General features: G+C 71.7%; 109 protein-coding genes, 1 tRNA gene and 2 pseudogenes (2 of these 112 running past the window's edge). 68 read left to right on the top strand and 44 right to left on the bottom strand.

All coding sequences use genetic code 11. The annotated features are described in order from the left end of the window. Positions 1–394: the 3' end of a GH1 family beta-glucosidase gene (locus tag DV20_RS40035; protein WP_043788787.1), read on the top strand. 923 nt of this gene lie to the left of the window's left edge; only the last 394 of its 1317 coding nucleotides appear in the window; its start codon lies off the left edge, out of view; its stop codon occupies positions 392–394. After that, the gene (locus DV20_RS40030; protein ID WP_043788785.1) at positions 387–1646 is read left to right on the top strand and encodes an MFS transporter; all 1260 of its coding nucleotides are present in this window, start codon (positions 387–389) and stop codon (positions 1644–1646) included. The genes DV20_RS40035 and DV20_RS40030 overlap by 8 nt, the downstream gene beginning before the upstream one ends. 324 nt (positions 1647–1970) lie before the next feature. On the opposite strand, the gene DV20_RS40025 is transcribed toward DV20_RS40030, so the two are convergent. After that, positions 1971–2384 carry a hypothetical protein gene (locus DV20_RS40025; protein WP_043788783.1) on the bottom strand — a complete coding sequence of 138 codons (414 nt, stop codon included), beginning with the start codon at positions 2382–2384 and terminating at the stop codon, positions 1971–1973. Between the two features lie 12 nt (positions 2385–2396). Continuing rightward, positions 2397–2735, bottom strand: a complete 339-nt coding sequence (locus DV20_RS40020; protein ID WP_043788781.1) for a hypothetical protein — start codon at positions 2733–2735, stop codon at positions 2397–2399. A gap of 318 nt (positions 2736–3053) precedes the next feature. Between DV20_RS40020 and DV20_RS40015 the strand changes: the two genes are divergently transcribed. Next, on the top strand, positions 3054–4439 hold the full coding sequence (locus tag DV20_RS40015; RefSeq protein WP_043788780.1) for a helix-turn-helix transcriptional regulator: 1386 nt from the start codon (positions 3054–3056) through the stop codon (positions 4437–4439). Between the two features lie 22 nt (positions 4440–4461). Continuing rightward, positions 4462–5349 carry a phosphotransferase gene (locus DV20_RS40010; protein ID WP_043788779.1) on the top strand — a complete coding sequence of 296 codons (888 nt, stop codon included), beginning with the start codon at positions 4462–4464 and terminating at the stop codon, positions 5347–5349. 211 nt (positions 5350–5560) lie between these two features. On the opposite strand, the gene DV20_RS40005 is transcribed toward DV20_RS40010, so the two are convergent. From DV20_RS40005 to DV20_RS39990, 4 genes are all read right to left on the bottom strand, one after another. Continuing rightward, positions 5561–6589: a copper resistance D family protein gene (locus tag DV20_RS40005; RefSeq protein ID WP_043788777.1), complete on the bottom strand. Its 1029-nt coding sequence runs from the start codon at positions 6587–6589 to the stop codon at positions 5561–5563. Further along, entirely contained in the window at positions 6589–7137 is a 549-nt protein-coding gene (locus DV20_RS40000) for a copper resistance CopC family protein (protein ID WP_043788775.1), read from the bottom strand. The genes DV20_RS40005 and DV20_RS40000 overlap by 1 nt, the downstream gene beginning before the upstream one ends. Then, positions 7138–7899: a YcnI family copper-binding membrane protein gene (locus DV20_RS39995; RefSeq protein ID WP_043788773.1), complete on the bottom strand. Its 762-nt coding sequence runs from the start codon at positions 7897–7899 to the stop codon at positions 7138–7140. Between the two features lie 71 nt (positions 7900–7970). Beyond that, a complete protein-coding gene (locus tag DV20_RS39990; protein WP_043788771.1) occupies positions 7971–8465 on the bottom strand; it encodes a hypothetical protein in 495 nt (164 codons plus the stop codon). Positions 8466–8757: 292 nt separating this feature from the next. Here DV20_RS39990 and DV20_RS39985 point away from each other — a divergent pair, with 292 nt between their 5' ends. The 5 genes and pseudogenes from DV20_RS39985 to DV20_RS39965 all read left to right on the top strand — a co-directional run. Beyond that, positions 8758–9405, top strand: a complete 648-nt coding sequence (locus tag DV20_RS39985) for an ABC transporter permease (RefSeq protein WP_043788769.1) — start codon at positions 8758–8760, stop codon at positions 9403–9405. After that, positions 9398–10564, top strand: coding sequence for an ATP-binding cassette domain-containing protein (locus DV20_RS39980; RefSeq protein ID WP_043788854.1), 1167 nt, complete (start codon positions 9398–9400; stop codon positions 10562–10564). The genes DV20_RS39985 and DV20_RS39980 overlap by 8 nt, the downstream gene beginning before the upstream one ends. Further along, positions 10561–11340 (top strand): ABC transporter permease, encoded by a 780-nt coding sequence (locus tag DV20_RS39975; RefSeq protein WP_043788768.1) that lies wholly within the window; start codon positions 10561–10563, stop codon positions 11338–11340. Before DV20_RS39980 ends, DV20_RS39975 begins: the two co-directional genes overlap by 4 nt. Then, a complete protein-coding gene (locus DV20_RS39970; protein ID WP_043788767.1) occupies positions 11337–12296 on the top strand; it encodes a glycine betaine ABC transporter substrate-binding protein in 960 nt (319 codons plus the stop codon). The genes DV20_RS39975 and DV20_RS39970 overlap by 4 nt, the downstream gene beginning before the upstream one ends. A 424-nt stretch (positions 12297–12720) precedes the next feature. Then, a pseudogene (locus DV20_RS39965) lies at positions 12721–13221 on the top strand (transposase); the annotation flags it as partial. A gap of 43 nt (positions 13222–13264) precedes the next feature. Here DV20_RS39965 and DV20_RS39960 read toward each other — a convergent pair. Beyond that, positions 13265–13726 (bottom strand): DUF6474 family protein, encoded by a 462-nt coding sequence (locus DV20_RS39960; protein ID WP_043788766.1) that lies wholly within the window; start codon positions 13724–13726, stop codon positions 13265–13267. Positions 13727–13816: 90 nt separating this feature from the next. Here DV20_RS39960 and DV20_RS39955 point away from each other — a divergent pair, with 90 nt between their 5' ends. The 3 genes from DV20_RS39955 to DV20_RS39945 all read left to right on the top strand — a co-directional run bounded on the left by DV20_RS39955 (position 13817) and on the right by DV20_RS39945 (position 16959). Then, on the top strand, positions 13817–15457 hold the full coding sequence (locus DV20_RS39955) for a TM0106 family RecB-like putative nuclease (RefSeq protein WP_043788851.1): 1641 nt from the start codon (positions 13817–13819) through the stop codon (positions 15455–15457). A gap of 82 nt (positions 15458–15539) precedes the next feature. Further along, the gene (locus tag DV20_RS39950; protein ID WP_043788765.1) at positions 15540–16172 is read left to right on the top strand and encodes a PadR family transcriptional regulator; all 633 of its coding nucleotides are present in this window, start codon (positions 15540–15542) and stop codon (positions 16170–16172) included. A gap of 133 nt (positions 16173–16305) precedes the next feature. Beyond that, complete coding sequence (locus tag DV20_RS39945) at positions 16306–16959, top strand: class I SAM-dependent methyltransferase (protein WP_043788764.1); 654 nt, start codon at positions 16306–16308, stop codon at positions 16957–16959. A 42-nt stretch (positions 16960–17001) separates the two neighbouring features. Here DV20_RS39945 and DV20_RS39940 read toward each other — a convergent pair whose 3' ends face one another. Next, on the bottom strand, positions 17002–17760 hold the full coding sequence (locus tag DV20_RS39940) for an SDR family NAD(P)-dependent oxidoreductase (RefSeq protein WP_043788763.1): 759 nt from the start codon (positions 17758–17760) through the stop codon (positions 17002–17004). Positions 17761–17905: 145 nt separating this feature from the next. Between DV20_RS39940 and DV20_RS39935 the strand changes: the two genes are divergently transcribed. From DV20_RS39935 to DV20_RS39920, 4 genes are all read left to right on the top strand, one after another. Then, entirely contained in the window at positions 17906–19210 is a 1305-nt protein-coding gene (locus DV20_RS39935) for a UDP-glucose dehydrogenase family protein (protein ID WP_084093900.1), read from the top strand. Between the two features lie 133 nt (positions 19211–19343). Beyond that, positions 19344–19727, top strand: coding sequence for a VOC family protein (locus tag DV20_RS46885; RefSeq protein WP_235191138.1), 384 nt, complete (start codon positions 19344–19346; stop codon positions 19725–19727). 30 nt (positions 19728–19757) lie between these two features. Further along, positions 19758–21524: a gamma-glutamyltransferase family protein gene (locus tag DV20_RS39925; protein WP_043788760.1), complete on the top strand. Its 1767-nt coding sequence runs from the start codon at positions 19758–19760 to the stop codon at positions 21522–21524. 55 nt (positions 21525–21579) lie between these two features. After that, positions 21580–23334, top strand: a complete 1755-nt coding sequence (locus DV20_RS39920; RefSeq protein ID WP_051736322.1) for a hypothetical protein — start codon at positions 21580–21582, stop codon at positions 23332–23334. Here the strand turns inward: DV20_RS39920 and DV20_RS39915 are convergent, their stop codons facing one another. From DV20_RS39915 to DV20_RS39905, 3 genes are read right to left on the bottom strand one after another with little or no spacing between them, the layout of a single operon-like run. Continuing rightward, positions 23335–24213, bottom strand: a complete 879-nt coding sequence (locus DV20_RS39915) for a VOC family protein (protein WP_043788758.1) — start codon at positions 24211–24213, stop codon at positions 23335–23337. Beyond that, positions 24206–24730, bottom strand: a complete 525-nt coding sequence (locus tag DV20_RS39910) for an RNA polymerase sigma factor (protein ID WP_043788756.1) — start codon at positions 24728–24730, stop codon at positions 24206–24208. The genes DV20_RS39915 and DV20_RS39910 overlap by 8 nt, the downstream gene beginning before the upstream one ends. A 52-nt stretch (positions 24731–24782) precedes the next feature. Further along, positions 24783–26207 (bottom strand): MFS transporter, encoded by a 1425-nt coding sequence (locus DV20_RS39905; RefSeq protein WP_043788755.1) that lies wholly within the window; start codon positions 26205–26207, stop codon positions 24783–24785. 102 nt (positions 26208–26309) lie between these two features. On the opposite strand from DV20_RS39905, the gene DV20_RS39900 reads away from it, so the two are divergent. The 4 genes from DV20_RS39900 (at position 26310) to DV20_RS39885 (ending at position 30109) form a co-directional block, all read left to right on the top strand. Next, positions 26310–27143, top strand: coding sequence for a helix-turn-helix transcriptional regulator (locus DV20_RS39900; protein WP_043788753.1), 834 nt, complete (start codon positions 26310–26312; stop codon positions 27141–27143). A 66-nt stretch (positions 27144–27209) separates the two neighbouring features. Then, positions 27210–28316 (top strand): sensor histidine kinase, encoded by a 1107-nt coding sequence (locus tag DV20_RS39895; RefSeq protein WP_200876596.1) that lies wholly within the window; start codon positions 27210–27212, stop codon positions 28314–28316. Beyond that, positions 28313–28981, top strand: coding sequence for a response regulator (locus DV20_RS39890; protein ID WP_043788751.1), 669 nt, complete (start codon positions 28313–28315; stop codon positions 28979–28981). Before DV20_RS39895 ends, DV20_RS39890 begins: the two co-directional genes overlap by 4 nt. Before the next feature lie 198 nt (positions 28982–29179). Beyond that, positions 29180–30109 carry an FkbM family methyltransferase gene (locus DV20_RS39885; RefSeq protein ID WP_043788750.1) on the top strand — a complete coding sequence of 310 codons (930 nt, stop codon included), beginning with the start codon at positions 29180–29182 and terminating at the stop codon, positions 30107–30109. Between the two features lie 64 nt (positions 30110–30173). On the opposite strand, the gene DV20_RS39880 is transcribed toward DV20_RS39885, so the two are convergent. From DV20_RS39880 to DV20_RS39855, 6 genes are all read right to left on the bottom strand, one after another. Then, entirely contained in the window at positions 30174–32549 is a 2376-nt protein-coding gene (locus tag DV20_RS39880) for a glycosyltransferase family 4 protein (RefSeq protein WP_235191137.1), read from the bottom strand. Beyond that, a complete protein-coding gene (locus DV20_RS39875) occupies positions 32528–33646 on the bottom strand; it encodes a hypothetical protein (protein ID WP_043788748.1) in 1119 nt (372 codons plus the stop codon). The genes DV20_RS39880 and DV20_RS39875 overlap by 22 nt, the downstream gene beginning before the upstream one ends. A gap of 24 nt (positions 33647–33670) precedes the next feature. Beyond that, entirely contained in the window at positions 33671–34939 is a 1269-nt protein-coding gene (locus DV20_RS39870; RefSeq protein ID WP_235191136.1) for an alginate O-acetyltransferase AlgX-related protein, read from the bottom strand. After that, positions 34936–37269 (bottom strand): glycosyltransferase, encoded by a 2334-nt coding sequence (locus DV20_RS39865; RefSeq protein WP_043788747.1) that lies wholly within the window; start codon positions 37267–37269, stop codon positions 34936–34938. The genes DV20_RS39870 and DV20_RS39865 overlap by 4 nt, the downstream gene beginning before the upstream one ends. A gap of 1 nt (position 37270) precedes the next feature. Further along, positions 37271–38470 carry a hypothetical protein gene (locus DV20_RS39860; RefSeq protein WP_043788745.1) on the bottom strand — a complete coding sequence of 400 codons (1200 nt, stop codon included), beginning with the start codon at positions 38468–38470 and terminating at the stop codon, positions 37271–37273. Between the two features lie 135 nt (positions 38471–38605). After that, positions 38606–39733 (bottom strand): hypothetical protein, encoded by a 1128-nt coding sequence (locus DV20_RS39855; protein ID WP_043788744.1) that lies wholly within the window; start codon positions 39731–39733, stop codon positions 38606–38608. A 266-nt stretch (positions 39734–39999) separates the two neighbouring features. Here DV20_RS39855 and DV20_RS39850 point away from each other — a divergent pair, with 266 nt between their 5' ends. From DV20_RS39850 to DV20_RS39840, 3 genes are all read left to right on the top strand, one after another. Next, positions 40000–40623, top strand: coding sequence for a hypothetical protein (locus tag DV20_RS39850; RefSeq protein ID WP_235191135.1), 624 nt, complete (start codon positions 40000–40002; stop codon positions 40621–40623). 182 nt (positions 40624–40805) lie between these two features. Continuing rightward, positions 40806–41345, top strand: a complete 540-nt coding sequence (locus DV20_RS39845) for a DUF2716 domain-containing protein (protein ID WP_084093898.1) — start codon at positions 40806–40808, stop codon at positions 41343–41345. Positions 41346–41378: 33 nt separating this feature from the next. Further along, positions 41379–41777, top strand: coding sequence for an immunity 7 family protein (locus tag DV20_RS39840; RefSeq protein ID WP_043788741.1), 399 nt, complete (start codon positions 41379–41381; stop codon positions 41775–41777). A gap of 202 nt (positions 41778–41979) precedes the next feature. Here DV20_RS39840 and DV20_RS39835 read toward each other — a convergent pair. Beyond that, a tRNA-Gly gene (locus DV20_RS39835) sits at positions 41980–42052 on the bottom strand. A 186-nt stretch (positions 42053–42238) separates the two neighbouring features. Between DV20_RS39835 and DV20_RS39830 the strand changes: the two genes are divergently transcribed. The 11 genes from DV20_RS39830 to DV20_RS39780 all read left to right on the top strand — a co-directional run bounded on the left by DV20_RS39830 (position 42239) and on the right by DV20_RS39780 (position 53941). Beyond that, positions 42239–43786, top strand: coding sequence for a sigma-70 family RNA polymerase sigma factor (locus DV20_RS39830; RefSeq protein ID WP_043788740.1), 1548 nt, complete (start codon positions 42239–42241; stop codon positions 43784–43786). A gap of 113 nt (positions 43787–43899) precedes the next feature. Next, complete coding sequence (locus DV20_RS39825; protein ID WP_043788738.1) at positions 43900–44340, top strand: hypothetical protein; 441 nt, start codon at positions 43900–43902, stop codon at positions 44338–44340. Between the two features lie 12 nt (positions 44341–44352). After that, a complete protein-coding gene (locus DV20_RS39820) occupies positions 44353–45213 on the top strand; it encodes an Fpg/Nei family DNA glycosylase (RefSeq protein ID WP_043788736.1) in 861 nt (286 codons plus the stop codon). A gap of 99 nt (positions 45214–45312) precedes the next feature. Further along, positions 45313–46638: a histidine kinase gene (locus DV20_RS39815; RefSeq protein WP_043788735.1), complete on the top strand. Its 1326-nt coding sequence runs from the start codon at positions 45313–45315 to the stop codon at positions 46636–46638. A gap of 83 nt (positions 46639–46721) precedes the next feature. Further along, positions 46722–47567, top strand: a complete 846-nt coding sequence (locus DV20_RS39810) for a S49 family peptidase (protein WP_043788734.1) — start codon at positions 46722–46724, stop codon at positions 47565–47567. Positions 47568–47725: 158 nt separating this feature from the next. Further along, the gene (locus DV20_RS39805; RefSeq protein ID WP_043788733.1) at positions 47726–49111 is read left to right on the top strand and encodes a glycoside hydrolase family 16 protein; all 1386 of its coding nucleotides are present in this window, start codon (positions 47726–47728) and stop codon (positions 49109–49111) included. Between the two features lie 84 nt (positions 49112–49195). Further along, the gene (locus DV20_RS39800; RefSeq protein WP_043788731.1) at positions 49196–50029 is read left to right on the top strand and encodes a LytR/AlgR family response regulator transcription factor; all 834 of its coding nucleotides are present in this window, start codon (positions 49196–49198) and stop codon (positions 50027–50029) included. A 13-nt stretch (positions 50030–50042) separates the two neighbouring features. Then, a complete protein-coding gene (locus DV20_RS39795; protein WP_043788730.1) occupies positions 50043–50570 on the top strand; it encodes a hypothetical protein in 528 nt (175 codons plus the stop codon). Between the two features lie 31 nt (positions 50571–50601). After that, positions 50602–52392 carry a sodium/solute symporter gene (locus DV20_RS39790; protein WP_043788728.1) on the top strand — a complete coding sequence of 597 codons (1791 nt, stop codon included), beginning with the start codon at positions 50602–50604 and terminating at the stop codon, positions 52390–52392. Between the two features lie 150 nt (positions 52393–52542). Further along, positions 52543–52902, top strand: a complete 360-nt coding sequence (locus DV20_RS39785; RefSeq protein ID WP_043788727.1) for a rhodanese-like domain-containing protein — start codon at positions 52543–52545, stop codon at positions 52900–52902. Position 52903: 1 nt separating this feature from the next. Beyond that, entirely contained in the window at positions 52904–53941 is a 1038-nt protein-coding gene (locus DV20_RS39780) for a DUF4328 domain-containing protein (RefSeq protein WP_043788726.1), read from the top strand. On the opposite strand, the gene DV20_RS39775 is transcribed toward DV20_RS39780, so the two are convergent. Then, a complete protein-coding gene (locus DV20_RS39775) occupies positions 53938–54528 on the bottom strand; it encodes a TetR/AcrR family transcriptional regulator (RefSeq protein ID WP_043788725.1) in 591 nt (196 codons plus the stop codon). The genes DV20_RS39780 and DV20_RS39775 overlap by 4 nt on opposite strands. 95 nt (positions 54529–54623) lie before the next feature. On the opposite strand from DV20_RS39775, the gene DV20_RS39770 reads away from it, so the two are divergent. Further along, complete coding sequence (locus tag DV20_RS39770; RefSeq protein WP_167344427.1) at positions 54624–55970, top strand: DHA2 family efflux MFS transporter permease subunit; 1347 nt, start codon at positions 54624–54626, stop codon at positions 55968–55970. After that, entirely contained in the window at positions 55967–56809 is an 843-nt protein-coding gene (gene mca / locus DV20_RS39765) for a mycothiol conjugate amidase Mca (protein ID WP_043788724.1), read from the top strand. The genes DV20_RS39770 and mca overlap by 4 nt, the downstream gene beginning before the upstream one ends. 133 nt (positions 56810–56942) lie before the next feature. On the opposite strand, the gene DV20_RS39760 is transcribed toward mca, so the two are convergent. Next, positions 56943–58109 (bottom strand): cytochrome P450, encoded by a 1167-nt coding sequence (locus DV20_RS39760; RefSeq protein WP_043788723.1) that lies wholly within the window; start codon positions 58107–58109, stop codon positions 56943–56945. A 53-nt stretch (positions 58110–58162) separates the two neighbouring features. On the opposite strand from DV20_RS39760, the gene DV20_RS39755 reads away from it, so the two are divergent. The 4 genes from DV20_RS39755 (at position 58163) to DV20_RS39740 (ending at position 61065) form a co-directional block, all read left to right on the top strand. Continuing rightward, positions 58163–59044: a DUF5926 family protein gene (locus DV20_RS39755; protein WP_043788720.1), complete on the top strand. Its 882-nt coding sequence runs from the start codon at positions 58163–58165 to the stop codon at positions 59042–59044. Between the two features lie 129 nt (positions 59045–59173). Beyond that, a complete protein-coding gene (locus tag DV20_RS39750) occupies positions 59174–59527 on the top strand; it encodes a DUF952 domain-containing protein (RefSeq protein WP_043788719.1) in 354 nt (117 codons plus the stop codon). 210 nt (positions 59528–59737) lie between these two features. Then, positions 59738–60250 carry a SigE family RNA polymerase sigma factor gene (locus DV20_RS39745; RefSeq protein WP_043788717.1) on the top strand — a complete coding sequence of 171 codons (513 nt, stop codon included), beginning with the start codon at positions 59738–59740 and terminating at the stop codon, positions 60248–60250. After that, positions 60247–61065, top strand: a complete 819-nt coding sequence (locus DV20_RS39740) for a hypothetical protein (RefSeq protein WP_043788714.1) — start codon at positions 60247–60249, stop codon at positions 61063–61065. Before DV20_RS39745 ends, DV20_RS39740 begins: the two co-directional genes overlap by 4 nt. Before the next feature lie 105 nt (positions 61066–61170). On the opposite strand, the gene DV20_RS39735 is transcribed toward DV20_RS39740, so the two are convergent. The 3 genes from DV20_RS39735 to DV20_RS39725 form a co-directional block, all read right to left on the bottom strand. Continuing rightward, a complete protein-coding gene (locus DV20_RS39735; protein WP_043788712.1) occupies positions 61171–61725 on the bottom strand; it encodes a ferritin in 555 nt (184 codons plus the stop codon). Positions 61726–61869: 144 nt separating this feature from the next. Beyond that, positions 61870–63054 carry an arginine deiminase gene (locus DV20_RS39730; protein ID WP_043788710.1) on the bottom strand — a complete coding sequence of 395 codons (1185 nt, stop codon included), beginning with the start codon at positions 63052–63054 and terminating at the stop codon, positions 61870–61872. 40 nt (positions 63055–63094) lie between these two features. After that, positions 63095–63907 (bottom strand): CPBP family intramembrane glutamic endopeptidase, encoded by an 813-nt coding sequence (locus tag DV20_RS39725; RefSeq protein WP_043788709.1) that lies wholly within the window; start codon positions 63905–63907, stop codon positions 63095–63097. Positions 63908–63929: 22 nt separating this feature from the next. On the opposite strand from DV20_RS39725, the gene DV20_RS39720 reads away from it, so the two are divergent. Further along, complete coding sequence (locus tag DV20_RS39720) at positions 63930–64391, top strand: PPOX class F420-dependent oxidoreductase (RefSeq protein WP_003076947.1); 462 nt, start codon at positions 63930–63932, stop codon at positions 64389–64391. Here the strand turns inward: DV20_RS39720 and DV20_RS39715 are convergent. Next, positions 64383–65177 carry a DUF2470 domain-containing protein gene (locus DV20_RS39715; RefSeq protein WP_043788707.1) on the bottom strand — a complete coding sequence of 265 codons (795 nt, stop codon included), beginning with the start codon at positions 65175–65177 and terminating at the stop codon, positions 64383–64385. The genes DV20_RS39720 and DV20_RS39715 overlap by 9 nt on opposite strands. A gap of 151 nt (positions 65178–65328) precedes the next feature. On the opposite strand from DV20_RS39715, the gene DV20_RS39710 reads away from it, so the two are divergent. Continuing rightward, on the top strand, positions 65329–66357 hold the full coding sequence (locus DV20_RS39710; RefSeq protein WP_043788705.1) for a hypothetical protein: 1029 nt from the start codon (positions 65329–65331) through the stop codon (positions 66355–66357). Here DV20_RS39710 and DV20_RS39705 read toward each other — a convergent pair. Next, the gene (locus DV20_RS39705) at positions 66324–67562 is read right to left on the bottom strand and encodes an MFS transporter (protein ID WP_043788845.1); all 1239 of its coding nucleotides are present in this window, start codon (positions 67560–67562) and stop codon (positions 66324–66326) included. The two genes, DV20_RS39710 and DV20_RS39705, sit on opposite strands and share 34 nt — an antisense overlap. A 93-nt stretch (positions 67563–67655) precedes the next feature. On the opposite strand from DV20_RS39705, the gene DV20_RS44530 reads away from it, so the two are divergent. Next, entirely contained in the window at positions 67656–68552 is an 897-nt protein-coding gene (locus DV20_RS44530) for a LysR family transcriptional regulator (RefSeq protein ID WP_084093894.1), read from the top strand. 303 nt (positions 68553–68855) lie between these two features. Here the strand turns inward: DV20_RS44530 and DV20_RS39685 are convergent, their stop codons facing one another. Beyond that, positions 68856–70028 (bottom strand): homogentisate 1,2-dioxygenase, encoded by a 1173-nt coding sequence (locus tag DV20_RS39685; RefSeq protein ID WP_043788701.1) that lies wholly within the window; start codon positions 70026–70028, stop codon positions 68856–68858. A gap of 85 nt (positions 70029–70113) precedes the next feature. On the opposite strand from DV20_RS39685, the gene DV20_RS39680 reads away from it, so the two are divergent. Then, a complete protein-coding gene (locus DV20_RS39680) occupies positions 70114–70968 on the top strand; it encodes a hypothetical protein (protein ID WP_268747477.1) in 855 nt (284 codons plus the stop codon). Beyond that, positions 70965–71606 carry an IclR family transcriptional regulator gene (locus tag DV20_RS39675; protein WP_043788699.1) on the top strand — a complete coding sequence of 214 codons (642 nt, stop codon included), beginning with the start codon at positions 70965–70967 and terminating at the stop codon, positions 71604–71606. Before DV20_RS39680 ends, DV20_RS39675 begins: the two co-directional genes overlap by 4 nt. Here DV20_RS39675 and DV20_RS39670 read toward each other — a convergent pair. Both DV20_RS39670 and DV20_RS39665 read right to left on the bottom strand, forming a co-directional pair. Continuing rightward, on the bottom strand, positions 71603–72250 hold the full coding sequence (locus tag DV20_RS39670) for a DUF998 domain-containing protein (RefSeq protein WP_043788697.1): 648 nt from the start codon (positions 72248–72250) through the stop codon (positions 71603–71605). The genes DV20_RS39675 and DV20_RS39670 overlap by 4 nt on opposite strands. A 56-nt stretch (positions 72251–72306) precedes the next feature. Further along, positions 72307–72894, bottom strand: a complete 588-nt coding sequence (locus DV20_RS39665) for a TMEM165/GDT1 family protein (protein WP_043788695.1) — start codon at positions 72892–72894, stop codon at positions 72307–72309. 186 nt (positions 72895–73080) lie between these two features. Between DV20_RS39665 and DV20_RS39660 the strand changes: the two genes are divergently transcribed. The 6 genes and pseudogenes from DV20_RS39660 (at position 73081) to DV20_RS47110 (ending at position 81691) form a co-directional block, all read left to right on the top strand. After that, a complete protein-coding gene (locus DV20_RS39660) occupies positions 73081–74040 on the top strand; it encodes a S41 family peptidase (RefSeq protein WP_043788694.1) in 960 nt (319 codons plus the stop codon). Positions 74041–74111: 71 nt separating this feature from the next. Beyond that, entirely contained in the window at positions 74112–75581 is a 1470-nt protein-coding gene (locus DV20_RS39655) for a cytochrome ubiquinol oxidase subunit I (protein WP_043788844.1), read from the top strand. A 202-nt stretch (positions 75582–75783) separates the two neighbouring features. Continuing rightward, a complete protein-coding gene (cydB, locus tag DV20_RS39650) occupies positions 75784–76791 on the top strand; it encodes a cytochrome d ubiquinol oxidase subunit II (RefSeq protein WP_043788692.1) in 1008 nt (335 codons plus the stop codon). Next, a complete protein-coding gene (gene cydC, locus DV20_RS39645; RefSeq protein WP_051736320.1) occupies positions 76788–80006 on the top strand; it encodes a thiol reductant ABC exporter subunit CydC in 3219 nt (1072 codons plus the stop codon). The genes cydB and cydC overlap by 4 nt, the downstream gene beginning before the upstream one ends. A 59-nt stretch (positions 80007–80065) precedes the next feature. Continuing rightward, positions 80066–80278 (top strand): annotated as a pseudogene (locus tag DV20_RS44525) (GAF domain-containing sensor histidine kinase); the annotation flags it as partial. A 180-nt stretch (positions 80279–80458) separates the two neighbouring features. Continuing rightward, entirely contained in the window at positions 80459–81691 is a 1233-nt protein-coding gene (locus tag DV20_RS47110; protein WP_407638377.1) for a GAF domain-containing sensor histidine kinase, read from the top strand. Positions 81692–81889: 198 nt separating this feature from the next. Here DV20_RS47110 and DV20_RS39635 read toward each other — a convergent pair whose 3' ends face one another. Further along, positions 81890–82516 (bottom strand): response regulator, encoded by a 627-nt coding sequence (locus tag DV20_RS39635; protein WP_043788689.1) that lies wholly within the window; start codon positions 82514–82516, stop codon positions 81890–81892. Positions 82517–82800: 284 nt separating this feature from the next. Between DV20_RS39635 and DV20_RS39630 the strand changes: the two genes are divergently transcribed. Further along, the gene (locus tag DV20_RS39630; protein WP_051736319.1) at positions 82801–83274 is read left to right on the top strand and encodes a calcium-binding protein; all 474 of its coding nucleotides are present in this window, start codon (positions 82801–82803) and stop codon (positions 83272–83274) included. Further along, positions 83271–83921, top strand: coding sequence for a class F sortase (locus DV20_RS39625; RefSeq protein ID WP_043788688.1), 651 nt, complete (start codon positions 83271–83273; stop codon positions 83919–83921). The genes DV20_RS39630 and DV20_RS39625 overlap by 4 nt, the downstream gene beginning before the upstream one ends. Here DV20_RS39625 and DV20_RS39620 read toward each other — a convergent pair. Together DV20_RS39620 and DV20_RS39615 are read right to left on the bottom strand one after the other, a co-directional pair. After that, positions 83891–86170 (bottom strand): helicase-associated domain-containing protein, encoded by a 2280-nt coding sequence (locus DV20_RS39620; RefSeq protein ID WP_043788686.1) that lies wholly within the window; start codon positions 86168–86170, stop codon positions 83891–83893. The genes DV20_RS39625 and DV20_RS39620 overlap by 31 nt on opposite strands. Before the next feature lie 14 nt (positions 86171–86184). Next, positions 86185–87024 carry an excalibur calcium-binding domain-containing protein gene (locus DV20_RS39615; protein WP_043788684.1) on the bottom strand — a complete coding sequence of 280 codons (840 nt, stop codon included), beginning with the start codon at positions 87022–87024 and terminating at the stop codon, positions 86185–86187. A gap of 191 nt (positions 87025–87215) precedes the next feature. Here DV20_RS39615 and DV20_RS39610 point away from each other — a divergent pair, with 191 nt between their 5' ends. Further along, complete coding sequence (locus DV20_RS39610) at positions 87216–88604, top strand: 3'-5' exonuclease (protein ID WP_043788683.1); 1389 nt, start codon at positions 87216–87218, stop codon at positions 88602–88604. 54 nt (positions 88605–88658) lie between these two features. After that, complete coding sequence (locus DV20_RS39605) at positions 88659–88985, top strand: DUF3024 domain-containing protein (protein WP_043788681.1); 327 nt, start codon at positions 88659–88661, stop codon at positions 88983–88985. Here DV20_RS39605 and DV20_RS39600 read toward each other — a convergent pair. Continuing rightward, positions 88982–89299 (bottom strand): nucleotide pyrophosphohydrolase, encoded by a 318-nt coding sequence (locus DV20_RS39600; RefSeq protein WP_043788680.1) that lies wholly within the window; start codon positions 89297–89299, stop codon positions 88982–88984. The genes DV20_RS39605 and DV20_RS39600 overlap by 4 nt on opposite strands. 134 nt (positions 89300–89433) lie before the next feature. Between DV20_RS39600 and DV20_RS39595 the strand changes: the two genes are divergently transcribed. The 3 genes from DV20_RS39595 (at position 89434) to DV20_RS39585 (ending at position 93432) form a co-directional block, all read left to right on the top strand. Further along, positions 89434–90354: a nitrate- and nitrite sensing domain-containing protein gene (locus tag DV20_RS39595; protein WP_043788678.1), complete on the top strand. Its 921-nt coding sequence runs from the start codon at positions 89434–89436 to the stop codon at positions 90352–90354. A gap of 88 nt (positions 90355–90442) precedes the next feature. Beyond that, complete coding sequence (locus DV20_RS39590) at positions 90443–91759, top strand: DUF6880 family protein (protein WP_407638375.1); 1317 nt, start codon at positions 90443–90445, stop codon at positions 91757–91759. A 164-nt stretch (positions 91760–91923) separates the two neighbouring features. Further along, complete coding sequence (locus DV20_RS39585) at positions 91924–93432, top strand: hypothetical protein (RefSeq protein WP_043788676.1); 1509 nt, start codon at positions 91924–91926, stop codon at positions 93430–93432. Between the two features lie 3 nt (positions 93433–93435). On the opposite strand, the gene DV20_RS46035 is transcribed toward DV20_RS39585, so the two are convergent. The 3 genes from DV20_RS46035 to DV20_RS39575 all read right to left on the bottom strand — a co-directional run bounded on the left by DV20_RS46035 (position 93436) and on the right by DV20_RS39575 (position 95486). Then, on the bottom strand, positions 93436–93591 hold the full coding sequence (locus DV20_RS46035; RefSeq protein ID WP_167344426.1) for a hypothetical protein: 156 nt from the start codon (positions 93589–93591) through the stop codon (positions 93436–93438). Positions 93592–93817: 226 nt separating this feature from the next. Next, positions 93818–94750, bottom strand: coding sequence for a type I pantothenate kinase (gene coaA / locus DV20_RS39580; protein ID WP_043788675.1), 933 nt, complete (start codon positions 94748–94750; stop codon positions 93818–93820). Positions 94751–94865: 115 nt separating this feature from the next. Continuing rightward, the gene (locus DV20_RS39575; RefSeq protein WP_043788674.1) at positions 94866–95486 is read right to left on the bottom strand and encodes a macro domain-containing protein; all 621 of its coding nucleotides are present in this window, start codon (positions 95484–95486) and stop codon (positions 94866–94868) included. Between the two features lie 98 nt (positions 95487–95584). Between DV20_RS39575 and pheA the strand changes: the two genes are divergently transcribed. The 3 genes from pheA (at position 95585) to DV20_RS39560 (ending at position 97866) form a co-directional block, all read left to right on the top strand. Beyond that, complete coding sequence (gene pheA / locus DV20_RS39570; protein ID WP_043788673.1) at positions 95585–96493, top strand: prephenate dehydratase; 909 nt, start codon at positions 95585–95587, stop codon at positions 96491–96493. Beyond that, positions 96490–97107: a histidine phosphatase family protein gene (locus DV20_RS39565; protein WP_043788672.1), complete on the top strand. Its 618-nt coding sequence runs from the start codon at positions 96490–96492 to the stop codon at positions 97105–97107. Before pheA ends, DV20_RS39565 begins: the two co-directional genes overlap by 4 nt. A 117-nt stretch (positions 97108–97224) precedes the next feature. Beyond that, on the top strand, positions 97225–97866 hold the full coding sequence (locus DV20_RS39560; protein WP_043788670.1) for a DUF4232 domain-containing protein: 642 nt from the start codon (positions 97225–97227) through the stop codon (positions 97864–97866). A gap of 39 nt (positions 97867–97905) precedes the next feature. Here DV20_RS39560 and DV20_RS39555 read toward each other — a convergent pair whose 3' ends face one another. The 4 genes from DV20_RS39555 to DV20_RS39540 form a co-directional block, all read right to left on the bottom strand. Then, positions 97906–98376, bottom strand: coding sequence for a hypothetical protein (locus DV20_RS39555; RefSeq protein ID WP_043788669.1), 471 nt, complete (start codon positions 98374–98376; stop codon positions 97906–97908). 39 nt (positions 98377–98415) lie between these two features. Next, positions 98416–99681, bottom strand: coding sequence for an MFS transporter (locus DV20_RS39550; RefSeq protein WP_043788668.1), 1266 nt, complete (start codon positions 99679–99681; stop codon positions 98416–98418). A gap of 168 nt (positions 99682–99849) precedes the next feature. Then, entirely contained in the window at positions 99850–100200 is a 351-nt protein-coding gene (locus tag DV20_RS39545) for a metallopeptidase family protein (RefSeq protein ID WP_004558570.1), read from the bottom strand. After that, a complete protein-coding gene (locus DV20_RS39540) occupies positions 100200–101270 on the bottom strand; it encodes a septum formation family protein (RefSeq protein WP_051736318.1) in 1071 nt (356 codons plus the stop codon). Before DV20_RS39540 ends, DV20_RS39545 begins: the two co-directional genes overlap by 1 nt. A gap of 94 nt (positions 101271–101364) precedes the next feature. On the opposite strand from DV20_RS39540, the gene DV20_RS39535 reads away from it, so the two are divergent. Genes DV20_RS39535 through DV20_RS39520 form a run of 4 tightly spaced genes read left to right on the top strand, consistent with a single transcriptional unit; the run spans position 101365 to position 104574 of the window. Then, entirely contained in the window at positions 101365–101964 is a 600-nt protein-coding gene (locus DV20_RS39535; RefSeq protein ID WP_235191134.1) for a hypothetical protein, read from the top strand. Continuing rightward, positions 101965–103131, top strand: a complete 1167-nt coding sequence (locus tag DV20_RS39530; protein ID WP_043788666.1) for a glutathionylspermidine synthase family protein — start codon at positions 101965–101967, stop codon at positions 103129–103131. A 45-nt stretch (positions 103132–103176) separates the two neighbouring features. Beyond that, a complete protein-coding gene (locus tag DV20_RS39525) occupies positions 103177–103629 on the top strand; it encodes a DUF350 domain-containing protein (protein WP_043788665.1) in 453 nt (150 codons plus the stop codon). 30 nt (positions 103630–103659) lie between these two features. Further along, a complete protein-coding gene (locus tag DV20_RS39520; protein ID WP_043788664.1) occupies positions 103660–104574 on the top strand; it encodes a haloalkane dehalogenase in 915 nt (304 codons plus the stop codon). 288 nt (positions 104575–104862) lie between these two features. Here the strand turns inward: DV20_RS39520 and DV20_RS39515 are convergent, their stop codons facing one another. Next, complete coding sequence (locus tag DV20_RS39515; protein WP_043788663.1) at positions 104863–106155, bottom strand: aspartate aminotransferase family protein; 1293 nt, start codon at positions 106153–106155, stop codon at positions 104863–104865. 118 nt (positions 106156–106273) lie between these two features. On the opposite strand from DV20_RS39515, the gene serS reads away from it, so the two are divergent. Continuing rightward, positions 106274–107533: a serine--tRNA ligase gene (gene serS / locus DV20_RS39510; RefSeq protein ID WP_043788662.1), complete on the top strand. Its 1260-nt coding sequence runs from the start codon at positions 106274–106276 to the stop codon at positions 107531–107533. A gap of 64 nt (positions 107534–107597) precedes the next feature. Further along, complete coding sequence (locus tag DV20_RS39505) at positions 107598–108599, top strand: DUF3558 family protein (protein ID WP_043788661.1); 1002 nt, start codon at positions 107598–107600, stop codon at positions 108597–108599. Here DV20_RS39505 and lhgO read toward each other — a convergent pair. The 4 genes from lhgO to DV20_RS39490 are packed head-to-tail and all read right to left on the bottom strand — an operon-like array spanning position 108596 to position 113968. Then, on the bottom strand, positions 108596–109786 hold the full coding sequence (gene lhgO, locus DV20_RS39500; RefSeq protein ID WP_043788839.1) for an L-2-hydroxyglutarate oxidase: 1191 nt from the start codon (positions 109784–109786) through the stop codon (positions 108596–108598). The two genes, DV20_RS39505 and lhgO, sit on opposite strands and share 4 nt — an antisense overlap. A gap of 11 nt (positions 109787–109797) precedes the next feature. Beyond that, positions 109798–110031 (bottom strand): DUF397 domain-containing protein, encoded by a 234-nt coding sequence (locus tag DV20_RS44520; RefSeq protein ID WP_084093893.1) that lies wholly within the window; start codon positions 110029–110031, stop codon positions 109798–109800. Further along, positions 109994–110872, bottom strand: a complete 879-nt coding sequence (locus DV20_RS39495) for a helix-turn-helix domain-containing protein (protein WP_043788659.1) — start codon at positions 110870–110872, stop codon at positions 109994–109996. The genes DV20_RS44520 and DV20_RS39495 overlap by 38 nt, the downstream gene beginning before the upstream one ends. Positions 110873–110881: 9 nt before the next feature. Continuing rightward, complete coding sequence (locus tag DV20_RS39490; RefSeq protein ID WP_043788658.1) at positions 110882–113968, bottom strand: BTAD domain-containing putative transcriptional regulator; 3087 nt, start codon at positions 113966–113968, stop codon at positions 110882–110884. A 126-nt stretch (positions 113969–114094) separates the two neighbouring features. Here DV20_RS39490 and DV20_RS39485 point away from each other — a divergent pair, with 126 nt between their 5' ends. Further along, positions 114095–114183: the 5' portion of a DegT/DnrJ/EryC1/StrS family aminotransferase gene (locus DV20_RS39485; protein ID WP_043788656.1), read on the top strand. It continues 1045 nt past the right edge of the window; the window shows 89 of its 1134 coding nt (coding positions 1–89); its start codon is at positions 114095–114097; its stop codon lies beyond the right edge, outside the window.

Here is a 114183-nt window from a genome sequence, read left to right as displayed (position 1 = left end):
CGAGGGTTACCCGATGACGAGCAACGGCTCGCCGATCGTCCCGCACGCCCTGCGCGAACTGCTGCTCGGCTTCCACCACCGCTACCGCGAACAGCTGCCGCCGATCCAGATCACCGAGAACGGCTGCAGCTTCGCCGACGAAGTCGCCGAGGACGGCGGTGTCCACGACCCCGAACGCATCGACTTCCTGCACAGCCACCTCGTCGCGCTGCGCGAGGCGATGGACGCCGGCGTCGACGTCCGCGGCTACTTCTGCTGGTCCCTGATGGACAATTTCGAGTGGTCCAAGGGTTACGCGCCGCGCTTCGGCCTGGTGCACGTCGACTACGAGACCCTGCGGCGCACGCCGAAGGACTCGTTCCACTGGTACCGGAAGCTGGTGCGGAATGAGTGAAACGACCCGAGCGGTCCCGGAAGCGCTCGCCGAACCCGTCGTGCGGGTGCGGCCCGGCTGGATGAGCCTGCTGTTCTTCGCGAACATCGCGCTCTGGCTGGGCGTCTACGCGCCGATCCAGGTGCTGCTGCCCCAGCAGGCCGAGCTGCTCGACCAGGTGAACAAGGAGTTCGTGCTCGGACTGGTGATGGGCGTCGGCGCGGTCGTGGCGCTGGTCGTCAACCCGGCCGTCGGGCTGTTGTCGGACCGGACGACCTCGCGGTTCGGCCGCCGCCACCCGTGGACGGTCGCCGGCGCGGCTGTGGCCGCCGTCGGGCTGCTCGTGCTGGCGTTCGCGCCGGACGTCGCGCTGATGATCACCGGCTGGTGCCTCGTCCAGGCCGGGCTCAACGGCATGCTCGCGACACTGATGTCCGCCATCGCCGACCGCGTCCCGGTCGGGCAGCGCGCGCAGGTCGGCGGGCTCGTCGGGATCGCGCAGATGCTCGGCACCGTGCTGGGCGCGGTCGTGGTCGTCGTCATGCTCGGCATCGCCGGGCTGCCGCTCGCCTACGCGGCCTGCGCCGGGATCGTCCTGGCCGGCGCCGCGTTCTTCGTCCTCCGGACGCCGGACGCGCGCCTGCCGGTCGAGTTCCGGCCGTCGTCCCAGGCCGGCGAGGTCCTCCGCAACCTGTGGGTCTCGCCGCGGCGGTTCCCCGACTTCGCGTGGGCGTGGTCGTGCCACTTCATGATCAACCTGGGCAACGCGTTCGGGACGCTGTACCTGCTGTTCTTCCTGAAGGACGCGGTGCACTACCCGGACCCGGACACCGGGCTGCTCATCATGATGGCGCTCTACGGCGTCGCGCTCGTGATCGGCGCGCTGCTCGCGGGCCACTTCTCCGACAGGTCCGGACGGCGCAAGCCGTACGTCCTGGTGGCCTCCGGAGTGATGGCGCTGGCCGCTTTGCTGCTCGTCGTCTGGCAGAGCTGGCCGGTCGCGCTCGCGGCGTCCCCGCTGCTCGGCGTCGGGTTCGGCGCGTACATGGCTGTCGCGCTGGCGATGCTGACGCAGGTGCTGCCGACGGCGCAGGACCGCGCCAAGGACCTGGGCGTCATCAACATCGCGAACTCGCTGCCGCAGGTGGTCGCACCGCTGGTGACGCCGCTGGTGCTCGCTTACCTCGGCGGCTATTCGGGGCTCTTCGCGGCTTCGGCGATCGCGACGCTGCTGGCCGCGGTGCTCGTGCTGCGCGTGAAGGCGGTTCGCTAGACGTTGGAACCGCGGGCCGGTGCCGGTCGGGGGAGGGGAGTGCAACGGCACCGGCCCGCGGAATTCGGGGGCCGCCCAAGGCGGGTCACGAGCGCGATCACCTGCATGATCACTGCTGCGTGTGTTGATCAATCTAGCGGGGGATTACGGCCTGGGCTAGGGCTAACGCGTATTTTTTTCGATTAATCGCGGTGGGGACCGGGTGGTGGCCGAGGACTGGTTCGCGCTGCTCGGGGGTGCGGGCGAAACAGTCCTCGGCCCGGGCGAGTGCGGGCGCGGGTCCGACGGGGCGATCGGCCGGCCGCGGCTCGCCTGTCCAGGGGGTCAGGCGGTGACCGCTCGGCGCGGATTCACCAGCGCGTGGCGACCGGTGGTCTCGGCCGCGGTGGGGGCCGGGTGCGCGGAGATCGGGCTCTTGCGACGGCCCTGCAGGCGGCTGTCCGTCGCTGACTGTTGCTGCGGGGCCAGTCCGCCGGCCACCAGGTGTTCGTGCGCGACCTGCCAGACCGAGCACGGCGCCTTGCAGCGGTGCCACCGGGTCGAGCAGGTCGGGCAGTCACCGCGCTCGTCGGGCTCGTGCATCTTCAGCATCGCGCGCCACGCCTCGGTCAACCGGGGCAGTTCGGAACGCGCGACCGAGACGAGCGACTGGGCGTCGGCGCGGTTCGCCAGGTCGGTCAGCATGTCGAGGCGCTCCCAGACCGCATTGCGGAGGACCTGCCCGAGAACCTGATCCATGTCAGCTCACCGTTACCTTTCCGCCATCTTGGCGGCTTCGTTGAGCGCGGCGCGCAGCTGGCCGAGCTGGCCGGACGTCAGCCGCGCGGTCTCGCCGGGAGGTGAGACCAGTACCACCTGGTTGTCTTCGACGAACACCGTCACCGCCCGCTCGCGGCTGATGAGGTCGCCGCACTGCACGCGCCAGACGAGCTGGCCGCCCTCGTAGTGACGGACGCTCGCGGTGCGGGGGTCCACCGCGGCCGCGGGGGTGACGGGGCGGACGGCGGAAACGGGAGAGACCGTCGCCGGCCGCACGGCGCGGGTGGCCGTGCCGGCATGTCCCCCTGCGAACGAGTCCACGAACTCCACGCCCTTCTCCGCTCTGTCGAAAGTCTCCGAAGATGCCTTCTGCAACATCGCCTTGTCGCAACGCTGCGGTTTCCGTAGCTCTCCGTGATCGCAACCGGTGTGCGTCCGGTGACGGAGATCTGACAACTACAGTGAGGTGAAACCGGGTGCGATAGAAGGTGGAACCGGCGTCATAGCGGTGACTGGGCTCGGTTCCACGGTAAGCGGTCAGCGGACTTCGCCCCGACCGATCAGGGCACCAGTTCGGGTGTTCACACAGTTCCCGAGGTTTGCCTACGCTGTTTCGCAGACGCCCGACCGGACAGTGGAGGGGGCGCGATGGACGCCAGTAACGGTGGCAGTGCCGAAGCCCGGCAGAGCCACGCGGTTCCCGCTGACGCGTGGGAGCAGCCGGAGATGAGAACGGCTCTCGCGTCGCGCGAGATCAGCGCCGTGTACCGGCTCCTGCGCAAGCACGGTGTCTCGCAGCGCCAGATAGCCGCGATGACCGGCCAGTCCCAGTCCGAGGTGTCGGAGATCCTCAAGGGCCGCCAGGTCATGGCCTACGACGTGCTCACGAGGATCGCCGACGGCCTGGGCGTCCCCCGTGGGTACATGGGCCTCGCCTACGACGAGGCCACGGCGATACGGGTCGTCGGCTCCGCCGACGGCCAGCAGGCGGAGGAGGACGAGTCCGTGAAGCGACGGAGGTTCCTCGCGCACGCTGCCCAAGTCACGATGGGCGCGGCGGTGTTCGGTCCGGAATCGGGCACCTGGTCGGCCGGACCGGCCAGGACGCCGGCGCCCGGGCGCATCGGCATGACCGACGTCCGCCAGGTGGAAGCCGCGACGCGGGCGCTGCGGGCGCTCGACTACCAGTACGGCGGCGGTTTCTGCCGCGACGCCGTCGTGGCCCAGCTGTCCTGGGGCCAGCAGATGCTCGAAGCGCACGGCACCGACATGGTGAAGAACCGGCTCTACGTCGCCCTCGCCGACCTGCACTCCCTCGCCGGCTGGACCTCCTTCGACACCGGCCTGATGGACTCCGCCCGCGGCCACTTCGCGAACGCGCTGGACCTGGCCAAGCAGGGCGACAACCACCCGCTGGTGGCCAACGTGCTCTACCGCATGGGCCGCGTCTACCTGCACCAGGACGCCCCGAACGACGCGCTGAAGCTGTTCCAGCTGGGCCAGATCGCCGCCCAGAAAAGCGGTTCCGAGCTGGCCGTCTCCGTGCTGTGCGCGAACGAGGCCTGGGCCTACGCGATGATGGGCAACGAAGAGCAGGCGGTGAAGCTGCTCGGCCGGAGCAAGGACGAGTTCGAGCGCGCCAACCTGGCCGAAGCCGAGTCGTGGGTCAAGTTCTTCACCGAGACCGACGTCTACGCCATGGTCGGCACCGTCCACACGGTCCTCGCGCAGAAGAACGCCGAGCACACCAAGTACGCGATTCCCGCGCTGACCAGGGCCGTCGAGTCCTACGACGACGAGATGGCCCGTTCCAAGACGTTCATGCTGAGCGCGCTCGCCACCAACCACCTGCTGGACGGCGACCTCGACCACGGCGCCAAGGTCGGCGGCAAGGCCATCGACTGCGCCGAGGGCATCAAGTCCGAGCGGGTCAAGGACCGCATGCGGCCCTTGCAGGAAGAAGCCGAGCGCCGCCGCAACAACGCCGACGCCCGTGACCTCGCCGACCGCCTCCACGCTTTCTACGCCGCTTAACGCCGAAGGCGCCGGCGCGGTTTTGGACGGCCGGTTCACCTCCGGGAAGCTGCGTGGCGTGCTGGCCGAGACCTGCGCGCAGCTGGGGCTCGACCCGGCGGGCGCGCGGCTGCTGCGGTTCACCAACAACGCGGTGTACGCGCTGGTCACCGCGCCGCTCGTGATCCGGATCGTCGGCTCGACGCAGCTGCGGCACCGCGTCGGCACGGTCGTGCGCGTGGCCCGGCACCTCGAACGCCACCACCTCCCCGCGATCCGGCTGCTCGACGGCATCGAACAGCCCCTGGAGGTCGGCGGCCACCTGGTGACCGTCTGGCACCAGGTGCCCAGCATCGGCCGGCCGGCGACGTCGGCCGACCTGGCCCGGCTGCTGCGCCAGGTGCACGCGCTGCCCCCGCCGCCCGGCCTCGCCGAGTGGGCGCCGTTCGCCGCGGTGCGGGCCCGGGTGTCCGACGCCGAGGAGATCAGCGACGCCGACCGGGAGTTCCTGCTCGAGCGCTGCGCCGAGCTCGAGGCCGAGCTGGCCGAGCTGGATTTTCCGCTGCCCAGGGGGCTGGTCCACGGCGACGCGTACCCCGGCAACGTCATCCCCGGCCCGGACGGCCCGGTGCTCTGCGACTTCGATTCCTCGTGCGTCGGCCCGCCGGAATGGGACCTGACGCCGCTGGCGGTCGGCCGCGAGCGGTTCGGTGACCCGCCGGTGCACTACCGGACGTTCGCCGCGGCGTACGGCTTCGACGTGACGTCCTGGCCCGGGTTCGCCGTCCTCCGGGGGATCCGCGAGCTCAAGCTGACGACCAGCGTGCTGCCGATCCTGCGCAGCCGGCCGCAGGTCCGGCCCGAGCTCTTCCGCCGCCTGGACGACCTCCGGAGCGGCCGGACGGGCGCGCGCTGGACCCGTTACCGTTGACCGCCATCTGTCACTTGGTGTGATCGACGACACAAGCTGCACGTGCATTCGCCGACTGCAAATGACCGTTCGTCGCATCCAAAAGGCGGCCCGCTCTGGGTAGAAAGTTCGGTCCGACCAGTCACCCCCAATGGGTCACCGGCCATCCCAATGCGCAACTTGCAGCTACTCGCGGTGACTTCGCACCCGGTCCTACCTGCGGTGACGACGTTCAGGAAGCGACGACCGGCGCCCGCGTCAGCACGACGGCGAACCCGAACGCCAGTCCCATGACGGTCAGCTCGAGCGTCGCCCAGGCGGCGAGCGCCGTGCGGTCGTGCCGGACGATCCGCGGCATCAGGCGCCAGCGGACGTTCGCGCCGAGTAGAGCGATGACGCCGGTGCAAACGAGCTTCAGCACGAGCAGCTGTCCGTACGGCGTCGTGAAGAGGGCCGTCCAGAAGCCGATGGTCGGGTTGAGCGAGATCTCGACCAGGCCGTTGAACAGCCCGGTCGCCGCCGAGAGGACCAGGCAGAGCGTCGCGAGCTTCGAGAACCGCGGCAGCGCGTGCGCGAGCAGCGTCCGGTTCGCCACGAGGAGCACGGTCATCGCGCCGAGCCCGCCGGTCCAGGCGACGGCGCTCATGACGTGCAGCTCCATCGAGATCATCGTGTAGTCGTGGTAGTTCCAGTTCGACGCGTGCCCGGTGACCGGCAGCGGCAGCAGCGCGAACAGGCCCAGCCCGACCCGGACCTCGGCGGGCACCTTCTCGCCGAAGCGCAGCGCCAGCGCGCCGATCCCGGCGTGGACGAGCGCGAGCACGGCGACGATGACGAGCGCCTTCCCGGCGCCGACGTCGGCGATGTACTGGCCGATGTCGGACGCCGAGAGCGTCGAGGAGCCCGGCTTGTACTCCGCGGTCTGCAGGATCAGCGCGACGACCGCGGCCGTGGCCCAGACGAGCGCCGCGGCGACGGCGGCCGGCCGCGCCAGCCGCATGACCGGCTCGGTCAGCTTCGGCCGGTCGTAGCCGACGAGCACCGACAGCAGCGCGAGCCCGATGGTGGTGACGGCGGCGAGGTCGAGCAGGACCCGGACGACCGGGATGCCGGCCGAGACCACCGCGCTGGGCTCCACGACACCGGGAACCGGGGTGGTGGACAGGAGCGCGACGCCGATCAGGGCGCCGAGCAGCCCCGCCGTCACGACGCACAGCAGCGTCGAATAGCGGGGTTTGGTGGTGGTCTCGGCCTGCGTCATCAGTTCTTCTCTTCGATCTTCCCGCCAGAACGCAGGGCCACGGTGAGCCCGATCGCCAGCAGCACGACGGCACCGGCGATCCAGACCCAGATCGGCACCCCGGTCGACGACGACTGCGGCGCCGCCGACGAGGAACCACCCGGCGACCTCGCCGCGTCGACGGCCGCCGGCGTGCCGGTGCCCGCCGTGGTGAGGGTGAAGCTGAACTCACCGGTCACCGGGTGGCCGTCCGCCGACAGCACCCGGTAGCCGACGGTGTACTTGCCGACCGGCCCGAGCGGCCGCAGGGGCGCGCTGATCACGTTGTTCACCACGCTGATCGGGCCTTCGGCCCACTGGCCGCCGCCCGGCCCGGTCACCGCGATCTGGTTGACGTCCGCGCCCTGCACGTACTGGTCGAAGGTCAGGCTGAGCTTCGCCGGGCCGGTGGCGACGGACGAGCCGTTCGCCGGGTCTGAGGAGATCAGCACGTTGTGCGCCAGCGCCGGGGTGGCCGTGCCGAGCACGGCCACCCCGGTCAACGCCAGCGCGACGAGCGCCTTACGCATTCAGCTGTTGCCTCCCGACTTGGCCGTGGCCTTGCGGGCCCGGATGGTCGCGCCGGCCCCGACACCGAGGCCGATGGCGCCGACGAGCAGGCCCGCGCCGCCGAGCCAGCGGGCCGTGTTGTCCGACGTCGCCGCCGCTGCTTCAGTGTGCTCCCCGGTGGTGGACGCCGTGTCGGCGGACATGTTGTGCGCGTCGCCTTCGGCCGCCTTCGCGGCCAGCTTGACCGCCGGTGCCGGGTGCTCCGGCTCCTCCCCGCCCGCCGGGGTCGGCTGGTTCCAGTCGACGACCTTGCCGTCGCTGTAGGTCTGGTGGGCCGGGAACTCCACCTGGTCCACGTTGGTCGGCAGCGGGCCGAAGCTCACCGAGAACTCCTGGTAGTCGGTGGCCTTGAGCTCGCTGCCCGGCTGCGCGGTCCAGGTGACCGCGGTGACGGCTTCGGTGATCTGCGTCCCGTTGTCCTTGGTGATCGGGGCGGGCAGCTTCGACTTCGTCACCTGGGCGGTCCAGCCGGGGACCGGCTTGGTGCGCACCGAGCCGATGCCGTAGTCGGCCTTGAAGTCGACGGCGACCTTGGTGGTGGTGACGGGGTCCTTCTCTTCGCTCGGCACGCGGAACACGATCGCCGCGTAGCCGCCCTTCGTGGGCTGCGGGCCGTAGACGTTGGCCGTGACGTGCGCGGACGCGGCGCCGGCGCCGAGGAGGCCGGCGAAACCGACGGTGGCGGCGAGGAAACCGGCGCGCTTGAAGACGTGCTGGGACATGGGTTCACTCCTGATGAACGCAAGAAGGGGCAGCGGACTCGGGGTCCGCTGTTCGGGGATGGCGCTGGGGTTCAGGAGTGGACGGGCGGGCCGCGCCGCCCGCGGATCCGGCGCAGGTCGACGCCGACGAGGTGATCCGGACCGCCCGTGCGGGCCGGCACGATGGCGGGAGCTGCCGCCGGCACCGGCAGCGGCGTGAGCAGCCGCGGCAGGATCGCGCGCAGCACGGCCAGCACCGTGAGGAGCTTCGAGTCCGCGCGGGCCAGCAGCAGGGCGGTGAGCACGGTCGCGATCGTGTGCGCGGCGATCATGCCGAGCCCGGTGGCGCCGGGCATCGCGTACATGTCGTGGTGGCCGGCGAGCGTGGTGAGCAGCAGGTGCATCACCACCTGGGCGGTGCCCAGGAGGACGATCGTGGCGACCGGCCCGCGTGCCTTACGGGCGAGCGCGGCCGCGGTCCAGCCGAACAGGCCGGTGAGCAGGACGGTCATCGCCGGGTCCGGCAGCCCGCCGTCGGCGATGCGGTGGGCGGTGACGGAAAGTGCACCGGCGCTCACGGCGAGCAATACTCCGCGGGTAGCTCCGAGCACGGCGGGACGCCGTGCCGGATCGCTCATGGAGAGCAGCCTAAGGGACCTGCTTCCCCGCGAGCGTGTGATCCCGTGAAGTGAGCACACACCGAGTTCACGTCTGGTGGCCCGCTGTGGTTCACGGGATTTGTTGCCGATCGTGCCCGGGTAGGCCACGGTGGGCCGGAGACGGGGGTTTGGGCGGTTGGTGCCCTGGGTACTGAGCCGCTGGTCAGGAACTAGCCCGTTCGGGTGAAGGCCGGTACGAGGGGCGGGAGAGCGAACACGGATGAACCTCTTCGACTACATCTCCGACCGGGCGAGCAAACTGTGGCTGGAGGCCTACCTGCACACCAGCATGGTGGTGCAGTGCACCGTCCTCGCCGCCGTCCTCGGCGTGCTGATCGGGGTCGCGGTGTACCGCAGCCCGGTCGGTTCGGCGGTGGCGACGGCGCTGGCGAGCACGATCCTGACGGTCCCGTCGTTCGCCCTCCTGGGCCTGCTGATCCCCCTCTCGGGGCTCGGTCCGACGACGGCCGTCATCGCGCTGGTGCTCTACGGCCTGCTGCCGATCGTCCGGAACACCATCGTCGGGCTCGACGGCGTCGACCCGGCGGTCACCGACGCCGCCCGCGGCATCGGGATGAGCCGCTTCGGGGTGCTCACCCGCGTCGAGCTGCGGCTGGCCTGGCCGGCGATCCTCACCGGCATGCGGGTGGCCACGCAGATGCTGATGGGCATCGCCGTGATCGCCGCCTACGCGAAGGGTCCCGGCTTCGGCGCCGAGGTCTTCTCCGGGCTCACGAACGCGGGGAGCACGAACTCCCTCAACCAAGCCGTCACCGGCACGGTCGGGGTGGTCATCCTCGCCCTGCTCCTCGACGGCGTCTACGTCCTGATCAAGCGCTTCACCGTCTCTAGGGGTGTCCGTGGCTGAGAACGAGGAAGTCTCCGGCGTCGAGATCGAGCTGGAGCACGTGACCAAGCGGTACCCCGGCACCCGCACCCCGGCGGTCGACGACTTCTCGATGGTCGTGCCCGCCGGCAAGATCGTCGTCTTCGTCGGCCCCTCCGGCTGCGGCAAGACGACCACGATGCGGATGATCAACCGGCTGATCGAGCCGACGTCCGGCCGGATCACCATCGGCGGCGACGACGCGCTGAAGCTCGACGTCGACACGCTGCGCCGCCGGATCGGCTACGCCATCCAGCAGGCCGGGCTGTTCCCGCACTTCACCGTCGCGCAGAACATCGCGGTGGTGCCGGGCCTGCTCGGCTGGGACAAGAAGAAGGTCAACGACCGGGTCGAGGAGATGATGGACCTGGTCGGGCTCGACCCGGCCGACTTCCGCGACCGATTCCCGCGCCAGCTGTCCGGTGGCCAGCAGCAGCGCGTCGGCGTCGCGCGAGCGCTGGCGGCGGACCCGCCGGTGCTGCTGATGGACGAGCCGTTCGGCGCGGTCGACCCGATCACCCGCGGCAACCTGCAGGACGAGCTGCTGCGCCTGCAGACCGAGCTGAAGAAGACGATCGTCTTCGTCACGCACGACTTCGACGAGGCCGTGAAGCTGGGCGACAAGATCGCGGTGCTGGGCAACCAGTCGACGATCCTGCAGTACGACACCCCGGAAGCGATCCTGGCGAACCCGGCGGACGACACGGTCGCGGGCTTCGTGGGCGCGGGCGCGTCGCTGAAGCAGCTGACGTTGCTGCGCGTCCGCGACGTCGAACTCCAGCAGGACGCGCTCACCGTGACCGACGACGAGACGCCCGCCTCGGTCCGGGAGAAGCTCCAGTCGTCGCGCAAGCACTTCGCGCTGGTGCTGGACGCGCGCCGCCGCCCGACGCGCTGGGTGCACGTCCGCGAGCTCACTTCGGCGACGTCGCTGGCCAACCTCGGCAAGCCGCTGCGCGACGTCGTCAGCCTGCAGTCGACGCTGCAGGACGCGCTCGAGGCGATGCTCGCCGAGGGCGGCTCGGTGCCGGTCACCGGCGCGCGCGGCGAGTACGCGGGCACGATCCAGCTGGACACCGTGATCGCGACCATCCAGCAGCTGCGCGAGGAGCACACGAACGACGAAGAGGTGCCGGCATGACGGCGGCCGTCGACACCGGCTTCAGCACCGAGTCCGGCTCCAAGCGCGCGGAACGCGTCCGGCTGTTCGCCCAGCCGATCGCGGTGCTGGTGATCGTCGCGGTGACGCTGGCCGCGGTGTTCTCCAGCGGCCTGACCGCGACGGAGAAGGCGACGCTCAACGCGTCTTCGCTGCTCACGGCGTTGCGGGACCACGTGCTGATGACCCTCGTGGTGACGGCGATCGTCGTGCTGGTGGCGGTGCCGCTTGGGATCCTGGTGACGCGGCCGTGGGCGCGCTTCCTGGCCCCGGTCTTCCTGGCCGTCGCGAACATCGGCCAGGCCGCGCCCGCGCTGGGCGTGCTGGTGCTGTGGTTCATCGTCACCGGCGCGACCGGCGGCATCTGGGTCGCGGCGCTGCCGCTGGCGTTCTACTCGCTGCTGCCGGTGCTGCGGAACACGATGGTCGGCATCCAGCAGGTCGACCCGGCGCTCATCGACGCCGGCCGCGGCATCGGGATGTCGGCGGGCGCGGTGCTGTGGCGCGTCGAACTCCCGCTGGCCGTCCCGCTGATCCTGGCCGGCCTGCGCACGTCGCTCGTCCTGGCGGTGGGCACGGCGACGTTCGGCATGTTCGTCAACGCCGGCGGCTTCGGGCTGCTCATCGACACCGGCTACAAGCTCAACCTGACCCCGGTGCTGGTGACGGGCTCGGTGCTGGCCGTCGCGCTGGCCCTGCTGGTCGACTGGCTGGGCGCGGTCGCCGAACAGTACTTCGGACCGAAGGGGCTGCGATGAAACTCCGGCGACTGGCCGTCGTGGCGCTGCTGGGCGTGACGCTGTCGTCCTGCGGGCTGACGGTCAACCAGGCGGTGCCGTACGACATCAAGCCGGGCTCGATCCAGCCGATCCCGTCCCTGCAGGGCGTGCGGGTGACGGTGGGGTCCAAGGACTTCACCGAGAACATCATCCTGGCGTACATGGCCGAGATGGCGTTGACGGCCGCGGGCGCCGACGTCGTCGACCTGTCCGACATCAAGGGCTCGAACTCGTCCCGGCAGGCACTGCTGTCCGGCCAGACGGACCTCACGTGGGAGTACACGGGCACGGGCTGGATCAACTACCAGGGCAACGAGCTCCCCGTCCCCGGCGGCGAGCAGGCCCAGTACGAGGCGACGGCCAAGGCGGACGAAGAGAAGTTCGGCGTCACGTGGCTGAACTATTCGCCGCTGAACGACCAGTACGCGTTCGCGGTGACGGAGGCGTACGGCGCGGCCAACAACCTGGAGACGACGTCCGACCTGGCGGCGTTCATCAAGCAGAAGCCGGACCAGGCGGTGTTCTGCCTGGAGACGGAGTTCACCAGCCGACAGGACGGCTTCCCGGCCGCGGTCAAGGCGTACGGCTTCCAGAAACCGACGGTGAAGAACTTCGGCATCGGCACGATCTATTCGGCGGTCGCGAGCGGAGCCTGCCCGGTGGGCGAGGTCTTCACCACGGACGGCCGGATCTCGGGGTTGAACCTGCGGGTCCTGGAGGACGACAAGAAAGCGTTCCCCCAGTACAACGCGGTGGTCACGCTGCGCACGGAGTGGCTGAAGCAGCACCCGGAGGTCCGCGGCCCCCTGGAGAAGGTCAGCGCGGCGATCGACAACGAGCAGATGATCGAGCTCTGCAAGCAGGTCGACGTCGACGGCCAAGACGCGGGCAAGGTCGCCCACGACTGGATGGTCAAGAAGGGCTTCGTGAAGTAGCCGAACGGCCGGGCAGCGATCACGCTGCCCGGCCGTTTGTCAAACCAGCCATCCACAGGCGCGGAGTTGTCCACAGATTTCCGCGCCACCCGTTTTTGCCCCCTACCGCCGATAGACTGGACCAGGGGACGCCCCGTTACCTTTTTCGTGGTTCCTGATCAAGGAGCTGTGGTTGCCAAGCCCGGCCTGACTTGCGCCCCCAGTCGAAGGCATGATCCGGGGGTGGTGTCACCGGGTCTGGTGGCGTCGACCGACCGCTGATAGGGACACGGCCACCAGCTTGGTAGGTCTCGTCGTAACGTGGGTGCCGGCGCTCGACGCCCGACTGGTGACCACAACCGACGACCGAACGGCATCCCGCTGCGGTGGACCGGCCGGGATCGCCAAGGCCGGGCGGCGCAAACTCACCGAGATTGCCAAGGTCCACGCGCCTCGCATGGGTGAGCGGCTGGTCGAGGCGATCATGACCGCCCTCGGCGAGCAGACCGTCACCGTCCCGGGCACCACCGCCGCGGACACCGTCCTGCCACGGCTGGCCGACAGTTTGGAAACCCGTGCTCCTCCAGCGCTGACAGGTCGCCGAGCAAGTCGAGGGGTCGGCGACGCCTCGAACTTCGCCTCGTCTGGGCATCTGGCTGCCTATGCGGGCATCGCGCCGGTCACCCGCAGCTCCGGCACCAGCATCAAAGGCGAACACCCCGCACGCACCGGCAACCGGCAGCTCAAACGAGCGTTCTTCCTCGCCGCATTCGCCGCCCTGTCCGATCCGACCAGCAGGGCGTACTACGACCGCAAACGGGCTGAGGGCAAGAAACACAACGCCGCCCTGATCTGCCTCGCCCGCCGCCGCTGCGACGTCCTCTACGCCATGCTCCGCAACGGCACCCACTACCGCCAACCCGAACCGGCCCCCACAGCGGCTTGACAACCAGATAGGGACGCCCCCCGGGACAGGGTGGGGGCTGCGGTCAGATCCCCAGCCGGTGCAGCAGCTGGCCTTCGAGCCGCTCAAGCTCGCCGGCCACCGCTCGGTGCACCGACTTCCGCCGCGCGGTCGGCATCCGCTCCGCCGCGCGCACCGAAGCCGACAGCTGCTCCAACGTCCCCAGCGCCCCCTTCGCGAACTCCCGGTCCGCGTCGGAAGCCCGGTCCGACTTCTGCAGGTCACGGCAGCCCTCGGCCACCCCCGCGATCCGGGCGTGCAGGGCCGCGCCCCGGCCGGTGTACTCGCCCAGCCGGTCGATCGAGACCCCCAGCTTGCGCGCCTGGTAGCGGTCGTAGGCCTCGCGGGCCGCGCCCGCCGCGCGGACCGCGAGCGGAGCCACCACCGGCAGCACCGCCGGCCCGAGCACCTTCGCCACCGCGACCGCGTTCTTCGCCCTCTTAGGGGTGAACCTGGCTTCACCCTCGACCTTGGCCTTGCGCGCCATGGCACCTCCTGCGACGTGTCGAGGTCGAACTTACTGGTCGCCTGGGTGGCGGGCATGTCGGCTCGGCCGTGGGAATCTAGAGTGATCTCCATGAACACCGAGGTGGTACTCGACGCGGGCGCGGTCAGCCGCTGCCGTCGTCGCGTGCACCTCGAACACGACCCCGCCATGCGCGAAGTACCGCTTTCCCCGCCCGACCCGACCGCGCAGCAGCGGATCGACGACGCCGCCGCCCACCGCGAGGACATCGTCAACCGGCTGATGGCCGCCAACGACGACCACTGGGCGAAGATCGGCCGCGACCTCCCGGCCCACGAACGCGTCGAGCAGACGTTGCAGGCCTTCGCCGACGGCGCGCGCTACATCTGGGGGGCGCTGCTGCCGGTCGACACGGCCGGGCACCGGCGCGGCGGGATCGACCTGCTCGTCCGCACCGGCCGCGGCTACGTCCCGGTGCTCGTCGTCCGGCACCGGATCACCGACCGCGGGGCCGGCGCGATCGTCACGGAACTGACCGATCTCGATCCGGGGCACCGGACCGCCGACGAGGGCCGCAAGGTCCGGTCGCAGCCGCGTGACCAGCTCCGGCTCGTGCACATCCGGCGCATGCTGCAGACGCTCGGGCAGGCCGACGAGAGCCTCGCCATCGGCGGCGTCATCGGCCTCGACGCCGACGTCGTCGTCTGGCACGACCTCACCGCGGCCACCTGGCCGGGCGGGCGCAGCGCGCTCACCGAGTACCAGGCCCGGTTCGCCGACCGGCTCGCCATCGCCACCGCCGCCGCGAACGGCGAGGAGCCGCTGGCCGAGCCGTCGCGCGTGCTGGAGTGCCGTCGCTGCCCGTGGTGGCCGACGTGCGAGGTCGTGCTCACCGAAACCCGCGACGTCAGCCTCGTCGTCCGCGGCGAGGACGCGGTCGAGCTGCGCCGCGCCGGCGTGTCCACTGTGGACAAGCTGGCCGCGCTCGACCCGGCGGGCGAGCCGCCGGCGGTGAACTGGACCGGCGTCACCTTCCCGGACGCCGTCGTGCTCGCCCGGGCCTGGCTGGCCGACCTGACGCTGGTGCGCCGCGTCGACCGGGTCGAGGTGCCGCGCGCCGACGTCGAGGTCGACGTCGACATGGAGAGCTTCGGCGACGCCGGCGCGTACCTCTGGGGCTGCCTGCTCAGCGGCGCCGACATCGGCGTCCCGCAGGGCTACCGCGCCTTCGCGACGTGGGACCCGCTGCCCACCGACGACGAGGCCCGTTCCTTCGCCGAGTTCTGGGCCTGGCTCACCGACGTCCGCGAGCGCACCGAAGCGGCCGGCCTGACCTTCCGCGCCTACTGCTACAACGCGCTCGCCGAGAACCGCTGGCTCTTCGGCTCCGTGGAGCGCTTCGGCGAGCACCCCGGCGTCCCATCGAAGAAGAACATCCAGTCCTTTGTGGACTCCGAACAGTGGGTGGACCTCTTCCGCAGCGTCACCGACCAGTTCCTGTGCTCCCACGGCAAGGGCCTGAAGGTGATCGCTCCGGTGGCCGGCTTCTCGTGGCGCGACCCGGAAGCGGGCGGCGAGGCGTCGATGCGCTGGTACCGCGACGCCGTCGGCATGGACGGCGAGAAACCGGACGACGACCAGCGCGAACGCCTCCTGCGCTACAACGAGGACGACGTCCTCGCGACGCGGGCGCTGCGCGAGTGGATCGACGCCCGGGCGCAGGACGAAGTCCCGTACATGTTCGATCTCTGAGTTCGTTCACCGGCTAAGACACTTGTGTCCTGACCCATCCTGCGTAATACTCGTTCGCGAGTACTCGTAGACGAGGAGTCAGATGAACCGACGGAAGGTCGCCAACGTCCTGGGGCTGGCCGTCCTCTCCGTCGTGCAGGAACGCCCCATGCACCCGTACGAGATGGCGGCCGTGCTCAAGCAGCGCGGCAAGGACGCCGACATGCCGATCAAGTGGGGCTCGCTCTACACCGTCGTCGCCAATCTCGAGAAACACGGCTTCGTCGAGGCGGTCGAGAACGTGAAGGACGGCGGACGGCCCGAGCGGACCGTCTACCGGATCACCGCGGCCGGGCGGGCGGAGTTCGAGGACTGGGTCCGCGAGCTCGTCGGCACGGTCGACCGGGAACCGCCGCGGTTCAAGGCCGGGCTGTCGCTGATCGGGGTCCTGGGTCCCGACCAGGCGATCAGCCGGCTGCGGGAGCGGCTCGGGCAGCTCGACGAGCGCGTCGAGGCGCGCCGGGCGGAGCTGGAGCAGCTGCGGCCGTTGATGCCGCGGATGTTCCTGGTCGAGGTCGAGTACGACATCGCGATGACCGACGCCGAGGCGCGCTGGGTGCGCGGCTTCCTCGACGAACTGACCAGCGGCACCCTGCCCGGCATCGAGGCCTGGCGGCGCTGGTACGAGACCGGCGAACCTCCCCAAGACCTGGGGGAGTTCGTCGAAGAGAAATAGCACGGACCCCGGGAGGTGCTGGCACACCGCCCGGGGTCCTCGACCCCGAACCGAGCACGCCCGGCACGAGGTGGCACCGCAAGGATAAACCGGGTGCGCTCTTCGGTTCGGCTCAACCGAACAGGAGAGATCCATGGAGACGACCCGCAAGCACAAAGTGCCCGAAATGGAGGGGTTCCAGGCCCGCTGGTACGCCAAGAACCGCGGCACCGAAGCCCAGCTCGCGCAGTACCGGCGGCAGGCGGCCGAGGTGACCGCCGGGCTGGCCGACGGCGCCGAAATCCTCGAGGTGGCGCCCGGGCCCGGCTTCTTCGCCGTGGAGCTGGCGAAGCGCGGCTACCGCGTCACCGGGCTCGACATCAGCCACACCATGGTGGAAATCGCCCGGGAGAACGGCGCGGGGCTCGACATCGACTTCCGCCAGGGCGACATCACGCACGCGCCCTTCGAGGCCGGATCGTTCGACTTCCTGATCTGCCAAGCCGCGTTCAAGAACTTCCGGCAGCCGGTCGCCGCGTTGAACGAGATGTACCGCGTGCTGCGTCCGGGCGGCTTCGCGGTGATCCACGACCTGAACCACGAGGCCACCGCCGCGGACATCGCCCGCGAGGTAGGCGGGATGAACCTGGGCACGGTCAGCGGCTTCACGACCCGGCAGGCGCTGGCATGGCTGCGACGCCGCGCGTTCACCCGCGAGCAGTTCGAGGCCTTGGCCGCGGAAAGCGCGTTCGGCGGCTGCTCGGTCACCACCGACGGCATCGGCCTGGAGATCCGTCTCACCCGCTGACCGCAGGAGGGGGCACTTTCCCGTGAAAGTGCCCCCTTCGGGTCAGCGCGGGGCCATCCGGAGGGAGCCGTCCATGCGGACGACCTCGCCGTTCAGGTAGTCGTGGTCGATGAGGGACAGCGCGAGCTGCGCGTACTCGTCCGGCCGCGCGAGGCGCTTCGGGAACGGGACGCCGGCCGCGAGCGACGCGCGGAACTCGTCACTGACCGTGGCGAGCATCGGGGTGTCGACGATGCCCGGCGCGATGGTCAGCACGCGGATGCCGTGCGAGGCCAGGTCGCGGGCCGCGGGGAGCGTCATGCCGACCACGCCGCCCTTGGACGACGAGTACGCGACCTGCCCGATCTGGCCGTCGAACGCCGCGATGGAGGCGGTGTTGATGATGACGCCGCGGGCGTCGTCCGCGAGCGGCTCGGTCTTGGCGATCGCTTCGGAGGCGATGGTCAGCACGTTGAACGTGCCGATCAGGTTGATCTGGATGACCTTCGCGTACAGCGCGAGGTCGTGGCGGCCCTTCTTGGACAGGATCCGCGCGGACGGCCCGATGCCGGCGCAGTTCACCACGGTCCGCAGCGGCCGCCCGGACCCGGCCGCGGTCGCGACGGCGGCCTCGACCTGATCGACGTCGGTGACGTCGGCCTCGACGTAGGTGATGCCCTCGATCTGCTCGGCCTTCTCGATCGACGTCGCCAAGTCGAGCGCGAACACCTTCGCGCCCTTGGCCGCGAGCGCCTTGGCCGTGGCCCCGCCGAGGCCCGACGCGCCGCCCGTGACGAGCGCCGCCGTGTCGGTGATCTGCATCTTCGCCGTTCCCTTCGCTGCGCTGATTCGCGGACCCAGGTTAACGCTCGTTCGCATGGGCGCGGTTCGTGTCTTCGCTCACCGCTTCCGGGCCCGACCGGTTCCGTTAGCGCGGTGGTCACGTCCGGCTGAGACCTTCAGCAGCATGACGCCAGCTCGGATCGTGGTGGTAGGAACCGGATACGTCGGCTTGACCACGGGGGCCTGCCTGGCCAGTCTCGGGCATTTCGTCACCTGCGTGGACGTCGACCGCGCGAAGGTCTCGCGGCTGGGCGCCGGCCGCGTCGACATCCTCGAACCCGGCCTCGCCGACCTGGTGCACCGCGGCCTCGCCGCCGGGCGCCTCGAGTTCGTCGTCGGCGCGCGGGACGCGGTCCGCCACGCGCAGGCGGTGTTCCTCTGCGTGCCGACGCCGATGGGGGCCGGCGGTTCGGCCGACCTGCGGGCGGTCGAGGCGGTGACGGCCGAGATCGGCGACGTCCTGCCCCGCGGCTGCGCGCTGGTCACCAAGTCGACCGTGCCGGTCGGGACGTCGAAGCGGATCCAGGCCCTGGTCGGCCGCCCCGACGTGCCGGTGGTGTCGAACCCCGAGTTCCTCCGCGAGGGCACCGCGGTCGCGGACTTCCTCGGCCCGGACCGGATCGTCGTCGGCTCGGACGACCTCGCCGCCGCGCGCTGGGTCGGCGACCTGTACGCCGAGCTCGACGCGCCGGTCGTCGTCGCCGACGCGGCCAGCGCGGAGCTGGTCAAGTACGCCGCGAACTGCTACCTCGCGCTGAAGCTGTCCTACGTCAACTCGATCGCCGAGCTGTGCGAACGGCTCGGCGCGGACATCTCGCTGGTCACCGAGGGCATGGGCTACGACCGGCGGATCGGCCGGACGTTCCTCAAGCCGGGCCCCGGGTGGGGCGGGTCCTGCCTGCCGAAGGACACCAGCGCGCTGGTCAAGGTGGCCGAGTCGGTGAACTACGACTTCACCATGCTGACCTCGGCCATCGACGAGAACCTCGCGCAGCGGGACCGGATCGTCGCGAAGATCGCCGGCGCGGTCGGCGGGACGCTGGCCGGCGCCCGGATCGGCGTGCTGGGCCTGGCCTTCAAGGCCGGCACCAACGACCTGCGCGACTCGCCCGCGCTCGCCGTCTCGTCGGTGCTGTGCGCGCTGGGCGCCGAGCTGATCGCCTACGACCCGGCCGTCGACGGCGAGATCGCCGGGATGACCGTCGTCGACGACGCCTACCAGGTCGCGAAGGACGCGGACGTCGTCGTCGTGCTGACCGAGTGGGCCGAGTTCAAGCACCTCGACTGGGCGGCGATGGCCGAGCTCATGGAGGGCGTCGACGTCGTCGACACGCGGAACCTGCTCGATCCGCGGGTGATCGTGGACGCGGGGCTGTCCTGGCAGGGCGTCGGCCGCCCGCGGGCGGCGGCGCGGATCAAGGTTTCTTGATCCGATCTTCTCGTCTAGGGTGATCGGCACGGCATCGCGTGTCGGTCACCGGCTGGGTGAGGCATGGAGGTGGCGGGAGTGCCCCGGAGGCATTTCGACCGTGTCGGTATCCGTTTCCGTTGAATTGAACCATTTGATCGTCCCGTCCCGGAACAACCGGGAATCCGCCGAATTCCTGGCGAACCTGCTCGGCCTCGAAGTCGGCGAGGAATGGGGTCCGTTCATCCCCGTCGAGACGCGCAACGGCGTCCGGCTGGACTTCGCGACCATCCCCGAAGAGGACCTGCGCCTGCAGCACTACTGCTTCCTGGTTCCGGAGGACGACTTCGACGCCGTCTTCGCGCGGCTCGTCGAAACCGGCGTGACCTACCACGCCGATCCGATGGGAAAGCAGGTCGGCGAAATCAACCACAACCACGGCGGCCGTGGCGTCTACTTCCTCGATCCCGGCGGCAACGGGATGGAAATCATCACGCAGCCGTACGAGCCGGACCGGCGGCGTCCCGCGTCCTGGTGACATTTCCTTAGCAATGCGTACTATCGGGGCATGTTCACGACGAGGCCGGAGCTGACCGGCACCTTCGGGATGGTGGCATCGACGCACTGGCTGGCTTCGGCCACCGGGATGGCGGTGCTGGAGGACGGCGGCAACGCGTTCGACGCGGCGGTCGCCGCCGGCTTCGTCCTGCAGGTCGCCGAGCCGCACCTGTGCGGCCCGGCGGGGCAGGTGCCCGGCCTCTTCGTGACGGCGGACGACCCGACCCCGCGGGCACTGGCGAGCCAGGGCCCGTCGCCCGCGGGGGCCACGCCCGAGCACTTCGCGTCGCTGGGGCTGGACCTGATCCCGGGCAGCGGCCTGCTCCCGGCAACCGTCCCGGGCGCCTGGGACGGCTGGCTCCTGCTGCTTCGCGACTACGGCACGAAGCCGCTTCGCGAGGTGCTGAAGTACGCCATCGGCTACGCGCGCAACGGCGTCCCGCTGGTGTCGCGGGTCGGCGACACGATCCGCGCCGTCGAGCGGCTGTTCGCCGAGCACTGGCCGACGTCGGCGGCGCTCTGGATGCCGGACGGCAAGCCGGCGTCCGGCCTGCACCGGAACCCGGCTCTGGCCGGCACCTGGGAGCGGCTGCTGCGGGAGGCCGAGTCCGTCACGGGACGGGAAGCGCAGATCGACGCGGGGCGTCGGGCCTGGTCGCAGGGCTTCGTCGCCGAAGCGATCGAGGAATTCAGCCGCCAGGCCTTCCGCGACGACTCCGGCCGCGACCACGCGGGCCTGCTGACCGGCGACGACCTGGCGTCGTGGTCGGCGTCGTACGAGGACCCGGCGTTCGTGGACGTCGGCGACTGGCGCCTGGTCAAGCTGGGCGGCTGGACGCAGGGACCCGCGCTGCTGCAGCAGGCGCTGCTGCTGCACGGCTTCCGCGACGACCTGTCCTATGTGGACGGGATTCCGTCGGAGCGCACGGTGCACTTGGCGACCGAAGCGGCGAAGCTGGCCTTCGCCGACCGCGAGGCCTGGTACGGCGACACCGACGTGCCCTTGGACGTGCTGCTCTCGCCGGCGTACACGGACGCCCGGCGAGCACTGATCACCGACACGGCGTCCCCCGACCTGCGTCCGGGTGACGCCCGCGGCCCGGCACGTCTCCCGGCGATCCTGGATTCGCTGCGGGGCCTCGAAGCGGGCGACGGCGCCACGGGCGAGCCGACGGTCGGCCCCCAGGGCCAGACCCGCGGCGACACGGTGCACCTCGACGTCGTCGACGCGGCGGGCAACCTCGTCTCGCTCACCCCGTCCGGCGGCTGGCTGCAGTCGAGCCCGGCGATCCCGTCGCTGGGCTTCTGCCTGGATTCCCGCGGCCAGATGTTCTGGCTGGAGCAGGGCCTGCCGAACTCGCTGGCCCCGCGCAAGCGCCCCCGCATCACGCTGTCACCGTCCCTCGCCCTGCGCGACGGCGTCCCGACGCTGGCTTTCGGCACCCCCGGCGGCGACCAGCAGGACCAGTGGCAGCTGTGTTTCTGGCTCGCCCACGTCTACGGCGGCCTGAACCTCCAGGAGTCGATCGACACCCCGGCCTGGCACACGACGGCGTTCCCGAGCTCGTTCTACCCGCGCGCGTGGAACCCGCGCGAACTGGTGGCCGAGTCCCGGCTCGGCTCGTCCACTTTGGACGCCCTGCGCGAGCGCGGCCACGCGGTGGTCGACGCGGGCGACTGGGCGCTGGGCCGCCTCTCGGCGGTGTCCCGCACGGGCGGCCTCCTCCGGGCGGCGGCCAACGCCCGCGGGATGCAGGGCTACGCGGCGGGCCGTTAGGGCAGCGGAACAGCGCAGGTAGGCTGCCCCCAACCAACCACTAAGGGGGCAGGACGTGGAAGGAGCCACGGCCGAAGAGACCGTTTCGCCGCCCGCCGAGCAGGCGCCGCGGGCGTCCGGCCGCCGGTTCGACGGCCGCAAGGCGGCACTGTGGTCCGGCCGGCTGCTCATCAGCGAAGGCCTGATCGCCTTCTACGTCGGCCTGGCGATTTCGCTGGTCTTCAACCACCGGATCGTCACGCACCCGAAGTCGTTGCTCACCGGCGGGCTCGGCGATCCGCTGCTCTGGGTGTGGGAACTCGGCTGGCAGCACCACTGGCTGACCCACGGCGGCGACTTCTGGACGTCGAACCAGTTCTACCCCGCGGCCGACAACTACGCGTTCGGCGAGACGCTGCTCGGCTACCTTCCCTTCAGCGTCTTCGCGGGCGACGGCCAGTACGCCAACGTCTTCCTCTACAACCTCCTCTTCGTCTTCTGCTTCGCGCTGGCCTTCGCCGGCGCGTACCTGCTGGCCAAGCAGCTCGGCAGCAACTGGCAGGGCGCGCTGCTGGCCGGCGTCGTGTGGGCGTGGGCGCCGTGGCGGCTCAGCCACATCGCCCACCTGAACGTGCTGTCCACCGGCGGGATCGCGCTGGCCCTCTGGGCGCTGGCCAAGGGCCACGGCTTCACCTTCCGCGGCGAGCGCGGCGAGACCAAGCCGCGCTGGGTCGTCGCCGGCTGGCTCCTCGCCGCCTGGCAGGTCAGCATCGGGTGGGCGATCGGGCTGCCCTTCGTCTACCTGATGGCTCTGGTCGGCATCGCGATCGCGCTCTACGCCTGGCGCCTGGGCCGTCGGATGGTCATCGCGAACGTCGTGGGCGTGGTGGCGTTCCTCGGCATCGTCTGGTGGCTGGTGGTCCCGTTCCTGCGGGTGCGCTCGGAGTACGGCTTCACGCGCACCTGGCGCGAAGTCGAAGTCTTCTCGCCCCCCGTCAACGGCCTGTGGACCGCGCCGTACGAGACGTGGGTGTGGCTCGAGACGTTCTTCAACAACGAGGCCGCGCTCCCGCAGGAGGGCGCCGGCGAGATGCTGCTGTTCCCGGGACTGGTCGTGGCGGTGCTGGGGATCGCCGGCCTGTTCCTCAGCGCCTGGACCTGGCGGGTCCGCGTCTTCCTCGGCGTGTTCGTGGCCTTCAACGTCCTGCTCTCGCTCGGCACGACCCTGTTCGGCGGCGGCCTCTACTGGCTGTTCTGGAACTTCCTGCCCGGCTGGGACGCCATGCGCACGCCGGGCCGGATGATCATGTGGGTCACCCTCGGCCTGGCGCTCCTCGCGGCCGGCCTGGTCACCCGGCTCTACCGGCTGATCGACGAGAACACCCGGATGGCGCGGCAGGTCATCGCGTTCTACATGATGTTCCCGGCGTTCTTCGCGCTGATCGAAGGCATCCCGCGCTGGCAGCAGGTCGAAAACCCGGGCATCCCGCCGGACGTCAAGCAGGTGTTCACGACCACGAAGGAACCGATCGCGCTGCTGCCGATGGACCTGTGGAGCAACTTCAAGTACCAGCTGTGGTCCACCGAAGGCTTCCCGACGACGGCCAACGGCACGGCCAGCAACTACGGGCCCCAGTTCCACGACATGCAGGACTCGTCGGCCACGTTCCCGGACAAGCACAGCATCGACGTCTTCAAGCGGTACGGCATCCGCAAGGTCGTCGTCGTGAAGTCCATGGAGGGCGCGGTCGGCATCCTCCAGCGGCCGACCGCCGGCCTGCCGCTGACCAAGGTGGAGTCCAACGACGTGGTCGTGTTCACCCTGGGGTGATCACGGCTTCTGCCAGAGCCAGAATTCGATGCCCTGGTTGTCGGTGCAGTCGGCGGTCGTGCCGTACGGGTGCTGCTCGACCTCGCCCGCCCGGCCGCCCTGCGCCCGCACCCGCGTCAACGCCGACTCGAGGTCGTCGACCGCGTACATCAGCTTCCAGCCGATTTGACGGTCTCCGGCCCACAACCCGCCTTCGAGACCCGGACCGGCGAAGCCCCACGCGTCGGACACCGAGCCGGGCGTGAACTGCCAGCCCAGCACCGCGCCGTAGAACGACTTCGCGGGCTCGGCCTCCGGGACCTGGAACGTGAAGTACATGGCCTGGCCGTGCCGGGCGGGCTTCGGTCCCGCGGCCGGGGTCGCCGCCTGCGAGACCAGCCAGCGCTGGCCGAACGGGTCACGGAACGAGCCGCCGCGGCCGTACGGCGAGTCGCTCACCGCGCGGATCAGCGTCGCGCCCAGCTCCAGCGCCCGGGCCACGCTCGCGTCGACGTCCGGGACCTCCACCCGCACCGACGCGCCTCCCTCGCGCGGAGCCACGTGCCCGATCTCCGGGTACTCCTCGGCCAGCATCAGCACGGCGTCGCCGATGGCCAGCTCCGCGTGCCCGACGCGGCCGTCGTCCATCAGCATCGGCTCGCCGCGGCGGACCGCGCCGAAGACCTCGACGTAGAAGTCGAGCGCCGCCCGGGCGTCGGACACGGCCAGGTAGGGCGTCAGGGAGCGAAGTTCCGCGGCGGCCGCGGGGGTCTCGGTGGTCGTCATGCCGGCTCCGTTCAAGATGGCGCGACGCAGGTCGTCGCGCAGTTCGGCGGCGAAGTCCGGATCGGGCGCCACCCGCTCGGAGGGACGGCGAAGCGCGTCGAACGGCTCAGGCATCGCGACCCTCCTTCTCCTGGTAAGCGCGCCGGAACGCGGCCCGCGCCCGGACGAGCAACGCCTCGGTGGCGTGCACGCTGCGCCCCAGGTGGCCGGCGACCTCGGGAACACCGAGGCCGTCGACGTACCGCAGCGTCAGCGCGGCCCGGTGGTGCGGCCCGAGCGACTCGAGCACCTGTCTCGCCCGCAGCGCGTCGAGCTGCTCGTCCCACGGGTCGTCGACGTCCGGCTCGCTGTCGTGGACGAGCCGCAGCCCGCGTTCCTCGCGCTCCAGCCGCCGCCAGTGGTCGGCGAGCTTGTGCCGGGCCACCCCGATCAGCCACCCGGTGCTCACCGGAGGCGCGTACTCCTTGCGACAGGCGGCGACCGCCCCGAGGAACGTCTCGGACGTCAGTTCCTCGGCGAGCGTGCGGTCACCGCACCGGGACAGCAGGTACCCGTAGACCTCCGGCAGCGCGGTCTCGTAGAGCCCGAGCAGCGCGAAGGCCGGGTCCGGTCGCACCCGAGGTTCCGTCACACCTTCATAGTCGTCCGGCGCGCTGATTTTCCGACGGGTGAATCCGGGATTTCTACGCGCGCGGGTCCGGCAGCCGCCGGCCGGTGATCGCGACGATCGCCGCCAGCACCGCCACCGCGCCGATGACCAGCGCGAACGCGTCCCGGCTGCCCAGGGAGGCCGAAAGCGCCGCGTACAGGCTGCCCAGCGTCGCCACGCCCAGAGCCAGCGATGTCTGCTGGTTCGTCGTCATCACGCCCGACCCCACGCCGGCCAGGTCGGTCGGCACGTGGGACAGCACGATCCGGAACAGCGTCGTCATCGCGAGGGCGTTCCCCACGCCGATCGCCACCATCGACGGGGCCAGTTCGAGGATCGTCACGTGCGGCCAGGCCGACAGCGTCGTGCAGAGCAGCGCCACCATGCCCGTCGCCGTGATCGCGCCGCCGAGCGGGACGACCTTCTGGCCGTAGCGGGCCACCAGCCGGCTGCTCAGCATCGACACCGTGAAGTACGCGACCGCCAGCGGGGTCAGCGCGCCGCCCGCACCCAGCGGGCCGAAGTGCAGACCCTCCTGCAGCGTCATCGCGAAGACGAACATGAACGAGCCGAAGGCGCCGAAGAACGGCACGGCCACCATCAGACCCCGCCGCACGCTCGGCAGCCGCATCACCGACGGCGGCAGCAGCGGGGTTCCGCCGTTGCGCTCCAACCGACGTTCGACGTGCACGAAGGCCACCGCCGCCACCGGCGACACGATCAGCAGCGCGATGCTCCAGACCGGCCAGCCCAGCGCGCGGCCCTCCATCAGCGGGATCAGCAACGACAGCAGCGTCACGGCCAGCAGCGCGGTACCGAGCCGGTCGACGCCCAGCGGGTTGTGCGCGCGGCTCTCCGGCAGCTTGCGGGCCATGACCAGCACCACCAAGCCGATCGGCACGTTCACCAGGAAGATCGGCCGCCAGCCGGTGCCCCACAGGTCGGCCGCCACCAGCCCGCCGCCGAGCAGCTGACCGACCACCGACGAGATGCCGCCCGTCGCGCCGAAGAGGCCCAGCGCGCGTGACCGCTTCTCGCCCGAAGTCGTCGCCTGGATGATCGAAAGCACTTGCGGCAGCAGCAGGGCCGACGCCGCCCCCTGCGCGGCGCGGGCCACCACCAGCGTGCCGGCCGTCGGGGCGATGCCGCAGGCCAGGGACGTCAGGGTGAACAGCCAGAGGCCGGTGACGAACAGCCGCCGCCTGCCGAACGAGTCGCCGAGACGCCCGCCGACCACCAGGAGCACCGCGTACGCGATGCCGTAGGCCGCGACCACCAGTTCCAGGGTGGCGGTGGACGCGTGCAGGTCGGCGTCGATCGTCGGCAGGGCGACGTTGACGATGAAGAAGTCGATGATCGGCAGTGCCGCCCCCAGCAGCACCGTGACCAGGCCGGCGGGGGTCAGTCCCGGCCGGGTGGGAGCGCCGGTGGTTTCCGGCGCGAGTTCGGTCGTGGTCATGGGTACTACGATCGACCGCGTTGGAACCTGGTACCAGTTGCTGTTTATCCAGGTACCAGCCACTACCTGGTACCAGTTTCGGGAGCGTGTCATCCTGGCACCATGACCACCGCCGTCGAATCGGACCTGCGCCGCCAGGAGCTGGCGAGGTTCCTGCGCAGCCGTCGCGAGCGGATCACGCCCGAGCAGGTCGGCCTGCCGATCGTGGGCCGCCGCCGGACGCCGGGGCTGCGCCGCGAAGAGGTCGCGCAGCTCGCCGGCGTCGGGGTCACCTGGTACACCTGGCTCGAGCAGGGCCGGGACATCAACGCGTCCGAGCAGGTCCTCCAGGCGATCGCCCGCACGCTGCGGCTCGACCCGCACGAGCACGTCCACCTGTTCCGCCTGGCCGGGGCGCCCGAGCCGGAGCGCGAGAAGGACTGCCAGGTCATCACGCCGGCGATGGAGCTCATGCTCAAGAAGCTGGAGCCGTACCCGGTCGCGATCCGCAACGCCCGCTGCGACCTGCTGGGCTACAACCGCGGCTACACCTGGCTGATGGGCGACGTCGACGCCATCCCGTTCGGCGACCGCAACACCCTGGTCCAGTGCCTGCTCAACCCCGAGTGGCGCAAACGCATGCTCGACTGGGACGCCAACATCCCGCGCGTGATCGCCTCCTTCCGCGCGGCGATGGCCGACCACGTCGCCGAGCCAGCGTGGAAGCAGCTGGTGAAGCGCCTCAAAGCGGAGTCGCCGCTGTTCGCCGAGCTGTGGCCGCACCACGACGTCAACTCCGAGCCGATCCGCACCAAGCGGTACCTGCACCCGGACGTCGGGCTGCTGCAGTTCAACTTCACCTACCTCTACTACGGCCGCCGCTCCGAGATCACCATGTCGACCTACACCCCGGCCGACGAGGAAACGGCGGCGAAGCTGCCGCTCGTCTTCGACTGACGACGTACGCCGGCCATGCGCTCCGAGACGGACGCGCGGCCCGGCCGCGACCGGTAGCTTCGCGGCATGAGATGGCCGCCGTGGGTGTGGCGTGTGGTGCGCACCGTCGTCGTCACCGCCTTCGTGCTCGGGGCGACCAGCGGTGCGTCGCGCTGGCAGTCCGGCGCCGCGCCGATGACCCCGCTCTCGGCCGCGTGGCTCGCCGCCACCGGGCTGGTCCTGCTGGTCGTTCACCGCTTCCCGCTGACGCTCTTCCTGCTGACCTCGGCTTCCGCGTTCGGGTACTACACCTCCGGCCTGCCCGGCGGGCCGGTCATCCTGGTGCCGACCATCGCCTTGTTCGTGCTGACCCGGCAGCGCGGGCCGCTCGTCGCGGGCAGCACCGGCGTGGCCGCGCTCGCCGCCGCCTACGTCGTGCACGTCGTCCTGACCAGGTCGTTCGCCCTGGAAACCGGGGCCGCGTTCCTCGTCGTCTGGCTGACCGCCGTCATCGGGGTCGGGACCGCCGTCCGGTACCAGCTCGACGCCCTCGCCGCCCGCCGCGAGCAGGCCGACGAGCACCGCCACCGGCTCGCGGAGCAGGAGCGGCTGCGCATCGCCCGCGAAGTCCACGACGTCGTCGCGCACAGCCTCGCGATGATCAACGTCCAGGCGGGCGTCACCGCGCACGTCGCCGACCGGCGCCCGGAACAGGCGAAGGAAGCGCTGCTCAACATCAAGGCGGCCAGCGCGTCCGCGCTCAAGGACCTGCGCGCGACCCTGGCCGTGCTGCGGTCCGGGGAGGACAAGGCGCCCGCGCCCAGCCTCGCCCAGGCGGGCGAGCTGCTGGACCACGCCCGCGACGCCGGGCTCACGGTCGACGTCCACGGCACACCCGGCGACCTCCCGGCCCCGGTCGACGCCGCCGCCTACCGGATCCTGCAGGAGTCGCTGACCAACGTCGTCCGGCACGCCGACCGGCCGGAACACGTCGACGTCCGGTTCGAACGCCGTCCCGGCGCGTTCACGATGAGAGTGCGTGACGACGGCCGCGGCACCGCGCAGCCGGCCCCGGGCCACGGCCTGCGGGGGATGGGCGAACGCGCCGCGGCGCTCGGCGGGCGGTGCACCGCCGGCCCGGTCGGCGGCGGGTTCGAAGTGTGCGTCGAGCTACCGATCGAGGGGGAAGCATGATCCGCGTCCTGCTGGCCGACGACCAGGTCCTGGTCCGCGCCGGGTTCCGCGTGCTGCTGGAGACCGAAGACGGCTTCGAGGTCGTCGGCGAGGCCGGGGACGGCGAGCAGGCGGTCGCCGGCGCGATCGAGCACCGCCCCGACATCGTCGTGATGGACGTCCGGATGCCCGGTGTCGACGGCCTCGAAGCGACCCGGCGGATCACCGCCCACCCGGATCTCGCCGGGACGAAGGTGCTGGTCCTGACCACCTTCGACGTCGACGAGTACGTCTACGAAGCCTTGCGCGCGGGCGCCAGCGGGTTCCTGCTGAAGGACACCGAGCCGGTGGAACTGCTGCGCGCGCTGCGGGTCGTCGCGAGCGGGGAGGCGCTGCTGGCGCCGACGGTCACCCGCCGGCTGATCCAGGAGTTCGTCGGGCGCCCGGAGAACCGGCGCATCGACACCAGCGCCGTCCGCGAGATCACCGATCGCGAGCGCGAAGTGCTCGGCCTGGTCGCGGGCGGGATGTCGAACGACGAAATCGCCGCCCACCTGGTGATTTCGACGGCGACGGCGCGCACCCACGTCAGCCGCATCATGACGAAGATCGGCGCGCGGGACCGCGCCCAGCTGGTGGTGCTGGCCTACGAGTCGGGGCTCGTCACACCGCGTCGCCCCGCCTGACCCGGCGCACCACACGGACCGCCCGCACCAGGAACACCACGGCGAGGACGCCGACCAGGCAGATCCAGATCACGGCGCCTCCTCTCCCGGCCGATGCTCTGCTCACTAGGGCGTCCGAGAGGGGGAAAGCGTTCACCGACACGGCGGAAGTCACACCTTCGGGCTAAGCGCGGTGGGCTCCCCGGCTATCCTCGGCGGGTGATTTCGTACGCGCAGAACGCGGAAGACGTCGTCCTCGCCCGCGTCTTCGCGGGACAGGTCTCGGGGCGCTACGTCGACCTCGGCGCCGGCGATCCCGTGGTCGCGTCGGTCACCAAGCACTTCTACGACCTCGGCTGGCGGGGCATCAATGTCGAGCCGATCCCGGCCAAGGCCCGCGAACTGCGCAATGCCCGCCCGGACGACCTCACGCTCCAGGTCGCGGTCGGCGCGGCCCCCGGAACCGCGAAACTGCACGTCGTCGAGGACGAGTGGGGCTGGTCGACCCTCGACGACGACCTCGCCGTCCGCTACCGCGACGACCGCCGCTGGCAGGTGGGCGCGGTCGAGGTGGAGCTGACCACGCTCGCCGCTCTCCTCGACGCCCACCCGGGCCAGGTCGACTTCCTGAAGATCGACGTCGAAGGCGCCGAGCGCGCGGTGATCGAGGGCGCGGACTGGACCCGCCACCGGCCGCGGGTGCTCGTCGTCGAGGCGACGGAACCCGGCTCCCCGAAGCCGACCCACGAGCAGTGGGAGCCGATGCTCCTCGACGCGGGTTACCGGTGCGCGCTGTTCGACGGCCTCAACCGCTTCTACGGCCAGGCCGGCGACGCCGACGTCCTGGCGGCACTGTCGGCGCCGGCCAACGTGTTCGACGAGTACGTGCCGTACGAGCACGCCCGGTTGCGCGAAGAGTTCGCCGCGGCGCAGGCGAGCCGTCCCGCCGAGGTCGGGTACATCCGGCGGCTCGAGCAGACCGTGGCCGAGGCCCAGCGCGCCCGCACCGAACTCGGGCTCGAGCTGGAAGAGGCCCGGCGCGAGCTGGCGCAGGCGGGCCGCACCGCCGAGGAGAGCCGTCGCCGGGCCGCGGCCCTGGAACACCGCGTGGCCGAGCTGGAAGCCCAGCTCGGCCTCCGCCTCCCCTGACCGCCGCCCGAGTGCGGGGGGCGCGCCCGAGGTGCCACCCCACTCTGGGCGCTTGGAGCTGGGGTCAGCGGCGCACGCGCGGGCGGGCGCCGTCGCGGGCCAGCTCCGCGAGCCGCCGGTTGATCACCTTCGCGACCGCCGCGGGGCTGCAGAAGCCCCGGATCGCCTCGATCGCCTTCGCGCCCATTTCGGCGCGCAGCCGGGGGCTGTCGGCGAGCTTGCGCAGCCAGCGGGCGGCCTGCTCGACGTCCGCGTCCGCCCACAGCTGGCCGGTCGTGTACCAGTCGCCGAACTCGGCGCCGAACTTGTGGTCGTGCGGGGTGATCGGCCGGGCGTGGTAGCCGACGACCGCCGCCGCGCCCGGGGGCATGAAGTCGATGTTGCCGCCGAACCCGGTCGCCACCACCGGCTTGCCCATCGCCATCGCTTCGGCCATGCCGAGCCCGAAACCCTCCGAGCGGTGCAGCGACGTGTAGACGTCGCAGGTGGCCAGCAGCGTGTCCATGTCCGCGCGGGACATCTCGCGCCGCAGCAGCGTTCCGCCCACCGAGGCGACCGCCGCGCTCAGCGTGGCGTCCAGGTCCGGGAAGCGCTGGAGGTCGTTGGCCTTGAGCACCAGGTGCGCCTTCGTGCCGCGCTCCTCCGGCGGGAACGCCCGGCGGAACGCCTCGATCACCGCCCACGGGTTCTTGCGGGCGTCGCTCGACGAGGCGCTGAACGTGAACAGCACGATCAGGCCGTCCTCGGGCAGGCCGAACTTCGCGCGGTCACCCGTGACGTTCGGCGCCTGGGGCACGACGTTGGGCACCACGGTGATCGGGATGTCGGTCACCGTGCGGAAGGAGTCCGAAACGAACTGGGAGATCAGCCAGAGCTCGTCGATGCCCGGCAGGTGCGGCAGCGCGTGCACCGGCGGTTCCGGCAGCTCCCACGCCCACACGGCGATCGTGTAGCGGTCGAGCGCGTGCTCCGGGATCAGCTGCCACTCGTTGACGTTGACGATCCACAGGTCGACGTCGAACTCCTTGCCCCGGCGCAGGGCGGTGATCTCCGGCGGCACCTCGATCGTGCGGAACGGCGCCTGGCTGTTGAACTCCGTGAACGTCATCGCGGTGCCGCTCGCGGCCATGGCCTGCACGTACCGGCGAGCGGACTCGGACAGCCCGGTGGTCGCGCGGACGTCGGCGAAGACGTTCACCCCGTGCCGCGGCGTTTCCGGTGGCACGACGAAGTTCTCCGCCGCCGCGATCGCCTCGGCGTAGCCCTGGGCCGCGATCGGCCAGGTGGCGTTCTCCCCGGTCCACTTCCGCGCGAGCTCGCCGGCCGCGCGCAGCTCCTCCGGCCAGCACATCGCGTGTTCCAGCAGCCGGTACAGCTCGGCCGCCTCGCCCGACGGCGACGTCGGCACGGTCCAGCAGAACGCCGGGTCGTAGTGCCGGTGCTGCGGCAGGTCGCTGGTGATCACCACGCGCCCGGCGCCGAACGCCCGCAGCATCGTGCCGCTGGTCTCGCCCGCGGTGGGCCAGCGCAGGCTGATCACGGCGTCCGCGGCCAGGATCAGGTCGTCGAGGCGGTCCTCCGCCGGCGACAGTTCGAAGTGGACGGACTCGGGGAACCCGCTGGCCGCGACGACCTGGCGCACCTGGCCGAGCAGCACCGGGTCGCCGGCGTGGCCGGCGATCAGCAGCCGCGCGTTCGGCCAGCGGCGGCGCAGTTCGGCGAAGGCCAGCACGGCGGCCGTCACCCGCCGGTGCCCGGCCAGGCTGCCGAAGACGCCGAAGACGACCTGGTCGTCGGTCCAGCCCAGCCCGGCCCGCACCGGTTCGCGGCGTGCGGGGTCGGGCAGCAGGGCGCCGTGCGGCACGGCGTGCACCGGGATCCCGGGGTACCGCGCCCGCAGGAACTCCGCGGTGTGCGGGTCGTGCACGACGACCCCGCGGCTGGTCGTGACGAGCCGGCGTTCCAGGGTCAGCGTCGCGTGGTCGAGGGTCTTGACCCCGTCGACCTCGATGGCCGGCAGGCCGTGCAGCAGCGCCGGGTCGTGCTGGTGGCCCCAGATCGGCCCGTGCGCGTACCGCACCTCTTCGCGGAACGCCTCGGACGCCACGCTGCCCAGGATCCCGGCGTGGAAGTCGAGCAGGGACGGGTCGTGCAGCACCACGACCCCCGGCGCCTCGATCGCCCGGCGGTAGATCTCGCCGTGGACACCGGCGTGGTTGCCGACGTGGTAGACCGGCACGCCTTCGCTCGGCTCGTCCGGGCCGAGCAGCCGGACCCGGGCGGGCACCCGGGCGCCCGGCGCGTCGGCCATCGCGGCGACGTCGAGCAGCTCGGACAGGGCCTCGGTGAGGTGGTAGCTGTAGTCGGCGATCCCGCTGGTCCGGGGCGGCAGCGGGGTCCACATCGTGGCGCGGGCGGTCATCGCCGGGCGATCAGGCACAGGCGCTCACCCAGACCGTCGGCCGCGGCCACCTCGCGGACCTCGACCTCCGGGAAGCCCGCCGCCTCGGCGACGAACCGGAGGTAGACCGGGTGCAACGGCTTCTGCACGAAGGGGTCGAGCTGGAACTCCGTCACGGCCTCGGCCCCCGGGGCCTCGATCAGCAGGACGCCGCCGGGCTGCAGCGCCGTCGCGGCGAGGTCGGCGAAGCGCGCGAGAGCGTCGGGAGTCAGGCGTTCGGCGAACCGGAACGCGGTCACCGCGCCGATCGAGCGGGACGGCAGTGCCGCCAGCGCTTCCAGGGGCTCCTGCGCGCCGACGTCGAGGCCGAGCCCCGCGCAGTGCTGCCGGACCAGCTTGTTGCCCGACGCCGCCAGGTACGGCAGTTCCGCCGAGCGCAGCACCTCGAGCCATTCGCCGCGGCCCGGGGCGACGTCGAACACCGGGCCGGTCGCGCCGGCTTCGCGCGCCGCCGTGATGAGCGGCAGGTGCCTCTTGCGGGCCTCGCGCACCCGGCCTTCCGGGCCGTCGAGCAGCTGCGAGAGCGCCAGTTCCAGGAACGATTCGCGATCGGCGACGTCCGCGGCGACCTCGGTGACGGCCTTGCCGGTCCGGACGCGGTCGAGGGCGATGTCCAGCTGGGCGTGGCGGAGCCGGACGTCGACCGACGCCGACGTCAGCGCCGCGACCTGCGCCTCGAGCGCCTTCAGCCGCAGCTCGGTGTCGTCGCCCTGCTCGGCCGTCTCCGCCTGCTGCAGCTTCAGCTCGGACAGCTGCGATTCGATCCGGCCGAGACCCGCGTACAGCCGCTGGTTCAGACCGGCGGTCATGGTCCGGTCCTGCTGCCGCAGCTGCTCGACCTCGTGCGCCAGCTCGGCGTGGCGGACGGCGTCGGCGGGCAGCTCGCGCTGCGTGTGGTGGACGGCGGCGAGCGCGTCCCGGATGGCCAGGTTGGCCTCGATCTGCCACTTCACCTGGCGCTTCCACAGGAACCGCAGGGCCAGCCGCCCGAGCAGGTCGGTCCGGCGCAGCGGCAGGTGCAGCTCGCGGTGTTCGTCGAGGCGGGCCAGCGCGGCGGCCAGCTGGTCAGAAGACATGCACAGTCCCACAGTTCGGCGCGGTCATCGGTTGAGCTCGCGGAAGATGTTCTGCTGCACGGCCGGCGTCAGCATCGACGCGGCCCCGGCGATGAGCCCGCGTTCGGCGAACTCGAGCACCACGACGTCGCTGCGCCCGAGCAGCTCGCCGATCGCGGCGCCGCGGTCCTGGTCGGACGTGCTGTAGTGCATGGCGGTCAGGTCGCGGAAGGTGGCGGCCATGTACGGCAGGGTGCGGATGGTGAACGAGTCGCCGAGCCACGCCGTGCGGAGGCCGTAGGTGCCCGTCCCGGTCGCGGTGTCGGTGTGCACCGGCGGGATGTAGTCGGCGGGCATCGTGCGGGTCAGGTCGGTCCGGCCGTCGGGCATGAGCGCGTAGTGCGTGCCGTCGGTGAGCCCGGTCCGGCCGATCAGCCGCGGCAGGTCGGCCGGCAGCTGCCAGTTCTCCTTCGGCTGGACGCGCCAGCTCCCGGTGATGCCCGGCCGCAGCCGCTCGGTGACCTCGCGGACCGCGGTGATCGCGCCTTCGTCGTTCCAGTGGGCGTCCAGCGGGCCGTAGAGCGGCTGGCCCTTCCGGTTGGCCCAGTCCTGCAGGGGTCCGCGGAGGTCGACCATGAAGTTCTCGGCGTCGACCCGGCGCCAGAAGTCGTTCTGGACGGCGTCGTGGCAGTCCTTGCCTAGGTAGGTGTCGGGGAGGTGCTGCGGCACCATGGTCGCCTTGTCCGGCGCGATGACGACGACCAGCTGGCGGCCGGACGCCTCGATCCCGTCGCGGAAGCGGCGCAGCCGGTCGAACGTCGTGTCCAGGTTTTCGGTCGGCACGCAGTGGCTGGTGACCTCGTCGCCGAGGTAGAGCCAGCCGTCCTTGCCCTCGATGACGGTGGGGAACTGCCGCGGGTCGAGCTTGGTGTCGCCCGGCACCTGCAGCGGACCCTGCTGGTGTTCCTGGTTCAGCGGCGGCGGTTCGCCGAACACCCCGCGGCTGATGCCGTCGGCGGCGTGCACCGCCTGCTCGCGCAGCACCAGGTGGTCGGTGGCCCAGTTGCCCAGCTGCGGGAAGAACGACCAGCCCTGCCCGATGCTCGGGAACGGCGTCAGCGCCCGGTTTTCGAACTCGCCGGGCCGTGCGCCGAAGACGACCGACAGGTTCGGCGTCAGGAAGAACACGGTCGCGCAGATCAGCGCGACGAGCTGCTTCCCGCCGTGCCGCGGCCGGTAGAGGGCGTGCTCGCGGGGCAGGAAGGCTTCGTAGACCGGCAGCATCGTCTGCTGCGGACCCCCGGGCCGCGTCACGACGTCACCCGCATCCGGCGGGCCACCGGCCGCAGCAGGCGCCGGGCCCGGGCGGCCAGCGGCGACCGCGGCGGCGGCTCGGGCGCCTGCCGGGCGAGCCAGGTCCGGTGGGCTTCTTCGAGCCGCTCCCGCAGCCACGTCACGGTGACGTCGGCCGGGTGCGTGCGCAGGATGTGCTCGCGGGCGGCGGCTCCGCGCCGGCGGGCTTCGGCCGGGTCGGCGGCGACGGCGCGCATGGCCTCGGCGGCCGCGTCGAGGTCCGGGTCGGCCCAGCGGCCGTCACCGCGGTACGGCGGCCAGCCCGGGCCGACGTCCGTCAGCTCGTACGGCACCGGCCAGCCGTGCTCCGGCCCGAAGAACTCGGCCGTGCTCGAGTAGTCCGTCGCGATCACCGGCAGCCCCCTGACCATCGCCTCGGCCACCGTCAGCCCGAACCCCTCGCTCCGGTGCAGTGACACGTAGGCGTCGGTCCTGGCATACAGGGCGTCGAGTTCGGCCGCCGTGAGGTACCGCTCGACGAGCTCGATCCGCGCGTCGCCGTCGATGGCGCGCAGCAGCCGTTCGACGGCCGCGGTGTTCCGGTTCCCGTTGGTCGCCTTGAGCACGAGCCGGACGTCTTCGCGGCCGGGGAAGGCGCGGCGGAACGCCTCGACCACGCCCCACGGGTTCTTCCGGCCGCCGGTCGAGTTGAAGTCGAAGACGAACAGGAACCGCGGGCCCGGACCCGGTTCGCGCGTGACCGGGCCGGGGTCGGGCACCGGCACCGGAATGGTCCGGACCGGGACCGGCGAGTGCGCGGCGATCGCCCGGGTGGCGAACTCGCTGGGCGTCCAGATCTCGTCGACGAAGGCGAACCCGTCGTGCATTTCGGCCGGGAAGTCCTCGAGCTCCCACGCCCACAGCCCGATCCGGTAGCGCCCGGCGGCGGCGTCCGGGTGGCTGTCGACGACCACCCGGGTGAAGTCGGAGTTGACCGTCAGCAGGCTGACCCCGAACCGGGGCGGCCCAACGCTTTCCGGCACGGCGAGCCCGGTGCGCACCGAGCCGGCGATGGACCGCTCCTCGACGACCGACACCATCGGGATGCCGGCCCGGACGATCATCCGCTGGATCAGCCGGGCCATCTCGCCGAGCCCGAGCTCGGCGGTCAGGAAGCCGACGACGTTGACGCCGAACTCGCCGACCGGCGCGAGCGGCGTCGCGGCGGGCACCGGCAGGGCCCACTCCGGGAGCAGGCCCTCCGCGACGCCGTGGGTCGCGCACCACTGCCGGAAACCGGGCGCGCTTTCGCCGCGGGGGTGGGGAAAGACCGCCTGCAGGTCGACGCGGCTGCGCCAGACCTCGGCCGCCAGCCGGGTCAGCCCGCCGGCGGCGTCGACCGGGTTCGCCGGTGCGGCCAGCCACGCCCGGAACGCGCGGCCTTCGTCGTCGCCGAAGGGGTGCGGCGGCAGCTTCTCGGCCGGCTGGTCCGGCGTTTCCGTGCGCAGCCAGGCGTCGTGGTAGAGCCGCCGCATCTGCGGCGTGAGCGGGGATCCGTCCGGCAGCACGGAAAACCGGCCCTCGCCGGTGGGCGCCGGGCCGACGCGGGCGCCGTAGGCGTCGCACAGGCGGCGCAGCACCGGGTCCGCCGAGAGCCGCACCCGCGGCCGCGTCGCGCAGTCCGTCGTCAGCAGCCACGGCGTTTCCGGATCGTAGCCGCGGAAGGCAGTGAACCGGCTTTCGGACGGCGACCGTTCGTGCAGGTTCCAGTAGCCGACGGCGAGCCCGTGATCGCGCACGACGAGGTGCTCGAACGGGCCGGGGAGCAGGTCCGGCCACCGCCAGGTCGCCTCGCTCCGGTGCGGCGAGCGACGCCGGGCCTGTGCGGCCCAGTGGTCGAGGAACGGCCGGGCGGCGGGTCCGGCGGCGAGGAAGCCGTCGTAGACGCCGGGGACGTCCGCGGGTTCGAGACCGTCCTGCGGCAGCGGCGCCAGCAGCGCCGCCGCGACGACCAGGCCGTGGTCCGCCGCGAGCGCGCTGACGTCCTCGAACGGCGCGTGCACCTCGATGTCGGCGTCCAGCAGCACCGCGACGTCGAACCGCTCCAGCAGCGTGTTCAGCAGCAGCGGCCGCAGGACGTCGGCCAGGTCCGCACCGGCGTGGCAGGTGACCAGCCGGAAGTACTCCTCCGGCTCGAGGCCGAGCTCGCCGGGCACGGTGCCGCCGTCGGCCACGAGCACGGTGAACTCGTGGCCGGGGTGGTGCGCGCGGTACGACGCGGCCAGCACCTCGGCGGCGGCCAGGCGATCCCGGGTGACCACGGTGCAGGCGGCGAACCGGCGACCCGCCATGTCAGCCGTTGGCGGGCAGCTCTACCAGCTGCTTCGCGAGGATCTCGTCGAAGGCCTGGGAGACGCCGGCCATGTCCGCCCCGTTCACCTGCACGCGGACCACGGTCTGCTTGTGCACGTAGTGGGCCCGGATCAGGGCGCTGCCGTCTTCCTTGACGAGCTGCATGACGTCGACGTTCGGGGGCGTCGTGCCGGTGTACTTGGTGAGCTTGTACTTCGCCTGCAGCGTCCCCAGCTTGTCGACCGCGTTGGCGGCGGCCGCGGCGCCGGCGGTCTTGGCGGTGACCACGACGACGGTCACGCCGGACGGCAGGTTCGACACCGACATCCGCGCGGTGGTCGGGTTCGCCGCGGCGAGGGCGGCGTTTTCCTCGTCGGTGAGGACCTTGCGGGCCTCGAAGTCGTCGAACTTGGCGAAGTCGGTGGTTTCCTTGACGTCGCCAGGGAGCTTGGCGATCTCGAGGTCGTCCTTCGGCTTCTGGGTCGGGGGCGGCGGCGCGGTGGAGGACTGCGCGACCGGCGGCGTCTGCTCGTTGCCGTTGCCGTTGCCGTTGCCGGAGAAGAGGAAGTAGCCACCGACGCCGAGACCGGCCAGCACGACGACCGCGATGACGATCGCGATGACCTTCTTGCCGCCCTTGGCCGGGGTCGTCTCGAACGACGGTTCCGGGCCCTGGCCGACCCAGCTCGTGTCGGCGGGGAAGTCCGAGCCGCCCCACGGGGTGCTGGTGTTCTGCGCGGGCGCCGCCCACGGCAGCTGCTGGTTGGGGCCGGACATGTGCGGCGGCGGCGCGTACTGCGGCTGCTGGGCGGGGAAGCCGCCCGAGCCGTGGCCGCCCGGGTGGAACCCGCCGGCGGCGGCCTGCGGCGGCATCCCCGGCACGACCTGCGTGCGCTCGGCGTCGCCCTGGCCGGCCGGCGCCCAGCCCTGCGGGGCCGGGCCCTGCGCGACGGCCTGGGTGCGTTCGCCGTCGCCGAAGGCGGTGTTGACGATCTGGGTCTGGTCGCCCGACGGCGCGGCCGGGGCCTGCGGCTGGCCGGGCGGCGGGGTCACCGGGGCGATGATGTGGGTGCTTTCCGACTCGCCGGCCCCGGACTGGCCTGCCTGGGGATCGACGTTGACGGCGGCGGAAAGGACGCTGTCCCGCCGCAGCCGGTAGTCGTCGGCCGAGATCTGGCCCGCGGCCAGCTCCTCGTCCAACTGGCGTAGTTGCTCCTGCCAGGACAAAGCGGGCCCCCTTCTCGTCAGCGTCGCCGGCCCAGCCAGCTCCCGCATCATTGTGCACTCAGCCCTGCTCGCGGAGGTCGGAAGGGTCGGTTCGGCAGCCGTTCCGCCTCAGCTGACCGGGAGGACCGCCTCGAGCGCGTCGACGGCCTTGTCCAGCTCGCTGCTCAGGCCCGCCTGGCCGCGGTCGGGTTCGGCGATCCCGATGCTCACGACGTTGCTGCCGGAGCCGTACCAGGTGGTGTTCAGGAAGGTGTCGCCGTCCCGCCCCGAGACCGTGCGCAACGCCGACTGGACCGACCGGAAGCCGCCCGCCAGCGCGTCCTGGTACAGCTTCTCCACGACGGCCTGCGCGTTGGCCGGGCTGCTCGTCGGCACGACCAGGACGAGGTAGGAGACGCCGCCGTCGGCGGCGCCCCGGTAGATCACCTTGCTCGCCCCGTTGGCGTTCAGCAGGTCCGCCGTCGACGCGGGGTAGAGCCCCAGCTCCAGGCCCTTCGCGATGGACATCGTCGAGTTGTTCGGGTTCTGCTTGCCGGGCATCTGCGGCACCCGCTCGTCCAGCGGCGGGGTGCGGACGGCCTCGGGTGCGGACGACGGCGCGGTCGCCGGGGTGGCCTGGTCCGAGCCGGAGCCGAGCCACATGGTCACGCCGGCGATCATCGCCAGGACCACGAACACGCCCAGTGCGACGAAGAGCCAGGCCGGACGGCGGCGGCCGCCCGCGGACTCGTCCCAGCGGTGCTTGCCCGGCTCGTCCGGCACCTGCGGCGCCGGTCCGGGCGCCACCGGCTCCCCGCCTGGGTGCGTCGGCGGGAACCGGCTGAGCTGCGGGCGGTCCGGCAGCGGGCCCTCGACGCGCAGGTACCGCGTCGGCGTGATGTCCGCCGGGCTCGGCGCCGTGGTCAGGTGGTCCGCGACGGCGGGCACGCCGGTCCCGGTCCGCTTCCACGGGGGCGCGGGCGCGGGCGGGTGGACCGGCGGCCGCGGGGGCGGCTGGTAGTTCGGCGGGCTCGACGGCGTTTCCTGCCGCTGCGGCGGCACGGCGCCCGGCGCCGCGGGGTTCTTGCTCTGCCACGCGGTCGCGGGACGGCGCAGCGGTGACGGGACGGGCGAGGCCACGGTCGAACCGGAGGCCTGCGCGAGCAGCTCGTCGCGCTGTTTGCGGTGGGCCGCGGGCTCGATGCGCCCGGCCGCCAGGTCCGCGTCCAGGCGGCGCAGGTCGTCCTGCCAGCTCATGAGTAGACCCCCATCCACCGTTCGGGGCATCAGTCTGGCACGCGCGGCCGACCTGAGAGGTTGCTGTTCGAGATTGATCGGCAACGTAGCGCACGGGACGCGGTTTCGGGAGTCCTCCACGTGGCCGATCCGGTCGCCGCCGTGGCCCGCCGCGAACGGGACAGCGAGATCCGGCCGTCACCCGTCAGGACCCCGAAACTGTCGTACATGTGTTCTAAAATTGGCGTTGTCCAGGGGAGATGCCGCCCGCGTCCGCGGGTGGCGTGATGGAGGAAGGCAGGGCCATGGCCTACATCACCCTGTCCACATTCGTGGGCTACAGCGCGAGTTCCGGGCCGTCGCGGTCGTCGTTCGTCCGGCGGCAGCGCCGGCAGTACCAAGATCCGGCGCGGGCGGCGTTCAACTACTACCGGCGGGCGGCCAACGCGGTGCGCTCCGGCCGGGCGGCGAACCAGGACGAGGTGGCGCTGCGCGCGCTCGTCAACGCCGCCGACGAGCGGACGAAACCGCACTACGCGGCGATCGCCGAGGGCTGGCTGCGGTACCTCGGGCGCAAGTCGCCGCGGCTGGTCGACGTCGGCCGCGGCCGGTGCCGGATCGGGGAGCTCGAGATCGGCGTCAGCCCGCAGATGGGGCTGCGCAAGAGCGACGGCCGCCGGTACGCGACCTGGCTCTACTTCAAGGAGGAGCCGCTGGCGAAGGATTCGGCGCAGCTCGCGCTGTGGGTGCTGGAGCAGGCGATGCCCGACATCCTGCCGGGCGGCGAGGCGCTGGTGATCGACGTCCGGCGGGCGAAGGAGTACCGGCTCTCGGCCCGTGACCGGGCGCGGCTGCGGCCGTGGGCCCGTAGCGAGGCCTCGGCGTTCCTCACCCTCTGGGACGCGGCCTGAGCCCGGGAGGCGCCGGGTCCGCCCGGCGCCTCCCGGTCCGGATCGGCGGGGTGACAAGCTGGCGTAACCCACCCGTCTGAGTGACACAGTTCGCGGCGGACGGACGGGTACTGGACAAACCGGAGGACGAACACGAAGCTTTCGCGTGTTCTTCCGCGCCTGGCCGACTCGAGGTCTCAACCGTGAATGCTGCCTGGGAAGCCGTCTCCCGCGTCGTCGACGAGCCCGCCTGGTACTGGGTGTACGACAAGCTGGCGTTCTGGCCGAGCACCTACGCGCACGCCTGGCCGGGGTTCCGTGAGCCGGTGCCGTCGCGGACGTGGGACCTCTCGCCGGGGGACCTGGACAGGGCTTCGGCCGAGTTCCGGCTGGGCCCGTACGCGGTCGAGGAGCACCAGGTCGCGTCGATCGCGCTGGCCGCGTTCCGCGAGGTCTGCGGCCCGGACGACTGGATGTGGGCGTTGCACTGGCAGCACCAGTCCTACCGCATCCGCCCGCACCTGATGTCCGAAGGCGCGCGCTGGCCGGTGCCGGTGTTCCCGCGCGCGGACTACCACCTGTTCCTGGCGGCGGACTTCTCGTACGGGACGCTCGGGCACCCGTGGGAGCGGACGTTGTGCGTGTTCGGCGAAAAGCTGGTGCCGGCGTTCGAGCGGCTGGGCGGCGGGGTGCTGCCGAGCGTGCTGCGCCGGGACGGGAAGCCGTCGGCGCTGGCCCGCTGAGCCGCTGGTTGATCTCTTGCTACCGTTCTGCGGGTGTTCGAATATCACGGCTGGGTGACCATCCAGGCGACCGCGAGCGGCGATGACGACGCGGCGCTCCTGGAGCGCCTGGTCGACCGCGTGCACCGCGCGATCCGCGACGCGGCCGACGTCGACCTGGTCGACCTCCGCTGGAGCGCGGGAATCCCCATGCTCCACTTCGGCGGGATCGACAAACACGGCGCCCAGTCCACGGACCTCCTGACGCTGTTCACCCGAGCGGGCGAACTGGCCCCCGGCTCCTACGGCCTCCTGTACACGTGGGACGACCAGGACACGGAGAACGACAACAACTTCCGCGTGTACCGAATGGCCCGAGGCCAGGTAACCGAGCGCGAAGACCCCCACCTGACCCCAGTGGCCCCCACAATCCTCGACACCTACGAGCTCTGAGAAGCGCGGGAAGCGGGTCAACACCCAACGTCTGGCCGAAGCGAAGCCGGGGAACACACGGACGTCTGACCAAACCCAAGAGGGGCACCCGCCCGAAGTCTGGCGAAGGCACCGTGGGGGGTCCGGGGGGCTCGGCCCCCCGGGTGAAATGGCGAAGGGGTCATGGTCGGCGCGTTCCGCCGACATGACCCCTGCAACCCCGAGCGGATGACGGGATTCGAACCCGCGACCCTCACCTTGGCAAGGTGATGCGCTACCAGCTGCGCTACATCCGCGTTGTCTTGCTGATGGGGAGAACTCTATACCCTCGCCGGGAGGGGCTTGGCACCGGGTCCCCCCTTCCCGGACCGGTGCTCCGGTGTCACAGCTGGCGTACAAGGGGTGACGACGGCTGATTCCCTCCGTATGGTGTCTCCATTCGACCGAATGGGGAAACCTTCGGGGAGGAGGTGCCGGGCCGGATGACCGAGCTGGGCACGGTGCCGCCACCAGCGGCCTCGGAATCCGACGAGCAGGCCCTGCTGCAACGGCTCCGCAACGGCGAGGACGCCGCGTTCGGGGAGCTGTTCGAGCTGCACGCCGCCGCGGTCCGCCGGCTCGCGCAGAGCCTGGCGGCGGATCGGTCCGAGGCCGACGACATCACCGCGGAGACGTTCTTCCGCGTGTTGCAGGCTCTCCGCCGTGGCGCCGGTCCCCGTGACTACGTCCGGGCCTACCTGCTGACCGTGGCCCGCCGCGTGTCGTGGGAGTGGCACGGTGCGCGCCGGGACGTCCCGGTGTCCGATGACGAGCTGACTTTCCGCGCCGGGGCGGGGGCCGACACGCACGCCCGCACGGCGGAGCACACGTTGATCACGACCGCGTTCACCAGCTTGCCGGAGCGGTGGCGGACGGTGTTGTGGCAGACCGAGGTCGAGGGTGAGCAGCCCGCGATGGTCGCGCCCCATTTCGGGTTGAGCGCGAACGCGACCGCCGCGCTGGCCCGGCGGGCCCGTCAGGGGCTGCGTGCGGCGTACCTGCAGGCCCACCTTTCGGTGAACCGCGGGCCGGACTCGTGCCGGGCGGTCGTCGAAAAGCTCGGCGGGTTCACCGCCGGCAGCGTCACCGGCGCGGAGGCCGAGCGGATCAAGGCGCACCTGCACGGGTGCCCGTCGTGCCGGGCGACGCAGGACGAGCTGCGTGACGTCTGCTCGTCGCTGCGGGCGCACGCCGGGGTGCTGGTGCTGCTGGTACCGGCCGCCGCGTCGCTGGGCGGCGGCGGGGTGCTGGCCGGGCTCGGCGCGACCGTCAAGGGTGTCCTGGTCGGTTCGAAGGTGAAGATCGGGCTGGCGCTGGCGTCGACCGCCGCGGTGGGGGCCGTGGGCGTCGCGGCCGGGCCGGTGCTGTTCGGGGCCGGGCCGGTGCGGGACGTCGGGTTGCCCGGCGGGGCGCCCGAGCTCGTCGTGGTGCCGCCGTCGGAGACGCACCAGCCGCCGGCGCCGGAGCCGCTGATCGGCGTCGGCGTGCTCAACGGCCGGGGCACCGGGGTCGCGGCCCCCCCGCGGTCGCGGGGCGGAGCGCGGCAGGTCGCCGCGAACGAAGTGCCGGAGCTGCCGGTCGCCGGGGAGGTCCCGGTGGCGGTCGTGGGCGGTGCCGGTGAGCAGCCTGGCCCGCGCGAAGACCTCTCGTCCTCGACGTTCGCCGCGTCCGACCAGCAGGTGACGTCGCCGCGGCTGGACACGTCGAGGCCCGAACTGACGATGACGACGGAGTCGACCGAGTCGGCCGACGCGCCGACGCCGGAGGACGCCGAGGTGCCCGAGCTGTCGCCGACCGGACGGCCCGGCCGTCCGGCGCCGCCATCGGACGTGGCGGAGAAGCCCGTGCCGAAGGAGGACGGGACCGGTGCCGCGGAGCCGTCGACGACGGTGACGCCGACGTCGGAGAAGCCGTGCCCGCACTCGGCGCCGGCTGTCACCGGGTCGGGCGAACCGGCGGACCCGGTGACCACCGCGGCGACGGGTCCTTGATCAGCGGTGATCTCCTCTGGCGGGCGAGTTGTCCGGTTCCTCCCTCGCGCGGGTGAGCCCGGGCACGGTACCGTTGTACTGCTCACCCTGCGGGCGCCCCGGGAGGCAACTGAATGAACCGGCTGGTACGCGGCGAAGACGGCCGCGACTGGGTGGTCCGTGCCCAGATGGAATGGCGCGCACCGGCGACGGCCGACGACTTCGAGCACGACGTCGCGGGCAGCTACGGGCCGGGGATCGCGATGATCGTGGTCACCGCGCTGCTGGCCGTGATCCTGATCGTGTGGACGCCGGACCAGGTCAACATCCCGGCCTGGGTGTTGCTGGCGCTGCTGCTCGTGGTGCTCTTCTTCCCCCTGCGGTGGGTGCTGCGGCGGCCGTGGACCGTGGTCGCGGAGACCGAGGGCGACGTGACCGGTGACCGGCCGTCCGAGCGCTGGGTCGGCACCATCCGCGGCATGTTCACCGTGCAGGGCGAGGTCAAGAAGATCTCCAAGACCATCCAGCGGCACTCGCTGCCGGACTTCGACGGGCCGCTTCACCCGGTCGAGTAGGACACTGGAGCCATGCCCGAGCTACCCGAGGTCGAAGCACTGGCTCACCACCTGCGCGAGAACGCTGTCGGCCGGACGATCTTCCGCATCGATGTCGCATCGCTCAGCGTGCTGAAGACGGCGACACCGCCGTGGACCGAACTGCACGGCCGCGAGATCACCGGCGCGACCCGGCACGGCAAGCACCTGGACGTCGTGGCCGGCGACCTGCACCTGGTCGTCCACCTGGCCCGCGCGGGCTGGCTGCGCTGGTCCGACGGCCTCGCCGCGGCGCCCCTGAAGCCGGGGAAGGGCCCCATCTCGCTGCGGGTGCACCTCGAGTCGGCCACCGGCCCGGGGTTCGACCTCACCGAGGCGGGCACGAAGAAGGGCCTGGCGGTGTGGGTCGTCAAGGACCCGCAGGAGATCGCGAGCGTGGCGCGGCTGGGGCCGGACGCGCTCGCCGTGGACGCCGCCCAGCTGCGGGAGCTCTTCGCCGGCAAGAACACCCGGCTGAAGTGGGCGCTCACCGACCAGTCGCTGCTCGCCGGGATCGGCAACGCCTACTCCGACGAGATCATGCACCGCGCGAAGCTCTCGCCGTACGCCACGATCGGCAAGCTCGACGAAGGCGCGCTGGAAACCCTCGCCGAGGCGATCCACGAGATCGAGACGGACGCCGTCGAGCGGTCGGTGGGGCAGAAGGCGGCCCGGCTGAAGGGGGAGAAGCGGTCGGGCCTGCGGGTGCACGCGCGCACCGGGCTGCCGTGTCCCGTCTGCGGCGACACGATCCGCGAAATATCCTTCGCCGACAAGTCGTTCCAGTACTGCCCGACCTGCCAGACCGGCGGCAAGCCGCTGGCCGACCGCCGGATGTCGCGGCTCCTGAAGTAGCCGCTTCCGGACGCTGGGTAGGGTCCTCTCAACCCTCGGTCATCGTCGTTGGACAGAAAGTGGGATCAGGCCTTGCACCCGGTCGGTCGAGCGCAGAGCATGGACGCCGTGTCCGGGTTCCCGCTTGCGCAGATCGTCCCGTGGGCTCTTGTGGTGCTCCTCCTGGTCGCGGTGATCGTGCTGTTCCTCAGGCAGCGCAAGCCGGCCAGCCTGAAGGAAGAGGCCATGCTGGAGGCCGTCCACCGGATGTGGAAGGCCGCGCCGAACCTCCGCTCCGGCCTGGACGAGGAAGCCGCCGACAAGATCACCACGCAGCTGCTGCAGATGCTCGACTGCGTCGCCGTCGGCATCACCGACAGCGAGGGCACGCTGCTGTCGTGGGACGGCGAGGCGAACGAGCACTACGTCGACCTCGTCGAGGCGATCGGGGCGGCGATCCGCAAGCACCGGCGCGAGGTCGTGGCGCACGACCGGATGCCGTGCAACCACCGCGGCACCTGCCGGATGAAGACCGCCGTCATCGTGCCGCTGCTGGTGGAGGGGGAGACCGAGGCGGCGCTGATCGTCGTCGGCCGGACCCGCGGCCGGCTGGTGCAGATGGCCGACGCCGTCGCCCAGTTCGTCTGCACCCAGTTCGAGCTCGCCCGGCTCGACGAGTCCAAGCACCAGCTGCAGCAGGCCGAGATCAAGGCGCTGCGGGCGCAGATCTCGCCGCACTTCGTCTACAACGCGCTGAACACGATCTCCGCGCTGATCCGCACGGACCCCGAAGAGGCGCGAGAGCTGCTTCAGGACTTCGCCGACTTCACGCGCTACTCGTTCCGGACGTCGGGCATGTTCATCTCGCTCGCCGAGGAGCTGCGCAACATCGACCGCTACCTGACCATCGAGAACGCCCGCTTCGGCGGACGGCTCGAGGTGCGGATGAAGATCGCGCCCGAGGTGCTCAGCGTCGTCGTGCCGTTCCTGATCATCCAGCCGCTGGTGGAGAACGCGGTCAAGCACGGGCTGGCCAGCAAGCCGAGCGGCGGCTGCGTCACGGTGATCGCGCAGGACTACGGCACCGAGGCGCTGATCAGCGTCGAGGACGACGGCATCGGCATGGACCCGCGGCGGCTCAACGACCTCAAGAGCGCCCACCGCACCGGCGCGCACGTCGGGCTCGGCAACATCAACCAGCGCATGCAGCAGGTCTTCGGCAGCGACTACGCGGTGATGGTCGAGACCGCGCCCGGGGCCGGCATGAAGGTGACGCTGCGGGTGCCGAAGTTCGTCCCTGGTGTCCGGCCGAACATGCCCGACTACAGCTCCGACGCCGACCGGAGCGAGGCCGACGTCCCGGCACAGGGCGGGCCCGCCCAGCTGACCGGGGCCGAGGTGAACGGCGTCAACGGCACCCGCTCCGGCATCCTCCCCATGGGCTGACTCCGCTGTGACATCCAGGGCTTCGTCCCGGGCCGGGGGCTTCGCCACCCGGACCCCCGAAAAATCCGGCTAGCCTGGGCTTCATGAGCGTTACGGACAAACTGGCTTCGCGGATCCCGGGGCTCGCCGACCGCGTGGAGCGCAAGGACGTCGTGGCCGTGGTGAAGCTGCACGGCGTGATCACCCCGTCGCCGTCGCCGCTGGCCAGGGGGGCGATCAACCTGGCCGCAGTGGAAACGGCGCTGACCAGGGCGTTCGGTCACGAGCGGCTGAAGGCGGTCGCGCTGCTGATCAACTCGCCCGGTGGCGCCCCGACGCAGTCCGGCCTGGTCGCCGAGCGCATCCGCCAGCTGGCCGACGAGAAGAACGTGCCGGTGCTGGCGTTCTGCGAGGACGTCGCCGCGTCGGGCGGGTACTGGCTGGCCTGCGCGGCGGACGAGATCTACGCGCACCGGACGTCGATGGTCGGCTCGATCGGCGTGATCAGCGGCGGCTTCGGGTTCACCGGCCTGCTCGAACGCTTCGGCATCGAGCGGCGGCTGCACACGGCGGGCGCGAACAAGTCGCGGCTGGACCCGTTCTCGCCGGAGAAGCCCGAAGACGTCGAGTGGCTGAAGAAGATGCACACCCAGCTCCACGAGTTGTTCGTGAACTGGGTCAAGGAGCGCCGCGGCGACCGGCTGGCCGACTCGGAGGACCTGTTCACCGGCGACGTCTGGCTCGGTGCGAAGGCGGTCGAGCTGGGCCTGGCCGACGGCCTCGGCAGCCTCCGCCAGATCGTCACCGAGCGCTACCCGGACGCGGAGATCTCGGTGGCCGAGCCGAAGAAGCCCCTGCTGGCGCGCCTCGGCCTCGGGGCACCGGCGGCGGCGTCGGCGGTGCTGGACGCGGTGACGCAGAAGGCGGCCTGGTCCCGCTTCGGCCTCTGACGCCGATGTCCGGTTCGGGTACTTCCGGGCACTTCTTGTGACCTGGATCACCCAACCCGTGTAACGCCTCTGGAATCGGCGTGGGGACGTCAGTTCTCCTTGTCGGCGGGCTTTGTTGCGAACGGCAACAAATCCGGTCGACAAGGAGGTCGTCCCCGATGCCCCACTCCCGCAGACTCGCCCTCGGTGCCGTGCTCGGCGCCGCGCTCATCGCCGTCCCGCTGACGCTGCCCGCGGCCGCGTCCATCCCGCCGCCCGAATCGGGCTGGACCACCGTGTTCGCCGACGACTTCACCGGCGGTGCGGGCTCGCTCCCCTCGAGCGCGAACTGGATCATCGACACCGGCCACGGCTACCCCGGCGGCCCCGCCAACTGGGGCACCGGCGAGATCCAGAACTACACTGCGAGCACGGCCAACCTCGCGCAGGACGGCGCCGGCAACCTCCGCATCACGCCGTTGCGCGACAGCGCGGGCAACTGGACGTCGGCCCGCATCGAGACCCAGCGCGCCGACTTCCGGCCCCCGGCGGGCGGGGTCGTGCGGATCGAAAGCCGGATCCAGATGCCGAACGTCACCGGCGCGGCTGCGCTCGGCTACTGGCCCGCGTTCTGGGCGCTCGGCGGCCCGTACCGCGGCAACTACTGGAACTGGCCCGCCGTCGGCGAGTTCGACATCATGGAGAACGTCAACGGGATCAACTCGGTCTGGGGCGTCCTGCACTGCGGGGTAAACCCGGGCGGCCCGTGCAACGAGACCACCGGCCTGCCGAACAACCGGGCCTGCCCGGGCAGCAGCTGCCAGTCGGCCTTCCACACCTACCGCTTCGAATGGGACGCGAGCACCAGCCCGCAGGTCTTCCGGTGGTTCGTCGACGGCCAGCAGTTCCACTCGGTGAGCCAGAACCAGGTCGACGCGACCACCTGGGCGAACATGACGACCCACCAGGGCTACTTCGTGCTGCTGAACCTGGCCATCGGCGGCGCGTTCCCGAACAACAACTCGGGCACGACCACGCCGGGGCCGGGGATCGTGCCCGGTCACCCGATGGTCGTCGACTACGTCACGGTGTCCACCCGCGGCGGCGGCGGCACGACCACCCCGCCCACCACGACCACGCCGCCGTCCGGTGGCGGCAGCGCCTACAGCACCATCCAGGCGGAGGCGTTCGGCCAGCAGTCCGGGATGATCACCGAGGCCACCACCGACGCCGGCGGCGGCCAGAACGTCGGCGCGGTGGCCAACGGCGACTGGGCGCTCTACCCGAACATCGACTTCGGCAGCTCCGCGGCCACGAACTTCCAGGCCAGGGTCGCCTCCGGCGCGGCGGCCGGCGTGAGCGGGCTCGTCGAGGTGCGGCTCGACAGCCGATCCAACGCGCCCATCGGCAGCTTCGCGCTGGGCAACACCGGGGGCTGGCAGAGCTGGCGGACCGTCCCGGCGAACATCAGCGCGGTGACCGGCGTGCACAACGTGTACCTGACGTTCACGAGCGGCCAGCCCGCGGATTTCGTGAACCTCAACTGGTTCACCTTCGTGCACTGAGACGAGGGGACCCGCGGTCCCCGGCCGCGGGTCTTCCCACATCAGGCAGACAGGGGCTGGACATTGCACTCGGCAATGGGCAGGATGCGTTTCACTGTGAGTGCTCACGATGACACCCGGAAACTCGTGGTCCTGGCCGTGGACGACGAGCCGAACGGTCTTGACGAACTCGTCCACTGCCTGCGCAACAGCCCGCACGTGGCGAAGGTGTTCCCGGCGATCGACGCCTCCGAGGCGCTGCGGTTGCTGTCCACCGACGACCCGCGGCTGCGCGAGCGCAAGGACCGCGGCCTGCCGATCGTCGACGCCGTCTTCGCGGACATCGACATGCCCGGGCTGTCCGGCATGGAGATGTCGCGCGTGTTCGCCGCGCTGCGGCCCTCGCCCGCGCTGGTGTTCGTCACCGGCCACGCCGAAGAAGCCGTCAACGCCTTCGACCTCGGCGCCCTCGACTACGTCCTCAAGCCCTACCAGCAGGATCGCCTCGACCGCGCCATCACGCGCGTGCTGGACAAGCTGGCCGCGGCCGCGGCGCCCCCGCCCGGCGCCATGGGCGGCGAGCCGGTCAAGAACGACGACGAGGTCATCCCGGTCGAGCTGGCCGGCACCACGAAGCTCATCCCGCGCTCCTCGGTCCGCTGGGTCGAGGCGCAGGGCGACTACGCGCGGCTGTTCACCACCGAAGGCAGCCACCTGGTCCGCATCCCGCTGGCCCAGCTCGAAGAGCGCTGGGAGAAGGCCGGGTTCGTCCGGATTCACCGGTCGTTCCTGGTCGCCCTGCCGCTGATCACCGAGCTGCGCATGGGCCAGGGCGGCTATCAGGTCGTCATCGGCAACGAGGAGAAGGTGCTGCCGGTGAGCCGGCGGCACACCCGCGCGCTGAAGGACCGGCTGGTCGGTTCGGGCCGGAACGGCTGAACCGGGACCGGCCATGACCGACGACTACTACGAGCGCCGCGCGAACGGCGTCCGCGAACCGGATCCGACCCTCGGCAGGCGGGGCCGGCAGCGGCCGCTGCCGCAGCCGATCGAGCGGGCCGTCGTCGAGTCCCTGCCGCCGGCACCGGAGAACGAGCCGCCGAAGCCGGAACACCACGCGAAACCCAAGCGCGAGCGGGTGATCCTCAACGATCCCCGCCGCGGCGCCGGCACCCTGCGCGCCCGGGTCGAGCTGGAGGAGCAGACCAGCTGGGGGAAGCTGCTCGTCCGCGACCACCTGGTGAAGGTGCAGCTGCGGACGGCGCTGCTGCTCTCGCTGCTCGTCGTCGGCGTCTTCGGCTCGCTGCCCGTGCTGTTCTACCTGGTGCCGGGGTTCTCCCGGGCCAGCCTGCTCGGTATCCCGGTGGCCTGGCTGATTCTCGGCGTGCTGCCGTTCCCGTTCCTGTTCGGCGTCGGGATCTGGTACAACCGCCTGGCCGAACGCAACGAACGCGCTTTCGTGGACATGATCGAAAACTAGTTTCGCACTAGGTCGTGCGAGGATTCCTCCCGTGCAGTTGAACCCGTGGGCCTTGACCGGCATCGTGCTGGTCGCCGTGGTGACGCCCTACCTCGGTCACCGCTCCTCGCGGTCGGCGACGAGCACGCACGACTTCCTGGTCGCGCGGCGCACCGTGCGGTCCCGCCGCAACGCCGCCGCGATCTCCGGCGAGTACCTGTCCGCGGCCTCGTTCCTCGGCATCGCCGGAATCGTGCTGAAGGACGGCGCCGACGCGCTGTGGTTCCCCATCGGGTTCACCGCCGGGTACCTGGCGCTGATGCTGTTCGTGGCCGCGCCGCTGCGCCGGTCCGGGGCCTACACGCTGCCCGACTTCGTCGAGATGCGGCTCGGCTCGCAGGGCCTGCGCCGGTTCTCCACGGCGTTCGTCGTGTTCATCGGGGTGCTCTACATGGTCCCGCAGCTGCAGGGCGCCGGGCTGACGCTGGCGACGATCCTCCCGGTGCCGGTGTGGGCGGGCGGCGTCGCGGTCATGGTCCTCGTGGCGTTCAACGTGATCTCCGGCGGTATGCGGGCGATCACCGTCGTCCAGGCGCTCCAGTACTGGATCAAGCTGTTCGCGATCTCGGTGCCCGCCTTCGTGCTCTGCATGGTGTTCTTCACCGGCGGCGGCCCGGACGGCTTCCGGCCGCTCGGTGCGCCCGCACCGCCGGTCTTCGTCAGCGACACCACGGTCGACGTGCAGACCGACGTCACCCTGCACGTCACCTCGGACACCTACCTCTACGCCTACGGCCGCACCGACAACGGCCCGGCGGCCGGGCCGACGCACTGGACTCCGCTGGCGCCGCACACGGTGTCCGAAGGCACCAAGCTGAAGTTCATGGCCGGCACGCCGGTCCCGGTGGTCAGCGACGCGAGCGTCGACAACGCGGACTGGCTGCACCCGGGCTCGGGCAGCCTCACCGACCTGCTCCAGACGTACTCGCTGATGTTCGCGACGTTCCTGGGCACGATGGGCCTGCCGCACGTGCTGGTCCGCTTCTACACCAACCCCGACGGCAAGGCCGCGCGCCGCACGACCGTGCACGTCCTGCTGCTGCTGGGCCTGTTCTACCTGTTCCCGACGCTGCTGGGCGCCCTGTCGCGGATGTACGTGCCCGAACTGCTGGTGACCGGCACGGCGGACGCGGCGATCCTGCAACTGCCGTCGGCGATCCTGCCCGGGATCGGCGGCCGGCTCCTCGGCGCGGTCACCGCGGCCGGCGCCTTCTCGGCGTTCCTGTCCAGCACGTCCGGACTGCTGGTGAGCGTCGCCGGGGTGGTGTCCACCGACCTGCTGCCCGGCCGGGTGCGCGACTTCCGCGTGGCGGCCGGGCTGGTCGCCCTGTGCCCGATCGCGCTGGCGGTGGTGCTGCGGCCGGAGGACATCTCGCTGTCGATCGGGCTGACGTTCGCGCTCGCCGCGTCGACGTTCAGCCCGCTGCTGGTGCTGGGCATCTGGTGGCGCAAGCTGTCCTGGCCGGGTGCGCTGGCCGGGATGCTCGTCGGCGGCGGCCTGGTGCTGGCCGCCCTGGTGGTCAACGTCGTGAGCGGCTACACCGGCGGCTGGGCGCCCTGGTTCGTCAACCAGCCGGCGCTCATCACCGTCCCGGCCGCCTTCGTGTCGACGTACCTCGTGAGCCGCGTGACCGGCTACGGCCGCCCGGAGCACGTCCACGACATCATGCTGCGGCTGCACGCGCCGGACCCGCTCGGCTTCATGCGGGACAGGGCCGTGGCCCGCTTCGGCCAGGCCGAGGAGAAAACCCGCCTCCCCGGCCGAGGCCGCCACCGCAAGTAACGGTCATGCCCCGCCAATCACGCGTAATACCTCCCCAATCACGCGTGATGCCTTCCCAGTCACGCGTGATGCCTACCCAGTCACGCGTGATGCCCGGCTCCGGTGCGCACACCGCGACCTCACGCGCGGGCAACGCCTCTCCATGGCAGCATGGAGATCGTGGTGAGCCCTGCTGAACTGCCGACCGCCGAGGTCCGCGACCTGCCCAAGGACGGCCTCGTGCTGCTCGACGTCCGCGAAGACGACGAGTGGGCCGCCGGCCACGCGCCCGGCGCCGTGCACATCCCGATGGGGGAGCTGCCCGCCCGCGTCGGCGAGCTGGCCGACCTGCCCGAGAACGAGCCGATCCACGTGATCTGCCGCAGCGGCGGCCGGTCCGCGCGGGCGGCGGCGTGGCTGAACCAGAGCGGCTGGGACGCGGTGAACGTCGCCGGTGGCATGGGCGCGTGGCAGCGCGAAGGCCGTCCCATGGTCAGCGAGCACCCCGGCATCGAACCCGAAGTGATCTAGCTTGCACCCGGGGCAGCCTCCGCAGGGCCGGCCGTACCCGCCCGGGTACTGGCCGCGCCCCGCGCTGCCGCCGACGGCCCAGCAGCTGCAGGGCCGGACGCTCGCCGCCCAGCCGGAGCCGTACCCCTACCACCGCCGTCCGGCGCACCGGCCGAAGCTGCGCTGGGTGGCGACCCCGCCGCCCGGTGCGTGGCCGCGCCGCCGCGTCGTCGCCCCCGAGCCGTACCTCGGTCCGCCGTCGTACCCCGTGCCGCCGCGCTGGGGCTTCCCGAACCTGGTCTGGCGGCGTCCGACGTCGGTGCCCGGTACGGCTTCCGACGAGATCCGCCCGATCGACCGGGTGCCGGTGCTCCGGCGCAGCGTGGTCGTCGTCCTCTTCGCGTTCGCCGCGCTCGCCGTGACCGCGGCAAGCGCCGAATTCTGGCGGTACGTGCTGCTCGTCCAGGGCCGCGACACCGCGCTCTCCCGTTCGGTGGTGGCGTTCTCCGACGGCTTCGTGCTCACCGCGGGCCTGCTCGCCTCGATCCTCGCGCTGCTGCCCGCCGGGCTGTCGCTCTGGTGGCTGCTGGTCGCGCGCCAGGCGGCCGCGGACGTGTCCGGCGACGACCCGCCGCGGCCGGTGTGGCAGGTGCTGGTCGGCGTCCTCGTGCCGGTGGCGAACCTGCCGCTGGCCCTGTCGATCGTCGGCGAGCTGGAGCACGCGGTGCTGGGGCGCTCGCGGGACGTCCGGCCGAAGCCGTCGCGCCAGGTCCTCGTGTGGTGGGGCGCCTGGCTGCTCAACTGGATCCTGCTCGGCGTGTCGATCATCTGGCGCTTCCGCGGCGACGTGCAGTCGATGGCCGACAGCGTCCTCCTGGTCGCGCTGACCGACCTGGCCGCGGCCACGCTGGCGGTGCTGACCGCCCTGGTGGTGCGGCGGTTCTCCACGCTGCTGGCGCCGTCGGACGCACTGGCCGTGCGGGAGATGCGCGTGCTGAAGGTGCAGGGCGCGCCCGAGCCGGAACTGCGGACTTCACGGCCGGCGGGCGCGGCGCGCTAAAAGCGGCCGTAGGCCGGTTCCAGCTGGTCGAAGGCCTGTTCCGCAAGGGGCCAGAGCTCGTCGACGATGGCTTTCTCGTCCTCGAGGGTCCGGTCGAAGACCTCCTGGAAGAGCACGCGCAGGACCGTGGCGAGGTGCGCGGCGGCGAGCGTCGGCGCGAGGTCTTCCTCGGGGTGGCGCCGGATCAGCAGGTCGACGAGCGCCGTCTCGCGCTCGCGGTGCATCTCGTGCAGCGCGTTCGTCAGCACCGGGCTCTCCTTGATCATCCGCACGAAGCCGGGACCGGAAAAGCCGACCAGCGCGTGCTCGGCGCCCAGCGCTTCGAAGTAGAGCTCGCGCGTGTCGTGGAAGACGCTGTCGCGGATGAGCGCGGCCGGCCAGGACGTGAAGTCCTCGCGGATGTCGAAGACCAGGTCTTCCTTGCGCGGGAAGTGGTTCGTCACGGTCATCTTGGCGACCTGCGCCTCGGCGGCGATGTCCGCGATCGTCACGTCCTCGAAGCCGTTGCGGATGAACAGCCGCGTGGCCACGTCGGAGATGGTCTTCCTGGTCTCGTGCTTCTTCCGATCCCGGAGTCCCTGGCTCATGGCGTCACTCTACTGGGTCGAACCCAAGATTGTGCTTGACCCATTAACTATGTCGAACCTAATCTGAGGTTCGACCTAATCATCTGGGGGTGGGCATGACAACGGCAGTCCGATCCGATGCGGCGCTGTGGCGGCTCGGCGGTGTGCTGATCATGGGCGCGGTGCTGTCGATCCTCGACGCGACGATCGTGACGGTCGGGATCGGCTCGATCGCCCGTGACCTCGAGAGCCCGCTGACCACGGTGCAGTGGGTGGCGAGCGCGTACCTGCTCGCGGCTTCGGCGGCCATCCCGCTGTCCGGCTGGCTGACCGACCGGTTCGGCGGCCGCGCGGTGTGGCTGACGGCGGTGGCGATCTTCACCGCGGGCACGCTGTTGTGCGGCTTCGCCTGGTCCGCGCCTTCTCTGGTGGCCTTCCGCGTGCTGCACGGATTGGGCGGTGGGCTGATGCAGCCGGTCGGGCAGGCGGTTTTCGCCCAGGCGGCGGGCCCGGCGCTGGGCCGGATGATCGGGGTGATCACCCTGCCGGCGACGGTGGCCCCGGTGCTGGGCCCGATGCTCGGCGGCGCGCTGGTGTCGGACTTCGGGTGGCGCTGGATGTTCTTCGGCGTCGTTCCGCTGGGCGTGGCGACGCTCCTCTTCGCGCGGCGGCTCCTCCCGGCTCCCGAACCCGCTGGGGTTCGTGACTCCCTGGACGTCAGGGGAGTCCTGTTGCTGTCGCCGGGGCTGGGTGCGCTCGTCTACGGCCTGGCCGAGGGCGTGGTCGTCGCCGGGGCGGCCGGGGCTGCGCTGCTGCTGGCGTACGGCGTCCACGCGCACCGAGCGGCGTCGCCGGTGCTGGACCTGGAACTGTTCCGGAATCGGGGGTTCGCGGTCGCGAGCGGGAGCACGTTCCTGCTGGGAGCGTCGCTCTACAGCTCGATGCTGCTGCTTCCGCTGTATTACCAGCAGGTCGAGCGGGCGAGCGCGGTGCGGGCCGGGCTGCTGCTGGCGCCTCAGGCCCTCGGCTCGGCGGCGGTCCTGCTGGCGAGCGGCCCGCTCCTGGCCCGGTTCGGGCCCCGCCGGATGATGCTGGCCGGCATCGGCCTGTCCCTGCTGGGCACGGTGGCGTTCACCCAGCTCGGTTCGGCACCCGGCGGCGGCTTGCTGACCCTGTCCCTTCTGCTCCGCGGCGTCGGCTTGGGCGCCGCGACGGCCCCCGGCATGACAACGCTCTACGGCTCGTTGGAGCGATCCCGCATCCCCCGGGCGGCGAGCGCGTTCAACGTGGTCAACCGCATCGGCGGCTCACTGGGCACCGCCCTGTTGGCCGCGATCCTCCACCGCGAGCTCACGTCCGCGCCACCTCCGGCGGCGTTCGGCACCACGTTCACGTGGGCTCTGGCGTTGTCGGCGCTGACTCTGGTCCCCGCACTGTTCTTCCCCCGAAGGAGCATCCGTTGACTTTCCGCCTCCTGAGCGTTCACGCCCACCCGGACGACGAGTCCAGCAAGGGCGCGGCCACCCTGGCCCGCTACGCGGCCGAAGGTGTCGACGTCCTGGTCGCCACCTGCACCGGCGGCGAACGCGGCGACGTCCTGAACCCGGCTCTGGACACGGCCGAGACGTGGGCGAACCTCCCGGCCATCCGCCGCCGCGAGATGGCTGCGGCCGCCGAGATCCTCGGCGTCCGTCACCGCTTCCTCGGCCTGGTCGACTCCGGCCTGCCGGCCGACGGCGAGCCGTTGCCCGACGGTAGCTTCGCGGCCCTGCCGCTGTCCGAGGCGGCGGCGCCCCTGGTGGCGCTGATCCGCGAGTTCCGCCCGCACGTGGTGATCACGTACGACGAAACGGGCGGCTACCCGCACCCGGACCACATCCGCACCCACGAGGTGACGCTCGAGGCCTTCACCGCGGCCGCCGACCCCGCTCGCTACCCCGGCTCCACCCCGCCGTGGCGACCCCGAAAGCTCTACTACCAGGCCACCCTCAGCCGCGCGTGGTTCCAGGCCCTCCACGACGCCACCCTGGCCGCCGGCCTGGAGTCCTCAATGGCCGACGTCCTCGACGAACTCCCGCCCGACAAGCTCCCCATCACCACCAAAGTTCGCTGCGAGGCCTACTTCGCCACGCGAGACAAAGCCCTCCTGGCGCACGCCACCCAGGTAGACCCCGCCCACCCGTTCTTCGCCCACTCACGCGAAATCGAACGCCAAACCTGGCCCCACGAGGACTACCACCTGGCCCACCCCACCCCAGGCCCCGCCCTCGAAACCGACCTCTTCACCGGAGTAACCCCATGACCCCCGTGTCGTCCCTCCAATCACGCGAGATGCCCCTCCAGTCACGCGAGATGCCCCTCCAATCACGCGAGATGCCTCTCGGATCACGCCAGAGCCGCCGCGGATCCCGGGTGACCGCTGGGCGGGGACGCCGTCACGCGCTGACCCGAAGCTCCCGCAACCCCCGAATCACGAACTCGGGCCGCCGCGGCGGCGTCTCGACCAAGCGCAACCCCGGCAGCTTCTCCGCCAACGCACTCAACGCGGCGGCGATCTCCACCCGAGCGAGAGGAGCACCCACGCAGTAGTGAATCCCCAGCCCGAACCCGAGGTGCGCATTCGGCGTCCGTCCGATGTCCAGGCGGTCCGGCTCGTCGAACACCTCCGGGTCACGAGCCGCGGCGCCGAGCAGGGCGCCGATCTTCTCGCCCCGCGAAACCACATACCCGCAAATCGACACGTCCTCCGTCGCCGTCCGCTCGAACAGCTGCAACGGCGCGTCGAAGCGGATCAGCTCCTCCACACACGAATCCAGAAGGGCAGGTGAGGCCAGCAGGCGCTCCCACTGGTCCCGGTGCGTCAGCAGGGCCGTGATGCCGTTGCCGAGTACGTTCACCGTCGCTTCGTGGCCGGCCATCAGCAGGAGGACCGCGGTGGCCACCAGCTCGTCGGGTGTCAGCTCGCTGCGCAACAGATCGCTGATGATGTCGTCGCCCGGTGCGTCCGCGCGGGCCGCGGCCACCGAGCGGACGTAGTCGACGAACTCGGCCGCCGCCCGCTCGGCCGCGTCGCGGCCTTCCTCGGCGAGGCCGTACTCGTACATCTTCACGATCGCGTTGGACAGCTGCACCATCCGTGGCCCGTCGGTGCCGGGGACGCCCAGCAGCTCGGCGATCACCGCGACCGGCAGTGGCTGGGCGAGGTGCTCGAGGAGGTCGGCGCTGCCGTCGGTGGCGATCGCGGCGGCCAGGTCGTCGACCATGCGGGCGGCGAGCGTCGCGACCATCGGGCGCAGCCGTTGCACGTGGCCGCGGCCGAACGCGCCCGCGATCAAGCGGCGGAGGCGGGTGTGGGCCGGCGGCTCGTTCTCCAGGAGCGAGTTGCGGTGCAGCAGGTTGAACGAGGCGAACCGCTCGAGCGGCTGGGCGTCCTGCCAGATCCGGCCCAGGCCGCGGTGGCGCAGCACCGCCGACGACGCGGCGTGCGACACCGCGACGGCGATGCCGAGCCCTTCGTGGAAATGGACTTCGCCTCGCGAGCGGAGCTCGGCGAACGCCGGGTACGGATCTTCGAGGAACGCGGGATCGCGGGGGTCGAACACGTCGCGAGACTAACCCTTCGATAGCGTCTGAAGCCGAGCCAGAGGAGGCAGCAGTGGGCAAGGGCGCGCGCAAGAAGGGTCCCAAGCAGGCGTCGGACCGCAAGCCGAAGGTGCGCGACGTCTTCGTCGGCCAGCCGTTCGAAGGGCTGGCGGCGGAGCCCGAGCTGATCGCGCTGCGCGAGTTCGTGCCGTCCGCGACGGCCCAGCTCACCCTCGCCGACGGTGGTGACGTCACGCTCGGGACTGTGCTGCCGATGGCGGCCGCCGCGTTCGTCCGCTCGGACGGCCGGCGCTACCTCGGCCTGCAGGTGCAGACCCGCTCGTCCGACATCAGCCGTGACCTCGGCCGGTCGCTGAAGTGGCTGCTGGACGCCAAGGAGGGTGACGTCCTCGGCGTGCCGGACACCACCACCCCGCCGTCCGCCGACGAGCACGCGCGCCTCCAGGACCTGCTGACGCCGGGGGCCGAACTCGACGTCACGCTGCACAAGGACTTCGCCTGGTGGCTGCCCGAAGACGCGGACGCCACCGGGGACGTCGCCGTGTCGCTCGAGCGCGCGAACGCCGCGATCATGCCCACCGAACGGCTCGGCTCGGGTGCCTACTGGGTCCTCGCCGGCGAGAAGGCGCACCTGCGCTGGGTTCGGCCGGAGCCGGAGAACCTGCTGCTCCAGGCCCTCGCCCGGCTGTCCGCGGCCGGCGAGCTCGGCCTCGGTGAAGGCTCGCGCTACGCGGGCTCGTTCCGGGCGCACGGCCTGCTCGTCCCGGTCTGGGACCTCGACCCCGAGGCGCACGCCCGCGAGTGGGCCGAGGCGAAGGACGCCCTCGGCGCCCGGCTCGAGACGGCTCTCAAGTCGCTCGACGACGAGCCGCTGAACGCGACCGAGCGTCGCGCGCGGGACGGCCTGATCGGCCGCCAGCTCACCCTGCGCTGAGCGCCGTGATCGAGCGCCGGACCGTCGGTACGAACCGGCGGTTCGTCACCGCTCGATGAGCGTTCAACCAGGCGTTATGTGGCGCAAGAGACACCGCCGCCGCATCGCGCCGGTGGGACGATTCTGTGCGTGATACTTCACATCTGCGGGGCGGCCGCCTGGGCCGAGGTGAGTGAAGGCGGCGAGTACCGGGATCCTTCCTTGGACGAAGTCGGCTTCATCCACTGTTCCGACTTCGGCACGGTGAACCTGCCGGCCAACATCCGGTTCCGGGGCCGCACCGATCTGGTGCTGCTCGAAATCGACCCGGCCAAGGTCGATGCGCCGGTCCGCTGGGAGGACGGGCTGCCGCCGCACCCCGAGGGGATCTGGTTCCCGCACGTCTACGGCCCGATCCCGCACGCGGCGGTCGTCGGCGTGCACGAATTCCCCGAGTCCGAGGGCGGCGGTTTCCGGCTGCCCGACTCGCTCGCCCGCCGCTGACGTGGGCAGACCATCACCCGGCCGGAAGTTCGCGAATCCGGCCGGGTACGCGGGCAACCTGAGGGGGCTGTGATGCGTGTTGGGGAGGAAAGCGACTCGGCTTCTGGCTACCCGACCCCGATGGGAGGCGATACGGTGACCGCTGCGGCACCCGTCTTCACCGGGGGAGAAACCTGGGTGACCGGCGCAGGCCGAGGGAGGGCCGCGACGTTGGCTGGGGAGTTCGTCGACTTCGGCGACTTCGTGCAGGCCACCCTGCCGGGCCTGCTGCGGTACGGGCACGCGCTCACCGGCAACCCGCACGACGCGGCGGACCTGGTGCAGACCGTGCTGGAGAAGATCGGTTCGCGCTGGACGTACGTCCACGAGAAGACGGGCGACCCGCTGGCCTACGTCCGCCGGTCGATGGCGAACGCGCACGTCAGCCGCTGGCGCCGGACGCGCCGGGAGAACCTCGTCGCGGACCTGCCGGACACCAGCCCGCACGTGCCGGCCGACCCGTTCGAGCACGAGCCGCTGTGGCGTGCGTTACGAACACTGCCGCCGAGACAACGGGCCGTGATGGTCCTGCGTTACTACGAAGGTCTCTCCGAAGCGGAGATCGCCGGTGCCCTCGGGATCACCCAGGGCACCGTCAAGAGCCAGGCGAGCAAGGCGATCGCGTCGCTGCGGATGAAACTGAAGTCGGCCGACGGCGAAGGCGAAGGGAGTGGTGCGGGTTGAACATCTCCGAGGATGAACTGGAGCAGCGCCTGCGCGCCCTGTTCGCCGACGAGCGGCTGGACCTGCCGCCGCCGCCCGAAGCCGGCACGGTCATCGTCGCCGGTGCGCGACGCCGTCGTCGCCGTCGGCACGCCGTGCAGGCCGTCGCCGGGGTCGCGGCCGCCGTGGTCGCCGTCGCCGGGGGGCTGACCATGATCCGGCTCCACACCGAGGACGGCACCGCGGTGATGTCCGCCGACGGGACCGGGACCAGCGTCAAACCGCCCGAGAACCTCACGCCGGGCCGGCCGCCGGAGCCGTCCACGCCCGGGCCGACCGGCACCCAGAGCATCCAGGCTTCCGTACCACCCGAGACGTCGCCGTCGCATCGGCCGCCGTCCTCCCCGCCGCCGCCCTCCACGCTCCCCGACGTGATCACCGGGCCGCTGCTCGCGGCCGACGGCTTCGGCAAGCTCAAGCTCGGCATGTCCGAGGCCGACATCGCGCAGACCGTCACGCTCAGCGACGCGCAGGCCGGCGCCGGCTGCACCGTCTACAAGGCGCAGGGCAGCGCGCTTCCCGTGCCCGCGAACATCGTCGTTTCGAAGGCGTCCGGGCTCGTCGCCGTCACCCCGGACGTGGTCGCGCACACCGCCGAAGGCATCGGCGCCGGGGCCACCAAGGATCAGATCCTCGCCGCCTACCCCGCGGCCAAGGAGGAGTCCGGCAGCGTCGTCGCCCCGGCCGGGGCCGCCGCCGAATACCGCTTCCGCCTCGACGAGACCGGCGTCGTGCAGACGAGCCTGGCGAGCGTCACCCAGGACTGCGCCGGCTGAGCGCCGCGCGCACGCGAAAGCCCGGGCTGTCCACAGGGGGAGAGCCCGGGCTTTTACATCGACGCCCCCGCCACCAACCTCAGCGGAGGCGCTTCGCGCGGAGCGTCAGAGCTTGCCGCCGGCCACCGGCGGCATCTGCGAGTCGGTGCCGCCGTCGCCGACGGACTCGCGGTACAGGTGGTTCTCGACCTCGAACAGGTTGCCGTTCGCGCGCTTCACGACGTTCAGCAGCGTGCTCATCTGCGAGATCTCTTCGACCTGCTCCTTGAGGAACCACTGCGTGAACTGCTCGCCGATGTAGTCCTCTTCGGCGCGGGCGGCCTTGGCCAGCGCGGAGATGTCGGCGGCGACCTCCTTCTCCTGCTCGAGCGCGAGCTCGATGAGCTCGGTGACGCCGGAGAAGTCGTTGCGCACCTCCCCGGTGCCGGGGATCTCGACGTGGTGGTCGCGGTCGAGCATGTACTGCACGAGCGCCATCGCGTGGTTGCGCTCTTCGACGGACTGCTTGTAGAAGTGCTTCGCCAGCTGCGGCAGGTCCTCGGCGTCGAACCACACCGCGAGCGCGATGTACTGCTGGGACGCGTTGAACTCGTTGTGGATCTGCGCCTGCAGCAGTTCGTAGAACTTCGAGCGCGGCTCTTTCTTCTTGGTGAGGGCCATGGCCACACGATACGGCAGAATTCGATATTCGACCACTTACGGGTGGTGATCTGCCCCCTATTAGGGTTACCATTCCTAAAGAAGACTCACCTTATTTAAGTAAGCCTTCCCTAAATTGCTGGGCAAATTCAGGGAAGGCTCACTTCACAGGGGGTCGCGCCGGACCGGGCAGGACATGCACCGCGGGCCGCCCCGGCCGGAGCCGAGTTCGGAGCCCGCGATCGGCAGCACCTCGATGCCCGCCGCCTCCAGCCGCTCGTTCGTCTCGACGTTCCGCTCGTAGCCCACGACCACGCCGGGCGCCAGTGCGAGGGTGTTGTTGCCGTCGTCCCACTGCTCGCGTTCGGCCGTCACGGGGTCGAGGCCGGTGTCGATGACGCGCAGCCGGTCGATCCCCATCGCCTCGGCGGCGGCCGCCAGGAACGGCGCCGGGCCGGCCACCTTCACCCCGCCGTCGCCGGTCGGGCGGAGCGTGAACGCCGTCAGCAGGTCGCGCGCGAGCGGGTACATCACCACCGCGTCGGCGTCGACCATCGTGCAGACGGTGTCCAGGTGCATGGTCGCGCGGGACTGCTCGATCGGCACCGCCAGCACGGTGTGCGCGATGCCGTCGGCGAACACCGAGCGGGCCAGCGACTCCGCGCCGGCCGCGGTCGTCCGCTCGCCGACGCCGATGGCGAGCACGCCCGGCGCCAGCAACATCACGTCGCCGCCCTCGATGGGTGCCGAATGGGCGCCGTACGCGCGGGCGGCGTGGCGGAACTGCGGGTGGTAGGCGTAGATCAGGTCGAGCACCGCGGTCTCGCGGCGGCGCGCGGGCATGTTCAGGGACGAAATCGCCACCCGGTCGGCGATCCACACCGACGAGTCGCGGGTGAACAGCAGGTTCGGCAGCGGGTCGACGGCGAAGTCGTGCGGGTGGTTCATCATCCGCACCAGCGACGCGCCTTCCGCCGACGGCAGCTCCTCGAACGTCATGCCGGCCATCAGGACCTCGGCGAGGCCGGCCGCGTCGACGCCGGAAAGGTGCGAACGCAGCGAGTCGGCCAGGTCGCCGCCGAGCCGCCGGTCGTCGACCGCCGCGTGCACGCCCGCCGCGTGCGCCCGGTCGTCCTCCAGCGCCGTCCGGAGGGCGTCGGCCAGCAGCAGGACCTCGACCCCGCGGCCGCGCAGCACCTCGGCGAACGCGTCGTGCTCGTCCTGGGCCCGGTCGACCCACGGGATGGAGTCGAACAGGAGCTGGTCGTTGTTGCGGGGCGTCAGCCTTTTGAGCTCGTTGCCGGGCCGGTGCAGCAGCACCGCGCGCAGGGGTCCGACTTCGCTGTCCACCCGGGGAGGTGCCGTTTCGTCGATCACCCCCCGATCCTAGTCAGGGCAACCAGGAAACGTGCCCCTTGAGCAGCGAATACCCGACGAACGACACGAAGTCGAACAGCGTGTGCGCGGCGACCAGCGGCCACAGCCGGTTGGTCTTCTGCCACAGCCGCCCGAAGACCAGGCCCATGATCAGGTTACCGACGAACCCGCCGAACCCCTGGTACAGGTGGTACGACCCGCGCAGCACGGCGGCGCCGAAGACCGCGGTGTTCTCCCGGACGCCGAGCTGCCGCAGCCGCGTCAGCAGGTAGCCGATGACCAGCACTTCCTCGGCGAAGGCGTTGCCGAACGCCGAGAGCGTCAACGTGATCGGCCGCCACCAGGTGTCGCCCAAAGTGGACGGTTGCACCGCCAGGCTGAACCCGAGGTGGTAGGAGACGAAGTACAGCGCCAGGCCGGGGATGCCGATCAGCGCGGCGAGCCCGGCGGTCAGCAGCGCGTCCCGGCCCGGCGACCGGCGGTCCAACCCGAGCTGCGCGACCTTGATGCCCGCGCGCCACAGCAGGTACAGCCCGAGCGCGCCCCAGCCGACCAGCTGTGCCGCCGAGAGCAGCTGCTTGAGCAGGTCGATCAGGCTCGCCGCGGCCTGCGGCACGTTCAGCTGCGTCTGCTGCTGGGCCAGCGGCACCGGCTGCAGCAGCGAGTCCACAAGGGACAGCAGGCTGCGCACGCCCGACAGGCCCAGCGTGATCCCGAAGACGATCAGCAGCTCGAGCTTGATCGCGCGGCGCTCGGCCGGGTCCTCGGTCGTCCCGGGGAACTCGGGGCGGGCCGGGGCCAGCCACGATCGCGCGGTGAACGTCATGGACGCACGCTACCTTCGGGGTATGCCGAGGAGCATCGCCACCAACGAAACCGTCGACCGCGCCGCGCTGGTCGAGTTCCTGTCGACCCGCCACCGCGCGATCCTGCTGACCACGAAGGCCGACGGCGGCCCGCAGCTGTCGCCGGTCACCTGCGGCGTCGACGCCGAGGGCAGGCTGGTCGTCTCGACCTACCCGAAGCGCGCGAAGGTCGTGAACGTCAAGCGCAACCCGAAGGTGTCGGCCTGCATCCTCTCCGACGAGTGGAACGACCAGTGGGTGCAGCTGAACGGCACCGCCGAGGTGCTGGACATCCCGGATTCGGTCGAGCCGCTCGTGGAGTACTTCCGCGCCATCTCCGGCGAACACCCGGACTGGGACGAATACCGCGAGGCCATGGTCAAGCAGGGCAAGAGCATCATCCGCGTGACGATCGAAAGCTGGGGCCCGATCGCCAAGGGCGGCTTCCCCGCCGAGCTAGCCTGACCGCCCGCGCAGGAACGGGCAGCCGACGAGCCGTCGCAGCTCCGACGCGAGCTGCGACGGGTTCTCGACGGACTTCGAGAACGCCAGCCGCACGTCGTGGTCGCCGGCGTCGGACTCGACGCGCAGCCGCAGCCCGAACCGGTCGAGCCCGAGCGGGCGGATCCGGCCGCCGCGCAGCCCGGGCGGCAGGTGCTTCGCCAGCTGCTCGACGACGTCGGAGTGGTCGCTCTCCAGGTGCCGCAGCCACTTGGCCTCGTAGTCGTGGAACGGGTCGGGCGGCGCGGCGCTGAACATGTGCGGGCGCAGCGAGTGCGTGCCCTCGGCGTCGGCGAGCACGAGCGACGCCGGGGTGAGCCGCAGCAGGGTGACGCCGTGGCCGACGTCGAGGAGCCGTTCGTCCGGCCGCGTCTCGGCGATCGCCACCGCCCGCGCCCGGGCCGAAACCGGCGCGAGCGGCCGCAGCCAGCCGGTGATCCACAGCAGCCCGCGGATCGGCTCCCGCAGGTCGACCGGCGCCTGGTCGGCGAGCTCGACCATCACGGCCAGCTCGCCGCGCTGGGTCTCCTTCGCCGCGCGGACCATCGGGTGGTCGTCCGGCAGCAGCACGCTGACGCTGCCGCTGTGGTGCACGTGGTGCAGGAGCGGCACGACGCGCTCGCCGCCCGAGTCCACGCGATCGCAGCTGGGCAGCAACGACGCGGGGCCGTTGCGGGTCGCGATCGTCTTCGCGCGCTCGGCGGGGTTCGGCGCCGGCGGGCGGCGGACGGATGTGGGTGCCTCGGTCACGGCTCACCTCCTACTTAGGTGAGCCTAACCTGAATTCGACGGTCTGGGAAGGCGCGGCGGTCACGTCGCTTCCGGTGACCGGGGCATCCGGTAACGCCGGTGCCCACTTTTTCGAAAAGCGGGTGACAACCCGACCCCCTGGGGGTTCCGCGTGCCGATCGTCCCGGTCCCCGAGCGCGTCCGCGCTTTCGAACTCGACCCCGCCATGCCGTCCGGGGCCCTGCCGATCTTCGGCGAGTACCTCGACCGCCTGGGTCGCGACACCGCGAACCGGCGGCTGGTGGCCGGGTTCTTCGTGGTGTTCGGGATCGCCCAGTTCGTCGCCGGCGCCGGCGTGGCGCTGCCGGTCGGCACGTTCGCGCTGGCCGGCGCGATCGAGGCGTGGTGGCTCTACCGCGCGCACGCCCACGTGCCGGAGACGCGGCTGAAGCGGGAAGCGTTCCGGCAGGTGGACATCACCGCCGACGGCCTGGTCGCGGCCGGCCGGACGGTCGGCGTGCGCCTGCCGGACGGCCGGTGGCTGCGCGTCCGCCTCGACGAAGCGCACCGGTTGCTGGTCGCCGGGCACCGGCGCGTCTGGCTGCTGGGCCGGAGCCCGAAGGTGTTCGTCGGCTTCTCAGGCGTGGTGCGCGTCCGCCGCGCCGGGATCCACGACACGCCGCCGCCGGGTGCAGTGCCGGTCCCGGAACCGGCCGGGTCCGTGTCGCCGAGGCTCGACCCCGTGCTGGCCGCCCACCGCCGCCAGCTGGCCCGCGACCTGCGCACGACCGCGGCGTTCCTGCTGGTGCTGGCCGGGTTCGCGGTCTGGGTCGCGCTCGGCTTCCCGGTCGTGGCCTGGCTCGCGTGGACGTTCGGCGCCGGCGCGCTCCTGGCCGCCCTCGCGGCCGTGTCGCGCGCGATCGCCCACCGCAGGCCCCTCCCCGAGGACCACTGGACGGAGCTGCGAGCGGTCCTGGACGGCCCGGTCCGCATCAGCCGGCACGGCGCGGCGCGGCTCAGCGGCCTGACCATGCTGGCCGACGGCCGCGTGATCCGGTTCCGCCTCCCGAAGGCGGACCCGTCGATGGCCGCGAACATCGCGGCCACGGGCCGGCTGTGGATCGCGGGGGTCCCCCGGCCGGGCGCGGCCAAGACGGGCCTGCCGGGCTACCCCGTACTCGGCACCGTCTGGCTCGGCTGAGCCGGCGTCCGGTCACGGCGGGGCAGCAGCAACGGCGTCGCCAGCGCGAGGACGCCGGCGATCCCGATCGCCCCGCGTGTGCCGGTGAACCCGGCCAGCACGCCCCACACCGCGGTCAGCGTGGCGATGGCCGCCTTCGTGCTGACCGACCACGCCGAGAGGGTCCGGGCGACGCGGTCCGCCGGGAGCTGCTCGAGCCGGTAGGTCGCGAGCACCGGGTTGAAGACGCTGCAGCTGACGATCAAGCCGAATTCGACGACCATGACGTACCCCAGCCCGGCCGCGCCGGGCGGTATGAAGGCCAGCGCGAGCAGCCAGCACGCCCGCACCGCGCCGGCCGTCACCAGCACCGGGTGCCGCCCGAACTTCGCGACGAGCCGCGGGGTCAGCCGCGAGCCGGCGAGCCCACCGAGGCACGGGACGGCGAACGCGAGCCCGTACTGCCACGGCGTGAACCCGAGCTGGTTCAGCATGAGCACCGCGAGCAGCGGTTCGGTGCCCATGACCAGGCCGTTGAAGACCATGGCGTTGAGCAGCAGCGGCCGCAGTCCCGGGTGCGCCAGCAGGAAGCGCCAGCCATCGGCGAGATCGCGCAGGCGCAGCCGGTCGGCGGTGCGCGGGCGCGGCTCGCCCCCGCCGATCGCGCGGAGGCCGAGCGCGGAAAGCAGGAAGCTGACGGCGTTGGCGACCACCGACGTCACCGGCCCGAACAGCGCGAACGCCGCCCCGCCGAGCGGCGGGCCGAGCGCGGTGGCGGTCCAGTTCGTGGATTCGAAGCGGCCGTTCGCGACGAGCAGGTCTTCCGGCGGCACGAGTCCCTTGAGGAACGCGCCGCTCGCGGAGGTGAAGGTGATGTCCGCCGCGGCGACGACCACCGAGACGGCCAGCAGCTGGGCGAAGCTCAGCGCCCCGAGGGCGTAGGCGGCCGGCACGCTGATCAGCGCGGCGAACCGGACCAGGTCCATGCCCACCATCACCGGCCGCTTCCGGCGGCGGTCGATCCACGGCCCCAGCGGCACGGCGACGAGCGCGCCGACGGCCGGCCCGACCGCGGCCAGCGCCGAGACGGCCGTGGGCCCGGCGTGCAACACCAGGATCGCGAGCATGGGGAAGGCCCCGAAGCCGAGCCACGTCCCGAACGCGCTCACGGCGTAAGCCGACCAGAGCCACCTGAACCGCGGCCCCAGCGACCGCCCGCGCACCACGCCGGAGATCAAAGCCGGGAACGGCCGCGCGCGGCAAACAACCGACGCGGCGGCGAGCCACAACGCCGCGTTGTGAATCTAGAGTCGGTCGCCGTGGACCTCGACGCCGTGCGCACCTTCGTGGCCGCCGTGGAGGCGGGCCGGTTCCAGGACGCCGCCACCGACCTGTCGATCACGCAGCAAGCCGTCTCGAAGCGCATCGCCGCGCTGGAGCGGTCACTCGGCGCGCGGTTGTTCACGCGCACCGCCCGCGGCGCGGTGCTCACCGGGGACGGGACAGCTTTCCTGCCGCACGCCCGCGAACTGCTGGCGGCCGAGCAGCGCGCGCTGGCGTCGGTGCGCACCGGGCCGCTGCGGGTCGACGTCATCGGACGGCGGCTGTGCCCGGCCACCTTGCTGCGCGGGTTCCACGAGGCCCACCCGGAGGTCGCGCTCGAGGTCGCGACCCTGTTCGACACCGCGATCACGGCGATCCGCGACGGCTCGATCGACGCCTCGTTCCGCGCGGTCGTCACGCTGCCCGAGGACCTCGACGCCCAGTGGGTGCTCGACGAGCCGATCCAGCTGCTGTGCGGCCCCGCGCACCCCCTGGCGGACGTGGCGTCGGTGACTCCGGCCGACCTGGCCGGACGCCGGATCCGGCTGCCCGGCGTGGTGCCCGGAACCGAGTGGGGCGCGTACTACGCCGAGTTCGCGGCCGCGTTCGGCCTGTGGATCGACGCCGCCGGGCCGAACTTCGGCATCGAGGTGGTGCTGGACACGATCGCGGAGTCGGCCGAGGTGGCGACGTTGGTCGGCGCGGGGAGCCGGGTGCTGTGGCCGCCCGGGTACGACCTGCGGCGCGTGCCGATCGAGGCGCCCGTGCCGGTGTACCCGCATTCGCTGGTGTGGCGCCGGGGCAACGCGCACCCCGGGCTCACCGCGCTGCGGCGTCACCTCGCGGAGAGCGAGCGTGCCGCCGGCGCGTGGCGGCCGAGCTGGGCCGCCTGACCCAGCGACTTCCGCGTCGCTCGAGGTCCTCGCGCACCTCCGGCCGGGCCGTGCGCGACTCGCGCTGCAGCCTGCGGCGTTCGCGCGCGACCGCGTGGCTTCGTTCCAGCCGTTCGCCAGCGCCTGCATCGCCACTCCGGACGACTTCGACTTCACGAGCACGTCGACGCAGTGCCCGGCGACCGACCGTCCGGAGTAGGCCTTCGCGGCCTCTTGGACTATTCCGGCCGCTCCCCGCTCCGCTGCCGGAAACACCTTCATCGGGCCGCGGAACGGGGCGGGGACGGTAATTGCGGAACTTGACTATCCCTTGGGGCCGCGCCGCGACCACGTCCACGCGTAGCCGGGGTCTTCCGACGCGTCGGCGGCTTCGCCGAGCTCCAATGGCGCGAACGTGTCGACCATGACCGCCGTCTCGTCGAAGAACTCGGCGCCGATCGACGCCTCGGCGGCGCCCGGCTGCGGGCCGTGCGTGAAGCCGGACGGGTGCAGCGACAGCGAGCCGATCCCGATCCCGGAGCCCTTTCGGGCCTCGTAGTTGCCGCGCACGTAGAACATCAGCTCGTCGGAGTCGACGTTCGCGTGGTTGTACGGCACCGGGATCGCGCCTTCGTGGTAGTCGACCTTCCGCGGGCAGAAGGAGCAGACGACGAAGTTCGGGCCCTCGAACGTCTGGTGCACGGGCGGCGGCTGGTGCACGCGGCCGGTGATCGGCTCGAAGTCGTCGATGTTGAACACCCACGGGTAGAGGCAGCCGTCCCAGCCGACGACGTCGAAGGGGTGCGTCGCGTAGGTGTAGCGGGTCAGCCCGGCGCGGTGCCGCACCAGCACCTCGACGTCCTCGCCGTCTTCCAGCAGCGGCTCCTCCGGCCCGCGGATGTCACGCTCGCAGTACGGCGAGTGCTCCAGGAACTGCCCCTTCGCGGACAGGTAGCGCTTCGGCGGCCCGATGTGGCCGCGCGCCTCCAGGGTGAAGAGGTTGACCTCGCCGTGGGGGACGACCCGGTAGGTGCACGACGTCGGGATGACGACGTAGTCGCCGTCGCCGACCTCCAGGCGGCCGTAGATCGTCTCGAAGGTCGCCGAGCCGCCGTGGACGTAGAACAGCTCGTCGCCGGCCGCGTTGCGGTACAGCGGGCTGGGCGCGGTCGCCGTGACGAACCCGATGGTGACGTCGTTGTTGCCGAACAGCCGGCGCCGGTCGGTCACCGCGTCGGCCTCGCCGCCGAACTTGAGGTCCTGAGTCCGGAACGCCCGCGGCTTGAGCGGGTGGTTCGGGGTGAGCGACCCGCGGTCCTCCTCGACCGCGACGGCGTCGACGATCGCCGTCGGCAGGCCGCGGTGGTAGAGCAGCGCGGAGTCGGCGGAGAAGCCTTCGACGCCCATCAGCTCTTCGGCGTAGAGCCCGCCGTCCGGCTTCCGGAACGCGGTGTGCCGCTTGTGCGGGATCTCGCCTACTCGCCGGTAGTGAGGCATCGACGTCCCCTTCTGACGTGTCCGTTGTGCGAACGATTTTGTCCTGATGTCGTACGCTACTAGCGTGTCAGTCGTGTCAAGCGCTGTGGAACTCACGCCACCCGGCCCCCGTGGAATTCCTCCCCTGTTCGCGAGGCTCGTCGACGACTCGGCGCTGTTCCCTCCGGTCGGTGCGGCCATGCCCGAAGCGCTCCGTGCGCACTTCGCGAGCCGGGACTCCGAACACGCCGGTGTACTGGGGGTTTTCCTCTGCCAGGCGTCCAGGCTGCCCGAGCTCATCACCGAGCTGATCAAGATCAAGCCGAAGCAGCCGCTGCCGCTTTCGCTGATCATCGACACCGGCCTCGGCGGCGTCCCGAAGGCCATCTCGATCGTCGAGTCGCGCAGTGAGCTGCTCGCGCTCCGGATGGTCGAGATGCCCGCGCCGTCGGACGTCGACGAGGTGTGGCTCGAGCGCGTCTCGGAGTTCGTCCCCGAGGACGTCATCCGGGTGGTCGAGCCGCGGCGCGGCGTCGGCTGGCTCGACGGCGTCCGCAAGGTGATCGAGCACGGCAGCTGGCCGAAGATCCGCTGCGGCGGCCAGGCGGGCGAGAACTTCCCCAGCGTCGACGAGGTGGCGGACTTCCTCGCCGTCGTCAGCGGGTCCACCGGGGCGTCGTTCAAGGCGACGAACAGCCTGCACCGCGCGGTCCGGCACACCGACCCGGACACCGGGTTCGTGCACCACGGCTTCCTGAACCTGCTCGTGGCCTCCGCGCGCAGCCTCGCCGGCGGCGACGTCCGGGGAGCGCTGGAGTCGACCGACGCGCAGGCGCTGGCCGACGAGGCCCGTGCGCTGTCCGAGCCGGCGGCGAAGGCCGTCCGGGCGCTCTTCGCCTCCTACGCGGCGGCGTCGTTCGAGCAGCCCGTGCGCGACATGGGCGAACTCGGCTTGCTGTGACCAGCCGGGAGGGGTCGCTGACGCTCGACCGGGGCTTGGCGCTGCTGCAGGCGGTCGCCGACGCCGGTGGGGACGCGGCGACCATCTCCGAGCTGGCGGTGGCCATCGGGGCCAGCCGCGCGGCCGTCTACCGGCTGCTCGTGCCGCTGTCCGAGCGCGGGCTGGTCTGGCGCGACGGCACCAAGGTGCGGCTCGGCGTCGGGCTGCTCAGGCTGGCCGGGCAGGTGCTGCCGCAGCTGCGGGACGCGGCCGGTCCGGTGCTGCGCGAGCTGGCCGAGAAGGTCGGCGCGACCGCGCACCTGTCGGTCGCCCAGGGGACGCAAGCGCTTGCGGTGGCCGTCGTCGAGCCGTCGTGGACCAGTTTCCACGTCGCCTACCGGGTGGGCAGCCGGCATTCGCTGACCGCCGGAGCGGCGGGCAAGGCGATGAGCCTGCGGCCGGGCGGCGACGGCTGGGTGACGTCGACGGGTGAGCTGGAGGCGGGCGCCTCCGGCGTCGCGGCGCCGGTGCGCGGGGTGCCGGGGCTGCGGGCGAGCGTCGGCGTCGTCTCGATGGAGCCGCTGAAGGCGGCCGAAGTGGGCCCTCAGGTCGTCGCGGCCGCTACCCGGCTGGCCGGCATCCTGAAGGCGGACGGCTAACGCAGCGGCCCGACCATCGTCAGCAGCAGGGCGACGTCCACGGTGAACAGCAGGCGTTCGAAGAGGCCGAGCGTGACGTCCTCCTGGGCCGGCCCGAGGACGAGCGTCAGGACGAACCCGGCGAGCACCACGCCGACGCTGACGAAGCTCGCCGCGGCCAGCCGCCGGATCGTCGTCCGGCGAGGTTCCCATGGGCAGCGCTCGCGGCCCTTCCTCGTCAGCACGAACGCGGCCGCGGGCAGCGCGACGAACGCCGTCAGCGCGGCGATGTTGTGGATCTGCCCGGCCGGCGAACGCGCCTGCCCGTCCGGGTCGACGGGCACGAGCCCGCACACGAGCAACCCGGCCGACCAGACGGCGAGCAGCACGCAGACGGTGGTGGTGCCGGGACGGTGGGCCTTGGCGATGCCCGCGAGCAGCGCCACCGAGCCGAGGGACAGCGCCAGGCACATGACGCTGAACAGGGGAGCGGCCGACGAGGTGCCGAGCTTGCCGTAGACGTACTCCGACAGCGTCTGCCAGATCGGGCTGACCTGGCCGGACAGCCGCAGGTGCAGGGCGATCGAGATGGCCACGGCGAGGCCGATGCCGCCGAGTGCGACCCGGCCGTGCAGCGGCGAGACCGCGCTCGAGGGCTTGTTCACCTGGTGCTCTCCCTTTCGTTTCCGAAAGGTTACCCGGCGAACCTGTGAAAGATCGGTCAGAAGGCCAGCTGGAGCAGGGCGAACGCGGCGAACCCGGCGAACCCGAACCCGGCGCAGCGCTGGATCAGCTTCGGCCGGATCCGGCTGCGGAGCTTCGCGCCGATGAACACGGCGAGCCCGGCGACCACGACGAGGGCGCTGAAGGCGCCGATACCGACGGCGAACGGGTTGCCGATGCGGGCGGCGAGGCTCGCGGTCGCGAGCTGGGAGGCGTCGCCCCACTCGGCGGCGAAGAGCACGCCGAACGACGTCATCGCCGAGCGCGTGAAGGACAGCGCCGACGGGCCGGTGCGCGAAGCGTCTTCGCCTGCTTCGTCGGCTTTGCTGAATCCCTCGCGAAGAAGCATGAAAGAGCCGATGCCGAACATCGCGGCGACGACCAGCGAAAGGACTACGTCCGGCAACAGCGTCAACACGCTGCCGAACGCGACCGCTATGACGCACTGCACGGCGAACGCGACGCACACCCCGGCGAAAACCGGCCAGCCGCGGAAACGGGTGGTCAGCACCAGCGTGGCGACGAGCGTCTTGTCCGGCAGCTCCACGGCGAGGACCAGGCCGAACGCGCTGAGCAGCGCCACCATAGCGGTAGTCATGAGTATTGTTTCGCCCCTTTCACTGCAACGATAAAGGGGTACTCGGGAAAGTAGCAAGCTCATGGCTTGCGCGAAATTGCCTGATCGGCGGCCAGAATTTGCCGTCCCGGGGTGGCACACAATTTTCTTCGGCATGCCGAATTTTTGGTTGTGGCCTGCGGTAGGTTGACCGGCATGGGGTCACAGTCGCGTGCCGCGCAGGTCGAAGAGGTCATCCGCCGGTTGGAAGCTCACTACGTCTTCCCGGACGTCGCCGAGAAGCTGGCGCAGGTGCTTCGCGCACGTCTCGACGAAGGCGCGTACGTGGACTTCGGCGACGCGGAGTTCGCGACGGCCGTCACAGCCGACCTGCAGTCGGTGAACGGCGACCCCCACCTGCGGCTGCGCCACCACGCCGACCCGGTGGCCGAGGACGGCGACGCGGAGTTCGCGTCCGAGGACTTCCGGCGGACGGCCGAGCTGGAGAACTTCGGGGTCGCGTCGGTGCGGCGGTTGCCGGGCAACGTCGGCTACCTGGACACGACCCTGCTCTACCCGCTCGACCTCTCGGCAACGGCGTTCGCCGCGGCGATGACGCTGGTCGCGCCGGCCGACGCCCTGCTGCTCGACGTCCGGCGCAACCGCGGCGGCGACCCGGAGACGAGCGCGTTCCTGCAGAGTTACCTCGTCGACAAGCGGACCCACTACCTCGACCTGTACGAGCGGGAAGGCCACCGCACGACCCAGCTGTGGACGCTGCCGTACGTCCCGGGGCCGAAGTTCGGCGGCACCAAGCCGATCTGGGTGCTCACCGGCCCGGCGACGTTCTCCGGCGGCGAAGACATCGCCTTCTCGCTGCAGCGACAGGGGCGCGCGAAGACCGTCGGCGAGCCGACCCGGGGCGGCGCCCACCCGCGTGAGCAGTACAAAGTGGACACCTACCTGGACGTGACGGTGTCGATCGCCCGCACGTACGACCCGGAGACGGGGGAGAACTGGGAGGGTACCGGCGTGTCGCCGGACATCCCGGTGGCCGCGGACGAGGCGTTCGACACCGCGTATGAGCTGGCCCTCCGGCACGTCCTCGACCTGGGCGACGCGGGCCCGCGGCGGGTCGTGGCGGAGGAGGCGCGGAAGGCGCTCGACCAGCGGTAGGACGTTGGTCCCGGCGCGAACGGGACCAGTTGATCTGGTTGCCTCACCAGGGCCGGAGCACGCTGGACCACGTGGAGGTCCTTGAGCTAGCGCGGTGGCAGTTCGGCATCACCACCGTCTACCACTTCCTGATGGTCCCGCTGACCATCGGGCTGTCGATCCTGGTCGCGGCGATGCAGACCCGCTGGGTCCGCACCGGCGAGCTGCGGCACCTGAAGATGACGAAGTTCTGGGGCAAGCTGCTGCTGGTCAACTTCGCGATGGGCGTGGTGACCGGGATCGTGCAGGAGTTCCAGTTCGGGATGAACTGGAGCGCGTACTCCCGCTTCGTCGGTGACGTCTTCGGCGCGCCGCTGGCGATGGAAGGGCTCGTCGCGTTCTTCGTCGAGTCGACGTTCCTCGGCCTGTGGATCTTCGGCTGGGACCGGCTGCCGAAGAGGGTGCACCTGGCGTGCGCGTGGGCGTTTTCGCTGGCCACGATGGCGTCGGCGTACTTCATCCTGGCCGCGAACTCGTGGATGCAGCACCCGGTGGGCGTGACGTTCGAGAACGGCAAGCCGACCATGAACTCGATCTGGGCGGTGCTGACGAACAACACGGCGCTGGCCGCGATCCCGCACACCCTGGCCGGCGCGTTCTCGGTGGCGGCGGCGTTCCTGGTCGGCATCGCGGGCTGGCACCTGTGGCGGCGTGGCTCGGATCAGGACGTGTGGCGGTCTTCGCTGCGCCTGGGCGGCTGGGTCGGCGTGGCGGCGTTCGCGGTCCTCGCGATCACCGGCGACACGCAGGGCAAGCTGATGTTCGAGCAGCAGCCGATGAAGATGGCGTCGGCGGAAGCGCTGTGCCACACCGAAAAGCCGGCGAGCTTCTCGATCATCGCGATCGGCGACGTCTCGGGCGCGAACTGCGAAGACGTCAAGACGTTCAACGTGCCCGCGTTGCTGTCGTTCCTGGCGCACAACGACTTCACGACCGAGGTCAAGGGCGTGGAGAACCTGGTGACGGAGTACCAGGCCAAGTACGGCACCAACTACCCGGACGACCCGGCCCTGGGCTCGCTGGCGGGCAAGCCGATCGACTACGTGCCCAACCTCCCGGTGACGTACTGGGGCTTCCGCATGATGATCGGCTTCGGAGCGGTCTCGGCGGGCATCGGCGTCCTGGCCCTGTGGCTGACCCGCCGCGGCCGCGTCCCGGGCACCCGCTGGTTCCCCTGGCTGGTCCTCGGCGGCATCGCGACGCCGTTCCTCGGCAACAGCGCGGGCTGGATCTTCACGGAGATGGGCCGTCAGCCGTTCGTGGTCGTCCCCAACCCCACGGGCGTCGACGGCGTGTGGATGTTCACCGCCCAGGCGGTCTCAAGGCTGACGACGGGCGAGGTCTGGACCTCGCTGATCGCCCTGACCACGGTGTACGCGGCCCTCGGCGTGGTGGAGGTCTACCTGATGCGCAAGTACATCCGCGGCGGCGTCGCCGCGGTGATGCCCCCACAGAAACAACCCGACAAAACCGGCGAAGACCCGCTCGCCTTCGCGTACTGAGGGGCGAAGAAATGCCAAAACCCCAGCTCAGCGGCTATGCGGCGACCCTTCCCGCCCCCACAGCAGCCCCCACCCTTCCCGGGGGGCGTCCCCAAACCCAGTGTATCGGTGCGGTCACTCTCGCGGGTTACCCACAGCAAATCTGTGGACAACTCGACCTGATGTGGATAACTCCTGGCTACCGGAGGGGTGGAGGAGTCCGATGACCCTCGAGATCGTCTGGTTCGTCGTCATCGCCTTCTTCTGGCTCGGCTACCTCTTCCTCGAAGGCTTCGACTTCGGCGTCGGCATGCTGCTGCCCGTTCTCGCCGAGGACAACACCGAGCGCCGCGTCATGGTCAACACCATCGGGCCCGTCTGGGACGGCAACGAGGTCTGGCTCATCGTCGCCGGCGGGGCCATGTTCGCCGCCTTTCCCGCCTGGTACGCCGGGCTGTTCTCGGCGGCCTACCTGCCGCTCCTGCTCGTGCTGCTCGCCCTCATCGGCCGCGGCGTCGCCTTCGAGTACCGCGGCAAGGTCGACTCCGACCGCTGGCGGCGCAACTGGGACCGCGTCATCGTGGCCGGCTCGTGGATCCCGCCGCTGGGCGTCGGCCTGATCCTCGCCACCACCGTCCTCGGCCTGCCGCTGGACGCCGAAGGCAACCGCGCCGGCTCCGCGTTCGCCGCCGTCCGCTGGGACACCCTGCTCGGCGCGCTCGCCATCGCCGCCTTCTCGATCACCCACGGCGCCGCCTTCCTCACCCTCAAGACCAGCGGTGACCTGCGGGAACGCGCGCGCGACCTGGCGCTCAAGCTGCTGCCGGTCGCGATGGTGCCGATGGTCACGTTCCTCTCGGTCGTCCAGTGGCGTGCCGGCACGCTGTGGACGCTGCTGGCCTTCGGGATCAGCGCCGTCGCCGCCGCCGTCGCCTGGCTGCGGCTGCGCGCCGACCGCGACGGGCAGGCGTTCGCCGCGCTCGGTGTCGTCATCGCCGGGGCCGCCGTGGTGATGTTCGGGTCGCTGTTCCCGGACGTCCTGCCCTCGACCCTCGACGCCGCCAACACGCTGACCATCGAGGGCGCCGCCTCGAGCCCGTACACGCTGACCGTGATGACGTGGGTCGCCGTCTTCGGCGCCCCCGCGGTGCTGGTCTACCAGGGCTGGACGTACTGGGTGTTCCGCAAGCGCATCGGTACGCAGCACATCCCGGCGGTCCAGGCACCATGACCGAACTTCCCGGACGCGCTCCCCTTCTCGCCTCGGAGTCCACAGTGGACTCGGCGCGGCCGGGAAAGGGCCCGCTCGGCGCGTTGCCGGCCCTCGTGCCGGCCGTGCGCCGAGCGCTGGCCCTGGTGGGTTTCCTGTCGTTCGTCCACGCCGCCGCGCTGGTGGCACAGGCATTCCTGCTCGCGGACGTCCTCGCGGCTATCGTCGGAGCAGGTTCCGGGGGACGCACCGCCCAGCTGGTCGCGCTGCTCGCGCTCGTCGCGACGCGCGCGCTGACCGGCTGGGCGGTGCGCACGGTCTCCGCCCGCGCCGCCGCGACCGCGCACCGCGAGCTGCGCGCGAAAGCCGTCGACCACGCGCTGCGCCTGGGGCCCGAGTGGATCGCCCGGCGCGGCCACGGCGAGCTGACCGCGCTCACCACCCGCGGCCTCGACGCGCTCGACGCCTACTTCCGCGAGTACCTGCCCGCACTGGTGACGGCGGCCGTCGTGCCCCTCGGTGCCGGCGCGGCGATCCTGTTCGCCGACTGGCCGTCCGGCGTGATCATCGCGCTGACCGTGCCGCTGCTGCCGATGTTCGCCATCCTCGTCGGCAAGTACACCGCCGACCGCGTCGCCGGCGCGACCGACGCGACGCACCGGATGTCCGAGCGGCTCCTGGAACTCGTGCGGGTGCTCCCGGTGCTGACCGCGTTCCGCCGCGCCGAGGCGCAGGCCGAGACCGTCCGGCGGCTGTCCGAACGCCACCGCCGCGCGACGCTCAAGACGTTGAAGGTCGCCTTCTCCTCGGCGTTCGTGCTGGAACTGGTCGCGACGCTGTCGATGGCGCTGGTCGCGGTCGTCATCGGCGTCCGGCTCGCCGGCGGTCAGTTGCCGCTGGCCATCGGGCTCGGCGTGCTGATCCTCGCGCCGGAGTGCTACCAGCCGCTGCGCGCGGTCGGCGCGGCGTTCCACGCCAGTGAGGACGGCGTCGAAGCTGTCCGGCGCGTCGCCGACCTGCTCGCGCTGCCCGTGCCTGCGGCGGGGACCGCGGTCCCCGCGCGGGGCGAGGTGCGCGTGTCGGCCCTCCGGGTGGCGCGACGCGGCGGGTTCGCCCCGGACGGCGAGTCGTTCACGGTCCGGCCCGGCGAGACGGTCTGGCTCCGCGCCCCCAGCGGCGGCGGCAAGTCCACGACGTTGTCGGCGTTGCTCGGCTTCGTCCCGGCGCACGACGGCGCCATCACGGTCGGCCCCACGAACCTCGCCGACGCCGACCTCGCGCGCTGGCGCGAACAGGTCGCGTGGGTACCGCAGTCACCGGTGTTCACCGGCGGGACGGTCCGCGAAGAGGTCGGCTCCGCCGGCCCGGTGCTCGCCGAACTCGGGCTGGCCGGGCTCGCCGACCGGCCGGTGGCCCAGCTGTCCCAGGGGCAGCGTCAGCGCGTCGCCGTCGCCCGGGCACTGCACCGGATCCACGAAGGTGCCTGGCTGTTGCTGCTCGACGAGCCGACCGCCCACCTCGACGAAGCGAGCGCCCGCCTGGTGCTCGACGCGGTGCGGCGCGCCGTCGACAACGGCGCCGCGGCGGTCATCGCGGCCCACGAGCGCACCGCCGCGGTCGACCTGCCGTCCGAGGCCCCGGCCGTCGGTGCGGCGTCCACAGTGGACGAGGCCGGTACGCCGCTGCGGTGGCGCGCGCTCCTCGACGGACGGCTCTTCGGCGGCGCCGCGCTGGGCGCGCTCGCGCTGCTGGCCGGGGTGGCGCTCACGGCGACGTCGGGCTGGCTCATCGCCAAGGCGTCCCAGCAACCGCCGATCCTGACGTTGACCGTCGCGGTCGTCGGCGTCCGCGCGTTCGGGCTCGGCCGCGCGGGCCTGCGGTACGTCGAACGCCTGGTCACGCACGACGCGGCGTTCCGGATCGCCGGCCGCCTCCGGGTGCGGCTGTGGAATTCGCTGGTCCGGCTCGGGCCGGCGCGGAGCCGGCGCCCGGGCGAGGGGCAGCGCCGCCTGGTCGGCGACGTCGACACCGTGCGCGACCTCCTGCCGCGGGTGGTGTCGCCGCCGCTGGTGGTGGCCCTGGTCGCGGCCGGGGCGATCGCCGTCCAGACCTGGGTGCTGCCCGCGGCCGGGCTGACGCTCGCGGCGGCGGTGGCGCTGGGATTGTGCGCGCCGTGGGTGGCCCTGCGCGCCGAGCGCCGAGCGACGTCGGCGCTGGCAGCGGGCCGCCGTGAGGTGGCCACGCGGGTCTTGGTGGTGTTCGAAGCGGCGGCCGAGCTGCTCGCGTTCGGGAAGGCCGGTGACCACCGCCGCGCGCTCGCGGACGCGGACACCCGCCTGGTGACGCAGGCGCGTCGCCAGGCGTTCGGCGCGGGCGCGGCGGAAGCCCTGGTCACGCTGGCCTGCGGAGCGGCGGCGGTCCTCAGCACGGCCCTCGCCGCGGCGGCGGTCTCGGCCCGGCAGCTCGACCCGGTCCTGGCGCCACTGCTGGCCCTGGTGCCGCTCGCGCTGGCGGAGGTCCTGGCGTTGCTCCCGCCGGTGGCCCAGCACTGGGACACGCTGCAACGCGCACGTCGCCGTCTCGCCGACGTGCCGGAAGGGCCGTCCCCGTCGCGGGCGACGACGGTGGCCCTGCGGGGAGCGGACCTCGGCTGGCCGGGCGGACCGCTGGTGCTTCACGACGTCGACGTCGACCTGGCGCCGGGCACGTACGCCGCGGTGGTCGGCCCGAGCGGCGCGGGCAAGTCGACGCTCGTCGCGGCGCTGCTGGGCTTCCTCGCACCACGGCGAGGCGTGGTCGAGATCCCCGAGGGCGTGGCCTGGGCACCCCAGGAGCCGATGCTCGCGGCGACGACGATCGCGGAGAACCTGCGCCTGGCCCGCCCGACGGCGACCGAGGAGGAGCTGCGCGAGGCGTTGCGCGCAGCGGCGTTGACCGACGTCTCGCCGGAGACGCTGCTCGGCAGCGGCGGCACCGGGTTGTCCGGCGGCCAGGCGCAGCGGGTGGCGTTGGCGCGGGCGCTGCTCGGGGCACCGTCGGCGGGGCTGGTGTTGCTGGACGAGCCCACCGCGCACCTGGACGAAGCGACGGCCCAGGCGGTGCGCGCGCACCTGCGGGAGGCCTTGGCGGGCCGGACGGTGGTGCACGTGACGCACCGAGCCGAGGAGGCCGCCGGCGCGGACGTGGTCCTCGAGGTCCGCGACGGCCGGGTCGTCACCCGGGTGCCGGTCCCGTGATCGATTCCCGCTGTGTCCTTGCCGCGCCGCCACCCCGCCGCGCGATAATGGCGGAACTCATGGATCCGACGCTTGCCGCGCGGGCGCTGTCCGCGGCCACAGAGATCACGAGCACCGCCCTGTCCGGCGACGACCCGGGAGCGGTGCTGGACACGGTCGTGGCCCGGGCAGCCGAACTCGCCGACGCCGACCTGGGCCTGGCGATGGTGAGCACGGACGACGGCCGGGTGGTGGTCGAGGCCGCCCACTACGCCACGGCCCACCCGACGAGGGACGGCAACGGCCGCCCCGGCACGGGCACGCCGACAACCGCCGCGGGCCTCGGCGCTCGGCACGCACCGGAAGGTGCCGAGCGCACCGGCGAGCCACGGGCAACACTCGGCGACCCGACCGGCTCCACCGCACCGGCGGGCGATGCGCGCCTCAGCGACTCGGACCGGCCATCCGCCAGCTTGGACTCCGACACCCGCGCCAGCTCGGCCGCCGGCGACGGTGCCCGGCTGTCTGGCGGACCGGACTCGGGCACGAACGCGGGCTCGGCTGCCGGCGACGGCGCTCGCCCGTCCAGCGGTCCGGACTCCGGCACCCCAGACCCCGGCACGCGCGCCAGCTCGGCCGACGGCGACGGCGCCCAGCCATCCGGCGGCCCGGACTCCGGCACGAACGCGGGCTCGGTCGCCGCCGGCGATGGCACGCAGCCGTTCGCCGCTCCGGAGTCGACATCGCTTTCCGGGACACCCTCCGCCGGTGAGTCGCTTCGTGGCCTCACCCTGCCCGCCGACTCCGCGGCCGGTCAGGTGGCCCGTGGTGGCGAACCCGTCTCCAGCGAAGACTTCACCGTCGACCCTCGCACCGCGCCCTTCGTGCCCGTCGAACTTCACGGCTACGGGCCCTTCGCGGCCGCGCCCTTTGGTTCTGGGGGGCGGGTTCTCGGGTCGCTCACCGTCTACCGGAAGCGAGGCCGGGAGCCCTTCTCCGCCGGGACCGTCGAGATGCTCGTCGCCTTCGCCGCGCAAGCCGGCGTTGTTCTCGCGCTTGCCGAAGGCGCCAACGCCCGCCACCGGGTCGCGCTCTACGAAGAGCGGGAGCGCATCGCCCGCGAGCTGCACGACGTCATCGTCCAGCGGCTCTACGGTGCCGGGATGCAGCTCGACCGCGTCCGGCGCAACATGCGCAAGCGGTTCGCCCAAGCCGATGGAGCCCGGCTTTCCGACGCCATCGACCAGCTCGACCAGACCATCGAGGAAATCCGGGGCACCGTGCGCGCGCTGCGCTCACCGGAGCCTCGTCACGACACCGGCACGCCCACCGACCTCGCCGAGTCCGCGCGCGGTGAAGTGCGCATCGCCGGCGAGCTGCTCGGTTACCCGCCGACCCTCGAGCTGTCCGGCGAATTCGCTGACATTCCCGCGGAACGCGCCGACCACATCCGGGCCGCTCTGCGCGAAGCACTGTCCAATGTGGTCCGGCATTCCGGCGCGAGCGAAACCCGCGTGACGCTGACCAGGGACTCCGGCGGCGTCAAGCTGCGCGTCCGGGACAACGGTTCCGGCGTTCCCCAAGGTGTCGCCACCCGTGGCCTGCGTCATCTCGCCGAGCGCGCGGACGCCGCGGGCGGGAAGTTCTTCCTCAACTCCTCGCCCAGCCTCGGCACCCTCGTCGCGTTCGATCTGCCCCTCGACTGACTCGGTCTCATCCTTCTCGGGTCATCCAGCCTCCCTTCCACGCCCTCGGCTTTGATCTTACCGAGACTTCGAACATATATTCGACTCACGTTCGAGTGAACCTCAGGCGGGAATTGTCCGAGTCGACGTGGCAGACCGTGACCAGGTGCGAAAAGATCGCAGCGAACGGCGGATTGCGGACGCGCCGGCCGCGGACGGTTACTTCTCGCGCCGGGCGATCCAGGCGGCCGCCTGGGTCCGGCGCTGCATGCCCAGCTTCGCCAGCACCGATGTCACGTAGTTCTTGACCGTCTTCTCCGCGAGGAACAACCGCTCGGCGATCTCGCGGTTCGACAGGCCCTGGCCGATCAGCTCGAGCACGTCGCGTTCGCGCTCGGTGAGCGTCGCCAGCTCGTCCGTCGGCGGGTGCCGCATCTTGTCGAGCACCCGCGCGGTGCTCACCGGGTCCAGCAGCGACCGCCCCGCCGCCACCTCGCGGACCGCGTTCACCACGTCCTGCCCGCGCACCTGTTTCAGCAGGTACCCCGCGGCGCCGGCCATGATCGCGCCGACCATCGCCTCTTCGTCGTCGAACGCCGTCAGCATCAGGCAGGCCGGCGGGTTCGGCTTCGACCGCAGTTCGCGGCAGAGCGTGATGCCGTCGCCGTCGCCGAGGCGGACGTCGACCACCGCGACCTCCGGCTCGACGTGCATCGCCACCGCCAGGGCCTCTTCGACGCTGCTCGCCTCGGCGACGACCTCGATGTCGGGCTCGTCGCCGAGGAGGTCGCGGAGCCCGCGGCGGACCAGTTCGTGGTCGTCGACGAGCAGTACCTGGATCGGCATACCCCGAGGTTACGGGGTGCGCGGACGCCGCGGTGGCGGCCGGTCGGCACCGTCACACGTGGATTACCTCAAAGGTGTGAGCGCGAACCCCGTAACATTCTGGCCGGTACGCATTCCCCGCGGAAAATCCGCAGGTCAACGGGGAAACGCGAAAGAATCACGGAATAGGCCGCGCTTCGTGGGGCGCTGGCGTTTCCGAAATTCCGGAAACGTCCGTAACGGCGCGGACGAGGCCGCGATAGTAACCACGCAATCGCGCCAGTTCGCGTTCGGAAGGAATTCCGTTGTCCCTGTTTCGCCGTGCCCTGACGACGGCCGCCGCCGTCGCCGGGTTCGCCCTCCTCGGCCCCGTCCCCTTCGCCTCCGCGCAGCTCGCGACGCCGCTCGCCGGCGACGTGGACTGCAAGAACTTCCAGTACCAGGAGGAAGCCCAGGACGTTCTCGACGCCACCCCGGGCGACCCGTACCACCTCGACGACAACAACAACGGAATCGCCTGCGAATCGCTGCGGCACCGGCCGAAACAGCCGAGCACCACCACGGCGAAGCCGGAAACGCCGACGACGACCGCCCCGAAGACGACGACCGCCTCCAAGAAGAGCGGCAGCCAGGTGAAGGTCAAGCCGGTCGGCGGCGTCGCCACCGGCGGCGGTGAGCCGGACGACGGCGTCCCCGGTTTCCTCGTGCTCAGCGGCACGCTGCTCGCCGCGACGGTGTCCGGTGGCATGGTCCTCTACCTGCGCCGGCGGCCGAGTTGAGGCACCCGCGCCTGTGGCCCGCGGTCACGGCGGTCCTCGCCGCGCTCGGCGTGGTCGTGGCCGTGGCCCTCGTCCTCGTCCTGTCGCCGAAGGCGCCGCAGGAGATCGCCCCGCCGAGCCCGGCCGCCACGAACCCGGCGAGCACCGCGAGCATCGCGCGCACCGCGGCAACGACCGCCGACGGCCTCCCCGCGGCGAGACCGGCGTCCCTGACCATCCCGGCGATCGGCGTGCACGCCGAGGGGATCACGGACCTCGGGCTGACGCCGGACGGCGCACTGGAAGTCCCGGGCGACGCCACGACGGTGGGCTGGTTCACCGGCGCGCCGTCGCCCGGGGAGGCCGGCCCGGCGGTGCTGGCCGCGCACGTCGACTACCGGCACGTGCCCGGCGCCTTCTCCCGCTTGACGGAGCTGCGCCCGGGCGAGCCGGTCCGGGTCGGCCGCGCGGACGGCCGGATCGCCGTCTTCACCGTCTACCGCGTCGACCGCTACCCGAAGGCCACGTTCCCGACCGACCGGGTCTACGGCGACACACCGGCGCCCGAGCTGCGGCTCATCACCTGCGGCGGCGCGTTCGACCGGGAGAGCGGCAACTACCTCGACAACGTCGTCGCCTACGCGAGGCTCACCGCCGTCGAGGCCTGAGCCAGCTCGATCCGCGCCAGCTCGAGCCGCCGGTAGGTGCGCTCCCCGAGCGACCAGACGTCCAGGACGTCGCCGTCGAGCTCGGGGTAGGCGATGACGAGGTGCTCGCCGCGGTAGGCGATGTCGACCGGGAGCCCGGCTTCGAGCTGCCAGCAGAGCTGTCGCTGCTTCGGCGTGAGCCGGCCCGCGTAGCGGTCGCTCATCGCCCGCGCGAGCTGGCCGCGCAGCAGCACCGGCCCGCTCGCCGGCGCGGCCAGCAGCCGTTCGGCGTGGCCGGCGGGATCGGGCGGCAGCTCGCCCGGTTCGGGGTCGCGGACGGCCACCGTCGGCTCGCTCTGGTCACGCGCGGGCAGCACGATGCTGCCGTCGGCGGCGTGGTGGGTCGGCGCGTAACCCGCTTGGCGCAACGCCTCCAGCGTGCCGACAGCGTCCACAGTGGATGTCAACACGGTGGGAGCCACCGCGCGCAGGCCGAGTTTGGCGAGCTTCCGGTGCGCGGCGAGTTCGGCCAGCACGGCGGGTTCGCCGACGATGACACTGGCGACACCGATCACCTGTGCCTCGCCGTGCCGCCGCGCGACGTCGTTGACCAGGTACACCAGCGGCTGCGGCAGGTCGCCCGCGGCGACGGCGCGCAGTTCGCCGAGCAGCCCGGCCGTCGTCGCGCCCTGGTCGAACGCCCGCCGCACGGACGCCGGGGAGAACCGCCAGCTGGTCGCGGTGCCCTGGGCTTCGCGGTCGGCGACGCGGTCGAGCAGCGCGGCGAGCCGGGCGTCGGGCGAACCCGGCACGATCGCGGTGAGGTCGGTGCCGAACAACGCGGTCGTGCGCGCCCGGGAAACCAGCTCGCCGGTCACTTCCACGAGCCGTTCCGGGCTGAGCAGGGCCCGGCCGGCCTCGGTCACGGCGCCGTGCGCGACGACACCGAGCAGTTCGCCCTCGTCGAGCGCGGCCCGGACGTGCCCGGCGACGTCGTCGGTCGGCAGCATCGGCGCGTGCCATTCGGCGAGCCGGATCAGCGCGTCGACGTCGGTGACGGCGTCGCCGGGAGCGAGCCGCGCCAGCAGCCGCACGAGCAGCCGCCGCACCAGCGCGTCGACGTCGGTCTCGAACTCCGGCGGCGCCGGGTCCCACCAGGTCGTCAGGAGCAGGCGGTACAGCAACGCCGGCTCCGGCCGGGCGAGGTCCGGATCGGTCGCGAGCGTGGGCGCGGGCGCCTTCTGGCCGCGGCGCGGTGGCGGTGGCTCGTCGGCCAGCAGCAGCCCGGCCTGCGCGGCGAGGTCGATGGCCAGCTCGATCTCCGCCGGCGTGCCCCCGGTGTCCTTGGCGAGCTTCTTGACCAGCCGCGTCCCGATCGTGCCGTCCTTGAGCAGCGGCAACGGTTCCGCGGCGGCCAGGTCGAGGATCGCCGACACGCGGTCGAGCAACCGCAGCGCGGCCGCCGACGACGTCGCTTCGGCCGCCTCAGCACCGGTGTGGGTGACGGCGTACTCGGGTTCCTCGGGCGTGAACGGCAGCTGGTGGTCCGGGCCGCGGAGCGCGAGCGACACCTCCATCGGCATGGTCACGGTGCCGAAGTAGGTCCCGAACAGGAAGCCGTGGTCGAACGCCCAGCCGGCCGGGGCAAGGCCTTCGACCTCGGGCACGCCGTCGGCCATGTCCTCCAACAGCTTCCGCGTTTGCCCGGGTGCGGTGGCGAAGAGTTCGCGGACCTTATCGCCGTCCCGGTAGAAGGCGGCGAGCTCGCGCAGGAGTTCCGGTTTCCGGGCGGTGTCCGGCAGCCCGAGGGCCCGCGACAGCTTCGCCAGCCGGCTCGTGCCGAGCTCTCCGAGCAGGTTCGCGACGGGCTGGCCGAGCCCCTCGGCGCCGAAGCCGGTGCGGTGCAGCAGTTCCGGCAGCTTGACGCCGTCCTCTTCGCGCCACAGCAGTGCGCGCTCGGCCAGTTCGTCCACAGAGGACTCGACCACGCCGGCGCCCGTGCCGAGCAGCCGGGCGACCTCGGCAACGGGCGCCGGCCGCCGCCCGATCGCGTAGCACAGCTGGACGGCCCGTACGACCTGCACCAGCGGCATCGGCAGGGCGAGCAGCGCGGAATCGACGGACTCGGCCGAGGCCAGCCGGGCGGCGACGACGTCCAGCCGCCGCGGCCACGGCTCCGCCAGCACGTCCGGCCGGTGGGCCAGCACCTTCGCGAGGGCGTCCTTGTCCAGGCCCGCGAGCCTGCCGAGCAGTTCGTCGGCGGTCGTCATCGGCCCAGGCTAGATCACCGTTCGCAGGCGACGCCGTCGCCGTCGCGGTCGAGCCCGGACCGGTAGCCCGGTTCGCCGCGGTACAGCGGCGCCGCGCCGGCGGCCTTCGCGGCCGAGCAGTTCGCGTAGTAGACGCTCTGGGCCGGCGCTTCTTCGGTGGCCTCCACGGGCGGCGGCGGGGGAGCGGCCTTGGTGGCCGGGGCCGGCTTCGGCGCGGGAGTCGGCGCCGGGGCGGGCTTCGGCGCGGAGGTGGGCGCCGGCGCGGGTGTCGGCGCGGGTGTCGGCGCCGGGGCGGGCGCGTCGATGGTGCCGTTGCACGGCGGCCCCCAGAGCCCGCTGGCGGCGGCCTTGGCCGCGGATTCGGTGACGGCGAGCGCGGCCGAACCGGCGGTGGCCGCGTACTTGAGATAACCCTGCTGAATCGCCAGAGTCGCGTAGTCCTGGCCGCCGGCCAGCGTCAACGCGACACCCTGCGCGGTTTCCACGCCGAGGGTTACGGCTTTGCCGGAAAGCGTCGAGGTGGCCCAGCCGAGCGATTCCGCCGCGAAACAGCCGGTGTTCGCGACCGGCGCGAGCACGCCGAGGACGTGCACCGTTCTGTTCGTGCCGTCGCTGCCGTCGACGACGACGGTCGCGCCGTCCGTCACGCTGCCGACGGTGTAGGTGACGGCCACCGGCGTCGGCGTCGGGGTCACGCTCGCGCTGGTGAGCGGGGGTGTCGAGGACGCCGGGGCGGCGGTGGCCGCGGGCTTCGGCTGGGGCGCTTCGCCGAAGATCGCGCCGAGCACGAACAGGACCGCGAACGCGGCCAGGACGATCTTCAGCCAGTTCGGAAAGCGCTTCTTCGCCTGCATGCGGGATTTCCTCGTTCCTCGAGCGACGTGCTGACGGTGTACTCGGGAAATCTCCTGTCCTCGTTACGCGGCTGCTCGTGATCGGCCACCATTCGTTATCCGGCGGAATTTCGCCGTCACGATCACGTCACGAACCGGGCGGGCGCGCCGAAAAGCTGTCACAACGGCCGATCGGAAAACGACCTGCGGACGTGATCGAATCCCTCCCGCTGCGCGGCGACGGCGGCCACCCCGCCCACGGCCTCGGCTTCACCGCACTGGACATCCGGACCACGGGCCTGCGCCCGGGCCACGTCGTGGAGCTGGCCGCGGTCCGCGTCGACGCCACCGGTGCGGTCGTCGGCGAGCTGACGACGCGGGTGGACCCCGGACCCGGGGTGCCGCCCGGCCCAGCGCTCGTGCACGGCATCACGCGCGGCGAGCTCGACGGCGCGCCGTCGTTCGGCGCCGTGCTGGGCTCGCTGCTGAACTTCTGCCGCGGCAGTGTCGTCGTGGCCCACGACCTGCCGTTCGTCGCCGCCTTCCTGGAGGAGGAGGTCGCGCGGCTCGGCACCGGCGTGCCGGTGCTGCCGGGGGTGGACACCCTGGAGGCCGCGCGGACGGCCGTCCCGCTGCCCAACTACCGGCTCGCCACCGTGGCGCACGCCCTCGGCGTGCCGGCGCGGCCCGGGCTCTCGGCCTTGTCCGGCGCGCGGACGGTCGCGCAGCTGGTCGTCGCCCTGTTCGGGCGGCACGGCCTCACCTTCGCGACCCCGCCGGCCCTCCCGGCGCTGCCGCGGTTCGCCGCCGGTCCGCTGCACCCGCGTGCGGAACCGGAGCCGGCCGAGCCGGGGTGGATGGCCGAGGCCGCCGAGCGCGTGGTGACCGGCCCGGGCGGCGACGCCTACCTGGACCTGCTCGCGGAAGTCGTCGCCGACCAGCACCTCGCGCCGGCCGAGGTGGCGGCCTTGGCCGCGCTGGCGGCCGAGGCCGGGTGGTCCGCGGACCGGGTGCGTTCGACGCACCGGCGGTTCGTCGGCGCGGTGCGGGAAATCGCGGAACGGGACGGCGTGGTGACCACGGCGGAAGCGCGCGAGCTGCGGCAGGTGGCGACCGCACTCGGCGTCGCCGACGCCGGTGACCTGCGGCCGGCCGCGGGCGGGAAACCGGTCCGGGTGCTGGTGCTCGGCACCACCGTGGCGGCGGACCGGCTGCGGGCCCGTGTCCTCGGCGAGGGTGTCCAGCTGGCCAAGAAGCTGACCGCGAGCGTCACCCACCTCGTCGTCGACGAGACCGTGCCCGCGAACGAGCCCCGGCTGACGCGGGCCGCCGAACTGGGCGCCGTCCTGCTCGACGTCGAGGCCGCTCCGGTGGCCCTCGGCTTCGAGCCGCCGCCGCCCGCGCGGCCGGCCGTGGCGCCCGCCGCGACGTCCAAGCTCGTCGGCGGGCGGATCCTGATGGGGATCGGGCTGCTGCTGATGTTCATCGTCGTGCTCGCCATGTTCGGGGGGACGCCGCCGGCCGCCGGGATCTTCTTCGCCGTGTTCGGGGTGGGGGCGCTGCTCGGTGGGTGGTGGCTCGCCGAGCCCGCGCCGCGCTAGCCCCCGTGCGCGCCCACCTGCGCGCCGGCTGAGCCGGTCCGGTTCACTGGACTCATGGCAATTCCGGAGCTCGCGCTGCGGCAGATCGAACGGTGGTGCGCGCAGCGCGTCCCCGAACACCTCCAGGACCGGGTCCGGGTCGAGTGCCGGATCCGGGGCCGCGCGGTCACCATCGTCGAACGCCGTGCGCCGCAGACCGGGCCCGACTGGAGCGAGCAGGAGATCGCGCAGCTGCGGTTCGACGAGTTCGGCATCTGGTCGGTGTGGCGGGCCGGCCGCGACGGGCGGTGGCTGAGCTACCCGGACGCGCCGGTCGCCAGCACGCCGCCCGCGCTGCTCGCCGAGATCGACCGCAACCCCGGCGGGGTGTTCTGGGGCTAGGACGGCGGTGGGAAGCGGACCTCGTTGCGGTCGATCTTCGCGTGGGCCGCGGCGGCCAGGTCGACGCCGAGGCGGTCGGCCAGCTGCAGCAGGTACAGCGTGACGTCCGCGATCTCGTCGAGCACCTTTTCCGCCAGCGCCGGGTCCTCGCGCCACGCGTCGGACTCCTCCGGCGTGAGCCACTGGAACAGCGAGGTCAGCTCGCCGACCTCGCCGGAAAGCGCCATCACGAGGTTCTTCGGGGTGTGGTACGGCTCCCAGGCGCGGGCCGCCGCGAAGCCGCGTAGCCGCTGGGTCACGTCGTCGAAAGTCACGGGCGCGATTCTCCCCGGTGGTCACCCTGCGCTAACAGCCGTATGGCGGATGGGCGTTGACCGGTAAATCTCTCACTCAATAGGTTGAACTTCGTCGGGATACTTGCGGGGACCAAGGCTGGGAAGGGAACGTCTTGAAGTACCTGCGATCCGTCCGCGGCCGCATGCTGGGCATCGCGTTCATCCCCGGCGGCGCGCTCGTCGCCGTGGCTGTCGTGATCGCGGTTCTCCTGATCCACCAAGCGGTTCGGACGCGGGACACGGCCGTGGAGACGGCGGCCGCCGCGGACCGGACGGCCCGCGCGGTCGTCGCGTTGCAGGGCGAGCGGAGCGCGGCGATGGCCGCGCCAGAGCAGCGCGGCGCCGCCTACTCGACGTACACCCAGCGGATCGAGTCCGCCATCGCCGGCCTGCGCGACTACGCCCGCCACGCCCCGGACGCCGAGTCCGCCTACCAGCAGACCACCGCCGTCGAGCTGCTTTCCGTCGCCGAAGGCATGGATCGCTCCGATTCCCTCGCCCTGGCCGGGCTGGACAACGTGACGCGGGGGGCGTTCACCTCCGCCGTCGCCTCCTACCGCGCCGATCTGGCCCGGGTCGTCCCGCAGCTCACCGAGAGTGGCCGGATGGCGTACGAATCGCTCACGCGCAGCGCCGAATGGAGCAGGCTCACCGCCGCCGAGAACGCTTTCACCGCGGGCGAACCGCTTCCGGTCGCCGAGCACACCTGGCGCAGTGCCGCCTATTCCGTGTCCGCCCGGCTGGGCCTGCTGTACACGCAGCAGAGCCAGTACGCCGTGCAGCTGACGCTCGACGACGGCCGCCGCACCCTCGCCGGCGCCCTCGCGGCGGGGACGGCGCTGCTGTTGTTCGCCGGGCTCCTGCTGGTGGTGGTCCGGCGGCTGGTCGCGCGGGTACCGGTGCCGGTCGTCCCGATCATGGTGCCGACCGTCCACGCGGCCATCCCGCGACCCCGCCACGCACGGTCACGACGACCGGGACTGCCGGACCCGTGGCCGCTGAAAGCCGTGTTCGACGACCTGCGCCGTCGATGAGCCTCTCACGCAGCGTCACGGATTACTCCGAAAAGAGCACGCGGTTGGCCCACACGCGCGTCTGCGGCCGTCAGGCAGACTGGTGCGCGTGAGTCCCCTCTCGGATCTTCGCCCCTACCTGCGCAGTTTGGACGCGGAGACGCTGGCGGACCTGCTGTACGCCCAAGCCGAGCGCGACCCGGAACTGCGGCATTCCCTCGAACTCCGCGCCGCCACCCAGTCCGGGGACGTCAGCGAGGCGCACCGGCTGCTGGACACCGCGGTGACCGACGGGAACGTCGAGTACACCGCCAAGATCGGCGCGGTCCTCGACACGCTGCAGCGGATGCTCGACGCCGGCAGCCGCGCCGACCTGGCCCCGCTGGCCCGGCGCACGGTCGACGACATCGGCGAGGTGCTGGAGCAGTCCGGAGACCACACCGGTGACCTGGCCGAACGGCTGGACCGGGCCGTCGAGCTGTACGCCCGCGCGTGCGCCGCCCGGCCGCCGGACCCGGAGAAGCTGGCCGACTGGATCCTCGAGGTCGAGTTCGACGGCCCCGGCCGCCCGGTGATCGACCTCGCCGAGTTCGCGGCCGCGCTGGGCGAGCCGGGGCTCAAGCGGATCAAGTCCACAGTAGACGACGTACTCGCGGCGAGCGGGCCGGGACACCGCCGCGATGTGGCCGAACGGCTGCGGGAGCAGCTGGCCGAGGTGCTCGGCGACGTCGACGAGCTGGTGGCGATCCTGTCGGCCAAGCCGCCGCGCGTGGACGTCAGCCTCAAGATCGTCCGGGTGCTGCGGGCGGCGGGACGGCACAGCGAGGCCATCGCGCACGCCGCCCGCGCGCTCACGCACGACAAGCAGCCGCCGGCCGAAGACGAGACCTCTCGTCGCCGCAAGGACTTCGACGCCAACCCGGGCCGCGAGACGTACGCCGCCCTCCGCGGGGCCGCGACGGCCGACGGGAAGTGGACGGTCCAGCGCCGGGAAGCGCTCGCTCGCCTGCGCGAGCGGGCCGCCGAGGGCACCGAGCAGGCCGACGAGCTCGTCCGCGTCCTGCTCGACGACGGCCGTCCCGACGAAGCCTGGCGGGCCGGTGTCCGGTTCGGCGCGTCCGCGGAGCTCAGGCTCGAACTGGCCGAGCAGCGCGCGGCCGAGCACCCGGCCGAGACGATCCCCGTCTTCCGCGAACACGTCGACGAGCTCATCGAACGCAAAGACCCGCAGGCCTACCAGGAGGCCGCTCGCCGGCTGAAGCTGTTGCGCACCCTGCACAAGCGTGCCGGGACGCCCGACGAATTCACCGCTCACCTGGCCGCGCTGGTGGAAAACCACCGGCGGAAAACCCGGCTGATCACGGAAATCCGGGCCGCCAGGATCGCCATGCCGAAAGCCGTAACCTCGCCCCGCAGCCCTCGTTGACCCGGGAGAACCGGTGATACACGTGCACCGGGACATCGTGAGCGCGCCAGGCGTCGCGGTGGCCCAGTTCCGTCGTCCGGCTCGGCGCCTCCCCGTCGAGCGAACGGCGGGACCCGCGCCAGGGCCACCGCGACGAGCTCGCGGTGAAGTGAAAGCATGAGGCCATGAGCCCGGTCAGTCGAGCCCGCAAGAGGCAGCCGCAGCCCGTCACGCACAGCGTGACCGGCCTGTTCAAGGACGTCCTGAACGACTTCTCGGCGCTGGGCGCCGACCCCGCGCCGGTCGACGTCGAGCTGCTCGCCTCCGAGGTGCTCGGCCAGTTCCACGACGTACCGGTCGAGGACGGCGAAGAGCCGCTCGGGTTGGAGCTCATCGCCTTCGCGCAGCGCAAGATCACGCCGGGCGCCGCCGCGCTGCTGGCCGCGCTGAAGGTCGTCGCCGAGACCGACGTCGAGCGCAAGGCCGCCGACGCCGGGCTGCAGGTCGTCCTCGGCCGCGGCATCCCGGAGCCCGCCTTCACCGCCGGGCTGGGCCGGGTCACCGCCGGCGAGTGCTGGCGGACCGGGGACGTCTACGGCGACGAGTCGTCCCTGCTCTGCGTCTTCTCCCACGGCGACCAGGCGTACGGCCTGCTCGCGCTGCTCGACTTCACCGAGGGCGGCCGGGTGCGGGACCTCGTCGTCATCGACGGGCCCGCCGATGTCATCGCGGAAATGCGCGAGCAGTCCGACGCCGACCCGGAGCTGGTCCTCTTCGAGGCCGTCGACCCCGCCGAAGCCCACCGCCTGATCGCCGACGGCCTCGCCGCCACCGACCACCTCGACGAAGCCGACGTCAGCGAGGACTACGCCCGCTTCCACGCCGTCGCGCTCACCTGGTGCCGCGCGCTGCCGGAGCCGGCGCTCGTGCCCGAGGTGGCCGCGTGGTCCGACACCGAGCGCGCCGCCGTCGTCGAGCAGTTCGTCGCGGCGAGCGGTGAGGACGCCGACGCCGCCCGCGCGCTCGGCGGCCTGCTGCTGGAGCACGGCCTGCGCACCGACCCGGGCAACCCGCTGCGCGTCGGGCCGGAGAAGATCGCGCGGTTCCTCGAGGGGCTGCTCGGCGAGGAGTACGAGCTCGACGCCGACTACGAGGACGCCGTCGAGCCGATCGTGCTGGCCTGGGTGCAGTGGACGGGCGAGCGGGCGGGGCTTACCGAGACCGCGATCGCCGCGCTCGACGAGGCCGTCCAGGACTACCTGAGCGAGTACGCCGACGATGACGACTCGCCGCTGGAGCGCTACTTCGCCGACACCGTCGACCTGTCGCCGACCGAACTGGCCGACGCGCTGGAGCGCCGGATGTTCGCCGTGCCGTCGACGACCACGGAAATCGACGAGGAAGAGGTCGACCTCGACCCGACCGACCCCGAACAGCGCCGCGCGCTCGTCATCGCCGAGGCCGACGAGGACGAAGACGAGCAGCGGCTGATCCTGCGCGCGACGATCGTCGACCAGCTGTGGGACAATGAGCCGGCCGAGGTCTGGCCGGCCGTCGAGCGCCTGCAGGAGGGCGAACTCGACCGCGGCGAGATTTTCGAGCGGCTCATCGACGCGCTGGAAAACAGCCTGATCGACGCGGAAAACCTCGAATACGACGCCGACGCCTACCTCGAGGCGCTGGCCGGGCTCTGATCGCTAGGGGAGGGGGCCTGCCGGTTCGGCGGGCTTCCCCTTCCGGCGGCGCTCCTGCAGCCGGTCGTCGAAGTCGACGACGAACGTCCCGGCGGCCATCGCGATCAGCAACGCCAGACCGAGCAACGCACCGACCCACGTGAGGATCATCGTGAACATCGTGGGCCTCCTCCCCAGCTCAGAGCCGTTTTCCTGACTCCTTCAGGGTCGCTTTCACAAGCGGCCGGGGGTATCGGCCAACCGGTTACGGCTGAACGGCCCGCCTCGGCCGAACGGCCGGTTTCCGGCGCGGAGAGTCGCGAGCTCGCGACGAATCGTGGCCGCGCACTCGCGTAGCGTGCGAATGCGCGGCATGTGGGTGACAGGCCGCGTGACCAGGCACGGGTCAGAGCTTGCGCAGGCGGACCCGGTTGATGGCGTGGTCGCAGTCCTTGCGCAGGACCAGCGTCGCCCGCGGCCGGGTCGGCTTGATGTTCTCCATCAGGTTCGGCTCGTTGATCGAGTGCCACAGGTGGCGGGCCTCGGCACGGGCCTCGTCGTCGGGCAGGCCGGCGAAGTGGTGGAAGTGCGACGCCGGGTCCGCGAACGCCGTGTGCCGCAGTTCGAGGAACCGCTCGACGTACCAGCGCTGGATGTCGTCGGTGTGCGCGTCGACGTAGATCGAGAAGTCGAAGAGGTCGGACACCATCAGCCGCGGCCCCGGCTGCAGCACGTTCAGGCCCTCGACGATGAGGATGTCCGGCTGCTGCACCACCTGCTCCTGGCCGGGCAGGATGTCGTAGGCCAGGTGCGAGTACACCGGCGCGGCGACGCGCTCGGCGCCCGACTTGACCTCCGTGACGAACCGCAGCAGCGCGCGGCGGTCGTAGCTCTCCGGGAAGCCCTTGCGGTGCATGATCCCGCGCCGCACCAGCTCGGCGCGCGGGTACAGGAAGCCGTCGGTGGTGACCAGGTCGACGCGGGGGTGGTCCGGCCAGCGGGCGAGCAGCGTGCGCAGGATGCGGGCGGTGGTCGACTTGCCGACCGCGACGCTGCCGGCGATGCCGATCACGAACGGGACCTTCGTGCCGCGGGAGTCGTCACCGAGGAACGTCGTCGTCGCTTCGTAGAGCCGCTGGCGCGCGGCGACCTGCAGGTTGATCAGGCGGGACAGCGGGAGGTAGACGTCGGCCACCTCGGCCAGGTCGACCTGCTCGCCGAGGCCGCGCAGCCGCAGCAGCTCGGCCGCCGTCAGCGGCAACGGCGTCGAACTCCGCAGTTCTTTCCATTGTTCGCGGTGCAGCTCGACATACGGGCTGAGTTCGCGGACCCGGGTCATCGCACACTCCTCCGGCCGTCGCCTGCACTGGCGGACGTTTCACCTGCGTGATTAACGGTAGGGCTTACGGCCGGTTAAAGCGCTGTGACGTAGTCCACCCTCCAGCCAGGGTTGATCACCGGCTGTGACGATTTCCGAAGACTTCGTCCCAGGCCGCGGCGACCTGCCGGGCGCAGGTCGCGGGGGCGACGCCGCCGACGCCGGTGCCGAGCCCCGGCATCGCGATCGTGTCGACGTACTCCCGCACCGGGCCGTGGTCGAGCCGGCCGTCGCGCCAGGTCAGGAACACCGCGCGGGCGGCCAGGTACGGGTGGACGGTGTCGGCGGGCAGCCGTTCGCCGGGCTCCCGCATGGTCGGTGCGCTGATCAGCCAGGCCGGCTCGGCCTCGCCGGTGGGCACCACGACGGCGTCGCCGATCGGCAGCTCGCCGCCGTGGAAGGCCAGGACGGCGCTGCGGACGCTCTGCTCCACCCCGGGGAACGCCTGCGCGTAGACGGCGTCGATCCCGCCGCGCATCCAGCCGTAGGAGTTGGCCGGGCTGACCACGGCCTGGGCGACGACGTCGAGCACCGACCCGCGGTGCACCCGGACCCGGCCGGCCAGCTTCTGCGCGGCGGCGGTCCAGGCGTCGGCGAGTGGTTCATCGACGGCGCACAACACCAGTTCCGGTGCGCGAGCGGCGACGGGCGGCTGGGCGCCCTCGCGTCCGGGGTGCGTGCCCGATTCGGCGGTCACGCCCTCAGCATCGCAAAAAATGCCACCCGGCGTAACCGGTTCCCGTACCGGCTGTCCGAGTGAATGTCGCCACGGCCGGGCCCCGTAGCCTGGGTCCTGTGTCACGGATCGCATACTTCGGCCCTCAAGGGACCTTCACCGAACAGGCCGCGCGGGTGCTCGCCCCCGGCGAAGAACTGATCCCCGTCGATACCGTCCGGCTCGCGATGACCGCCGTCCGCGAGGGCGAGGCGGACGCGGCGTGCGTCCCCATCGAGAACTCCGTCGAGGGCGTGGTGCCCGCCACGCTCGACGGCCTCAGCGAGTCGACCCCGCTGGTCGCGATCGCCGAGACCATCCTGCCCATCCACTTCAGCGTGCTGACCCGGCCGGGGACGTCGGAGATCCGGACCATCGCCAGCCACCCGCACGCGCTGGCCCAGGTCCGCGAGTGGCTCGAGGCGAACGTGCCGGGCGCGCACCCGGTGGCGTCGTCCTCGACGTCCGCGGCCGCGGTCGGCGTGCTGGAGGGCGACTTCGACGCGGCGGTCTGCGCGCCGGTCGCGGCCGAGCACTACCCCCTCGAGGTGCTGGCCACCGAGGTCGCCGACGTCAGCGACGCGGCGACGCGGTTCCTGCTGGTCCGCCCGCCGGGCGAGCTGCCGGAGCCGACCGGCGCGGACCGGACGTCCGTGGTCGCCGCCGCCACGAACCGCACGGGCACGCTCGCCGAGCTGCTCACCGAGCTGGCCAGCCGCGGCATCAACCTGACCCGGCTCGACGCGCGGCCGACGCGCAGCAACTTCGGCGAGTACCGCTTCTTCATCGACTTCGAGGGCCACGTGGCCGAGCCGCGGGTCCTCGACGCGCTGACCGCGTTGCGCCGGCAGTGCCGCCACCTGCGGTTCCTCGGCTCGCACCCGCGCGCCGACGGGACCCGGACCACGATCGAGCCCGGCTTCGGCAACGACGACTTCGTCGAAGCGGCGGTGTGGGCCGACGCGGTCCGCAAGGGGGACCTGGCGTGAGGCTGCTGCTCATCCGCCACGGTCAGACCGAAGGGAACGTCCGCGGCGCGCTGGACACCGCCCTGCCCGGCCCGCCACTGACCGACCTCGGACGGCGCCAGGCCGACGCCCTCGCGGTCAGGCTGGCGGAGGAACCGCTGGTCGCGGTGTACGCGTCGCAGGCGACGCGGGCCCAGCAGACAGCGGCTCCGCTGGCCGCGCGGCTCTCCCTGGACGTGCAGGTCGTCGACGGGGTGCACGAGGTCGTCGCGGGCGACCTCGAAGGCGCGACCGACCACGCGTCGATCCGGACCTACATGGACACGGTCCGGCGCTGGACGCTCGGTGAGCTGGCCCCGTCGCTGCCCGGCGGCGAGAGCGGCACCAGCGTGCGCACGCGGATGCTGGACGCGGTCGGCCGGCTGCGCGCCAAGCACGAGCAGGCCGACCCCGACGGCGTGATCGCCCTGGTCAGCCACGGCGGCGCGATCCGGCTGGCCGCCGAGTGGCTGGCGCCGAACGTGCACGCGGATGTCGCCAACGCGGCGTTGATCCCGAACACGGGTCTCGTCGAGCTGGTGGCCGAGCCGGAGGGCCGGTGGCGCTGCCTGACCTGGGTCGATACGCCGCTCTGAAGATCACGAAAGTGTAATACTGTCACGTTTAGAACACGGTCCGTGGGGAATTCACGAAAGCAGCCAACCCGGCCGCGACCCGGTACGTCTACCCAGTAGCACCACACCAGGGAGGCGATGGAGATGAAGCTTTCACGGTTGTTCCCGGTCCTCGCGGCTTCGGCGGGCGTCCTCGCGCTCTCCGCCTGTGGCGGCGGCGGCACCACGAACGCGGCGAGCAGCTCGACGCCGTCGACGACCTCCGAGTCGCCGACCGCCACCACCACGGTCACCACGGCCACGTCGAGCCCCGCCTCGACGCCGGCCCCGCCGCCGGCCGCCCAGCCCGCCGACAACGGGCTGTGCAAGGCGGGCGACGTCAAGCTTTCGCTCGGCCAGGGCGACGCGGGTGCCGGCTCGACGTTCCGGCCCCTGCTCATCAAGAACACCAGCTCGAAGCCCTGCATGATCCAGGGGTTCCCCGGTGTGTCCTACGTGGGAGGCACGGACGGGCACCAGGTCGGCAAGGACGCCTTCCGCGAAGGCACCAAGGGCAACGCCGTCAAGCTGAACCCCGGCCAGACCGCGGCCGCCGACATCCAGTTCGTCAACGTGCAGAACTTCGACCCGGGCACCTGCCAGCCGACGCAGGTCAAGGGCCTGCGCATCTACCTGCCGCAGGAGACCGCGTCGAACTTCGTGCCGAGCGAAGGCACCGGCTGCGCGAGCACCAAGATCCCCGGCAACCAGCTCGCGGTGAAGACGGTTCACCCCGCCTGACCCGGACCGCCACGCTCGGCGGACGGGCTCGCCGGCTGGTCAGATCCGGCCGCAGATCTCCCTGGCTTCGGTCAGGTGCCGCTGCCCGGAGATGTCGTTGAAGTGCAGGCTCAGCACCATCCGGCTGACGCCGTCGACGTGGTCGGCCAGCGGCTGGTAGTTCGCGTTGAGCTGGGCCGCGGCCGCGGACAGCTCGCGCGCCGCCACCATCCGGTGCAGCCGCTCCGGGCTCAGCCCCGGTGTCAGCGCGGGCTGCTCGTCGCGGCTCGTGTCGGGCAGCTCGCCCACGCGGTCGAGCGCCTGGCACGCCGCGACGGCGTCTTCGAGTGCGCCGGCGTGCACCCCGGACAGTCCCCACAGGAGCCCGAGCACGCTGCCGCCCAGTGCGAACCCGGCCACCGCGGACAGCACGAGCAGCCGCCGCGACGGCGGGGGTGACGGGGACTCGGCCGAAGACTCGTCGAATTCGGGATCGGCGTCGGTGCCGGTCCCCGGGTCCGCGGTGCGCATGACTGCCTCCTCACCACCTGGGTGAGGAGCTATTTCAGCTCACAATCCCGGATCGTGGTGCGTCAGCGCCGCGGCTGAGTCCGATTTGTCACCGAGCGGGCCGCGCCGCAGCGCGCCGAAGGCGAACGCGGCGATCACCAGCATCGCCACCCCGGACACGGCGAACGTCCGCGCGGCCGAGCCGAGCCGCTCGGTCAGCACGCCGCCCAGCAGCGCGCCGAGCGGGATCGCGCCCCAGACCACCGTGCGCCAGACCCCGAGCACCCGGCCGAGCAGCTCGCCGGGCACGAGCGTGTGCCGGGCCGTCGCGAGCACGACGTTCACCGCCACCACCGCGGCCGCGAACAGCCCGAACAGCGCCGCGCCCGCGACCGGCGAGCGCACCAGGCCCATCCCCCCGAACCCCAGGCCGCAGCAGGCGATCCCGCCGGTGACGACCGGGAGCCTTCCGATCGTCCGCACCAGCCGCGGTGCGACTCCCGCGCCGAGCAGCCCACCGATGCCGCCGACGAACGCGAAGAACCCGAAGGTCGCGTCGGACAGGTGGAGGTCCTCGAGCGCGTACAGCACCAGCTGGGCCTGGGCGAGCTCGCTGACCAGGCTGAGCAGGCCGGCGACGACGACCAGCCGCAGCAGCAGCGGGTGCCGGCGCAGCCAGCGCAGGCCGTCGGCGAGCTCGGTGCGGAGTTTCGCCGGCTCGACCGGCGTTTCGGCCTTGCCGCGGTAGGTGCCCGCCAACCCGAGCAGCACGGCCGCCGCGATCGCGAAGCCGGCCGAGTTGAGGATGAACGGGAAGGCGGCGAAGAGCGCGAACGTCAGGCTGCCGACCGGGCCGCCGAGGAACGTCTGGCCGACGATCTCGCAGGCCTGCAGCTTGCTGTTGGCCGCGTCCAGCGAGCCGTCGCCGACGACCGCCGGGATCAGCGCGTTCGCCGCGCTGTCCGCGATCGTCTCGGCCGTCCCGATGATCAGCGCGGTCAGGTAGACGAGCCAGATCGACATGCCGCCGGCGGCCACCAGCACGGCCAGCGCGCCGACCGCGGCGGCCCGGGCGGTGTTCGCGACGATCATCGCGCGCCGCCGGTCGATCCGGTCGACCAGCGCGCCGGCCACCGCGGCGAACAGCAGCCAGGGCAGGAACTGGGTTGCGGACAGCCCGGCGATGAGCACCGGATCGCGGGTCAGCGTCGTGGCCAGCAGCGGCAGGGCCACCTTGCCGATGCCGTCCCCCAAGTGGGATGCCGCGCTCGACGTCAGCAGCCACCTGAGTCTTCGGCCGCCTCCGTCGTTCCGGGCTTCGGTCACTGTGCCTCCCCGCACGAATCGATGCCCACCGACTTCGGGTACGAGGATAACCGCGGCGATGGCTGCGCGTGGTCACGTTGTCACTACTGGTGAAACCCGCGACAGTTTCCCGCGGCGAGCGCGGAATTCGGTGGAACGTCGTGGCGGCACGGGGAAATCCGCGCGGGTTCAGCCCCAGCCGAGCTCGTGCAGCCGGGCGTCGTCGATGCCGAAGTGGTGGCCCAGCTCGTGCACGACGGTGATCAGGACCTCTTCGACGACCTCGTCCTCGTCTTCGCACATGGCCAGGATCGGCTGCCGGTAGATCGAGATCCGGTCGGGCAGCACCCCGCCGTACGACGACGTCCGCTCGGTCAGCGCGATCCCGTGGTAGAGCCCGAGGATGTCCGGCGCCTCGTCGTTGAACTCCTCGACGAGCACGACGACGTTGTCCATCGCCTTCGCGAACTCCGGCGGCACCTCGTCCAGGGCTTCGGAGACCAGCTCCTCGAACCGCTCGCGGCTCATCTCGACGGGCATCAGCTGCTCGGCTTCGACGAGGGCGGAGCGGAGTTCGACGAGGGCGGTGCGGAGTTCGACGAGGGCGGTGCGGAGTTCGACGTGGCCGGGCCACCGCCGCCGTCCGACGGCGGGCCGCCGTCCTGGGGCTGGCCGCCGTCCGGGCCCGCCGGGGCGGCCTTGATGCTGCCGGTCACCGCCTGCAGGCCGCTCTTGTCGGGCAGCGCCGACGCCACCTTGCAGTTGACCTTGGTCGAACCGGCGTCCCAGCTCTCCTGCTCCCGCAGGTCCCAGGTCAGGATCAGCTTCTTCGCGTCGAGGTCGGCGCCGCCGGTGTAGTCGCCCGCCGCCTTGTTGCACTCGGTGTCGAGCCAGGCCTTCTGGTCGTCCTGGGACGGGTAGCCGTCCTTGAACTTCGACTTGAGGTCCAGCGTCGCGACGATCTCGTAGGAGTGCGGCTTCGCGCAGTCGATCGGGTCGCCGACGCCCTTGCCGAGCAGCGCCAGGCAGGTGCCCGGCTCGAAGACCAGCGACTGGTCCTGGCCCTTCGCCGGCCCGGTCGTCGGCAGCAGCTTGCCACCGGGGCCCGCCCACTGCAGGCCGCACCGCAGCTGGCGGTCGCCGTCTTCCCACTGTGACGGCGTCGGGCGGAGCAGGTTCGTCGTCAGCTTTCCGTACGGATCGAGTTTGTGCCCGAGGTACGGCTTCACGTCCGCCGTGCACTTCTGCTGCGCGATCTGCTGCCACTGGTCCAGCGACGGGACGGGCGCGCCCTCCGGGTACTGGGGGCCGATGTCCACGAGTGCCGTCACCTCGAACAGGTGCGGCTCGGTGCAGGCCACCTTGTGCGCGTCGCTCGCGTCCGGGTTGTCCCAGGTCAGGCAGCTGCCGGGCGGGGAGTGGAACGCCTCCTGGGCCGCCGGGGACAGCTTGCCCGCACCGCCGCCGATGCCGCCGGTGACGCCGTCGCCCCACGAGAACACGACGCTGAGCGCGAGCGCGATGAGCGCGCCCGCGAAGATCCCGCCCATCACGACGCGGGTGCGCAGCGTCTGCGTGGCGGTGGGGAACCGATCGGCGCTGGGAGACATCGCAGTCCATGATGCCCGCGCCGAGCATGACGTGCGCGGTCCGGGTGGTTAGGGTGATGAAGGTTTCGCGGTGGCCGGTGATTACGGAGCGCACATGACGCAGGACAACAATACTGGGGACCAGCCGCCCCCCGAGCCGCCGAAGCGCGGCTCGATGAGGTTCCAGGACTCGAACACCCAGCCTCGTCAGCCTTCGCTGGCCGAGCAGCGGGCCCGGCAGCAGGCGCTGGCCCAGGAGGAACGCGACGAGGAGCTGGCCCGCCAGTCCGACGCCAAGGCGGCGACGCGGCGCAAGATCCTGATCGGCAGCGGCGTCACGGTCGGGCTCGTCGGCCTGGTCGCGACGTTCTACACGGTGGCGAAGACGGAGAACGTCACGGCCGTCTGCACCGACAAGGACGGCGTCGTCGTGCAGAACGACGACTACTGCGACGACAACTACGTCACCAGCCACGGCGGCTACCACAGCGGTGGCTTCCTGTTCCTGCCGATCCCGGGTGGCGGCTACAACAGCTACCGCTACAACTACGGCGGCACCGGTGTGGTCGGCCAGCGGGTGGCCGGTGGTTCGTACGACCCGCCGTCGGCGCGCACCAACGTCACGACGAAGTCCGGCAAGTCCGTCCAGCGCGGCGGCTTCGGCATCAGCGGCAAGAGCGGCAGCGGCGGCAGCGGCAAGAGCGGGGGATCGTAGGTGTACCGGGACCGGCGTGAGCCGCGGCGCGACTGGCAGCGGATCGTCGAAGAGCAGGGACTCGTCTACGGCACGCCGGCCCGCGACAGCAGCGGCCGCGTGCGGCCGTACTGGGACGAGTCCGTGCACTACGTCTTCGACATGGACGAGGTCCTCTCGCTGGAGGCCGACGTCGAGCTGCTGCACTCGATGTGCCTGGAAGCCGTCGACAACGTCGTGACGACCGAGGGCTACCAGCGGTTCGGCATCCCCGAGTGGGTCTGGCCGCACATCGCCGAGTCGTGGAAGCGGCAGGACCCGCACGTCTACGGGCGGTTCGACCTGCGCTACGACGGCAAGTCGCCGGCGAAGCTGCTCGAGTACAACGCGGACACGCCGACCACGCTGCTGGAGGCGTCGCTGCTGCAGTGGCACTGGAAGACCGACGTCTTCCCGGACGACGACCAGTGGAACTCGATCCACGAGAAGCTCGTCGAGCGGTGGGCGTACCTGAAGGACAAGCTGCCGTCCAACGAGCTGCACTTCACCTGGTCGGCGGCGGACCCGTCCGGCGAGGACAACGTCACCACGGCGTACCTGCAGGAGACCGCGGCCGAGGCGGGCCTCGACACGGTGGGCCTGGCGATCGAGGAGATCGGCTGGGACCCGGTGCTCAAGCGGTTCGTCGACCTCGAAGAGGCGCAGATGGCGACCGTGCTGAAGCTGTACCCGTGGGAGTGGGTGGTCGACGAGGAGTTCGGCCGCCACGCCGTCGAGTCGCTGCCGCGGACGCTGTGGATCGAGCCGCTCTGGAAGATGATCCTCTCCAACAAGACGCTGCTGGCGATCCTGTGGGAGAACTACCCGGGCCACCCGAACCTGCTGCCCGCGTTCGCCGACGACCCCGGCATCCTCACCGAGTACGTCCGCAAGCCGAAGCTGGGCCGCGAGGGCGCGAACGTCCAGATCGTGGCGACCGGCTACGAGACCCAGACCGACGGCGTCTACGGCGCGGAAGGCTTCGTCTACCAGGCGTTCGACCCGCTGCCCGAGTTCGACGGCTACCGGCCGGCGCTCGGCGCGTGGATCGTCGGCGACAGCTCCGCGGGGCTGGGCATCCGCGAGACCGGCGGCCTGGTGACCGACGACGGTGCCGCATTCGTCCCACATCGCATCCCCGAAGCGTGATACAACACCGCTGCTGATCAGCCCTTTCTCCCGGGAGACAATTTCGTGAACACGACCCTTGCGCTGTCCGACACGTTCGGCTCCGACCTCGTGCGGGGGATCGGCGCGATCCTGCTGTACGGCGTCATCGGCCTGCTGCTGATGTTCGCCGGCTTCTGGGCGATCGACTGGACCACGCCGGGCAAGCTGTCGAAGCTCGTGACGCGGGGCCTGCCGAACGCCGTGATCGTGACCGCGTCCGGGCTGCTGGCCATGTCCTTCATCGTGGTCGTGGCCATCTTCAACTCGGCCAGCGACCTCACCGAGGGCCTGATCACGTCGCTGGTCTACGGCCTGCTCGGGATCGTCGTCCAGGTCGTCGGGGTGCGGCTGCTGGAGTGGGCGACCCGCATCGACGTGGCCTCGACCATCGAGAGCGAGAAGTTCGCCCCGGTGAGCGTCGTCGTCGCGTCGGCGCACATCGGCCTGGGCCTCGTGGTGGCGGTCGGCATCTCCTGACCCTGGCCGGGTTCCGCCGTTCGCACTAGCGTGGGTGGCGTGCGCCTGCTGAGGACACCGGACGACCGGTTCACGGACCTGCCCGACTTTCCGTACGAGCCCCGCTACGCCGAGGTGGCCGATGCCCAAGGCGGCCGGATCAGAGTGGGGTACGTCGAAGCGGGCCCGGCGGACGGCCCGGTGGTCCTCCTGCTGCACGGCGAGCCGAGCTGGTCGTTCCTGTACCGCAAGATGCTCCCGGTACTGGCGGCCGCCGGGCTGCGCGCGATCGCACCGGACCTGGTCGGCTTCGGCCGCTCCGACAAGCCGGCCGCGGTGACCGACCACAGCTACGCCCGGCACGTCGAGTGGATGCGCGGCTTCGCGTTCGACGCGTTGGACCTGCGGGACGTGACGCTGGTCGGCCAGGACTGGGGCGGGTTGATCGGCCTGCGGATGGTCGCGGAGCACCCGTCCCGGTTCGCACGGGTGGTGGCTTCGAACACGGGGTTGCCTACGGGGGACGTCGACATGCCGGCTGAGTGGCATGCGTTCCGGGAGGCCGTCTCGAAGGCACCGGTGCTGGATGTGGGGCGGTTCGTGCAGTCGGGGTGCAGTTCTAACTTGCCGGCTTCGGTCCGGGCGGCGTACGACGCGCCGTTCCCGAACGAGACGTACAAGGCCGGGCCGAGGGCGATGCCTTCGCTGGTGCCCTATCGTCCGGATGACCCGGCTTCGGAGGCGAACCGGGCGGCGTGGAAGACGTTGAGCGAGCTGGAGCTGCCGTTCCTGGTCGCGTTCTCGGACGGCGACCCGATCACGGGCGGCATGGGACCGATTCTGCGGCGGTCCATGCGTGGGGCTTCGGGCTTGGACCATCCGGTGATCGCCGGGGCCGGGCACTTCCTGCAGGAGGACGCGGGCGAGGAGCTGGCCGAGCACGTCGCCAGGTTCGTGCGGGGTTGAGCGGACCGGCAGCCGGAGCTCGGCCGCGGTAGAACTCTGCCGCGGTTGAGAGAAACGACTGTCCTCGCCGGACGGGCAGGCTCTGGGATGGCCGCTCTTCGCCGCTGCTGTCTCTCGTTGCGATGTGGGCCGCTGGGTGGTCATCCCGTCGCCTGATTGAGGCCTATCACTTTGAGCCGGGCCCGCAAGGTTGCGCTGTTCTCTTTCTTTGCGCTGTTGGTTGCGGGCCCGGCTCAAAGTGATTTTTTGGCCTCAGGCGACGGGATGACCACCCCGCTCCTTTGTTTGTCAGGCTAGGGCTGCGTGTGTTGCCTTCAGTGCGTCCACCAGGATGTTCAAGCCCTCCTGTGCCTCGTCTGCGGTCAAGGTCATCGGTGGTCCGAGGCGGAGGACGTTTCCGTGTAGGCCGCCCTTGCCGATCAGCAGCCCTCGGTTCTTTGTCTCCTCCAGCATTCGGGCTGCTGCTGGGACGTTGGGCTCTGTTGTTCCCGGCTTGATCAGCTCCACTCCGATCATCAGGCCCTTGCCGCGTACCTCGGCCACCAGGGGGGAGTTGGCTGCTTGGAGGCCGGACAACAACTGTGCTCCGCGGGCCGCGCAGTTCGCCTGCAGGTTGTGGTCCTTGATGTAGTCCAGGACCGCCGTTGCGCCCGCCATCGATACCGGGTTGCCGCCGAACGTCGAGAACGACTGGGCCTGGAAGCAGTCCAAAACCTCTCCGCGGGCCACCACCCCTCCCACCGCGAGGCCGTTGCCCAGGCCCTTGGCGAACGTCATCATGTCCGGTGTCACGCCGTGGGCTTCGATGCCCCAGAAGTGCTCGCCCGTCCTGCCCCAGCCCGTCTGGACCTCGTCCGAGATGAAGAGGACCCCATAGGCGTCGAGGACCTCCTTCATCGCCCGGAACAGGCCGTCCGGGGGGAGGCTGAAGCCGCCCACTCCCTGGATCGGCTCCGCGATCAGGCAGGCCACGTCGCCCGCTGTGGCCGTGTCCAGGACATCCTGCAAGTCTGCGACGCACGCGTCGATGTACGCCGCGTCCGGGAGGTCGCGGAAGGGGCTTCGGTAGCGGTAGCCGCCGTGGACGTAGTTGACCTTGACCGGGCTCAAAGCCGATGCCGACCAGCCTCGGTTGCCCGTTATCGCCACCGTTCCGAACGAACGTCCGTGGTAGGAGTTGCGCATCGCCAGCACCTGGTTGCTGCGGCGGTACTGCGTCGCCAGCATCAGGGCCGTGTCGTTGGCCTCGCTGCCCGAGTTCGTGAAGAACACCTTCGCGTCCGGGATGCCGGACAGCTTCGCGATGCGCTCGGCCAGCTCGACCTGGGAACGGATCAAATAGAGGGTCGAGGTGTGGAGGATGCCCGTGTCGAGCTGCTTGCGGACCGCGTCGCCGATCTCGGCGACGTCGTAGCCCATCGAGTTGGTCAGGACGCCCGCGAAGAAGTCCAGGTACGTGCGGCCCTGGGAATCCGTCATGCGGCGGTCGTGCGCGTGGACGATCTCGATCGGCTCCTCGTAGAGCAGCGACATCCAGGACGGCATGACTGCGCGGTGCCGGGCCAGCAGCTCGTCGGTCATCGGGCGCCTCCTCAGGGTTTCCCTGGAGTATGGGGACGCCGTGAACAGCGCTTCAACGATCAGACTGTCGGGATAACCCAGTAGGGCCGCACAGTCTGTACGGACTACCCTCTGACCCGTGATTGACCCCAGGACTCTGCGCGATGACCCGGAAGCCGTGCGCGCGTCGCAGCGCGCTCGTGGTGAAGACGAGGGAGTGGTCGACAAGCTGCTCTCCCTCGACTCCCGGCGCCGGTCTTCGATCGCGGCCGCCGACAAGCTGCGCAACGAGCAGAAGCTCCTGGGCAAGCAGATCCCGAAGGCGCCGCCGGAGGAGAAGCAGCAGCTGCTGGCCACGGCCAAGGAGCTCGCCGCGCAGGTCAAGGCGGCCGAGGCGGAGCAGAACACCGCGTCGGAGGAGTTCGACACGCTCTTCCGCACCTTGCCGAACGTCGTCCACCCGAGCGCGCCGGTCGGCGGCGAGGACGACTACGCCGTCGTCAAGCACGTCGGCGAGCCGACCAAGCTGGGCTTCACGCCGAAGGACCACCTCGAGCTGCTCGAAGGCCTCGGCGGCGTCGACATGGAACGCGGCGCGAAGGTCTCCGGCTCGCGGTTCTACTTCCTCACCGGCGTCGGCGCGCAGCTGCAGCTCGGCCTGCTCAACATGGCCGTCGCGCAGGCGGTCGAGAACGGCTTCACGCCGATGATCACACCGTCGCTGGTCCGCCCCGAGGTCATGGCGGGCACCGGGTTCCTCGGCTCGCACTCGAGCGAGATCTACCACCTCGAGGAAGACGACCTGTACCTCGTCGGGACGTCGGAAGTGCCGCTGGCCGGCTTCCACTCCGACGAGATCCTCGACCTGACCGAGGCGAAGCGGTACGCGGGCTGGTCGTCCTGCTACCGCCGCGAGGCCGGCTCCTACGGCAAGGACACCCGCGGCATCATCCGCGTCCACCAGTTCGACAAGGTGGAGATGTTCGTCTACGCGAAGCCGGAGGACGCCGAGGCGGAACACGCGCGGCTGCTCGGCTGGGAAGAGGAGATGCTCGCGAAGATCGAGGTGCCCTACCGGGTCATCGACACCGCGACCGGCGACCTCGGCACGTCCGCGCACCGCAAGTTCGACTGCGAGGCGTGGATCCCGACCCAGGAGACCTACCGCGAGCTCACCTCGACGTCGAACTGCACGACGTTCCAGGCCCGCCGGCTGGCGATCCGCTACCGCGACGAGAACGGCAAGCCGCAGGTCGCCGCGACGCTCAACGGCACCCTGGCCACCACCCGGTGGATCGTCGCGATCGTCGAGAACCACCAGCAGGAGGACGGCTCGGTCCGCGTGCCCGAGGCGCTGCGCCCCTTCGTCGGCGGCAAGGAAGTCCTCGAGCCTCGCTGAATCGGGCGGATCCACGGTGCTGGTCCGTTCGTCCCAGTAGTGTCCGGGCCGAACGGGAGGACTCATGCGGAACAAGTGGCAGGTCGCGGCGGCGCTGGCGGCCGTGACCGTGGTGACCGGGTGCACGGTGACGGTCGGCGGGTCGGCGTCGCCGGTGCCCGGCCAGGGGCCGGTCGTCACGGCCGTCGACGCCTGCACGCTGCTCGACCAGGCCCAGGTCGACGCCCTCGGCTACGAGACGCCGGGCCGTTCGGTGAAGGAGAACAAGGACCGGCTCCAGCCGCCGATGTGCCTGTGGAACTCGAAGGAGGACGTCGATCCGTCGGCCATCCTCAACGTCGGCGTCGCCTCGGACCTGGACTTCAACGAGTACATCTCCGGCGCCGTCAAGAAGTCCGAGCCGCAGCGGATCAGCGGGCTGACCTGGACGCAGTACGCGTCGATCCTGCCCGACGACTGCACCTTCTACGCCCTGCTCGGCGCCAAGTCGTTCGCCTACGTCGGCGTCTCGGCCGGCAAGCTCGACCGGTCGTGTGAGCTGGCGAAGCTGGCGATCCCGCAGGTCGCCGCGCACCTGCCGGGCGGGCAGGACGCCCCGCCGATCACGCCGTCGACCTCGGCGAAGCCGGAGCCGGGCGGCCCGCTGCTGTCGGCCGACCCGTGCGCGACGCTGAAGCCGGACCAGGTGTCCCAGCTCAAGAACATCTCGCCGGACGGGAAGAAGGACACCTCGTCCACGGTGCCGAACGCGTCCTTCTGCCTCTGGGACGACACCGACGGCGACGGCGGCCAGAAAGCCTTCGAAGTCTGGTTCGGCCCGAGCACGCCGGTCGGGGAGTGGCCGGGGGCGAAAGGTGTCCCGCCGACCGAAACCGTCGACGTCGGCGGCAAGAAGTGGGGCCTGTTCCCGAACATGGGCGGCCTGCGGGTGACCTGCGGCGCGACCCTGTCGATCACCGACACGTCGTCGGTGCAGGTGGTCAGCGGGTTCATCGGCGACGACACGAAGACCTGCGACACCGTGAAGCAGGGGCTGCCGCTGGTGACCGCGAACCTGCCGGGTTAGTTCTCCGACGACACCTGGTCCGCGATGTGGCGCGCGATCTCCAGCGCGCTCGTCGCGGCCGGCGACGGCGCGTTCAGGACGTGCACCTGGTCGCGCGCGGTCTCGATGAGGAAGTCGTCGACGAGCGAGCCGTCGCGGCGCATCGCCTGGGCGCGCACGCCGGAGCCGTGGCGGACGATGTCGTCCTCGGTGACGGCCGGGACGAGCCGCGCGAGGCTCGCGGCGAACCGCTTCTTCGAGAACGAGCGCCGGACCTCGTCGAGCCCGGTCGGGAACGCGTACTTCTTCGCGAGCCGCCAGGCGCCCGGGAAGGCGGCGACCTCGGCGACGTCCTTCGCGGAGAAGTCGCGCCAGCGGTAGCCCTCGCGGCGCAGCGCGAGCACGGCGTTCGGGCCGGCGTGGACGCTGCCGTCGAGCATGCGCGTGAGGTGCACGCCGAGGAACGGCAGCGTCGGGTCCGGCACGGGGTAGATCAGGCCCTTGACCAGGTGCCGCCGGTCCGGCTTGAGCTCGTAGTACTCACCGCGGAACGGCACGATCTTCGCCGACGGCGTCAACCCGGCCAGCCGCGCGACGCGGTCGGAGTGCAGGCCGGCGCAGTTCACCAGCGCATCGGCCTGCACGACGTCGTCGCCGGTCGCGACCTCGACCCCACCGTTGGTCCCGGCCCGAATGGCCATCGCGGGCGAGTCGAGCCGCAGGTCGACGCCGGCTTCGTCGAGCAGCCGGACGAGCGTGTGGCAGACGGCGGGGAAGTCGATGATCCCGGTCGACTCGACGCGCAGGGCGGCGACGCAGGCGACCTCGGGCTCGTACTCGCGCGCTTCGGCGGGCGAGATCTGCTTCGCCGGGACACCGTTGGCCTCGGCCCGTTCGGCGAGCGTGTTCAGGGCGGGAATTTCACTCTCCCGGGTGGCGACGACGAGCTTCCCGCACACCTCGACGGGCACGCCGTACTGCCGCGCGAAGTCCACGATGGACCGATTCCCGGCGACGGACATCCGCGCCTTGAAGGACCCGGGCTTGTAGTAGAGGCCGGCGTGCACGACGTTCGAGTTGTGCCCGGTCTGGTGGGCCGCCCAGCGGGATTCCTTCTCCAGGACGGTGACGTCCAGCCCGCGCCTGGTCAGCTCCCAGGCCACGGCCAGACCGACGATCCCGCCCCCGACGACTACCACGTTACGCACGGTCAATGAGGCTACGCGAGTCTCACCAGGTGGTTCAGGAAGGCCCGCCAGGCGGTGGCGGGGTGCTGCTGGACGGGCAGGGCCGGGTCCTTCGAGTCCCGGACCAGCACCTCGGCCGGGGTGAGGGCTGCTTCGAGGCAGGCGCCTTCCTGCTGGCTGTAGGTGCTTTTCCGCCAGCTTGCTTCGAGGCAGGCGCCTTCCTGGCCACTATAGGTGCTTTTCCGCCACGCCCCAGCCCTCAGCATCATCGGTCTCCTTCGCCAGCCGGGCGATGAAGCTCGTGGATTCCGCCGGGCTCATCGCGACCGCGTGGATACCTTTGATCGCCGCGCGGTACTTCCGGACATCGTAGTCGTCCGGCACGAAGGCGCCGGAACTCAAATGCTCGAAATACACGACTGCACTCTTGTCGACCAGCGAATACAAGATGAACGGTCCTGCGATTCCCGGATGCCAACCGCAGCGCGCCGGTACTACCCGGAGCGAGATGGTGCGGAACGCGGCGATCTCCACGAGGAAGCGCAGCTGCTCCGCCATGGTCGCGGGGCTGCCGATGTGGTCGCGAAGCGCAGCCTCGCCGATGAGCGCCTCGAAAGGAGTCGGCTCGCGCCCGACGATGAGGCGGCGGCGTTCCATCCGCAGCCTCACCCGTTGCTCGATGTCGTACTCGGAAGAACCGTTGCTGAAGAGTGCTCGGGCGTAGGCGGGGGTCTGCACCAGCCCCGGGATGCCCAGCGGCGACCACTCCACGATCAATTCCGCTGCCTTCTCGCACTCGATCACCGCCGCGAGCTGCTGCGGAATTCCGGGTGTGCCGTACGTGAGCCAGCCCGGCTCCGCCGCGCCCTTCGCCAGCGCCAGGATTCGCTCTTTCCGCTCGCCGATCACCCCGAGCGCACCCAGGATCGCGGTGATGTCCTCCAGCCTCGGTGTGCGCAGGCCGAGCTCCCACTGGCTCAGCAGCTGCGGGCTGATTCCGATCCTCCGGGCCAGCTCGCGCAGGCCGAAGCTGGCGTCCTTGCGCACCGTGCGGATCGAGGCCGCCAGCGTCCGGGTTCTCGGGGTGACGGTGTCCGTCTTCGGCATGGCCGCAATCTAGGTGTCCCCACCTGCTGGACGCCCGTCCTCGATCGAGTGCTTCAGCCCCGTCCGGTACGCCCGCTCGAACCCCTCCACCCCCAGCGACGCCACCAGGCGCCCGCGGACCGCCGTCACGTCCGGGTCGCCGCTGATCGCCGTCCCGCGTACGGCTGCCGCCGTGCCCAGCAGCGCCGCCGCCTCTGTTGGGCGGGCCACTCCCGCGAGGCCCTCCAACGCGAACGCCACCACGTCACCCGCGTTCCACTGCCGTCCGATCGACAGCGCCGAACGGTGCAACGAAGCAGCCGTGGGCCGGTCACCCTCCGCCAAGGCCAGCCAGCCCAGCGAAACCAGCGCCATCGCCCGCACCGATTCCGCCGCGAACGAGCCTCCCGCGCACTCCGCCAGCGCCCGCTCGCACAGCTCCCGCGCCGCCGCCAAGTCGCCCGACAGCCGGGACAGGTTCGCCAAGCCGACGTACGCCGCCGCGCGGGACTCCGGCATTCCCGAGCGGGCCGCCGTCGCTGCCGCCAGTTCGTAGTCCGCGCGGGCCCGCACCCGATCTCCCGACAGCAGGTGCGTCCACGCGCGGCGGCAGATCAGGTCCGCCACGTCGTCCGTCGCGCCGATCTCGTGCATCAGGCCCAGCGCTTCGTCCATCAGCGGCAACGCGGCCGCGTACTCGCCCCGCCAGGTCCGCAGCTGGGACAGGTGGTCCAGCGCCATCGACAGGCCCCACCGCTCGCCCAGCGCGCGGAACTGCGCCGCGCCCTCGCGCAGTCCCTCCTCCGCGCCCGCCAGGTCGCCCGACATCATCGCCCGCAGGCCCATGCCCATCGGCAGCAGCGCCCAGCCCCAGGCGTCGCCGGCCGCCAGCAGGCTCTGGCCGCGGCCCAGCAGTTCGGCGTCGTTCCCCGGCGGGCCGACCACCACCCCGAGCAGCATCACGAGCATGGGGTTCCGGGGCGTCCAGTCCTCGTCCGTCGCGTACCGGCGGACCAGCGGCAGGTACTGCTCGAGCGACTCGTGCGGCCGCCCGGCCAGCGCGCCGAGCACGCACACCAGGAACTCCTCGGCGTACTGCTCGCGCACCTCCGGCGAACACCGCGAAACCACGGCCAGCGACAACCCGGCTCCCTCGAACCGCCGCCCGCGCATCCACCAGTACATCGCCAGCAGCGGCACCAGCCGCAGCGCGAGCACGACGTCGTGCTCGGTCGACCAGCGCAGGGCGGCCAGGATGTTGTCGTAGTCGGCGTCGATCCGCGCCAGCCACTCCAGCTGCTCCGCCGTCCGCAGCCTCGGATCCGCTTCCGCCGCGAACCGCAGGAAGTACTCCGCGTGCGCGCGGTGGAACGTCGAGGCTTCGCCCGCTTCGGCGAGCTTCTCCGCGCCGAACGCCCGGATCGTCTCCAGAATCCGGAACCGGCCGCCGACCGGCTCGACCAGCGACTTGTCGGCCAGCTCCGGCAGCAGGTCGGCGTCCGCGCCGCACACCTCGGCGGCGGCCGCGGCGGTCGCGCCGCCGGAAAACACCGCCATTCGACGGGCCAGCGCGCGTTCCTCGGCGGTCAGCAGGTCCCAGCTCCACTCGACCACCCCGCGCAGCGAGCGGTGCCGGGCCTCGGCCGTCCGGCTGCCGCGGGCCAGCAGCCGGAACCGGTCGTCCAGGCGGGCCGCGATCTCGCCGAGCTCCAGCGTCCGGACGCGGGCCGCGGCCAGCTCCAGGGCCAGCGGGAGGCCGTCGAGGGCCGCGCAGACGTGCTGCACGTCGCCGATCGTCGACTCGTCGAGCGTGAACGCGGGATCGCTCGCCGCCGCGCGATCGGCGAACAGCCGGACGGCCGGGAACTCCCGGGCCCGCGCGGCCGGCGTCCCGGGCGGTGGGACGGCCAGCCGCGGCACCGGCGCCAGCTGCTCGCCGGTGATGCCGAGCGGCTCGCGGCTGGTGGCCAGCACCCGCAGCCCGGGGCACGCCGCCAGCAGGCGCGCGGCCAGCCGGGCCGCCACGTCGACGACGTGCTCGCAGTTGTCCAGCACCAGCAGCACCGGGCGGTCGCGCAACGCCGCCACCAGCCGCTCGACGGGCTCCTGCGGGCCCCCGCGCGTGCTCTCGCGCAAGCCGAGCGCGGTCAGCACCGCACCGGCGATGTCGGCACCACCGTGCGGGGCGAGCTCGACGAACGCCACCGGACCGGCCTGGGCGGCGGCGGCCTCGACGGCCAGCCGGGTCTTGCCGGTGCCGCCCGGTCCGGTCAGCGTCACGAGCCGGGCGCGCGCCAGCAGCTCCGCCACCTGCCGCAGCTCGGCGTCGCGGCCGACGAAGCTGGTCAGCTGCGCGGGCAACCCCGGGAGGACCGGCTTCTCCGTCTCGCCGCGAAGCACCGCGAGGTGCGCCTCGGCGAGTTCCGGGCCCGGGTCGGCGCCCAGTTCGTCGGCCAGCGTGCGGCGGGCGTCCTCGAACGCGGCGAGCGCGTCGGCCGGCCGTCCCGCGGCGGCCAGGGCCCGGACCAGCTGCGCGCGCGGCCGCTCCCGCAGCGGCTGCGCGGCGACCGTCTCCCGCAGGCTGGCCAGGACGTCTTCGGCCTGCCCGAGGGCCAGCCGGGCCTCGGCGAGGTCGTCCGCGGCGTCCGCGCGCAGCTCCTCGAGCCGTGTGGCCCGCGCGGCGGCGAAGGGCGCGTCGGCCAGGTCGGTGAACGCCGGCCCGCGCCACAGCGCCAGCGCCTCGCCCAGCACGTCCGCGGCCCGCGCGTGCTCGCCGTTCTTGAGCAGCGCGCGGCCTTCGCGGACGAGACGTTCGAAGCAGTGAACGTCCACTTCGTCCGGTGCGACGGCCAGCCGGTAGCCGGCCGCGGTGAATTCGACCGGGGCCAGATCCTTCAGCGCCGTCCGCAGCCGCGACACCTGCGACTGGAGGGCGTTCGCGGCGCCGTCGGGCGGGTGCTCGCCGTACATGCCGTCGATCAGGCGCTCGGCCGGGACGAACCGCCCGGCCTCGAGCGCGAGCAGCGCCAGCAGCGTCCGGGACCGCGGGCCGCCCACCGCCACCTGCGCGCCGCCGGGGCGCCACGCGGCGACGGCCCCCAGCACCCCGAATCGCATGCGCCCAGCGTAAGACGTCCCCGACCTGCGGCGGGTGTCCCTCCACAGGGGAGTTCGGCGTGGGCCTGTGAATCACCTGAGCGTGCGTCTATACACTTCGCCGGGTCCCCACGCAATGGGAGAGGTATGTCGTCAGACAGCATTGCCCTCGGTCAGCCGACCGTCGGCGAAGAAGAGCTCGCCGCGGTGGCCGAGGTCTTCCGGTCCGGCTGGCT

It is taken from the genome of Amycolatopsis rifamycinica, assembly GCF_000695625.1.
Taxonomy (GTDB): Bacteria; Actinomycetota; Actinomycetes; order Mycobacteriales; family Pseudonocardiaceae; genus Amycolatopsis; species Amycolatopsis rifamycinica.
The sequence above is the reverse complement of the archived record's forward strand: the minus strand, read 5'-3'. Positions and strand labels throughout refer to the sequence as shown.

Excerpts from the sequence above, each read along its gene's own strand:
- DV20_RS40030 (WP_043788785.1), top strand. The coding sequence starts at position 387 with ATGAGTGAAACGACCCGAGCGGTCCCGGAAGCGCTCGCCGAACCCGTC.
- DV20_RS40025 (WP_043788783.1), bottom strand. The coding sequence starts at position 2,384 with ATGGATCAGGTTCTCGGGCAGGTCCTCCGCAATGCGGTCTGGGAGCGC.
- DV20_RS40015 (WP_043788780.1), top strand. The coding sequence starts at position 3,054 with ATGGACGCCAGTAACGGTGGCAGTGCCGAAGCCCGGCAGAGCCACGCG.
- DV20_RS40005 (WP_043788777.1), bottom strand. The coding sequence starts at position 6,589 with ATGACGCAGGCCGAGACCACCACCAAACCCCGCTATTCGACGCTGCTG.
- DV20_RS40000 (WP_043788775.1), bottom strand. The coding sequence starts at position 7,137 with ATGCGTAAGGCGCTCGTCGCGCTGGCGTTGACCGGGGTGGCCGTGCTC.
- DV20_RS39995 (WP_043788773.1), bottom strand. The coding sequence starts at position 7,899 with ATGTCCCAGCACGTCTTCAAGCGCGCCGGTTTCCTCGCCGCCACCGTC.
- DV20_RS39985 (WP_043788769.1), top strand. The coding sequence starts at position 8,758 with ATGAACCTCTTCGACTACATCTCCGACCGGGCGAGCAAACTGTGGCTG.
- DV20_RS39975 (WP_043788768.1), top strand. The coding sequence starts at position 10,561 with ATGACGGCGGCCGTCGACACCGGCTTCAGCACCGAGTCCGGCTCCAAG.
- DV20_RS39970 (WP_043788767.1), top strand. The coding sequence starts at position 11,337 with ATGAAACTCCGGCGACTGGCCGTCGTGGCGCTGCTGGGCGTGACGCTG.
- DV20_RS39960 (WP_043788766.1), bottom strand. The coding sequence starts at position 13,726 with ATGGCGCGCAAGGCCAAGGTCGAGGGTGAAGCCAGGTTCACCCCTAAG.
- DV20_RS39955 (WP_043788851.1), top strand. The coding sequence starts at position 13,817 with ATGAACACCGAGGTGGTACTCGACGCGGGCGCGGTCAGCCGCTGCCGT.
- DV20_RS39950 (WP_043788765.1), top strand. The coding sequence starts at position 15,540 with ATGAACCGACGGAAGGTCGCCAACGTCCTGGGGCTGGCCGTCCTCTCC.
- DV20_RS39945 (WP_043788764.1), top strand. The coding sequence starts at position 16,306 with ATGGAGACGACCCGCAAGCACAAAGTGCCCGAAATGGAGGGGTTCCAG.
- DV20_RS39940 (WP_043788763.1), bottom strand. The coding sequence starts at position 17,760 with ATGCAGATCACCGACACGGCGGCGCTCGTCACGGGCGGCGCGTCGGGC.
- DV20_RS39935 (WP_084093900.1), top strand. The coding sequence starts at position 17,906 with ATGACGCCAGCTCGGATCGTGGTGGTAGGAACCGGATACGTCGGCTTG.
- DV20_RS39925 (WP_043788760.1), top strand. The coding sequence starts at position 19,758 with ATGTTCACGACGAGGCCGGAGCTGACCGGCACCTTCGGGATGGTGGCA.
- DV20_RS39915 (WP_043788758.1), bottom strand. The coding sequence starts at position 24,213 with ATGCCTGAGCCGTTCGACGCGCTTCGCCGTCCCTCCGAGCGGGTGGCG.
- DV20_RS39905 (WP_043788755.1), bottom strand. The coding sequence starts at position 26,207 with ATGACCACGACCGAACTCGCGCCGGAAACCACCGGCGCTCCCACCCGG.
- DV20_RS39900 (WP_043788753.1), top strand. The coding sequence starts at position 26,310 with ATGACCACCGCCGTCGAATCGGACCTGCGCCGCCAGGAGCTGGCGAGG.
- DV20_RS39895 (WP_200876596.1), top strand. The coding sequence starts at position 27,210 with ATGAGATGGCCGCCGTGGGTGTGGCGTGTGGTGCGCACCGTCGTCGTC.
- DV20_RS39890 (WP_043788751.1), top strand. The coding sequence starts at position 28,313 with ATGATCCGCGTCCTGCTGGCCGACGACCAGGTCCTGGTCCGCGCCGGG.
- DV20_RS39875 (WP_043788748.1), bottom strand. The coding sequence starts at position 33,646 with ATGTCTTCTGACCAGCTGGCCGCCGCGCTGGCCCGCCTCGACGAACAC.
- DV20_RS39865 (WP_043788747.1), bottom strand. The coding sequence starts at position 37,269 with ATGGCGGGTCGCCGGTTCGCCGCCTGCACCGTGGTCACCCGGGATCGC.
- DV20_RS39855 (WP_043788744.1), bottom strand. The coding sequence starts at position 39,733 with ATGAGCTGGCAGGACGACCTGCGCCGCCTGGACGCGGACCTGGCGGCC.
- DV20_RS39850 (WP_235191135.1), top strand. The coding sequence starts at position 40,000 with ATGGAGGAAGGCAGGGCCATGGCCTACATCACCCTGTCCACATTCGTG.
- DV20_RS39830 (WP_043788740.1), top strand. The coding sequence starts at position 42,239 with ATGACCGAGCTGGGCACGGTGCCGCCACCAGCGGCCTCGGAATCCGAC.
- DV20_RS39825 (WP_043788738.1), top strand. The coding sequence starts at position 43,900 with ATGAACCGGCTGGTACGCGGCGAAGACGGCCGCGACTGGGTGGTCCGT.
- DV20_RS39820 (WP_043788736.1), top strand. The coding sequence starts at position 44,353 with ATGCCCGAGCTACCCGAGGTCGAAGCACTGGCTCACCACCTGCGCGAG.
- DV20_RS39815 (WP_043788735.1), top strand. The coding sequence starts at position 45,313 with ATGGACGCCGTGTCCGGGTTCCCGCTTGCGCAGATCGTCCCGTGGGCT.
- DV20_RS39810 (WP_043788734.1), top strand. The coding sequence starts at position 46,722 with ATGAGCGTTACGGACAAACTGGCTTCGCGGATCCCGGGGCTCGCCGAC.
- DV20_RS39805 (WP_043788733.1), top strand. The coding sequence starts at position 47,726 with ATGCCCCACTCCCGCAGACTCGCCCTCGGTGCCGTGCTCGGCGCCGCG.
- DV20_RS39800 (WP_043788731.1), top strand. The coding sequence starts at position 49,196 with ATGCGTTTCACTGTGAGTGCTCACGATGACACCCGGAAACTCGTGGTC.
- DV20_RS39795 (WP_043788730.1), top strand. The coding sequence starts at position 50,043 with ATGACCGACGACTACTACGAGCGCCGCGCGAACGGCGTCCGCGAACCG.
- DV20_RS39785 (WP_043788727.1), top strand. The coding sequence starts at position 52,543 with ATGGAGATCGTGGTGAGCCCTGCTGAACTGCCGACCGCCGAGGTCCGC.
- DV20_RS39775 (WP_043788725.1), bottom strand. The coding sequence starts at position 54,528 with ATGAGCCAGGGACTCCGGGATCGGAAGAAGCACGAGACCAGGAAGACC.
- DV20_RS39770 (WP_167344427.1), top strand. The coding sequence starts at position 54,624 with ATGACAACGGCAGTCCGATCCGATGCGGCGCTGTGGCGGCTCGGCGGT.
- DV20_RS39735 (WP_043788712.1), bottom strand. The coding sequence starts at position 61,725 with ATGGCCCTCACCAAGAAGAAAGAGCCGCGCTCGAAGTTCTACGAACTG.
- DV20_RS39725 (WP_043788709.1), bottom strand. The coding sequence starts at position 63,907 with ATGACGTTCACCGCGCGATCGTGGCTGGCCCCGGCCCGCCCCGAGTTC.
- DV20_RS39720 (WP_003076947.1), top strand. The coding sequence starts at position 63,930 with ATGCCGAGGAGCATCGCCACCAACGAAACCGTCGACCGCGCCGCGCTG.
- DV20_RS39685 (WP_043788701.1), bottom strand. The coding sequence starts at position 70,028 with ATGCCTCACTACCGGCGAGTAGGCGAGATCCCGCACAAGCGGCACACC.
- DV20_RS39665 (WP_043788695.1), bottom strand. The coding sequence starts at position 72,894 with ATGGTGGCGCTGCTCAGCGCGTTCGGCCTGGTCCTCGCCGTGGAGCTG.
- DV20_RS39660 (WP_043788694.1), top strand. The coding sequence starts at position 73,081 with ATGGGGTCACAGTCGCGTGCCGCGCAGGTCGAAGAGGTCATCCGCCGG.
- cydB (WP_043788692.1), top strand. The coding sequence starts at position 75,784 with ATGACCCTCGAGATCGTCTGGTTCGTCGTCATCGCCTTCTTCTGGCTC.
- cydC (WP_051736320.1), top strand. The coding sequence starts at position 76,788 with ATGACCGAACTTCCCGGACGCGCTCCCCTTCTCGCCTCGGAGTCCACA.
- DV20_RS39635 (WP_043788689.1), bottom strand. The coding sequence starts at position 82,516 with ATGCCGATCCAGGTACTGCTCGTCGACGACCACGAACTGGTCCGCCGC.
- DV20_RS39620 (WP_043788686.1), bottom strand. The coding sequence starts at position 86,170 with ATGACGACCGCCGACGAACTGCTCGGCAGGCTCGCGGGCCTGGACAAG.
- DV20_RS39615 (WP_043788684.1), bottom strand. The coding sequence starts at position 87,024 with ATGCAGGCGAAGAAGCGCTTTCCGAACTGGCTGAAGATCGTCCTGGCC.
- DV20_RS39605 (WP_043788681.1), top strand. The coding sequence starts at position 88,659 with ATGGCAATTCCGGAGCTCGCGCTGCGGCAGATCGAACGGTGGTGCGCG.
- DV20_RS39585 (WP_043788676.1), top strand. The coding sequence starts at position 91,924 with ATGAGCCCGGTCAGTCGAGCCCGCAAGAGGCAGCCGCAGCCCGTCACG.
- DV20_RS46035 (WP_167344426.1), bottom strand. The coding sequence starts at position 93,591 with ATGTTCACGATGATCCTCACGTGGGTCGGTGCGTTGCTCGGTCTGGCG.
- coaA (WP_043788675.1), bottom strand. The coding sequence starts at position 94,750 with ATGACCCGGGTCCGCGAACTCAGCCCGTATGTCGAGCTGCACCGCGAA.
- DV20_RS39560 (WP_043788670.1), top strand. The coding sequence starts at position 97,225 with ATGGAGATGAAGCTTTCACGGTTGTTCCCGGTCCTCGCGGCTTCGGCG.
- DV20_RS39555 (WP_043788669.1), bottom strand. The coding sequence starts at position 98,376 with ATGCGCACCGCGGACCCGGGGACCGGCACCGACGCCGATCCCGAATTC.
- DV20_RS39545 (WP_004558570.1), bottom strand. The coding sequence starts at position 100,200 with ATGCCCGTCGAGATGAGCCGCGAGCGGTTCGAGGAGCTGGTCTCCGAA.
- DV20_RS39540 (WP_051736318.1), bottom strand. The coding sequence starts at position 101,270 with ATGTCTCCCAGCGCCGATCGGTTCCCCACCGCCACGCAGACGCTGCGC.
- DV20_RS39535 (WP_235191134.1), top strand. The coding sequence starts at position 101,365 with ATGACGCAGGACAACAATACTGGGGACCAGCCGCCCCCCGAGCCGCCG.
- DV20_RS39515 (WP_043788663.1), bottom strand. The coding sequence starts at position 106,155 with ATGACCGACGAGCTGCTGGCCCGGCACCGCGCAGTCATGCCGTCCTGG.
- DV20_RS39505 (WP_043788661.1), top strand. The coding sequence starts at position 107,598 with ATGCGGAACAAGTGGCAGGTCGCGGCGGCGCTGGCGGCCGTGACCGTG.
- DV20_RS44520 (WP_084093893.1), bottom strand. The coding sequence starts at position 110,031 with ATGCTGAGGGCTGGGGCGTGGCGGAAAAGCACCTATAGTGGCCAGGAA.
- DV20_RS39495 (WP_043788659.1), bottom strand. The coding sequence starts at position 110,872 with ATGCCGAAGACGGACACCGTCACCCCGAGAACCCGGACGCTGGCGGCC.
- DV20_RS39490 (WP_043788658.1), bottom strand. The coding sequence starts at position 113,968 with ATGCGATTCGGGGTGCTGGGGGCCGTCGCCGCGTGGCGCCCCGGCGGC.